General features: G+C 59.6%; 95 protein-coding genes and 1 other RNA gene (1 of these 96 only partly in view). 49 read left to right on the forward strand and 47 right to left on the reverse strand.

Translation table 11 applies throughout. From position 1 onward, the window contains the following. Nucleotides 1-91: the 5' portion of an ABC transporter transmembrane domain-containing protein gene (locus tag SB725_RS16815; protein ID WP_410922278.1), read on the reverse strand. 1,694 nt of this gene lie to the left of the window's left edge; 91 of the gene's 1,785 nt are visible here — the first part of the coding sequence; the start codon lies at nt 89-91; the stop codon falls past the left edge of the window. Between the two features lie 254 nt (nt 92-345). Between SB725_RS16815 and SB725_RS16820 the strand changes: the two genes are divergently transcribed. Then, nucleotides 346-525, forward strand: a complete 180-nt coding sequence (locus tag SB725_RS16820; RefSeq protein ID WP_410922279.1) for a PA1571 family protein — start codon at nt 346-348, stop codon at nt 523-525. Nucleotides 526-669: 144 nt separating this feature from the next. Here the strand turns inward: SB725_RS16820 and pdxB are convergent, their stop codons facing one another. Next, nucleotides 670-1,812 carry a 4-phosphoerythronate dehydrogenase PdxB gene (gene pdxB / locus SB725_RS16825; RefSeq protein WP_194939787.1) on the reverse strand — a complete coding sequence of 381 codons (1,143 nt, stop codon included), beginning with the start codon at nt 1,810-1,812 and terminating at the stop codon, nt 670-672. Between the two features lie 187 nt (nt 1,813-1,999). Here pdxB and SB725_RS16830 point away from each other — a divergent pair, with 187 nt between their 5' ends. After that, complete coding sequence (locus SB725_RS16830) at nt 2,000-3,409, forward strand: MATE family efflux transporter (protein ID WP_410922281.1); 1,410 nt, start codon at nt 2,000-2,002, stop codon at nt 3,407-3,409. Here the strand turns inward: SB725_RS16830 and tusA are convergent. Next, complete coding sequence (tusA, locus tag SB725_RS16835; RefSeq protein ID WP_007945068.1) at nt 3,406-3,657, reverse strand: sulfurtransferase TusA; 252 nt, start codon at nt 3,655-3,657, stop codon at nt 3,406-3,408. The two genes, SB725_RS16830 and tusA, sit on opposite strands and share 4 nt — an antisense overlap. 121 nt (nt 3,658-3,778) lie before the next feature. Next, nucleotides 3,779-4,852 (reverse strand): 23S rRNA (cytidine(2498)-2'-O)-methyltransferase RlmM, encoded by a 1,074-nt coding sequence (rlmM, locus tag SB725_RS16840; protein WP_410922283.1) that lies wholly within the window; start codon nt 4,850-4,852, stop codon nt 3,779-3,781. A gap of 210 nt (nt 4,853-5,062) precedes the next feature. Here rlmM and acnA point away from each other — a divergent pair, with 210 nt between their 5' ends. The 4 genes from acnA to SB725_RS16860 all read left to right on the forward strand — a co-directional run bounded on the left by acnA (nt 5,063) and on the right by SB725_RS16860 (nt 11,236). Then, nucleotides 5,063-7,804, forward strand: a complete 2,742-nt coding sequence (acnA, locus tag SB725_RS16845) for an aconitate hydratase AcnA (RefSeq protein ID WP_027921699.1) — start codon at nt 5,063-5,065, stop codon at nt 7,802-7,804. Nucleotides 7,805-8,037: 233 nt separating this feature from the next. Beyond that, the gene (locus tag SB725_RS16850; RefSeq protein WP_027921700.1) at nt 8,038-8,829 is read left to right on the forward strand and encodes a CPBP family intramembrane glutamic endopeptidase; all 792 of its coding nucleotides are present in this window, start codon (nt 8,038-8,040) and stop codon (nt 8,827-8,829) included. 103 nt (nt 8,830-8,932) lie between these two features. Continuing rightward, nucleotides 8,933-10,498, forward strand: coding sequence for a methyl-accepting chemotaxis protein (locus SB725_RS16855; RefSeq protein ID WP_059181309.1), 1,566 nt, complete (start codon nt 8,933-8,935; stop codon nt 10,496-10,498). A gap of 270 nt (nt 10,499-10,768) precedes the next feature. Further along, nucleotides 10,769-11,236, forward strand: coding sequence for a hypothetical protein (locus SB725_RS16860; RefSeq protein ID WP_059181310.1), 468 nt, complete (start codon nt 10,769-10,771; stop codon nt 11,234-11,236). Nucleotides 11,237-11,344: 108 nt separating this feature from the next. On the opposite strand, the gene SB725_RS16865 is transcribed toward SB725_RS16860, so the two are convergent. Then, nucleotides 11,345-12,043, reverse strand: a complete 699-nt coding sequence (locus SB725_RS16865) for an alpha/beta family hydrolase (protein WP_059181311.1) — start codon at nt 12,041-12,043, stop codon at nt 11,345-11,347. Between the two features lie 98 nt (nt 12,044-12,141). Between SB725_RS16865 and ccoN (SB725_RS16870) the strand changes: the two genes are divergently transcribed. From ccoN (SB725_RS16870) to ccoP (SB725_RS16905), 8 genes are all read left to right on the forward strand, one after another. Next, nucleotides 12,142-13,566 carry a cytochrome-c oxidase, cbb3-type subunit I gene (ccoN, locus tag SB725_RS16870; RefSeq protein ID WP_027921704.1) on the forward strand — a complete coding sequence of 475 codons (1,425 nt, stop codon included), beginning with the start codon at nt 12,142-12,144 and terminating at the stop codon, nt 13,564-13,566. Between the two features lie 10 nt (nt 13,567-13,576). Further along, a complete protein-coding gene (gene ccoO / locus SB725_RS16875; protein ID WP_027921705.1) occupies nt 13,577-14,185 on the forward strand; it encodes a cytochrome-c oxidase, cbb3-type subunit II in 609 nt (202 codons plus the stop codon). Between the two features lie 3 nt (nt 14,186-14,188). Then, entirely contained in the window at nt 14,189-14,389 is a 201-nt protein-coding gene (locus SB725_RS16880) for a cbb3-type cytochrome oxidase subunit 3 (protein ID WP_027921706.1), read from the forward strand. Further along, entirely contained in the window at nt 14,386-15,342 is a 957-nt protein-coding gene (gene ccoP / locus SB725_RS16885) for a cytochrome-c oxidase, cbb3-type subunit III (RefSeq protein ID WP_059181312.1), read from the forward strand. Before SB725_RS16880 ends, ccoP (SB725_RS16885) begins: the two co-directional genes overlap by 4 nt. A gap of 499 nt (nt 15,343-15,841) precedes the next feature. After that, nucleotides 15,842-17,284, forward strand: a complete 1,443-nt coding sequence (gene ccoN / locus SB725_RS16890) for a cytochrome-c oxidase, cbb3-type subunit I (protein ID WP_027921708.1) — start codon at nt 15,842-15,844, stop codon at nt 17,282-17,284. Further along, complete coding sequence (gene ccoO, locus SB725_RS16895; protein WP_027921709.1) at nt 17,284-17,892, forward strand: cytochrome-c oxidase, cbb3-type subunit II; 609 nt, start codon at nt 17,284-17,286, stop codon at nt 17,890-17,892. The genes ccoN (SB725_RS16890) and ccoO (SB725_RS16895) overlap by 1 nt, the downstream gene beginning before the upstream one ends. Nucleotides 17,893-17,897: 5 nt before the next feature. Continuing rightward, nucleotides 17,898-18,083, forward strand: a complete 186-nt coding sequence (locus SB725_RS16900; RefSeq protein WP_003175465.1) for a CcoQ/FixQ family Cbb3-type cytochrome c oxidase assembly chaperone — start codon at nt 17,898-17,900, stop codon at nt 18,081-18,083. Continuing rightward, entirely contained in the window at nt 18,080-19,063 is a 984-nt protein-coding gene (gene ccoP, locus SB725_RS16905) for a cytochrome-c oxidase, cbb3-type subunit III (RefSeq protein WP_027921710.1), read from the forward strand. The genes SB725_RS16900 and ccoP (SB725_RS16905) overlap by 4 nt, the downstream gene beginning before the upstream one ends. A gap of 82 nt (nt 19,064-19,145) precedes the next feature. Here ccoP (SB725_RS16905) and SB725_RS16910 read toward each other — a convergent pair whose 3' ends face one another. After that, nucleotides 19,146-20,135, reverse strand: a complete 990-nt coding sequence (locus SB725_RS16910; protein WP_027921711.1) for a metallophosphoesterase family protein — start codon at nt 20,133-20,135, stop codon at nt 19,146-19,148. 467 nt (nt 20,136-20,602) lie between these two features. On the opposite strand from SB725_RS16910, the gene ccoG reads away from it, so the two are divergent. The 8 genes from ccoG to SB725_RS16950 all read left to right on the forward strand — a co-directional run bounded on the left by ccoG (nt 20,603) and on the right by SB725_RS16950 (nt 29,142). Then, a complete protein-coding gene (gene ccoG, locus SB725_RS16915) occupies nt 20,603-22,018 on the forward strand; it encodes a cytochrome c oxidase accessory protein CcoG (RefSeq protein ID WP_027921712.1) in 1,416 nt (471 codons plus the stop codon). An 11-nt stretch (nt 22,019-22,029) separates the two neighbouring features. Beyond that, nucleotides 22,030-22,569, forward strand: a complete 540-nt coding sequence (locus SB725_RS16920; protein WP_027921713.1) for a FixH family protein — start codon at nt 22,030-22,032, stop codon at nt 22,567-22,569. 67 nt (nt 22,570-22,636) lie between these two features. After that, on the forward strand, nt 22,637-25,087 hold the full coding sequence (locus tag SB725_RS16925; protein ID WP_410922288.1) for a heavy metal translocating P-type ATPase: 2,451 nt from the start codon (nt 22,637-22,639) through the stop codon (nt 25,085-25,087). A 24-nt stretch (nt 25,088-25,111) separates the two neighbouring features. Further along, nucleotides 25,112-25,330: a cbb3-type cytochrome oxidase assembly protein CcoS gene (gene ccoS, locus SB725_RS16930; protein ID WP_027921715.1), complete on the forward strand. Its 219-nt coding sequence runs from the start codon at nt 25,112-25,114 to the stop codon at nt 25,328-25,330. Continuing rightward, nucleotides 25,323-26,006 (forward strand): sulfite exporter TauE/SafE family protein, encoded by a 684-nt coding sequence (locus tag SB725_RS16935; protein ID WP_410922290.1) that lies wholly within the window; start codon nt 25,323-25,325, stop codon nt 26,004-26,006. Before ccoS ends, SB725_RS16935 begins: the two co-directional genes overlap by 8 nt. A gap of 235 nt (nt 26,007-26,241) precedes the next feature. After that, complete coding sequence (hemN, locus tag SB725_RS16940) at nt 26,242-27,624, forward strand: oxygen-independent coproporphyrinogen III oxidase (protein WP_027921717.1); 1,383 nt, start codon at nt 26,242-26,244, stop codon at nt 27,622-27,624. Nucleotides 27,625-27,779: 155 nt separating this feature from the next. Beyond that, nucleotides 27,780-28,514 (forward strand): fumarate/nitrate reduction transcriptional regulator Fnr, encoded by a 735-nt coding sequence (fnr, locus tag SB725_RS16945; RefSeq protein ID WP_027921718.1) that lies wholly within the window; start codon nt 27,780-27,782, stop codon nt 28,512-28,514. Nucleotides 28,515-28,593: 79 nt separating this feature from the next. Continuing rightward, complete coding sequence (locus SB725_RS16950) at nt 28,594-29,142, forward strand: adenine phosphoribosyltransferase (protein WP_027921719.1); 549 nt, start codon at nt 28,594-28,596, stop codon at nt 29,140-29,142. Nucleotides 29,143-29,248: 106 nt separating this feature from the next. On the opposite strand, the gene SB725_RS16955 is transcribed toward SB725_RS16950, so the two are convergent. The 5 genes from SB725_RS16955 to dnaX form a co-directional block, all read right to left on the reverse strand. Continuing rightward, entirely contained in the window at nt 29,249-30,397 is a 1,149-nt protein-coding gene (locus SB725_RS16955) for an acyl-CoA dehydrogenase family protein (RefSeq protein WP_410922293.1), read from the reverse strand. A 185-nt stretch (nt 30,398-30,582) separates the two neighbouring features. Further along, nucleotides 30,583-31,185 carry a recombination mediator RecR gene (gene recR / locus SB725_RS16960; protein WP_027921721.1) on the reverse strand — a complete coding sequence of 201 codons (603 nt, stop codon included), beginning with the start codon at nt 31,183-31,185 and terminating at the stop codon, nt 30,583-30,585. Nucleotides 31,186-31,250: 65 nt separating this feature from the next. Continuing rightward, nucleotides 31,251-32,285 carry an NADP-dependent oxidoreductase gene (locus SB725_RS16965; protein ID WP_027921722.1) on the reverse strand — a complete coding sequence of 345 codons (1,035 nt, stop codon included), beginning with the start codon at nt 32,283-32,285 and terminating at the stop codon, nt 31,251-31,253. A gap of 262 nt (nt 32,286-32,547) precedes the next feature. Beyond that, nucleotides 32,548-32,886 carry a YbaB/EbfC family nucleoid-associated protein gene (locus tag SB725_RS16970; RefSeq protein WP_027921723.1) on the reverse strand — a complete coding sequence of 113 codons (339 nt, stop codon included), beginning with the start codon at nt 32,884-32,886 and terminating at the stop codon, nt 32,548-32,550. 66 nt (nt 32,887-32,952) lie between these two features. After that, a complete protein-coding gene (gene dnaX / locus SB725_RS16975; RefSeq protein WP_027921724.1) occupies nt 32,953-35,022 on the reverse strand; it encodes a DNA polymerase III subunit gamma/tau in 2,070 nt (689 codons plus the stop codon). A gap of 143 nt (nt 35,023-35,165) precedes the next feature. Here dnaX and SB725_RS16980 point away from each other — a divergent pair, with 143 nt between their 5' ends. Beyond that, on the forward strand, nt 35,166-35,912 hold the full coding sequence (locus tag SB725_RS16980) for a substrate-binding periplasmic protein (protein WP_410922296.1): 747 nt from the start codon (nt 35,166-35,168) through the stop codon (nt 35,910-35,912). A gap of 10 nt (nt 35,913-35,922) precedes the next feature. On the opposite strand, the gene SB725_RS16985 is transcribed toward SB725_RS16980, so the two are convergent. The 7 genes from SB725_RS16985 to SB725_RS17015 form a co-directional block, all read right to left on the reverse strand. Then, nucleotides 35,923-37,623: a putative bifunctional diguanylate cyclase/phosphodiesterase gene (locus SB725_RS16985; RefSeq protein ID WP_059181315.1), complete on the reverse strand. Its 1,701-nt coding sequence runs from the start codon at nt 37,621-37,623 to the stop codon at nt 35,923-35,925. A 314-nt stretch (nt 37,624-37,937) separates the two neighbouring features. After that, nucleotides 37,938-38,034: signal recognition particle sRNA small type (ffs, locus tag SB725_RS16990), an RNA gene on the reverse strand. A gap of 168 nt (nt 38,035-38,202) precedes the next feature. Continuing rightward, complete coding sequence (locus tag SB725_RS16995) at nt 38,203-39,369, reverse strand: putative zinc-binding metallopeptidase (protein WP_410922298.1); 1,167 nt, start codon at nt 39,367-39,369, stop codon at nt 38,203-38,205. Between the two features lie 131 nt (nt 39,370-39,500). Continuing rightward, nucleotides 39,501-41,864 carry an NAD-dependent DNA ligase LigA gene (gene ligA / locus SB725_RS17000; protein WP_410922300.1) on the reverse strand — a complete coding sequence of 788 codons (2,364 nt, stop codon included), beginning with the start codon at nt 41,862-41,864 and terminating at the stop codon, nt 39,501-39,503. Between the two features lie 90 nt (nt 41,865-41,954). Continuing rightward, the gene (zipA, locus tag SB725_RS17005) at nt 41,955-42,809 is read right to left on the reverse strand and encodes a cell division protein ZipA (RefSeq protein WP_027921742.1); all 855 of its coding nucleotides are present in this window, start codon (nt 42,807-42,809) and stop codon (nt 41,955-41,957) included. A 258-nt stretch (nt 42,810-43,067) separates the two neighbouring features. Then, nucleotides 43,068-46,556, reverse strand: a complete 3,489-nt coding sequence (smc, locus tag SB725_RS17010; RefSeq protein ID WP_410922302.1) for a chromosome segregation protein SMC — start codon at nt 46,554-46,556, stop codon at nt 43,068-43,070. A gap of 2 nt (nt 46,557-46,558) precedes the next feature. Then, entirely contained in the window at nt 46,559-47,218 is a 660-nt protein-coding gene (locus SB725_RS17015) for a GntR family transcriptional regulator (protein ID WP_027921744.1), read from the reverse strand. Between the two features lie 266 nt (nt 47,219-47,484). Here SB725_RS17015 and xdhA point away from each other — a divergent pair, with 266 nt between their 5' ends. The 4 genes from xdhA (at nt 47,485) to guaD (ending at nt 53,622) form a co-directional block, all read left to right on the forward strand. Continuing rightward, nucleotides 47,485-48,939, forward strand: a complete 1,455-nt coding sequence (gene xdhA, locus SB725_RS17020) for a xanthine dehydrogenase small subunit (RefSeq protein WP_027921745.1) — start codon at nt 47,485-47,487, stop codon at nt 48,937-48,939. Then, a complete protein-coding gene (xdhB, locus tag SB725_RS17025; RefSeq protein ID WP_059181318.1) occupies nt 48,932-51,331 on the forward strand; it encodes a xanthine dehydrogenase molybdopterin binding subunit in 2,400 nt (799 codons plus the stop codon). Before xdhA ends, xdhB begins: the two co-directional genes overlap by 8 nt. Before the next feature lie 115 nt (nt 51,332-51,446). Further along, nucleotides 51,447-52,292 (forward strand): xanthine dehydrogenase accessory protein XdhC, encoded by an 846-nt coding sequence (gene xdhC, locus SB725_RS17030; protein WP_027921747.1) that lies wholly within the window; start codon nt 51,447-51,449, stop codon nt 52,290-52,292. Between the two features lie 25 nt (nt 52,293-52,317). Continuing rightward, nucleotides 52,318-53,622, forward strand: a complete 1,305-nt coding sequence (gene guaD / locus SB725_RS17035; protein ID WP_027921748.1) for a guanine deaminase — start codon at nt 52,318-52,320, stop codon at nt 53,620-53,622. 107 nt (nt 53,623-53,729) lie between these two features. Here guaD and SB725_RS17040 read toward each other — a convergent pair whose 3' ends face one another. Beyond that, nucleotides 53,730-54,494 carry a GntR family transcriptional regulator gene (locus SB725_RS17040; protein ID WP_010456474.1) on the reverse strand — a complete coding sequence of 255 codons (765 nt, stop codon included), beginning with the start codon at nt 54,492-54,494 and terminating at the stop codon, nt 53,730-53,732. Nucleotides 54,495-54,848: 354 nt separating this feature from the next. Between SB725_RS17040 and SB725_RS17045 the strand changes: the two genes are divergently transcribed. Next, nucleotides 54,849-56,039 carry a benzoate/H(+) symporter BenE family transporter gene (locus SB725_RS17045; RefSeq protein ID WP_027921749.1) on the forward strand — a complete coding sequence of 397 codons (1,191 nt, stop codon included), beginning with the start codon at nt 54,849-54,851 and terminating at the stop codon, nt 56,037-56,039. A gap of 107 nt (nt 56,040-56,146) precedes the next feature. Here SB725_RS17045 and SB725_RS17050 read toward each other — a convergent pair whose 3' ends face one another. After that, complete coding sequence (locus SB725_RS17050; RefSeq protein WP_007896965.1) at nt 56,147-56,491, reverse strand: YggL family protein; 345 nt, start codon at nt 56,489-56,491, stop codon at nt 56,147-56,149. Nucleotides 56,492-56,725: 234 nt separating this feature from the next. Between SB725_RS17050 and dacB the strand changes: the two genes are divergently transcribed. Continuing rightward, complete coding sequence (gene dacB / locus SB725_RS17055; protein ID WP_059181320.1) at nt 56,726-58,186, forward strand: D-alanyl-D-alanine carboxypeptidase/D-alanyl-D-alanine-endopeptidase; 1,461 nt, start codon at nt 56,726-56,728, stop codon at nt 58,184-58,186. Between the two features lie 135 nt (nt 58,187-58,321). On the opposite strand, the gene SB725_RS17060 is transcribed toward dacB, so the two are convergent. Together SB725_RS17060 and rlmKL are read right to left on the reverse strand one after the other, a co-directional pair. Beyond that, a complete protein-coding gene (locus SB725_RS17060) occupies nt 58,322-60,721 on the reverse strand; it encodes a diguanylate cyclase (protein ID WP_410922306.1) in 2,400 nt (799 codons plus the stop codon). Nucleotides 60,722-60,863: 142 nt separating this feature from the next. After that, entirely contained in the window at nt 60,864-63,134 is a 2,271-nt protein-coding gene (gene rlmKL, locus SB725_RS17065; RefSeq protein ID WP_027922568.1) for a bifunctional 23S rRNA (guanine(2069)-N(7))-methyltransferase RlmK/23S rRNA (guanine(2445)-N(2))-methyltransferase RlmL, read from the reverse strand. A gap of 531 nt (nt 63,135-63,665) precedes the next feature. Here rlmKL and rmf point away from each other — a divergent pair. After that, nucleotides 63,666-63,881 (forward strand): ribosome modulation factor, encoded by a 216-nt coding sequence (rmf, locus tag SB725_RS17070; protein WP_003223300.1) that lies wholly within the window; start codon nt 63,666-63,668, stop codon nt 63,879-63,881. A gap of 188 nt (nt 63,882-64,069) precedes the next feature. On the opposite strand, the gene SB725_RS17075 is transcribed toward rmf, so the two are convergent. After that, nucleotides 64,070-65,089 carry a quinone-dependent dihydroorotate dehydrogenase gene (locus tag SB725_RS17075; RefSeq protein WP_059181321.1) on the reverse strand — a complete coding sequence of 340 codons (1,020 nt, stop codon included), beginning with the start codon at nt 65,087-65,089 and terminating at the stop codon, nt 64,070-64,072. 228 nt (nt 65,090-65,317) lie between these two features. Between SB725_RS17075 and SB725_RS17080 the strand changes: the two genes are divergently transcribed. From SB725_RS17080 to cobA, 8 genes are all read left to right on the forward strand, one after another. After that, the gene (locus SB725_RS17080) at nt 65,318-66,529 is read left to right on the forward strand and encodes a CmpA/NrtA family ABC transporter substrate-binding protein (RefSeq protein WP_410922308.1); all 1,212 of its coding nucleotides are present in this window, start codon (nt 65,318-65,320) and stop codon (nt 66,527-66,529) included. A gap of 15 nt (nt 66,530-66,544) precedes the next feature. Next, a complete protein-coding gene (locus SB725_RS17085) occupies nt 66,545-67,120 on the forward strand; it encodes an ANTAR domain-containing response regulator (protein ID WP_027922565.1) in 576 nt (191 codons plus the stop codon). Between the two features lie 309 nt (nt 67,121-67,429). Further along, a complete protein-coding gene (locus tag SB725_RS17090; RefSeq protein WP_027922564.1) occupies nt 67,430-68,641 on the forward strand; it encodes a nitrate/nitrite transporter in 1,212 nt (403 codons plus the stop codon). A gap of 7 nt (nt 68,642-68,648) precedes the next feature. Continuing rightward, nucleotides 68,649-70,319, forward strand: coding sequence for a bifunctional protein-serine/threonine kinase/phosphatase (locus SB725_RS17095; RefSeq protein ID WP_027922563.1), 1,671 nt, complete (start codon nt 68,649-68,651; stop codon nt 70,317-70,319). 349 nt (nt 70,320-70,668) lie between these two features. Beyond that, nucleotides 70,669-73,122 (forward strand): nitrite reductase large subunit NirB, encoded by a 2,454-nt coding sequence (gene nirB, locus SB725_RS17100; protein ID WP_410922310.1) that lies wholly within the window; start codon nt 70,669-70,671, stop codon nt 73,120-73,122. Next, nucleotides 73,119-73,436 (forward strand): nitrite reductase small subunit NirD, encoded by a 318-nt coding sequence (gene nirD, locus SB725_RS17105; RefSeq protein WP_027922561.1) that lies wholly within the window; start codon nt 73,119-73,121, stop codon nt 73,434-73,436. The genes nirB and nirD overlap by 4 nt, the downstream gene beginning before the upstream one ends. Then, entirely contained in the window at nt 73,436-76,153 is a 2,718-nt protein-coding gene (locus tag SB725_RS17110) for a molybdopterin-dependent oxidoreductase (protein WP_410922312.1), read from the forward strand. Before nirD ends, SB725_RS17110 begins: the two co-directional genes overlap by 1 nt. Before the next feature lie 10 nt (nt 76,154-76,163). Next, nucleotides 76,164-76,937 carry a uroporphyrinogen-III C-methyltransferase gene (gene cobA, locus SB725_RS17115; protein ID WP_027922559.1) on the forward strand — a complete coding sequence of 258 codons (774 nt, stop codon included), beginning with the start codon at nt 76,164-76,166 and terminating at the stop codon, nt 76,935-76,937. A 74-nt stretch (nt 76,938-77,011) separates the two neighbouring features. Here the strand turns inward: cobA and SB725_RS17120 are convergent, their stop codons facing one another. From SB725_RS17120 to ppsA, 8 genes are all read right to left on the reverse strand, one after another. Beyond that, nucleotides 77,012-78,055, reverse strand: a complete 1,044-nt coding sequence (locus tag SB725_RS17120; RefSeq protein ID WP_027922558.1) for an OmpA family protein — start codon at nt 78,053-78,055, stop codon at nt 77,012-77,014. A 107-nt stretch (nt 78,056-78,162) separates the two neighbouring features. Beyond that, the gene (gene sigX / locus SB725_RS17125) at nt 78,163-78,753 is read right to left on the reverse strand and encodes an RNA polymerase sigma factor SigX (protein WP_008146300.1); all 591 of its coding nucleotides are present in this window, start codon (nt 78,751-78,753) and stop codon (nt 78,163-78,165) included. Between the two features lie 87 nt (nt 78,754-78,840). Then, nucleotides 78,841-79,665, reverse strand: coding sequence for a mechanosensitive ion channel family protein (locus tag SB725_RS17130; protein ID WP_008048604.1), 825 nt, complete (start codon nt 79,663-79,665; stop codon nt 78,841-78,843). A 2-nt stretch (nt 79,666-79,667) separates the two neighbouring features. Further along, nucleotides 79,668-79,916, reverse strand: a complete 249-nt coding sequence (locus SB725_RS17135; protein WP_027922557.1) for a hypothetical protein — start codon at nt 79,914-79,916, stop codon at nt 79,668-79,670. 63 nt (nt 79,917-79,979) lie between these two features. Then, complete coding sequence (locus SB725_RS17140; RefSeq protein WP_027922556.1) at nt 79,980-80,975, reverse strand: zinc transporter ZntB; 996 nt, start codon at nt 80,973-80,975, stop codon at nt 79,980-79,982. A 24-nt stretch (nt 80,976-80,999) separates the two neighbouring features. Next, nucleotides 81,000-81,491, reverse strand: coding sequence for a ribonuclease E activity regulator RraA (gene rraA, locus SB725_RS17145; protein ID WP_027922555.1), 492 nt, complete (start codon nt 81,489-81,491; stop codon nt 81,000-81,002). Between the two features lie 121 nt (nt 81,492-81,612). Next, a complete protein-coding gene (locus SB725_RS17150) occupies nt 81,613-82,602 on the reverse strand; it encodes an alpha/beta fold hydrolase (protein ID WP_027922554.1) in 990 nt (329 codons plus the stop codon). A gap of 91 nt (nt 82,603-82,693) precedes the next feature. Beyond that, nucleotides 82,694-85,069: a phosphoenolpyruvate synthase gene (ppsA, locus tag SB725_RS17155; protein WP_027922553.1), complete on the reverse strand. Its 2,376-nt coding sequence runs from the start codon at nt 85,067-85,069 to the stop codon at nt 82,694-82,696. A gap of 174 nt (nt 85,070-85,243) precedes the next feature. On the opposite strand from ppsA, the gene SB725_RS17160 reads away from it, so the two are divergent. Then, nucleotides 85,244-86,062, forward strand: coding sequence for a pyruvate, water dikinase regulatory protein (locus SB725_RS17160; RefSeq protein ID WP_027922552.1), 819 nt, complete (start codon nt 85,244-85,246; stop codon nt 86,060-86,062). Between the two features lie 124 nt (nt 86,063-86,186). Here SB725_RS17160 and SB725_RS17165 read toward each other — a convergent pair whose 3' ends face one another. Beyond that, on the reverse strand, nt 86,187-87,596 hold the full coding sequence (locus tag SB725_RS17165; RefSeq protein ID WP_410922316.1) for a PLP-dependent aminotransferase family protein: 1,410 nt from the start codon (nt 87,594-87,596) through the stop codon (nt 86,187-86,189). Nucleotides 87,597-87,732: 136 nt separating this feature from the next. Here SB725_RS17165 and SB725_RS17170 point away from each other — a divergent pair, with 136 nt between their 5' ends. Beyond that, complete coding sequence (locus SB725_RS17170) at nt 87,733-88,641, forward strand: DMT family transporter (protein ID WP_371258939.1); 909 nt, start codon at nt 87,733-87,735, stop codon at nt 88,639-88,641. On the opposite strand, the gene prpD is transcribed toward SB725_RS17170, so the two are convergent. The 6 genes from prpD to SB725_RS17200 all read right to left on the reverse strand — a co-directional run bounded on the left by prpD (nt 88,610) and on the right by SB725_RS17200 (nt 97,150). Continuing rightward, the gene (gene prpD / locus SB725_RS17175) at nt 88,610-90,094 is read right to left on the reverse strand and encodes a 2-methylcitrate dehydratase (protein ID WP_027922549.1); all 1,485 of its coding nucleotides are present in this window, start codon (nt 90,092-90,094) and stop codon (nt 88,610-88,612) included. The two genes, SB725_RS17170 and prpD, sit on opposite strands and share 32 nt — an antisense overlap. Nucleotides 90,095-90,320: 226 nt before the next feature. After that, entirely contained in the window at nt 90,321-91,511 is a 1,191-nt protein-coding gene (gene prpF / locus SB725_RS17180) for a 2-methylaconitate cis-trans isomerase PrpF (RefSeq protein WP_027922548.1), read from the reverse strand. 66 nt (nt 91,512-91,577) lie between these two features. Beyond that, a complete protein-coding gene (acnD, locus tag SB725_RS17185; RefSeq protein ID WP_027922547.1) occupies nt 91,578-94,172 on the reverse strand; it encodes a Fe/S-dependent 2-methylisocitrate dehydratase AcnD in 2,595 nt (864 codons plus the stop codon). Nucleotides 94,173-94,376: 204 nt separating this feature from the next. Further along, on the reverse strand, nt 94,377-95,504 hold the full coding sequence (gene prpC, locus SB725_RS17190; RefSeq protein WP_027922546.1) for a 2-methylcitrate synthase: 1,128 nt from the start codon (nt 95,502-95,504) through the stop codon (nt 94,377-94,379). A gap of 42 nt (nt 95,505-95,546) precedes the next feature. Continuing rightward, nucleotides 95,547-96,437, reverse strand: coding sequence for a methylisocitrate lyase (gene prpB, locus SB725_RS17195; protein WP_027922545.1), 891 nt, complete (start codon nt 96,435-96,437; stop codon nt 95,547-95,549). Continuing rightward, on the reverse strand, nt 96,434-97,150 hold the full coding sequence (locus SB725_RS17200; RefSeq protein WP_172825947.1) for a GntR family transcriptional regulator: 717 nt from the start codon (nt 97,148-97,150) through the stop codon (nt 96,434-96,436). The genes prpB and SB725_RS17200 overlap by 4 nt, the downstream gene beginning before the upstream one ends. Nucleotides 97,151-97,452: 302 nt before the next feature. Here SB725_RS17200 and SB725_RS17205 point away from each other — a divergent pair, with 302 nt between their 5' ends. The 4 genes from SB725_RS17205 (at nt 97,453) to pabB (ending at nt 102,008) form a co-directional block, all read left to right on the forward strand. Further along, entirely contained in the window at nt 97,453-97,989 is a 537-nt protein-coding gene (locus SB725_RS17205; RefSeq protein ID WP_027922543.1) for an ATP-dependent zinc protease, read from the forward strand. Between the two features lie 5 nt (nt 97,990-97,994). Then, nucleotides 97,995-99,527 carry an inactive transglutaminase family protein gene (locus tag SB725_RS17210; protein WP_027922542.1) on the forward strand — a complete coding sequence of 511 codons (1,533 nt, stop codon included), beginning with the start codon at nt 97,995-97,997 and terminating at the stop codon, nt 99,525-99,527. Continuing rightward, nucleotides 99,527-100,513, forward strand: a complete 987-nt coding sequence (locus SB725_RS17215) for an alpha-L-glutamate ligase-like protein (protein WP_027922541.1) — start codon at nt 99,527-99,529, stop codon at nt 100,511-100,513. Before SB725_RS17210 ends, SB725_RS17215 begins: the two co-directional genes overlap by 1 nt. 157 nt (nt 100,514-100,670) lie before the next feature. Continuing rightward, the gene (gene pabB, locus SB725_RS17220) at nt 100,671-102,008 is read left to right on the forward strand and encodes an aminodeoxychorismate synthase component I (RefSeq protein WP_410922320.1); all 1,338 of its coding nucleotides are present in this window, start codon (nt 100,671-100,673) and stop codon (nt 102,006-102,008) included. 101 nt (nt 102,009-102,109) lie between these two features. Here the strand turns inward: pabB and thrH are convergent, their stop codons facing one another. Further along, nucleotides 102,110-102,727 carry a bifunctional phosphoserine phosphatase/homoserine phosphotransferase ThrH gene (thrH, locus tag SB725_RS17225; protein WP_027922539.1) on the reverse strand — a complete coding sequence of 206 codons (618 nt, stop codon included), beginning with the start codon at nt 102,725-102,727 and terminating at the stop codon, nt 102,110-102,112. Nucleotides 102,728-102,900: 173 nt separating this feature from the next. Here thrH and SB725_RS17230 point away from each other — a divergent pair, with 173 nt between their 5' ends. Then, entirely contained in the window at nt 102,901-103,641 is a 741-nt protein-coding gene (locus SB725_RS17230; protein ID WP_008027340.1) for a phosphoadenylyl-sulfate reductase, read from the forward strand. Between the two features lie 70 nt (nt 103,642-103,711). Here SB725_RS17230 and SB725_RS17235 read toward each other — a convergent pair whose 3' ends face one another. Then, nucleotides 103,712-104,635: a LysR family transcriptional regulator gene (locus tag SB725_RS17235; protein WP_410922323.1), complete on the reverse strand. Its 924-nt coding sequence runs from the start codon at nt 104,633-104,635 to the stop codon at nt 103,712-103,714. A 125-nt stretch (nt 104,636-104,760) separates the two neighbouring features. Here SB725_RS17235 and SB725_RS17240 point away from each other — a divergent pair, with 125 nt between their 5' ends. Then, nucleotides 104,761-105,507 carry a 3-oxoacyl-ACP reductase family protein gene (locus SB725_RS17240; protein ID WP_410922325.1) on the forward strand — a complete coding sequence of 249 codons (747 nt, stop codon included), beginning with the start codon at nt 104,761-104,763 and terminating at the stop codon, nt 105,505-105,507. A 63-nt stretch (nt 105,508-105,570) separates the two neighbouring features. Here the strand turns inward: SB725_RS17240 and SB725_RS17245 are convergent, their stop codons facing one another. Next, on the reverse strand, nt 105,571-106,266 hold the full coding sequence (locus SB725_RS17245; RefSeq protein ID WP_027922536.1) for an HAD-IA family hydrolase: 696 nt from the start codon (nt 106,264-106,266) through the stop codon (nt 105,571-105,573). A gap of 252 nt (nt 106,267-106,518) precedes the next feature. Between SB725_RS17245 and SB725_RS17250 the strand changes: the two genes are divergently transcribed. Genes SB725_RS17250 through SB725_RS17260 form a run of 3 tightly spaced genes read left to right on the forward strand, consistent with a single transcriptional unit; the run spans nt 106,519 to nt 112,100 of the window. Then, nucleotides 106,519-111,372, forward strand: a complete 4,854-nt coding sequence (locus SB725_RS17250) for an RHS repeat-associated core domain-containing protein (protein ID WP_410922327.1) — start codon at nt 106,519-106,521, stop codon at nt 111,370-111,372. Next, nucleotides 111,372-111,764, forward strand: a complete 393-nt coding sequence (locus SB725_RS17255) for a hypothetical protein (protein WP_410922329.1) — start codon at nt 111,372-111,374, stop codon at nt 111,762-111,764. The genes SB725_RS17250 and SB725_RS17255 overlap by 1 nt, the downstream gene beginning before the upstream one ends. Nucleotides 111,765-111,809: 45 nt before the next feature. After that, complete coding sequence (locus SB725_RS17260; RefSeq protein ID WP_410922331.1) at nt 111,810-112,100, forward strand: hypothetical protein; 291 nt, start codon at nt 111,810-111,812, stop codon at nt 112,098-112,100. 634 nt (nt 112,101-112,734) lie between these two features. Here the strand turns inward: SB725_RS17260 and SB725_RS17265 are convergent. The 6 genes from SB725_RS17265 to SB725_RS17290 all read right to left on the reverse strand — a co-directional run bounded on the left by SB725_RS17265 (nt 112,735) and on the right by SB725_RS17290 (nt 115,333). Further along, the gene (locus SB725_RS17265) at nt 112,735-112,947 is read right to left on the reverse strand and encodes a hypothetical protein (RefSeq protein ID WP_059181332.1); all 213 of its coding nucleotides are present in this window, start codon (nt 112,945-112,947) and stop codon (nt 112,735-112,737) included. 98 nt (nt 112,948-113,045) lie between these two features. Further along, nucleotides 113,046-113,228 (reverse strand): hypothetical protein, encoded by a 183-nt coding sequence (locus tag SB725_RS17270; RefSeq protein ID WP_027922531.1) that lies wholly within the window; start codon nt 113,226-113,228, stop codon nt 113,046-113,048. A gap of 122 nt (nt 113,229-113,350) precedes the next feature. Continuing rightward, nucleotides 113,351-113,824 carry a glycine zipper domain-containing protein gene (locus tag SB725_RS17275; protein ID WP_050590149.1) on the reverse strand — a complete coding sequence of 158 codons (474 nt, stop codon included), beginning with the start codon at nt 113,822-113,824 and terminating at the stop codon, nt 113,351-113,353. Between the two features lie 114 nt (nt 113,825-113,938). Beyond that, nucleotides 113,939-114,310, reverse strand: a complete 372-nt coding sequence (locus SB725_RS17280) for a hypothetical protein (RefSeq protein WP_027922529.1) — start codon at nt 114,308-114,310, stop codon at nt 113,939-113,941. Nucleotides 114,311-114,646: 336 nt separating this feature from the next. Then, nucleotides 114,647-114,835 carry a hypothetical protein gene (locus SB725_RS17285; protein WP_027922528.1) on the reverse strand — a complete coding sequence of 63 codons (189 nt, stop codon included), beginning with the start codon at nt 114,833-114,835 and terminating at the stop codon, nt 114,647-114,649. 177 nt (nt 114,836-115,012) lie between these two features. After that, the gene (locus tag SB725_RS17290) at nt 115,013-115,333 is read right to left on the reverse strand and encodes a YbjQ family protein (RefSeq protein WP_027922527.1); all 321 of its coding nucleotides are present in this window, start codon (nt 115,331-115,333) and stop codon (nt 115,013-115,015) included. Between the last annotated feature and the right edge of the window lie 10 nt (nt 115,334-115,343).

Consider the following 115,343-nt stretch of genomic DNA (forward strand, 5'->3'; position numbering starts at 1 on the left):
ACGCGAGCAAGGCGCCAAAGGCTTGCCAGCGATAGGGCGCAAGAAAGCGAAGGGTCAGGCGGATCGCGCGGCGGTGACGAGCAGAGAGCATCGAGGGTTATCCAGTACGCCATTGATATCGCCAGCCTACACGGTCAGCGGGTGAACGCTGTAAATCACAATGAGTCAGGTTAATTATGACCGCGACGACTAGCCCCTAGACGCTATTGGTCTAAAGTCCGGGTGGCAACGTTTATAAATTTCTGGTGGACTGACATTGCCGTTCGGGAAAGATCGCAGGGAGTTGTCATAGCCCGGTCACCTGAAGGTTCTAAAGTAAGCACACACCTGAAGAGGAGACAGGCCATGTCCTTGCAAAACAGCAGCGAAGACAAGATTCAAGTGATCCGCACACAGCCACACCAGTCTCTGGGGTGCTCGATTATCGATGCCGATGGGCGTGAAGTACCGATCACTGAAGACATGATCCAGAAAGCGTGCAGCGAACTGGAAAAGCGATTGGTCAAGCCTGCCGAACAAGAGTGATATAGCCACCGTCTTCTTGACCCGGCCCTGGTTGGCCGGGTTTTTTATGGGTGATTTTTGAGGGTGCTGAGTCGTCCACCCATTCAGCGAACGCCCCAAGACCTGTGGGAGCATGGCTTGCCCGCGATGGGGCCAACTCGGTCTCTATACAGCCGAAGCCCCCAACGCCGCCACAATCCTGCGCAACTCAGCCGAATCCCCCTCAATCCGCACCTGCAACCCATCAATCTCCCGACGCGACGGGTAATGCTTGCGCAGCACATCAAACGCCGCACGCTGTTCGCTCACACTGCCTACAAGACTGCGGCGAAAATCCGCATCGTCACGGCGCGGGTCGTACACACCACGGCACAGCATGGCCAGCGCCCACGCCGGATCAGCCTGCGCATGCAGGGTCACTTGCGACAACCACGGTGCCGGCAGCAAATCACTCAGGCTGACCTGAGCCGGCTGCCCGAGAAACGCGCAATACGCCTGATAGATCTGCGCCGTCCCACGCTGTTTGCCGTCAAGGCTGTAACCGGCAATGTGCGGCGTCGCCAGCACGCACAACTCCGCCAGCGCCACGTCGACCTCAGGTTCACCTTCCCAAACGTCGAGCACCGCTTGCAGGTCTTCGCGCTCAAGCAGCACTTGGCGCAGGGCGGCGTTATCGACCACCGGGCCACGACTGGCGTTGATCAGCCAGGTGCCGGGTTTGAGCTGACCCAAGCGGTTTTTATCGAACAAATGCCAGGTCGACTGCGCGCCGTGCTTCTTCAAAGGTGTGTGCAGGCTGATGACGTCGCACTGCTCGATGATCTGTTCGAGGCTGACAAAATCACCGCCTTCAGCTGCCTGCCGGGGCGGATCGCACACCAGCACGTTCCAGCCCAGACCTTGCAGGACCTTGACGAGACGACCGCCGACTTCGCCGGCACCGACCACGCCATACGTGCGCCGGGTCAGGTCAGCGCCTTCGATTTCAGCCAGGGTCAGCAGACTGCCGAGCACGTAGTCGACCACACCCCGGGCATTGCAGCCGGGCGCGCTGGACCAGGTGATGCCGGCTTGCTGAAAGTAGTCCAGGTCCAGGTGATCGGTGCCGATGGTGCACGTGCCGACAAAGCGCACGTTGCTGCCTTCGAGCAAGGCACGATTGACGTTGGTCACCGAGCGGACCAGCAGCACATCGGCTTGTTCGACGGTGGCGCGGTCGATGGAACGTCCCGGTACCCGGCGGATTTCACCGAACCCTGAGAAGAAGGCATCCAGCAGCGGGATATTTTCGTCGGCAACAATCAGCATGGCAGGCTCCTTTGGCGGATCGGCAGTGTAGGCGGAGATGACCTTTGTGAGCCAGCAAGCATTGCGCAGGGAATCTCGCAACGTCCGAAATACAATTACAAATCCCTAACACAGGACTTTTCCTGACCACTGCGTCAGGGCGTAGAATGCATCGCCTTGCGCATCAACACCTTTGGACGTTTCGCCTTTGAATTCCGTGACTGACCGCCTTGCCGCTACCACCCTCACCCGCCCGGCCCGGGTTCGCCTGGAGCTGAAAAACCTGCTCACCCTGGCGCTGCCGATCATGATCGCGCAACTGGCAACCACTGCCATGGGGTTTGTCGATGCGGTGATGGCGGGCCGGGTCGGGCCTCGGGATCTGGCGGCGGTCGCACTGGGCAACTCCATCTGGGTGCCGGTGTTTCTGCTGATGACCGGCACCTTGCTGGCCACCACGCCAAAAGTCGCCCAGCGCTTTGGTGCCGGCACCCACAGCGAAATCGGGCCGATTGTGCGTCAGGCACTGTGGCTCGCCCTGGTGGTGGGTTTGATGGCCACCGGCATGCTGTTCAGCGCCGAGCCGATCCTGCACATGATGAAGGTCGATCCCGAATTGATCGGCCCGTGCATGCAATACCTGCACGGCATCGCCAGCGGCTTGCCCGCCGTCGCCTTCTACCATGTGTTGCGCTGCTTCAGTGATGGCCTGGGGCGTACGCGTCCGGCGATGGTGCTGGGCCTGTGCGGGTTGGCGCTGAACATTCCACTCAATTACATCTTCATCTATGGCCACTTCGGTGTACCGGCGATGGGCGGTGTCGGTTGCGGCTGGGCCACGGCGATTGTGATGTGGGTGATGGCGCTGGGCATGGCCGGCTGGGAACGCTGGGCGCCGGCGTATCAGTCGAGCCAGTTGTTCAGCCGTTTCGACTGGCCGCAATGGTCGGTGATCAAGCGCTTGCTGGGCATTGGCCTGCCGATCGGCATCGCGGTGTTCGCCGAATCGAGCATCTTTGCCGTCATTGCGCTGCTGATCGGCAGCCTTGGCGCCACCGTGGTCGCCGGCCATCAGATCGCCCTGAACTTCAGCTCGCTGGTGTTCATGATCCCTTACTCCCTCGGCATGGCCGTGACGGTGCGGGTCGGCCAGGCCCTCGGTCGACAGGAACCACGCGAGGCACGTTTCGCCGCGGGCGTCGGCATGGGCACGGCGCTGGCGTATGCCTGCCTGTCCGCGAGCATGATGCTGTTGCTGCGCGAGCACATTGCAGCGATCTACACCGCTGACCCGACGGTGATTCGAGTGGCCGCGATGCTGATCGTGTACTCGGCGCTGTTCCAGTTTTCCGATGCCATCCAGGTGACGGCAGCCGGCGCATTGCGCGGTTACCAGGACACGCGGGTGACGATGATCCTGACGCTGTTCGCCTATTGGGGGATTGGTTTGCCGGTGGGTTACGCGCTGGGCCTGACCGATTGGCTGGGTGCACCCAGTGGCCCGAGCGGGCTGTGGCAAGGTTTGATCGTGGGCTTGAGCTGCGCGGCGCTGATGCTGTCGATCCGCCTGGCGCGCAGTGCACGCAAGCGGATTCGTATCAGTCATTCGGCGGGTTAAGCGAGTTTCTTGCGAATCCAGTACAGGTAGGTGCCCGCCTCTTCGTGCTGCGCCACCAGTTCGTGGTCAAGAAACACGCAGAACTTGGGAATGTCGCGACGGGTCGACGGATCGGTCGCAATCACCTTGAGCAGGCCGCCGGGCACCAGGTCGCGGATGTGCTGGTGCAGCATCATGACCGGTTCCGGGCAGTTGAGGCCGGTGGCGTCGAGGGTGCCGTCTACCGGCGTATCAAGCATTTCACTCATGATTAACTCCTGAAACTGGCCAGCATTGTCGCGCATTGCCGGGTCTTCGGTCATCTGTGGCATACAGCCGCCCCTATGGGGGCTCCCACAAAAGCTCTTCCCCACAAATGGGTTGTGTGGATCAGCGGGATTTCGGTTTCTTTACATCCAGCCGGCGCAGGTGGCACGTCACTTCTTCCCGGTCGTGATAAAGCTGCTTACAGCCGATCTCGACCCGAATGCCGCGCTCCTTGAACCCATCGGCGATGCGTTCCAGCAAGCGCTTCACCTCGGCATAACGCTGCTTCATCGGCAGTTTGAGGTTGACCACCGCTTCCCGGCAATGCCCCTCGCCAATCCACTCTTCCAGCATCGCGGCGTTGCGCGCCGGCTTCTCGACGATGTCGCAAACCATCCAGTCCACCGGCTGCCGGGGCTTGAAGGTGAAACCGTCGGCCATCAAGTGTTGCACCAGACCGGTGTCCATCAGGCTTTCGGCCATCGGGCCGTTGTCGATGGCGGTCACCAGCATGCCGCGGTTAACCAGTTGCCAGGTCCACCCGCCGGGGGCAGCGCCCAAATCGACGCCGGTCATGTCACTGTGCAGACGCTCATCCCACTGGTCACGCGGGATGAAGTGATGCCAGGCCTCTTCCAGTTTCAGCGTCGAACGGCTTGGTGCCTCACGCGGGAACTTCAGGCGCGGAATGCCCATCGGCCACATCGCCGAGTTGTTCGACTCGGCCAGGCCCATGAACACTTCACGGCCGCTCTTGAACGTCAGCAGCAGACGCGGTTTGTGCGCATCTTCCACCAGTTTGCCGGCGGCCATCAGCGCCTTGCGCAGGTGACCTTCAAACTTCTTGCAGAAGTTCGACAGTTCCTTGCCATCGTTGGTGTCGACCATTTCCAGCCACAGGCTGCCGCACAGCGGAAAGTCCGCCATGTGCGCCAGGATCACGCTGATGCGGTCGGTTTCCGGCAGATCAATAAAGATCCCGCGCGCCCATTGGCGCGGGAAGATCAGCTCGGCGAAACGCTGGCCACGCATCAGGCGCTCGGCGCCATCTTCTTCGGTGCAGATGAACTCGGCGCAGGCGCTGGCGGTTTTGGCCTTGGCATAACCGGCCACGTTCAGGCGGGCGGCGTGTTCGGCAATCTCGGAACAGACTTCGCCTTCGAAGCCCGGCCGGCAATGCATAAAGAGGGTGCTCATTGAATCTCCTGGGCAATCGGCAATGAATCGATGCGCAAACTTGCCCTGTAGCAAAGCCTGTCACGAAAACCGGCGCATGATAGCCGAGTTCGGAACCTTGGACTTAACCATAGAGTCCAGTTATTAGCCTTAACGTCCAAACAGGGCTAGGTTAAGAGCTCTGTCCGTCCCGCCAGTCCGTCGCCGTGCGGACCCAAAGGAGTCATTTCAATGCCGTCCCTCGATAGCCTGAAAACCCTTAAAACCCTGCAAGTCGACGACAAGACCTACCATTATTTCAGTCTGCCCGACGCGGCCAAAAGCCTCGGTGATCTCGACAAGCTGCCCATGTCGTTGAAAGTGCTGCTGGAAAACCTGCTGCGCTGGGAAGACGAAAAAACCGTCACCGGCGCCGACCTCAAGGCGATTGCCGCGTGGCTCAAGGAGCGTCGCTCCGACCGCGAAATCCAGTACCGCCCCGCCCGCGTGCTAATGCAGGACTTTACCGGCGTGCCCGCCGTGGTCGACCTGGCCGCCATGCGCGCCGCCATGGCCAAGGCTGGCGGCGACCCGCAACGCATCAACCCGCTGTCGCCGGTGGACCTAGTGATCGATCACTCGGTGATGGTCGACAAATTCGCCAGTGCCAGCGCCTTCGAGCAGAACGTCGACATCGAGATGCAACGCAATGGTGAGCGATATGCGTTCTTGCGTTGGGGCCAGAGCGCCTTCCACAACTTCAGCGTGGTGCCGCCGGGCACCGGGATCTGCCACCAGGTCAACCTTGAATACCTCGGACGCACGGTCTGGACCAAGGACGAGGATGGCCGCACCTACGCTTTCCCCGACACACTGGTCGGCACCGACTCCCACACCACCATGATCAACGGCCTCGGCGTGCTCGGCTGGGGCGTCGGCGGGATCGAAGCGGAAGCGGCGATGCTCGGCCAACCGGTGTCGATGCTGATTCCCGAAGTCATCGGTTTCAAACTCACCGGCAAACTCAAGGAAGGCATCACCGCCACCGACCTGGTGCTGACCGTCACCCAGATGCTGCGCAAGAAAGGCGTGGTCGGCAAGTTCGTCGAGTTCTACGGCGACGGCCTCGCCGACCTGCCGCTGGCCGACCGCGCGACCATCGCCAACATGGCCCCTGAATACGGCGCCACTTGCGGCTTCTTCCCGGTGGACGATGTGACGCTGGAGTATTTGCGCCTGTCCGGCCGACCACCGGAAACGGTGAAACTGGTCGAGGCCTACTGCAAGGCTCAAGGCCTGTGGCGCCTGCCGGGCAAGGAACCGATCTTCACCGACAGCCTGGCGCTGGACATGACCAGCGTCGAAGCCAGCCTCGCCGGCCCTAAACGTCCGCAGGACCGTGTTTCCCTGCCCAATGTCGCGCAGGCGTTCACGGACTTCATCGACCTGCAATTCAAACCCACCAGCAAGGAAGTAGGACGCCTGGAAAGTGAGGGCGGCGGCGGTGTCGCAGTGGGCAACGCGGACTTGGCCGGTGAAGCCGATTACGAACACGACGGCCAGACCTACCGCCTGAAAAACGGAGCGGTGGTGATTGCCGCGATCACGTCCTGCACCAACACCTCCAACCCGAGCGTGATGATGGCGGCGGGTCTGGTGGCGAAAAAGGCTGTGGAGAAAGGCCTCAAGCGCAAACCGTGGGTCAAGAGTTCACTGGCGCCCGGTTCGAAAGTGGTCACCGACTACTACAAGGCAGCGGGCCTGACTCAATACCTCGATGAACTGGGTTTTGCGCTGGTCGGCTACGGTTGCACCACGTGCATCGGCAACTCCGGCCCATTGGCGGAGCCGATTGAAAAAGCCATTCAGGCCGCCGACCTGACCGTTGCTTCGGTGTTGTCGGGTAACCGCAACTTTGAGGGACGCGTGCATCCACTGGTGAAAACCAACTGGCTGGCCTCCCCGCCGCTGGTCGTTGCCTATGCGCTAGCCGGTACGGTGCGCATCGACATCAGCCGTGAGCCGCTGGGCGATGACAAGGACGGCAATCCGGTGTACTTGCGGGACATCTGGCCGAGCAGCAAGGAAATTGCCGATTCAGTGAGTCAGGTCAACACGGCGATGTTCCACAAGGAATACGCCGAAGTGTTTGCCGGCGACGAGCAATGGCAAGCCATCCAGGTGCCACAAGCGGCGACCTATGTGTGGCAGGACGATTCGACCTACATCCAGCATCCGCCGTTCTTCGACGACATCGGCGGCCCGCCGCCGGAAGTCAAGGACGTCGCCGGGGCGCGGGTACTGGCGCTGCTCGGCGACTCGGTGACCACCGACCACATCTCCCCCGCCGGCAATATCAAGGCCGACAGCCCGGCCGGTGAGTACTTGCGCGACAAAGGCGTGGAGCCGCGGGACTTCAACTCCTACGGTTCACGTCGCGGCAACCATGAAGTGATGATGCGCGGCACCTTCGCCAACATTCGTATCCGCAACGAAATGCTTGGCGGCGAGGAAGGCGGCAACACTTTCTATATTCCTACGATGGAGAAAATGCCGATCTACGACGCGGCCATGCGTTATCAAACGTCAGGCACGCCGCTGGTGGTAATTGCCGGTCAAGAATACGGCACCGGTTCAAGCCGCGACTGGGCGGCCAAGGGCACTAACCTGCTGGGCGTGAAAGCGGTCATCGCGGAAAGTTTCGAGCGAATTCACCGCTCCAACCTGGTCGGCATGGGCGTGTTGCCGTTGCAGTTCAAGCTGGATCAGAACCGCAAGAGCCTGAACCTGACCGGCAAGGAAACCCTGGATATCCTAGGGTTGACCGGTGTGGAGCTGACGCCGCGGATGAACCTGACGCTGGTGATCACCCGTGAAAATGGCAGTAAGGAAAAGATCGACGTGCTGTGCCGCATCGATACGCTCAATGAGGTCGAGTACTTCAAGTCCGGCGGGATTTTGCACTATGTGCTGCGCCAGTTGATTGCCTCATAAAGGCCTGCTGACAAAGACACCGCCTTCGGGCGGTGTTTTTGTTTGTGCCGCAAACGGCCCATAATCCCCCCGCTTTTGCATACCCAACACAAAACCTCTGTAGGAGTGAGCCTGCTCGTGATGAGGGCGGTACATTCAACATCAATGTCGCCTGACACTCCGCTATCGCGAGCAGGCTCACTCCTACAGGGGGCCGGCGTATGCCGCAAAATTTTGCACATTAAGGATGCTCAATGATCGCCCTGCCATGGACCTACCTGGCCCTTCTCTCCCTTGGCTTCAGCCTCGCTTTGACCTACGGCCAACTCAGCTGGCTGGCCTTGATCACCATCGCCTTGCTGTTAGCGGCCGGTGCCGCCGTCCGCCAGCAAAAACTCCCGATCGTCCGTTACTTCGGTCACGGCCTGTTCATCTTCCTGGCCATGTCGCTGGCGATGCACTGGCTCCCCGGGTTCTTCAACGGTCGCGCGATCGCCCCTCAATACCTCACCGCCGATGCCGTGCCGTTTTCCATGTACCTGAATCAGGACAAACCGCTGATCGGCTTCTGGCTACTGCTGGTATGTCCATGGATTGTCGGCCGGCGCTCCTGGCGCCTGGGCGTTTACGCCACCGCCCTGGCCCTGACGCTGTGTGCCGTACTGGCCTTGGGTGGGGCGCTGTTGCTGGGCATGATCAGTTGGGCGCCGAAGTGGCCAGACCAGGCCTGGCTGTGGCTGCTGAACAATCTGTTGCTAGTCACGCTGGTTGAGGAAGCGCTGTTCCGAGGCTACATCCAGGGCGGCCTGAGCCGTAGCTTCAAACACCTGCCCTATGGCGAAAACCTCGCCCTGCTGCTCGCGTCGTTGCTGTTCGGCCTGGTGCATGTGGGTGCTGGCTGGCAATGGGTGCTGTTGGCGAGCCTCGCCGGTGTCGGGTACGGCCTGGCCTATCGTTTCGGCGGTTTGGGTGCCGCCATTGCCACCCATTTCGGCCTGAACCTGCTGCACTTCGCGCTGTTCACCTATCCGATGCTCGCGGGTTGAGGCAATGCTCATTTTGCGACGCAGCGCTGATTATTGAAAAATAATTTCAACTAATTCCTGACACCGCCGACAACCTTTCAAAGCCTTGCGGATTGAATTAGCCATGCGTAACAACCAGCCCATTACCCAACGCGAACGGACCTTCCCGGCACAGCAACGGTTGATTTCCACCACCGATGCCAAGGGCGTGATCACCTACTGCAACGACGCGTTCGTCGAGATCAGCGGGTTTTCTCGTGAGGAACTGGTCCGCGCACCGCACAACCTGGTCCGTCACCCCGACGTCCCGGCCGCCGTGTTCGCGCACATGTGGGGCACTCTGAAACAAGGCTTGCCATGGATGGGCATCGTCAAGAATCGCTGCAAGAACGGTGATCACTATTGGGTTAACGCCTACGTGACACCGGTGTTCGAGGGCAACCAGGTGATCGGTTACGAGTCGGTGCGGATCAAACCCACCACCGAACAGATCCAGCGTGCCGAAGCGCTCTACCAACGCATCAACCAGGGCAAGTCCGCCATTCCATCGACTGATAAATGGCTGCCGGTGCTTCAGGACTGGCTGCCGTTCATTCTGGTCAGCCAATTGAGTTTCATGATCGGTGCGACGCTGAATTCCCATTGGGGCTTTGCCCTGGCGGCCGGCCTGTCGGTGCCGTTGGGCCTGATGGGGCTGAGCTGGCAGCAGCGTGGTCTCAAGCGCCTGCTGGTCCTGGCCGGGCAAACCACGTCCGACCCGTTGATCGCACAGATGTACACCGACAGCCGCGGCGCCCAGGCGCGCCTGGAAATGTCGATCCTTAGCCAGGAAGCCCGTCTGAAAACCTGCCTGACCCGTCTGCAGGACACCGCCGAGCACCTGACCGAACAAGCGAAACAGTCCGATACCCTGGCGCACAACAGCTCCAGCGGCCTGGAACGTCAGCGCGTCGAAACCGAGCAAGTGGCCACCGCCGTCAACCAGATGGCCGCCACCACTCAGGAAGTCGCCAGCCACGTACAGCGCACCGCCGACGCCACCCAGGAGGCCAATCGCCTGACCGGTCGCGGCCGCGACATCGCCGGGGAAACCCGCGATGCCATCCAGCGTCTGTCGGTGGTGGTGGGTGAAACCGGCCTGACCGTGACTCAACTGGCCAAGGACAGCGACGAAATCGGCGGCGTGGTCGATGTGATCAAAGGGATCGCCGACCAGACCAACTTGCTGGCCTTGAACGCCGCCATCGAAGCGGCCCGCGCCGGGGAGATGGGCCGTGGTTTTGCGGTGGTGGCTGACGAAGTTCGTCAACTGGCGCAGCGCACCAGTGAATCCACCGGGCAGATCCACGCCCTGATTGCCAAGCTGCAGCAGACTGCCAGCACCGCCGTGCAAACCATGGAAGCCGGGCATCGCCAGGCCGAAGAAGGGGTGGCGCGGGTACTGGAAGCGGATCAGGCGCTGGTGGGGATCAGCGAAGCGGTGGCCAACATCACCGACATGACCACCCAGATCGCGGCGGCGACCGAAGAGCAAAGTGCAGTAGCTGAAGAGATCAGCCGCAACATCAGCAACATCTCGCAACTGGCTGACCAGACGTCGGAACAGGCGCAGAACTCGGCGTTGTTGAGTGAAGAGCTGACGAAGACGGCTAATACGCAGTATTCGTTGGTGGAGCGGTTTAATCGCTGATCGTTGAAGGGATGAATAAAAACCGGAAAATCAAACATCCGGTTTTTTTTCGTCTGTAGAAACCATGCGGTCCCTTTTGACGTAAGAGCTTTAACTCAACCAATTGTTTTTTATACGCTATTTATGTACTCCCTCCCCCATCATCACAATTCAACAAAACATACAACTGACAACTTTGACAGTAGCAGAAAGACCTATTACCCGCTAAAACCATTTTCGCAACCTGGCAATTACCTGATTAACAAATCAATAAACCGCAGGAGACGAACCATGGCTATTCACGATATTTTACTGCCAGAACAACAATCTATAACTTCCAAAAACTTGTTCGACTGGAATGACAATGCACATAAAACAACATCTGAACAGAATAGTTTTTCTAAACATCAGCATGCCAGCGGAAAAATCAGCTGGCTCTTCTGGGGGTCTGTAGGAAACAGCTCCGAGGGCACTTATTTCGCCTACCAAATGTGGATCGATTACAAGGGAGACGATCTGATTGCGCAAGAGTACACGCTCGGAAACGGACTCAACTTTCAACACTTTCACTCCCTTCCCGACAAGCCAGGTAATTGGATCAGGATTGTCGATGCGGACACAGCAAAACTCCGCATCAAGCTCGACCCCAAAAAAGGGACTGTATCAGGCACTTTTGCTGCCACATTCACCAGCGACGGCTACAACTTAAATCCAGAAGGAAATATACAAATGACCTCCGAATTACGGGACAACATTTAGTTCGGTCAGCAGGGATTCCTCCCCTTACCAGCGCATTGTAGAAATCCCTGATAGATACATCGGGGATTCTCTATTCAAACGTTCATTTTTTATCTGATGAAGATCCGGCTAGGTATTAAAACTAAAAATCTGACAGATAGATTCGGCTACTTTTTGCGCCGCAGTCGCCAAATGCTGCTCATGCGTAAACCCCGAAGCCTTCAACGGCTTCAAATCATGATCCCCTGCCACCAGCCAGAACACTTCGATACTCGGTGACAACGTGTAAGCCTCGACCGCCTCACGATTCCCCAGCGCGTCCCGCTCGCCTTGAACAATCAGCGTCCGCGTTTTCAACCCGGCCAAATGCTCGACCCGAGGTTTTTCCGGTTTACCCACTGCGTAAAACGGATACCCCAGACACACCAATGCATCCGCCCCCAACTCATCAGCCAGCAAACTCGCCATCCGCCCACCCATGGACTTGCCGCCAATAGCCAAACGCCCAGTGACATGGCGTCGCACCACGGCATACACCTCACGCCAGCATTCCAGCAGTTTCGGCGCCGGATTGGGTGGTCGCTTACCCCCATCAACACGCCGTTGCGCCATGTATGGAAACTCGAAGCGCAACACGTTGACGCCCAGCGCAGCAAGGCGTGCGGCCATGTCGTTCATCCATTCGCTGTCCATCGACGCTCCGGCGCCATGGGCAAGGATCAACGTCGTCGATGCCGGCCCTGTAGCCGCATTCCACAACCATCCATGATCCTGCACGCACTGCGCCCATTGATCCCCGTCAATACCGGCCTTGTGCTGTTTGTCCATGCTTGCCTCGCTTTTAGTCTGCCTATAACTCCGGCCGAAGGGAGCGTCATTGCCTTGCGCAGACGACTTCACTTCAGCTGAACCGTGGATGGGGAACCATGAACACTTCTATCAGTACCGCCTACAACTACAAGGTGGTCCGCCAATTCGCCATTATGACGGTGGTGTGGGGCATCGTCGGCATGGGGCTCGGGGTTTTTCTCGCGGCCCAATTGGTCTGGCCCGAACTCAACTTCAATTTGCCGTGGACCAGTTTCGGCCGGTTGCGCCCGTTGCACACCAACGCGGTGATCTTCGCGTTCGGCGGTTGCGCCCTGTTCGCCAGTTCGTTCTATTCGGTGCAACGCACCTGCCAGACACAGCTGTTTGCGCCGAAAATCGCCGCGTTCTGCTTCTGGGGCTGGCAACTGGTGATCCTGTTGGCGGCGATCAGCCTGCCGCTGGGTTACACCAGTTCCAAGGAATACGCCGAGCTGGAATGGCCGATCGACATTCTGATCACCATCGTCTGGGTCGCCTACGCCATCGTGTTCTTCGGCACGCTGGCCAAGCGCAAGACCAAACACATCTACGTCGGCAACTGGTTCTTCGGTGCGTTCATCATCACCGTGGCGATTCTGCATATCGTCAACAACCTTGAGTTGCCGGTGAGTTTCACCAAGTCCTACTCGGTGTATTCCGGTGCGACCGACGCCATGGTCCAGTGGTGGTACGGCCACAACGCGGTGGGCTTTTTCCTCACCGCCGGTTTCCTCGGGATGATGTATTACTTCGTGCCGAAACAGGCCGAGCGCCCGGTGTATTCCTATCGCCTGTCGATCGTGCACTTCTGGGCGCTGATCACCCTGTACATCTGGGCCGGCCCGCACCACTTGCACTACACCGCACTGCCGGACTGGGCACAGTCGCTGGGCATGGTGATGTCGCTGATCCTGCTGGCGCCAAGCTGGGGCGGCATGATCAACGGCATGATGACCCTCTCGGGCGCCTGGCATAAGTTGCGCAGCGACCCGATCCTGCGCTTCCTCGTGGTGTCGCTGGCGTTCTACGGCATGTCGACCTTCGAAGGGCCGATGATGGCGATCAAGACGGTTAACGCCCTCTCCCACTACACCGACTGGACCATCGGCCACGTTCACGCCGGAGCACTCGGCTGGGTGGCGATGATTTCCATCGGCGCGCTGTACCACATGATCCCGAAAATCTTCGGTCGCGAGCAGATGCACAGCATCGGCCTGATCAACGCGCACTTCTGGCTCGCCACCATCGGCACCGTGCTCTACATCGCCTCGATGTGGGTCAACGGCATCGCCCAGGGCCTGATGTGGCGCGCAGTCAACGAAGACGGCACGCTGACCTACTCCTTCGTCGAAACCCTGGTGGCCAGCCACCCAGGCTTCGTCGTGCGACTGGTGGGCGGTGCGATCTTCCTCAGCGGCATGTTCCTGATGGCTTACAACACCTGGCGCACCGTACGGGCCTCGCAGCCTGCCGACGTCGCCGCTGCCGCGCAGATGGCTTGAGGAGTCCGCCATGAAACACGAAACAATCGAGAAAAACGTCGGCCTGTTGCTGTTGTTGATGGTGCTGGCCGTGAGCATCGGCGGCCTGACCCAGATCGTCCCGCTGTTCTTTCAGGACGTGACCAACAAACCGGTGGAAGGCATGAAGCCCTATACCGCCCTGCAACTGGAAGGTCGCGACATTTACATCCGCGAAGGTTGCGTGGGTTGTCACTCGCAGATGATCCGCCCGTTCCGGGCCGAGACCGAACGCTACGGCCACTACTCGGTCGCCGGCGAAAGCGTCTGGGATCACCCGTTCCTCTGGGGCTCGAAACGTACCGGGCCGGACCTGGCGCGGGTCGGCGGTCGCTACTCGGAAGACTGGCACCGCGCGCACTTGTACAACCCGCGCAACGTGGTGCCGGAATCGAAAATGCCTGCCTATCCATGGCTGGTGGCCAATCAGCTCGACAGCAGCCACACCGAAACCAAGATTCGCGCCATGCGCACCTTGGGCGTGCCGTACACCGACGATGACATCGCCGGGGCCACCGCTTCGCTCAAGGGCAAGACCGAAATGGACGCCTTGGTCGCTTACCTGCAAGTGCTCGGCACTGCCATCAAGAGCAAGAGGTGAGCCATGGTCGTTGAAATGAGCAGTGGAATGATTCGAGGCTTAGGCACGGTCGTGGTGTTTGTGGCCTTCGTCGGCCTGACGCTGTGGGTGTTCAACAGCAAGCGCAACCCGGAATTCGCCGAAGCGCGCCTGTTGCCGTTCGCCGACGAACCGAAACCCGATGACGCCACCCAAGAACCTGAAACAAGGAGTACCCGGCCATGACCACCTTCTGGAGTACGTGGATCTGCGTACTGACTATCGGCAGCCTGATCGGCCTGACCTGGTTGCTGATCGGCACCCGCAAGGGCGAAACCAAGGGCAGCGTCGACCAGACCATGGGCCACAGCTTCGACGGCATCGAGGAGTACGACAACCCGCTGCCGCAGTGGTGGTTCATGCTGTTCGCCGGCACGCTGGTGTTTGCCGTCGGTTATTTGATTCTTTACCCGGGCCTGGGCAACTGGAAAGGCATTCTGCCGGGCTATGAAAACGGCTGGACTGGCGTGCACGAATGGGAAAAGGAGATGGACAAGGCCGACGCGAAGTTCGGGCCGATCTTCGCCAAATTCGCTGCGATGCCCGTGGAAGAAGTTGCCAAGGACCCGCAAGCGCTGAAGATGGGCGGGCGCCTGTTTGCGTCCAACTGCTCGGTCTGCCACGGCTCGGACGCCAAGGGGGCATTTGGTTTCCCGAACCTGACGGACAGCGATTGGCGCTGGGGTGGTACGGCCGACACGATCAAAACCACGATCATGGGCGGGCGCATGGCCGCGATGCCGGCCTGGGGTGAAATCCTCGGTGAGACCGGCGTGAAGAATGTCGCCGCTTATGTGCGTCACGACCTCGCCGGCCTGCCGTTGCCTGCCGACAGCGGCGCCGACCTGCAAGCCGGACAGCAACTGTTCAGTACCACCTGCGTCGCCTGTCATGGGGCAAAAGGCCAGGGCACAGAAGCCATGGGCGCGCCGAATCTGACGCACCCGGCCGGTTTTATTTACGGTACAAGCCTGGCGCAGCTGCAACAGACCATTCGCCATGGCCGCCAGGGCCATATGCCGGCGCAGAACGAATTGCTCGGCAACGATAAGGTGCAACTGCTCGCGGCTTATGTTTATAGCCTTTCGAAAGGTGATGAGCAGTTGAGCGGCAAGGTTCAAGCTATAAGCGTCAAGTAAAGACAAAAGCAAAGGCTGCAAGCGACGAGATCTTCTTGAAGCTTGCAGCTTGAAGCTTGCAACTGCTTCTTTGCGACCCATTGTCGCACCCTCCCCACGCTCTTTCTTTCGGTTCACCAGATTCGGGTCTAAGCTTGCTCGGTGCGGACTGGCATGAGCCGGTTCCAGGTCGTTTTTAGCCGATGTGTTCGACGATTCTGCTCAATGGCAAGCCGCAAAGGCTGGTAGATACCGGCTGTCGCGCCAATTGCCGTCGGTCACCCGATCGTTGCGTTTGAACACACCCCGTTACATCTGACCGGACCCCCTTCTCATTTTCGTCCGCTGCGACATTTTGCCCTTGGGTGATTTTGTCCTTACGCGGCGCATGGAAAGGCCGCAGAATCAGCTTTTGAAAGCATTGACCCAGGTCATGGCGCGTTGCAATGACCCCCTGCTTTCTCCATACTTGCGGCCGATTTTTACTCCTAATAAAACACCCAAACCGTGGAACCTTAGAATGAGCACAGCAATCAGTCCGACTGCTTATAACTATAAGGTAGTCCGCCAGTTCGCCATCATGACGGTGGTCTGGGGGATCCTTGGCATGGGGCTCGGTGTCTTCATCGCCTCACAGCTTGTATGGCCGGAATTGAACTTCGGTCTGCCGTGGACGACTTTTGGACGCTTACGCCCGTTGCACACCAACCTGGTGATTTTCGCCTTCGGTGGTTGTGCACTGTTTGCCACTTCTTATTACGTCGTGCAGCGAACCTGCCAAACGCGACTGATTTCCGACAGCCTCGCGGCCTTCCACTTCTGGGGATGGCAAGCGGTGATCGTCGGAGCCGGCATTACATTGCCGCTGGGCTACACCACGACCAAGGAATACGCGGAACTGGAATGGCCGCTGGCAATTTTGCTGGCTATTGTCTGGATCGTTTACGCACTGGTGTTCTTTGGCACCATCGTCAAGCGCAAGACCAAGCACATCTATGTCGGTAACTGGTTCTACGGCGCGTTCATTGTCGTGACCGCGATGCTGCACATCGTCAACCACATGTCGCTGCCGGTCAGCCTGTTCAAGTCTTACTCCGCTTACTCGGGTGCGACTGACGCGATGATCCAGTGGTGGTACGGCCACAACGCCGTAGGTTTCTTCCTGACCACCGGCTTCCTGGGGATGATGTACTACTTCGTTCCGAAGCAGGCCGAGCGTCCGATCTACTCCTATCGCCTGTCGATCGTGCACTTCTGGGCGTTGATCACCCTGTACATCTGGGCCGGTCCGCACCACCTGCACTACACCGCGCTGCCGGACTGGGCTCAGTCCCTGGGCATGGCGATGTCGATCATCCTGCTGGCTCCGAGCTGGGGCGGCATGATCAACGGCATGATGACCCTCTCGGGCGCCTGGCATAAGCTGCGCACCGACCCGATCCTGCGCTTCCTGGTCGTGTCGCTGGCGTTCTACGGCATGTCGACCTTCGAAGGCCCGATGATGGCCATCAAGACCGTCAACTCGCTGTCTCACTACACCGACTGGACCATCGGCCACGTACACGCCGGTGCCTTGGGCTGGGTAGCGATGATCTCGATCGGCGCGATCTACCACATGATCCCGAAACTGTTCGGTCGTGCGCAGATGCACAGCGTCGGCCTGATCAACACGCACTTCTGGCTCGCGACCATCGGTACCGTTCTGTACATCGCTTCGATGTGGGTCAACGGCATTACCCAGGGTCTGATGTGGCGCGCAATCAACGACGACGGCACCCTCACCTACTCGTTCGTCGAAGCGCTGCAAGCCAGCCATCCTGGTTTCATCGTTCGCGCCCTGGGCGGTGCGTTCTTCGCCAGCGGCATGCTGTTCATGGCCTACAACGTATGGCGTACCGTACGTGCCTCGAACCCGGCTGAAGCCAAAGCTGCTGAACAGATTGCTGTAGTTGGAGCTCACTGATGAAGCATGAAGCAGTCGAGAAGAACATTGGCCTGCTGGCCTTCTTCATGGTTATCGCCGTCAGCATCGGCGGCCTGACCCAGATCGTTCCGCTGTTTTTCCAGGACGTTACCAACAAGCCGGTCGAAGGCATGAAGCCTCGCCCTGCGCTTGAACTGGAAGGCCGCGACATTTACATCGCCAACGGCTGTGTCGGCTGCCACTCGCAGATGATCCGTCCGTTCCGCGCCGAAACCGAACGTTACGGCCACTACTCGGTTGCCGGTGAAAGCGTCTGGGACCACCCGTTCCTGTGGGGTTCCAAGCGTACCGGTCCGGACCTGGCCCGTGTCGGCGGTCGTTACTCCGATGACTGGCAGCGTGCGCACTTGTACAACCCGCGCAACGTAGTGCCTGAGTCGAAAATGCCGGCCTACCCGTTCCTCGTGGAAAACAAGCTCGACGGCAAAGACACCGCCAAGAAAATGGAAGTCTTGCGCACGCTCGGCGTCCCTTACACCGACGAAGACATCGCCGGCGCCAAGGATGCTGTGAAGGGCAAAACCGAAATGGACGCGCTGGTGGCCTATCTGCAAGGCCTGGGCACCATCATCAAAAGCAAACGGTGATTTAGATGGATATCGGGATGATTCGTGGCCTGGGCACCGTTGTTGTGATGGTGGCCTTTATCGGTCTGGCGTTGTGGGTGTTCAGCCCCAAGCGCAAGTCGGAGTTTGAAGACGCGACCTTGCTGCCTTTCGCGGATGATCCCGAAGCCATCAAGCACGTCGAGCAAGCTTCTAGGAGTAACAAAGAATGACTACGTTCTGGAGTCTGTACGTCACAGTCCTCAGTCTCGGCACCATCTTCGCCCTGACCTGGCTGCTGCTGTCCACCCGCAAGGGCCAGCGCGCCGAGCAGACGGAAGAAACGGTTGGCCACTCCTTCGACGGGATCGAGGAGTACGACAACCCACTGCCAAAATGGTGGTTCATGCTGTTCGTGGGCACCATCATTTTTGCCTTGGGTTACCTGGTGCTGTACCCGGGCCTGGGCAACTGGAAAGGCCTGCTGCCGGGTTACAACTACCTCGATAACGAGAAGCAGACTGCGTTCGCCAACGGCCAGACCGGCTGGACCGGCGTTCACGAGTGGGAAAAGGAAATGGCCAAGTCGGACGCCAAGTTCGGTCCGATCTTCGCCAAGTTCGCCTCCATGCCAATCGAAGAAGTCGCCAAAGACCCGCAAGCCCTGAAGATGGGTGGCCGCCTGTTCGCCTCCAACTGCTCGGTCTGCCACGGTTCCGACGCCAAAGGCGCTTACGGCTTCCCTAACCTGACCGACGCCGACTGGCGCTGGGGCGGCGAGCCTGCCACCATCAAGACCACCATCATGGGCGGCCGTCACGCCGTCATGCCGGCGTGGGCTGACGTAATCGGCGAGCAAGGCGTTTCCGATGTCGCTGCCTTTGTCCTGACCAACCTCGATGGCCGCAAACTGCCGGAAGGCACCAAGGCTGACCCGGTTGCCGGCCAGAAGTTGTTCGCCGCCAACTGCGTGGCTTGCCACGGTCCGGAAGGTAAAGGTACGCCAGCAATGGGCGCCCCTAACCTGACCCACCCGGCCGCGTTCATCTACGGTTCGAGCTTCGCTCAACTGCAGCAGACCATCCGTTACGGCCGTCAGGGCCAGATGCCTGCGCAAGAGCAGCTGCAAGGCAACGACAAGGTTCACTTGCTGGCCGCTTACGTCTACAGCCTGTCTCACGGCGAGAAGGCTCCGGCGGCAGACGCTCAGTAAGACACACGCTTGAAGCAACAAAAAAAGGCCCCGCCAATGTGAATTGGCGGGGCCTTTTTCGTTATGGGCCGGTAGCGAAAGTTTACCTGACCGCAACCGTGGCCACGAAGGTGCGACTCGGCCAGTGATTCCCTTTGACAAGGTCAACGGTCATCGATTTCCGGTCTTGCGAAAAGCTGGCAATCAAGTACGTCTGCTGTGACGCCGCGCCGCTCAGGAATAAGGGCACATCGCCAAAGTAGTATCCACCCTGAAATCCTCCGGCGTCCTCGTGTAGATGACCAGCGAAGACTGCAGTGACCTTATTGTCCGCGATTATCTTGCGGAACCTGGTGACCTGCTCCGAATCGCCTTTCCAGTAACCTGGTTTATGCATATTTAGAAGGATGATCTGACCTTTGGCACGGGCCGTCTTCAAATCCTGCTCCAACCAATCCAGTGAGTCCGTGATCTCGAAGGTCGTCGGGTTCAAGGGATGGGAAATTCGATCCGAGTACGTCGGCTCGTTGTTCAACTGAACAAAATGCACATCCCCAACATCTCTGGACCAGGCGAGACTTCCGGAATACAGCTTATTAAAGAAAGGACCACTGATTTTTAAATCGAAACTCCCCACTTTATCGCGATGATGTTCCTCGAAGTCGGTAATGCTGCCCGCAGCACAACTCGCGGAAAAACAATCGAGATTTTCATAATCATGATTACCCAGCCCGTAGACAAAATCGCTACCGAAATACTTCTTCTGCACCGAGCGAATATAGGAGCGCTGCCAGCCGTGACCATACGCCGTAATATCACCGTTGATCATGACAGGAACTTCCATCCACGGACGACTCTTCCTGAAATGAGCAATATCGGAATACTGGCTTTCGATCAACGTTCGGGATCGGGCCTGCTGTTCAGAATCCGATTCTTCTACGCCAGCATCTGTTTTATCTGTCCAGGGGTATTGCGGATCAGAAGTAAACACCGCAAATTCCGGATTTATAATGCTCGGCACATACGCCGCATAACTGGCTATTGAAGCCATCATGAGGCCGACAATAAAGCCACTCTTTGTTAACAACTTCATAGAATTCCATTTCCATCAAAACCAAATAAGAACGGCGACTCTTCGCCGAAAACAAACTTATGCCAAAACCCTCAAAAACAAAACACGCAACGCCCCCTCTAATTAATTAATAGTATTTCACTCACTGAAATTTCCAACACTATTAAAGGCCGGTATTTATCGTCAAACAGCGAACCGGGTGCCAGACAATCAAAGGCAAAAGGCTTGCCCCTTCACCGACCCCAAGCATGAAATCTGCAACTGAACGAGCCCTGCCCCCCAAAATTCGTCCATACTTCACAAGTCAATTGATCTGCATCACGTTTTGTTACATCTGCTACACCATTCAGGTTTTTTTCCCAACGCGACCAAAGGTCGCACCCTTGTGCTAGAGCTTCAGGCGTATCATTGCGCCACTGCACCACCCCTTTTGACCGCGGTCGGCATGTACTGACCGAGGCATTTTTCCACTGCCGTGGGATGCAATGATGAGCAACCAGATTCCGGTACACGACGTCACTCCACCCAACAAGAACGCGAACAACAGCGTCGACCTCTACGCCTCTCGAGAAAAGATCTACACCCGCGCCTTCACGGGTTTGTTCCGTAACCTGCGGATGATGGGCGGCGCCTTTTTGTTTCTGTTGTATTTCGGCACGGTGTGGCTGAACTGGGGCGGCCACCAAGCTGTCTGGTGGAACCTGCCGGAGCGTAAATTCTTTATTTTTGGCGCAACCTTCTGGCCTCAGGACTTCATCCTGCTGTCGGGGATTTTGATCATCAGTGCCTTCGGCCTGTTCTTCATTACGGTCTACGCCGGTCGCGTGTGGTGCGGTTACACCTGCCCGCAGAGCGTCTGGACATGGATCTTCATGTGGTGCGAAAAGGTCACCGAAGGCGACCGCAACCAGCGCATCAAGCTCGACAAAGCGCCGATGAGCGCCAACAAATTCCTGCGCAAGCTCAGCAAACATTCGATGTGGCTGCTGATCGGGTTTGTCACCGGCCTGACCTTCGTCGGTTACTTCTCGCCGATCCGTGAGCTGGTATTCGACTTCTTCACCGGCGAAGCGGATGGCTGGTCGTATTTCTGGGTCGGTTTCTTCACCCTCGCCACCTACGGCAACGCCGGCTGGTTGCGCGAGCAGGTGTGCATTTACATGTGCCCGTACGCGCGCTTCCAAAGCGTGATGTTCGACAAAGACACGCTGATCGTTTCCTACGATCCACGCCGCGGTGAGTCCCGTGGCCCGCGCAAGAAAGGCATCGACTACAAGGCTCAAGGCCTGGGCGATTGCATCGACTGCACCATGTGCGTACAGGTTTGCCCGACTGGCATCGACATCCGCGATGGCCTGCAAATCGAGTGCATCGGCTGTGCCGCCTGTATCGACGCCTGCGACGCCATCATGGACAAGATGGATTACCCGCGCGGCCTGATCAGCTACACCACCGAGCACAACCTGTCCGGGCAAAAAACCCATAAACTGCGCCCGCGCCTGATCGGCTATGCCGTGGTGCTGCTGGCGATGATCTCGTTGTTGATCACCGCGTTCTTCATGCGCTCGCTGGTCGGTTTCGACGTCAGCAAAGACCGCGTGCTGTACCGCGAGAACGCCGAGGGCCGGATCGAAAACGTCTACAGCCTGAAGATCATGAACAAGGATCAGCGCGACCACACCTACGTGCTGGAAGCCACCGGCCTGCCGGACCTCAAGCTGCAAGGCAAGCGCGAGATCAAAGTCGCCGCCGGGGAAATTTTCAGCCAGCCAGTGGAGCTGTCCAGTGCACCGGAACAACTGCCATCGAGCACCAACGAGGTGAAATTCATCCTCAAGGATGCCGATGACGACAGCGTTCATGTTGAAGCCAAGAGCCGATTCATCGGCCCCCAAATTCGTTGAGAGAAGTGATCATGCCCGCAGCAACTGCCGCAAGTCCCTGGTACAAGCACCTTTGGCCGTGGATCATCATCGGGATTCTGGCCTGCTCGGTGACCCTGACCTTGTCCATGGTGACCATCGCGGTGAACAACCCGGACAACCTGGTGAACGACAACTACTACGAAGCCGGCAAAGGCATCAACCGCTCCCTCGACCGTGAACTGTTGGCCCAGACCCTGCTGTTACGGGCCAGCGTGCATCTGGATGGCGTGACCGGCGAAGTCGACCTGCACCTGAGCGGCAACAGCCAACCGAAAACCCTTGAACTGAACCTGATCTCGCCGACGCAACCGGAGAAGGATCGCAAGATCACCCTCGCCCACAGCGACACGGAACAGGGCCGCTACATCGGTCAACTGAGCGACAAGGTCGAAGGCCGTCGCTTTGTAGAACTGCTGGGGGTCGAAGGCGACAAGACCTGGCGCCTGTTCGAAGAAGAACAGGTCAGCCATGACAAGGACCTGCTGCTGGGCGATGAGCCGCTGCAAGGCGCGGAAGACCTGAAAAAGTAAGCCCGACTCTGATCGTTCCCACGCTCTGCGTGGGAACGATCATCGGACAACCCCCTGTGAAAACCGAATGACCACTCCAACCCCCTGCTACCACTGCGCCCTGCCCGTCCCGGCTGGCAGCCGCTTCACCGCGGCGGTCCTGGGTGAAACCCGCGAGTTCTGCTGCCCGGGTTGCCAGGCCGTGGCCGAGGCGATTGTGGCGGGCGGATTGGAAAGCTATTACCAGCATCGCAGCGAGTCATCGGCCAACCCCGAAGCCTTGCCGGTGCAGTTGGTGGACGAACTGGCGCTGTACGACCGCGCCGACGTGCAAGCGCCGTTCGTGCGCCACGACGGCGACCTCGCCGAAACCACCCTGTTGATGGAAGGCATCAGCTGCGCCGCGTGCGGCTGGCTGATCGAGAAACACCTGCGCGGCTTGCCGGCGGTGGCCGAAGCGCGCCTCAACCTGTCCAACCATCGCTTGCACGTACGCTGGGCCGATGCGCAATTACCGTTGAGCAAGGTGCTCAGTGAGTTGCGCCATATCGGTTACGCCGCCCACCCCTATCAAGCCGACCGCGCCAGTGAACAACTGGCCAGTGAGAACCGTCTGGCCTTGCGCCAACTCGGCGTGGCCGGCCTGCTGTGGTTCCAGGCGATGATGGCGACGATGGCCACCTGGCCGGAATTCAACATCGACCTCAGCCCCGAACTGCACACCATTCTGCGTTGGGTCGCGCTGTTCCTGACCACGCCAATCGTGTTCTACAGCTGTGCGCCGTTCTTCAAAGGCGCGATGCGCGACCTGCGCACCCGCCACCTGACCATGGACGTGTCGGTGTCGCTGGCGATTGGCAGCGCCTACCTCGCCGGGATCTGGACTTCGATCAGCGGCGTTGGTGAGCTGTATTTCGATGCAGTCGGCATGTTTGCGCTGTTCCTGCTGGCCGGTCGTTATCTGGAACGCCGCGCCCGAGAACGTACCGCTGCGGCCACTGCCCAATTGGTCAACCTGCTGCCCGCTTCATGCCTGCGCCTGAGCGCGGATGGCCAGAGCGAGCGAATCCTGCTCAGCGAATTGCGCGTCGACGATCAGGTGCTGGTCCATCCGGGGGCCATTCTGCCGGCAGACGGCAAGATCCTCGACGGTCAGTCGAGCATCGATGAATCGTTGCTGACCGGTGAATACTTGCCGCAACCGCGAATGCCAGGCGATGCAGTCACCGCCGGCACGTTGAACGTTGAAGGCGCGCTGACCGTGCAAGTGTTGGCCCTGGGCCAGGACACACGACTGTCCGCCATTGTCCGCCTGTTGGATCGCGCGCAAGCCGAAAAGCCGCGCCTGGCGGAAATCGCCGACCGCGCCGCGCAGTGGTTTTTGCTGCTATCGCTGATCGCCGCTGCCGCCATTGGCCTGTTGTGGTGGGAACTCGATTCATCCCGGGCCTTCTGGATTGTGCTGGCCATGCTCGTCGCCACTTGTCCGTGTGCCTTGTCCCTCGCGACGCCCACCGCGCTGACCGCCGCCACCGGCACGCTGCACAAACTCGGCCTGCTGTTGACGCGCGGCCATGTGTTGGAAGGTCTGAACCAGATCGACACGGTGATCTTCGACAAGACCGGGACCCTGACTGAAGGGCGCCTCGCCTTACGTTCAATCCGCCCGCTGGCCGCACTCGACAGGGACCAATGCCTGAGCCTGGCGGCCGCGCTGGAAAACCGCTCCGAACACCCGATCGCCCGCGCCTTCGGCCGCGCGCCACTGGCCGCCGAAGAAGTCCACAGCACACCGGGGCTGGGGCTTGAAGGCCTGGTCGGCGTACAACGCCTGCGCATTGGCCAGCCAGGTTTTGTCTGCGAACTCAGTGGCGCTGCCGCACCTTCGATGCCCGATGAAGCGGGCCAATGGCTGCTGCTCGGCGACAGTCAGGGCCCTCTGGCGTGGTTTGTCCTCGACGACCGGTTGCGCGCAGATGCCCCTGCGTTGCTGCAAGCCTGCAAGGCGCGGGGATGGCGCACATTGCTGCTGTCCGGAGACAGCTCGCCGATGGTCGCCAGCGTTGCCGCCGAGTTGGGAATCGACGAGGCGCGTGGCGGTTTGCGTCCCGACGACAAATTGCAAGTCCTGCAACAACTGCACAAGGAAGGCCGCAAGGTGTTGATGCTCGGAGACGGGGTCAACGACGTGCCGGTACTGGCCGCGGCCGACATCAGCGTGGCGATGGGCTCGGCCACGGATCTGGCGAAAACCAGTGCCGATGCCGTGTTACTGTCCAACCGTCTCGACGCACTGGTGCAAGCCTTCAGTCTGGCCCGGCGAACCCGTCGGGTAATCATCGAGAACCTGCTGTGGGCCGGGCTGTACAATGGCCTCATGTTGCCGTTCGCTGCCCTCGGCTGGATCACTCCGGTGTGGGCTGCCGTCGGCATGTCGATCAGTTCGTTGACCGTGGTGCTCAATGCCCTGCGCCTGACTCGCTTGCCGAGCTCGCCAGCCACCCGCGCCACGCCAGAAACCCGCCCGTTGCCGGCCTGAGCCGCGCGGGCATGGAGTCCACCCATGCCAGCTCTTTACGTGATGATTCCGGCCGCGCTGCTGATCGTGGCCATCGCCGTCTACATCTTCTTCTGGGCGGTGGACAGCGGTCAGTACGATGACCTCGACGGCCCGGCCCACAGCATTCTGTTCGACGACCAGGACCCGGCCCACAAAGCTGCGGTCGATGAAGCCAGCGGCCATCCGGCCAAACCCGACGACAAGGCGCCGCCTCATGCTTGAATTGGCGCCACTGCTGGTGTCTGCGGTGATTCTCGGCTTGCTCGGGGGCGGCCATTGCCTGGGTATGTGCGGCGGCTTGATGGGCGCGTTGACCCTGGCGATTCCCAAGGAACAACGCAGCCGACGCTTTCGCTTGCTGCTGGCCTACAACCTGGGCCGCATCCTCAGCTACGCCACCGCCGGCCTCTTGATCGGCCTGGCCGGCTGGGCCGTGGCCAACAGCCCGGCAGCGATGTTTATGCGGGTCATCGCCGGTCTGCTGCTGATCGCCATGGGGCTGTACCTCGCCGGTTGGTGGGCCGGCCTGACCCGCATCGAAAGCCTGGGTCGCGGCCTGTGGCGGCATATCCAGCCGATTGCCAACAAACTGCTGCCCGTGTCGAGCCTGCCCCGCGCCTTGCTGCTGGGCGCGCTCTGGGGCTGGCTACCGTGCGGGTTGGTTTACAGCACTTTGCTGTGGTCGGCGAGTCAGGGGAATGCGCTGGACAGCGCTTTGTTGATGCTCGCGTTCGGCCTGGGCACCTGGCCGGTGTTGCTGGCCACAGGCCTGGCGGCTGAGCGGGTGACGGCGCTGTTGCGTAAACGCAGCGTGCGCATGGCCGGTGGTCTGCTGGTGATGCTGTTCGGCCTCTGGACCTTGCCGGGGCCGCATCAGCATTGGTTGATGGGTCACTAGTCCGCCCTGTAGCAGCTGCCGCAGGCTGCGTTCGAGGACGAAGTCCTCGCCTATACAAAGCATGCAAATCCCCTGAGAGCCCGAGGTGAAAGGTTTACGACTGCTTAGCAGCCGGACGCAGCCTTCGGCAGCTGCTACACGTCCGTGCTCACCGTTGATGCAAATCAAGATGCCCCAACGCCTCCCCCCCTAGACTCGCCCACACTGCAAGCCTATCCGGGGGAATGCCCGCATGATGCTCGACGCCATTCGTTGGGACACCGATCTGATCCGCCGTTATGACCTGGCGGGACCGCGCTACACCTCTTACCCGACGGCTGTGCAATTCCACAGTCAAGTCGGCTCGTTCGACCTGCTTCACGCACTGCGCGACAGCCGCAAGGCCCTGCGCCCGTTGTCGCTGTACGTGCATGTGCCGTTCTGCGCGAACATTTGCTACTACTGCGCCTGCAACAAAGTCATCACCAAGGATCGCGGCCGCGCCCTGCCCTACTTGCAGCGTCTTGAGCAGGAAATCCAGCTGATCGCTTGTCACCTCGACCCGGCGCAGAAGGTCGAACAACTGCACTTCGGCGGCGGCACCCCGACGTTCCTCAGCCACGATGAACTGCGCCAGTTAATGGCTCAACTGCGCAAGAGCTTCAACTTGCTGGACGATGATTCCGGCGACTACGGCATCGAAATCGATCCTCGCGAAGCCGACTGGTCAACCATGGGCCTGTTGCGCGAGCTGGGGTTCAATCGTGTCAGCATTGGTTTGCAAGACCTCGACCCGGCCGTGCAACGGGCGGTCAATCGCCTCCAAAGCCTGGAAGAAACCCGCGCGGTGATCGATGCCGCCCGGACCCTGCAATTTCGCTCGATCAACATCGACCTGATTTACGGCTTGCCCCGGCAGACGCCCGAAAACTTCGCCCGCACGGTGGATGAAGTGATCAACCTGCAACCGGATCGGCTCTCGGTGTTCAACTACGCGCACCTGCCCGAACGCTTCATGCCGCAGCGACGCATCAACAGCGACGAGCTGCCGACACCGGCGCAGAAGCTGGAAATGCTCCAGCGCACCATCGAGCAACTGACCACGGCCGGTTACCGCTACATCGGCATGGACCACTTCGCCCTGCCCGACGACGAACTGGCGATCGCCCAGGAGGAATCAACCCTGCAGCGCAATTTTCAGGGCTACACCACCCACGGCCATTGCGATTTGATCGGTTTGGGGGTGTCAGCCATCAGCCAGATCGGTGATCTGTACTGCCAGAACACCAGCGACCTGGCTCAATACCAGAACACCCTGGCCACGGGTCAACTGGCCACCAGCCGTGGCCTGGTGTGCAACGCCGATGATCGGCTGCGGCGGGCGGTGATACAGCAGCTGATCTGCAGGTTCAGCCTGGAATTCGTCGAGATCGAGCAAGCGTTCAACATCGACTTTCGCGGTTACTTCGGCCAGTTGTGGCCGCAGTTGCTGACCATGGCCGATGACGGCTTGATCAGCCTCGACAACGAACGAATCACTGTACTGCCGGCCGGTCGTTTGCTGGTGCGCTCGGTGTGCATGGTGTTCGATGCTTATCTGCAGCAACTCAACCACCAACGATTTTCCCGGGTGATCTAATTCTTCATCGCCATGGAGGCGGATTTCAGCGTTTACAGGACCGCCAAACATCACGCGGTATCGTGGCGTGACAATATCTGCACAAACTGGCCGGAATGCCATCCCGTGGGTTACCCTTACGTCTTATGTGTGATTTTCCCACAAGGATTGAAGAAATGTCCGAGCCAGTCAAACTGCGTGCTCATAACCAGGCCCATTGCAAGGATTGCAGCCTCGCCCCCCTGTGTTTACCGCTGTCTCTGAACCTGGAGGACATGGACGCGCTGGACGACATCGTCAAGCGTGGCCGTCCGCTGAAAAAAGGTGAGTTCCTGTTTCGCCAGGGCGACACCTTCGATTGCGTCTATGCGGTGCGCTCCGGCGCCCTCAAGACCTTCAGCCTGAGCGACGCCGGTGAAGAACAGCTCACCGGTTTCCACTTGCCGAGTGAACTGGTCGGCCTGTCGGGCATGGACACTGAAAAGCACCCCGTGTCCGCGCAAGCGCTGGAAACCACCTCAGTGTGCGAAATCCCTTTCGATCGCCTCGACGAACTGTCCGTGCAACTGCCGCAACTGCGTCGCCAGTTAATGCGCGTCATGAGTCGCGAGATTCGCGACGATCAACAAATGATGCTGCTGCTGTCGAAAAAAACCGCCGACGAGCGCATTGCCACGTTCCTGGTCAACCTGTCGGCACGTTTCCGCGCCCGCGGTTTCTCGGCCAACCAGTTCCGCCTGAGCATGTCGCGCAACGAAATCGGCAATTACCTGGGGCTGGCGGTCGAAACCGTGTCCCGGGTGTTCACCCGTTTTCAGCAGAGCGAATTGATCGCCGCTGAAGGCAAGGAAATTCGTATCCTCGACCCGATCCAACTCTGCGCGCTGGCCGGCGGCTCTCTCGAAGGCTGATTGTCACCCTTGCGGCTGAGCGAAACGGTTCAGCCGCCGTTATACTGCGACGTTTGCAGCCTGCCAGGACACCTCGACGATGGTCTTCGACTCCTTCGACATCAAATCCCTGATCCGCCCCGTGATCGACTTCCCCAAGCCGGGCGTGATCTTTCGTGACATCACGCCGTTGTTTCAGTCACCCACGGCCCTGCGCCTGGTGATGGACAGCTTTGCCCATCGCTACGTCGAAGCCGATTTCACCCACATCGGGGCGATGGACGCGCGTGGCTTCCTGATCGGTTCGGTGCTGGCGTATCAGTTGAACAAACCGCTGGTGCTGTTCCGCAAGCAAGGCAAACTGCCGGCCGACGTGTTGGCCGAGGGTTACGCGACCGAGTACGGCGAAGCGTTCCTCGAGGTCCACGCCGACAGCCTGTGCGAGGGCGATTCGGTGGTGATGTTCGATGACTTGATTGCCACGGGCGGCACGCTGATTGCGGCGGCGAACCTGATTCGACGCATGGGCGCGCGGGTTCATGAAGCGGCGGCGATTATTGATCTGCCGGAGCTGGGTGGGTCGCAGCGATTGGAAGATATGGGGATTCCTACTTTCTGCCTGACGCAGTTTGCGTTGACTGACAAGTAAGCGGCGTTGGTACTGACGCCATCGCGGGCAAGCCCGGCTCCCACAGTGACCTATGTCATATGAGAGCCGGGCTTGCCCGCGATGACGTCAGCCGCTACACCACCAATCAAAGCCCCATCTGTTTACTGATAATCTCGTTCATCACCTCCCGCGTCCCGCCGCCAATCGACAGAATCCGGTTATCCCGGTACAGCCGCTCCACAAGGCTGTCACGCATGTAACCCAAGCCTCCCAGAATCTGCACCGCATCATTGACGATCCGGTCCGCCGTGTCGGTGGCAAAGTTCTTGGCCATCGAAATTTCCTTGATCACACTCTGCCCCGCCGCCATCTTCGCCGCCTGGCGATAGGTAAATTCCCGAGACACTTCCAGCGCGGTCGCCATCTCGGCGAGGCGATGCTTGAGTACCTGGAACTTGCCGATGGGTTTACCGAAAGCTTCGCGCTGACGCGCCCACTTCAGGCTCTCCTCCAGCGCCAGCTGCGCAGTCATGTTGGCCATCAATGCCAACGCCAGCCGCTCACTCTGAAAGTTACCCATGATGCAGGCGAAACCCATGTTTTGCGCGCCAATCAGATTGCCCACCGGCACCCGACAGTCATCGAAGAACAACTCCGCGGTGTCCGATGCCCACCAGCCCATTTTCTTCAACTGACGGCCGACGGTGAAACCGGGTGTGCCCTTCTCGATCAACAACAGGCTGATGCCGCCAAAACCGGGCTCGCCGGTGCGCACTGCGACGGTGTAGTAATCGGCGCGAACGCCGCTGGTGATGAAGGTTTTGCTGCCGCTGACGCGATAGAAGTCGCCGTCACGCACGGCGCGGGTTTGCAGATTGGCGACGTCGGAACCGCCGCTGGGTTCGGTGACCGCCAGGGCGCTGATCTTCTCGCCGGTCAGCACCTGCGGCACCACGCGATCACGCACTTCGGGCCGGGCCCACTTGAGGATCGGTGGCAAGCCGATGTCCAGCGACCCCAAACCGGCCACCAGTCCACCCGAGCCACAGCGCATGAGCTCTTCGCTGGCAGCGACCTTGGCGAACAGATCACCTTCATGGCTGCCGCCCAGCGCTTCGGGATAGCCAATTCCCAGAATCCCGGCAGCACCGGCCTTGAGGTGGAGCTCACGGGGAAAGCTTTCAGCTTCCTCCCACTGATCAATGTCCGGAAGGATCTCCCGCTCGACGAAACGTCTGACGCTGTCACGGACCAATTGGTGGCTGGGATCGAAGTATTCCTGAAAGGCAGGCATCGGCGAACTCCACTGAAGGTTCAGCGACGTTAACCGAGCGCTTGCTTGGTTTTCAACAGGATTGTGTCAATACGGAGAACTGAGGCGCGGCCATCGCGGGCAAGCCTAGCTCCCACAATGCTGTGGTGAACACTGGAGATCCAGTGTGGGAGCCGGGCTTGCCCGCGATGAGGCCCGTTCAGCCACTACAAGGCTATCGGCTTACGCCCGGCAAACGAATGCGCCAACGTCCCGCCATCCACCAACTCCAGCTCACCCCCCAACGGCACACCGTGAGCAATACGCGAAGCAATCAGCCCCTTATTGCTAAGCAACTGCGCAATGTAATGCGCCGTCGCCTCACCTTCCACCGTCGGGTTGGTCGCAAGAATGACTTCGGTAAAAGTCCCGGCCTCTTCAATCCGCGCCATCAACTGCGGAATACCAATCGCCTCAGGCCCAAGACCGTCAAGCGGCGACAAATGCCCTTTGAGCACGAAGTAGCGACCACGGAAACCGGTCTGCTCCACCGCATAGACATCCATTGGCCCTTCCACCACACACAACAACGTGTCGTCACGGCGGGTATCCGCGCACTGCGGGCACAGGTCGTCCTCGGTCAGCGTGCGGCACAAACGGCAATGGCCCACCCCTTCCATGGCCTGACTCAAGGCCAACGCCAGTCGCGAACCACCGCTGCGATCACGCTCAAGCAGTTGCAGCGCCATGCGCTGGGCGGTTTTCTGACCCACGCCCGGCAAAATTCGCAGGGCATCGATCAGTTGGCGAATCAAAGGGCTGAAGCTCATAGGGAAACGTCCGACAAAACAACGAGACGCGGTTTATACCCGCGCCTCTCTTTAGCGTCAAATACTCAGTCCTGCGCGACCCGCACCACCAGTTTGCCGAAGTTGCGCCCTTCCAGCAGACCAATGAATGCTTCGGGTGCCTGTTCGAGACCATCGACCACGTCTTCGCGGAATTTCACCTTGCCGTCGCGCACCCACGGCGCCATGGCACTGATGAATTCCGGCTGGCGATCGCCGTAGTCGTCGAACACGATGAAGCCCTGGATTCGCACGCGCTTGGTCAAAATCGTCCGTTGCAATTGCGGCAGACGATCCGGGCCGCTCGGGGCTTCGTGGGCGTTGTAGGAAGCGATCAGGCCGCACAGCGGAATACGCGCCTTGGGGTTGAGCAGCGGCAATACCGCGTCGAACACCTTGCCACCGACGTTCTCGTAATAGATGTCGATGCCGTTGGGGCACGCCTTCGCCAACTCTTGGGCGAAGTCCGGACTCTTGTGGTCGACGCAGGCATCAAAACCTAATTCGTCGACGACATAACGGCATTTTTCCGCGCCACCGGCGACGCCGACCGTGCGTAAACCCTTGATCTTCGCTACCTGACCGACCACCGACCCCACGGCACCGGATGCCGCCGCGACCACCAGGGTTTCGCCGGACTTCGGCTGGCCAATGTCCATCAGCCCCATATAGGCCGTCATGCCCGGCATCCCCAGCACGCCCAAGGCCATCGACGGGCTCGGCAACCCGGACGGCACCGGGATGATGTTGCGACCGTCGCTGATGCTATGGCTCTGCCAGCCGGTGGAGCCGACGACCACATCACCTTCCTGGAATTTTGGATTCAACGAGCGTTCGACCCGGCTGACAGCGCCACCGGTCATGACCTCGCCGATTTCGACCGGGGCGGCATAGGACGGCGCGTCACTCATGCGACCGCGCATGTACGGGTCCAGCGACAGGTAAAGGGTCTTGAGCAGGACCTGACCGTCAGCGAGCTCCGGCAACGCTTCCCTTTCCAGGCGAAAATTCTCCGGCGTCGGCGCGCCAACCGGGCGGGACGCCAGGACGATACGTTGGTTGAGGGTCAATGCTTGTGGCATGTGAGCGTCTCCTTTGATCGAGAATCGAGTGGTATAGGGGAGCAGACCTTTGTGGCGGTTTCAGGTTCGATGTTTCGTCAGGTGTACCGAGGTGACTTCATCGCGGGCAAGCCACGCTCCCACAGGATTGAGGTGATCCCTGTGGGAGCTAGGCTTGCCCGCGATGGCGATCGCACAGACGCTACACCCATCAGGCAGAAACAAAAATGCCAGGCGCGATGCCTGGCATTTTTTTGTAGCTCATCCGATGCGCTTTAGCGAATCAGAATGGCAGCTTCATGCCCGGCGGCAATTGCATGCCTGCGGTCATGCCGGACATTTTGTCCTGGCTGTTCGCTTCGATCTTGCGCACGGCATCGTTGACGGCGGCGGCGACGACGGCTTCCAGCATCTCTTTGTCGTCTTCGCTCAGGCCTTCAACCAGGCTTGGGTCGATGGTCACGCTCTTGACGTCGTGACGACCGGTCATCACCACGGTGACCATATCGCCGCCCGCTTTACCGATGACTTCGGCGTTGGCCAGCTCTTCCTGCATCTTGGCCATTTTTTCCTGCATCTGCTGTGCCTGCTTCATCAGGCCGGCCATGCCACCTTTCATCATGGGAATCACCTCAAAAGTACTTGGATTAAACAGCGTCCGGCCCTGTTGACCGAACGCCTTCAGTTATTAGCCCTGACTGACCAGAGCGTCGACAGGTTCAATAGTATCGTTACGGATCACCGCACCGAACTGTTGCATCATTTGCTGGATGAACGGATCGCCGTGGATCGACTCCTCGGCCTCGCGCTGACGGTTGGCACGGCGCCGGGACGCCGCCTGGGCCGGAGTTTCCTGCTCAGGCTTGATCAGCTCCATGCTCAGGGTCAGCGTGCGCCCGTGAAACTGGTTCAGCGCATCGTTGAGACGACGTTGCTGGGTCGCATTGAACAAGGCGCTGTGGGCCGGGTCCAGGTGCATCAGCCAGTGATCGCCCTCGACGGAAATCAGCGTGCAGTTGGCGGCAATGCTGCCCGTCATGCCGGAGATCGGCAGTTTCGGGAACATTTCCAGCCATTGCAGCGCCAGACCGGTGGCCGGCATCGCAGCGGGTTCCGGCTCCGGTTCCGGCGCGGGTTCGGCGGTGTGTTCGCTGGCCAGTTCATCAAGGTAACTGTAGGCCGAATCCATGTCCGGCTCGATGTAATCCTCGTCCAGCGGCGGTTCGTCGTCCTGGTCGATGCCAGGGGTAGCGGCATCGACGTCGGCAACGGACGGTTCCGGGATCGGCGCAGCGGCCCACTCCGGCGCATCCGGCACCACGCTGTCCGGCGTTGGCAACGGCATTGGCGGCAACTCGGGCTGCTCGCTGGCGGTTTCCAGTACCGGCTCGACGGCGGGTTGCTGCATGACGTCGGGAACGACCGGGTCGTTCCACGGCAAATCGACGACGGCCTCGACCGCTACGGGCTCAACCACCGGTTCCGGTACGACAACGGGCGCAACCGGTTCAGGTTCCGGCGCGGGAACTGGAACGGCAACAACGGGAGCAGGTGCAACTGCCGCAGCGACTACCGGCGCAACAACCGGCGCGGCAGCCACTGAATTTGCGGAATCAACTGTGGCCTGGCTGATCCCCACTGGCTTTAGCGGTTGCCTCGGGGCGTCCGCGGTGTCTGCGGGGCGGAAGGCGAGCATCCGCAGCAGGACCATTTCAAAGCCACCACGCGGGTCCGGCGCCAGCGGCAAATCACGCCGGCCGATCAGGCCCATCTGGTAATAAAACTGCACGTCTTCGGCTGGCAACGCCTGGGCCAGCGCCAGTACCCGGTCACGGTCGCCGTGACCGTTGTCGACGCCTTCAGGCAAGGCCTGGGCGATGGCGACGCGGTGCAGTACGTTGAGAATTTCCGAAAGCACGCCGTTCCAGTCCGGGCCTTGTTCGGCCAGATGACGAACGCCTTCGAGCAACGCCTTGGCGTCACCTTCGATCAACGCATGCAAAACGTCGTAGACCTGGCCGTGATCCAGCGTACCGAGCATCGCCCGCACGTCGGCGGCCATGACCTTGCCTTCACCGAAGGCGATGGCCTGGTCAGTGAGGCTCATGGCATCGCGCATCGAGCCATCGGCGGCACGGCCCAACAGCCACAATGCGTCGTCTTCGAACGGTACATTCTCGACACCCAGCACGTGGGTCAAATGCTCGACTACGCGTTCCGGCGTCATGTTCTTCAGGGAGAACTGCAGGCACCGCGACAGAATGGTTGCAGGAAGTTTCTGCGGATCGGTCGTCGCCAGGATGAACTTGACATAGGGCGGCGGCTCTTCGAGGGTTTTCAGCAGCGCATTGAAGGAATGGCTGGAGAGCATGTGCACTTCGTCGATCAGGTAGACCTTGAAGCGCCCGCGGCTCGGGGCGTACTGCACGTTGTCGAGCAGTTCGCGGGTGTCTTCGACCTTGGTCCGGCTCGCGGCGTCGATCTCGATCAGGTCGACAAAGCGCCCTTCATCGATTTCGCGGCACACCGAGCACTCGCCGCACGGCGTCGAAGTGATACCTGTTTCACAGTTCAGACATTTGGCGATGATCCGCGCAATGGTGGTCTTGCCCACCCCGCGCGTACCGGTAAACAGGTAGGCATGGTGCAGCCGCTGGCTGTCCAAGGCATTAATCAGAGCCTTGAGCACATGGGTCTGGCCGACCATTTCGCGGAACGAGCGCGGACGCCATTTACGTGCAAGAACCTGATAACTCATCGAAAACCGTCGCAACGAAGGAACAGAAGCGGCTAATGCTAGCGGAGCAAGGCCAAAATTGCATCCGGTGTGCTCGTCTAATCTGGCTAAGCTGCACTTTGGGGGCTTTAATCGGCTCGGGTTTCAGCTGTACCGGAGCGTTTATGCGTTGTGCCTTGGGGGCATTGCTGTGGATAAGTGTGAGCGCCGCCGCTGCCGAAGCGCCGTTGCGATTTGTCGTGCCCGACAGTTGGGCGATGCCGATGGTGCAACTGGATCATGGCCGCCTGACCCAGGGCATCCTGTATGACGTGATGCTCAGCCTGGCCACTCAGGTGGGAGTGCCGGCGGAATTTCACGTACTGCCCCGGGCGCGAGTGCAAAACGCCATGGAACACGGCGAGGTCGATGTGCGCTGCTATGCCGCGCAGTCATGGCTACCGAATCAGTCAGGCGACTACATCTGGAGCATCCCGCTGTGGTTTCAGCGTGACGTGCTGGTCAGTCAGCAAGCCCCGTCCGCCCTGGTGTTGCCTGCGAACCTCTCACGCCAGCCCATCGGCACAGTGCTCGGCTATTACTACCCGACGCTGCAACCGCTGTTCGATGCCGATCGCCTGCGCCGCGAAGACGCGCGCAATCAGGAACAAGTGCTGGAAAAACTCAATGCCGGGCGTCATCGCTATGCCGTGAGCAATCAATGGACACTGGACTGGTTCAATCAGCGCCTGCTGCCCGACCGACAATTGAAAGCGGTGGCCGTGTTGCAGGAACAGAATGTCGGTTGCTATGTGCGCAATGACCCCAAGGTGCCGGTGCAGCGCATTCTGCGCACGTTGTTGCGGATGAAAATGTCCGGGGAGATTGATGACATTATCCGGTTGTACATCGGCACCCCCGCAAACTTTTAGCAGCCTGTGGCTACAGGGACATGGTCACTGCCTGCCATTGCGGCGGCACTACAAACCCCGCCACCCAGCCTGGCACCGCTTCGGGCGGCATTGGCCGGGCGATGAAATAGCCTTGGGCGACCTCGCAACCCAGTCTCAGCAACAACTCACCGTGCTCGATGCTTTCCAGCCCTTCGGCAATCACCTGCCGGCCAAATGCCCGGGCCAGACCGATCACAGCGGTGGTCAGCGCCAGGTCATCGCGATCCTCCAGCATGTCGCGCACGAACGTCTTATCAATCTTGATGGTTTGCGTGCGCAGACGCTTGAGATAGCTCAGTGACGAATAACCGGTGCCAAAGTCGCCGAGCGAAAACTGCACCCCCAGCGCCTGACAAGCCTGCAAACAGACGCTGACGTGGTGGATATTCTCGATGGCCACCGACTCGACGATTTCCAGGTCAAGCATCTGCGCAGGCACCTCGGCGTGCCGAGCGAGCACCTGCTTGAGCCGTTCAACAAAATCCGCACGCTGAAAATGCCGTGCCGCGATGTTCAGGCTGATCGGCCAGCACTGCCCCGCCTGCTGCCAGCGGTGCAACTGCGCCAGGACCTGATCCATCACCCACTCGCCGATGTCGATGATCAGGTCCGTCTCCTCCACCGCGGGCAAGAAATCCCTGGCCCGTATCAGGCCGTTTTGCGGGTGCGCCCAGCGCAACAGCGCCTCGAAACCGACGACCTTACCCAGGCGCATGTTGACCTTGGGCTGGAAATGCAGACGCAGTTCACCGGCTGCCAACGCCTGACGCACGCGCTGGACGGTCTGGTGCGTCGCCTTGACCTCTTGATCCCGAGTCACGTCGAACAGGTGAAAACGGTTGCGTCCGCGCTGCTTGGCCACGTACATGGCTTGGTCGGCGTGACGCAACAGGGTTTCAGCATCTTCATTGTCGAGGGGAAACAGCGTGACCCCGATGCTGGCGAACACATGAACGTCCTTGCCATGCAGCACGTACGGCGCCGAAATCGCACCCAGCACCCGGTTCAGCGCCGCACGCAGTTCGGGCAGATCCCGCACATGACGCAACACCAGCACGAACTCGTCGCCTGCCAGACGCGCCACCACATCTTCGCCCCGCACGATGCCACGCAAACGCCTGGCCACCTCCACCAGCAACACATCACCACTGGCATGGCCGTAGCCGTCGTTGACCGCTTTAAACCCGTCGAGGTCGAGCATGCACACCGCCAGCGGGGTGTCTTCCAGCCGTGAGAACTCCAGCGCCTGATCCAGCAAGTCCGAGAGGTACGCGCGATTAGGCAATCCGGTCAGCACGTCATGCCCGACCCGCCATTGCAAGGTATGCAGCAACTCGCGTTTTTCACTGATGTCGAACCGGATCGACAGGTATCGATCGACCCGCCCGGTGTCATCATCGAGGACCGGCACCATGGTGCTGTCGACCCAGTACAGGCTGCCGTCCTTGGCGCGATTGCAGATCTCGCCTTTCCACACACTGCCCAGCGCAATGGTGCGCCACATCACAGAAAAGAATTCGCAGGAATGCACGCCGGAATTGAGCAGACGGTGATTCTGGCCGATCAGCTCTTCACGGCTATAACCGGACACGGCGCAGAATTGGTCATTGACGTAGGTGATCCGGCCGTTCAGGTCGGTCTCGGAAAAAATCGCGGCGGCATCCACAGCCCTGCGGTACTTCTCATCCATGAATCAGGCTCGCTGTCGCTAGCGGAAGAATGGCGTGTCATCCCGGACGCGCATTTTTGATGGCCCTGCAAGACTGCAGATCAATCTGACTTGAACACCTCGCGCCAGTCTGACGAGGGCGCGCAATGCTCGCAGCTTGACCAAGGCTTGTCCAAGCCTTCGTGCAGCAATGAATATCGGTGCATAAGTGAAATGTTCGTTCTGAAAACCGCAAACGTCGAAAAACCGCCCTGGAGATGATCCATGGCAGAACGACAAAAAATATTTTCAGATAGAAAACGCGAAAGAGGATTCGCGGTGCGTTATGGAGGCAACCCCACCAGCCACACCCCGGCACACAATGTTCCCGCTGTGGCTGCTTCCTTCCGGATCTGACCAGGTTTACGGGTAATCGTTGCGGGGGGACCGATGGGGTCACCATAACGACGCTCACCTGACGGCGAGCCGCGCCATTGTACCTATCTGAGACGAAGTTACAACCGTTGGGGCGGATTAAAAAACATGAACGGCTTCAAGGACATGCAATCCCTGTGAAAGACCTTCCTCTGTAGCCGCTGCACGTCAGCGGCTACAGGATGGTCAGAGGTCCTGCAGCACCTCATCCGCCCTGCCGCCCTCTTGCTGGATCACCAGATGGATGAAGTGCAGCTTGGCGATCACCGGCGGCGGCAGGACGAACGGGTAGAAATCCGGCTGGCCCATGCTGCGCGACAACTCATTGAGCATGCCCGCCAACTCGATCCACGCATTGACGAACGACAGAAACGCCGCGCCGCCGGGATGCTGCGGGTCGTAGAGCGCGCTCGACGGGAATGGCTGGTAATCGAAATCCATTTCCCGCGCGCTCATGCCGAATCCCAGCGCGGTGTCCACTGCATCCATCATGTGCAGGTAATGCGCCCAGGTTTCCGCCCAGTCCTCCCACGGGTGCATGGTCGCGTAGGCGCTGACGCATTGTTGTTGCCAGTCGAGTGGCGCGCCTTGCTGGTAATGCCGCTCCAGCGCCTCGGCGTAGCTGGCGCGCTCATCACCGAACAACCCACGAAAAGGCTCCAGCCAATGGCTGCTGGCGATCAACCGGTCCCAGTAATAATGCCCGACCTCATGCCGAAAATGCCCGAGCAACGTGCGATAGGGCTCGTGCATTTGCACCCGGACCTGCTCGCGGTGGGCGTCATCGGCTTCTTTGATGTCGAGGGTGATCAAGCCGTTGGCGTGACCGGTGGTCGGTGATTTGCCTTCGAGGTCGACACCGATAAAATCAAACGCCAGGCCGGTTTCTTCGTCGACGGTTTTGGGTATCACCTGCAAACCGAGGCTGACCAACTGCGCGACCAGTCGTCGCTTCGCCGTTTCGGCCTTGCGCCAGCGTTCGTGGTTTTGCGCAATCGACAGATCAGGGATGGTGTGATTCAGGCTACAGGCGATGCAAAGCGCATCGTGGTCATTGGCCGGGAGCAGCCAGTTGCACGCCGCCGGGGAATCGAGATTGGCGCAGCGGCGGAACACGCCGGCTTGCGGGTCGGCATCGAGCAGCCAGGTATCGGCCTGCTCACCTGGCTGCAGCGAAGACAAGCGACTCTGCTCAGGCTGATAGCCCAGCGCCGCCGAACAGGCCAGGCACTGGCTGTTGCGAAAGAACAGCGACTGCCCGCAGCGACATTGCCAGACCTTGCTGTTGCGCGAGTTGACGCCCATGAAAGGCGCGGCGATGCGCGCGCTGAGCTGTTCGAAGAAGCGGTACATGGCGATCTCTCCCTGAGGCTTGCCAAGACTAGATCATCGCCACGCAGTGATCGTTCCCACGCTCTGCGTGGGAAAGTATCCAGTGACGCGGAGCGTCCGGGGCGGCAGACCCACGCAGAGCGTGGGAACGATCACGACTCGACCGCGATACCGTGGTGTTTCAGGAACTCGACGAACGCTTCTTCATCGAGCACCTTCAACCCCAGCTCATTGGCCTTGGCCAACTTGGAACCCGCTCCCGGCCCTGCCACCACGCAGTGGGTCTTGGCCGACACCGATCCCGCTACCTTCGCCCCCAGGCTTTCAAGTTTTTCCTTGGCAACGTCGCGGCTCATCAACTCCAGCGAACCGGTCAGCACCCAGGTCTGCCCGGCCAGCGGCAGCCCTTCGATGACCTTCTTCTCGCTCAGCCAGTGCATGCCGAAATCGCGCAACTGCTTCTCGGCAGCCTCAGCGATCAGACGATTGTCCTCGAGCGCAAAAAACTCGCGAACCGAATTGGCCTGTTTCTCCGGCAGCGTCTGACGCAAGTCCAGCCAGTCCGCACCGAACACACCTTCCAGCGAACCAAACCGGTCCGCTAGCTTCTGCGCCCCGCCCGGCCCGACCGAAGGAATGTGCAGCTTGTCGAGAAACCCGCCCAGCGTCGTGCTGGCCGCGAACTCGGCCCCAAGCTCGCCCTGATCCTGAATCTGCAGACCGTGCTTGAGCAGCTCCTTGATCACTTGCTGGTTATGCGCATCTTCAAAGAAGCTGTGAATTTCGTGAGCCACTTCCAGGCCAACGTCCGGCAAGTACGTGAGCACGTGCGGCAACGCCTGCTGAACCCGCTCCAGCGACCCCAGAGAACGCGCCAGCACCTTGGCCGTCTCTTCGCCGACATCGGGAATCCCGAGGGCATAGATAAACCGCGCCAGGCTTGGCTTTTTGCTGTCCTCGATGGCACTCAGCAACTTGTTGCTCGAAACCTCGGCAAAGCCTTCCAGATCGACAATGTCGTCGAACTTCAGGGCATACAGATCGGCCGGCGAGCTCACCAGGCCTTCGTCGACCAGTTGCTCGACACTCTTGTCCCCCAGGCCTTCGATGTCCATGGCACGGCGGGAAACGAAGTGAATGATCGCCTGCTTGAGTTGCGCACCGCAGGCCAGACGACCGACGCAGCGGTACACCGCGCCTTCGCTGACGGTCTCGCGGCCCTTGCTGCGTTTGACCAGTTGCGTGCGCTCGACCTGCGAACCGCACACGGGGCACTGCTCGGGAATGTGTACCGGCCGGGCATTGTCCGGACGACGCTCGAGCACCACTTGCACCACTTGCGGAATCACGTCCCCCGCGCGGCGGATGATGACGGTGTCGCCAATCATCAGGCCCAGTCGCGCGACCTCATCCATGTTGTGCAACGTCGCGTTGGCCACGGTGACGCCGGCCACTTTGACCGGTTTCAAACGCGCGACCGGCGTGACGGCGCCGGTGCGACCGACCTGGAACTCGACGTCGAGCAGCTCAGTGAGTTCTTCCATGGCCGGGAATTTGTGCGCGATCGCCCAGCGCGGTTCGCGAGCGCGGAAACCCAGCTCACGCTGAGAGGCGATGCTGTTGACCTTGAACACCACGCCGTCGATTTCATACGCCAGCCCGCTGCGGCGTTCGCCGATGTCGCGGTAGTAATCCAGGCATTCGTCGATGCCGTGCGCCAGCTTCAGCTCATGGCTGATCGGCAAGCCCCAGACTTTGAGCTGCTGCAGGTTGCCAATGTGCGTGTCGGCAATATCGGCCGAAGTCTGACCGATGCCATAGCAGCAGAACTCCAGCGGACGGTTGGCGGTGATCTTCGAATCGAGCTGGCGCAAGCTGCCGGCCGCGGCGTTGCGTGGATTGGCGAAAGTCTTGCCGCCGACGTCCAGCTGGGTAGCGTTGAGCCGCTCGAAACCGGCCTTGGACATGAACACTTCGCCGCGCACTTCCAGGATCGCCGGCCAGCCAGTGCCGTGCAGTTTGAGAGGAATGTTGCGCACGGTACGGACGTTGACGCTGATGTCTTCGCCGGTGGTGCCGTCGCCGCGAGTCGCGCCGCGCACCAACACGCCGTCCTGATACAGCAGGCTGACCGCCAGGCCGTCGAGCTTGGGTTCACAGCTGTATTCCACCGCCGCACCGCCGCCAAACAAGTCGCCAGCCGGCAAGTCCAGGCCTTCCGTCACCCGGCGATCGAACTCGCGCATGTCGGTTTCTTCGAAGGCATTGCCGAGGCTGAGCATCGGCACTTCATGACGCACCTGGGTGAACGCCGACAACGCCGCACTGCCGACACGCTGGGTCGGCGAATCGTTGGTGATCAGTTCAGGATTAGCCGCTTCAAGGGCCTTGAGCTCGTGGAACAAACGGTCGTATTCGGCATCCGGAATACTCGGCTCGTCCAGCACGTGATAGCGGTAGTTGTGCTGATCCAGCTCAGCGCGCAGCTCTAGAATGCGGTTTTTGACGGCGGTCATGGGTGTTCTCTCATAAAGCAAAAGAGCAGCCGAGGCTGCTCAATCTATTTTGCCGATCGTCCCGCGCATAGCGCGGGAGCAACCTTTGAATCAACGCTTCTGGGTCAACGCGCGGCGTTCGAACTCGACGATGCGCTGACGGTAATGCTCAATCGTCTGGGCGGTCAGCACGCTGCGCTGGTCGTCTTTCAGTTCGCCGTTCAGCTCCTGGGACAGTTTGCGCGCCGCAGCCACCATCACGTCGAAGGCTTGCTTCGGATGACGCGGTCCAGGCAGACCGAGGAAGAAGCTCACGGCCGGGGTGCTGAAGTGGTCGATGTCGTCCAGATCAAAGATGCCCGGCTTGACCGCATTGGCCATGGAGAACAGGACTTCGCCATTACCGGCCATGCTTTCGTGACGGTGGAAGATGTCCATCTCGCCGAAACGCAAACCGCTTTCCAGAATGTTCTGCAACAACGCAGGGCCTTTGAAACCGGCGGCGTCGCGGCAGATCACGCTGATCACCAGCACTTCTTCAGCTTGTGGTTGATCTTTTTCAGTCACGGCTGGCGAGGCTTTGGTGTCATCCGGGAAATCGTCGTCACGACTGCTGAAGCTCGGGCCGCCATCCAGATCAAGGCTGAGGTTCATGTCGCCTTGCGACGGTTCGCCATGACCACGCTTGCCGCGCTTGGAACCCGACTCACGCGGTTCACGGGCAGGCATGCTCACCGAGGGCAGATCGTGCTCATCCAGTTGCGGTTCCTTGTGTGTGTCCAGCACGCGGGGCGGGCCCAACAGCTCGGCGCTGGTGTCCTCGTCCGGCAGATTGGACAAACTTCGGTCAAGACGGAATTTCAGTTTTCCCTTGCCGCCGCGCATACGGCGCCAGCCATCAAAAAGAATACCGGCAATAACAATAATGCCGATGACGATCAGCCACTCGCGCAGACCGATTTCCATGTAATCCCGTGCCTCTATAAAAAATGCTGAAAAATAAGGGGTTTACAACTCGCAAACCGCTTTAAAACGTGGCGCCAACTCTATGTTCTGACAGGCGTTTTGCCCACGTATACGAAAAATTGACATTAAACTAGCACGACCAAAGGCAACTTTACACCGTCTGTCACCATGGCTTTAGCGAATATGTCGATTGGCCAGCAAGTAAGACCCAGTAAAAACGTCCTACGGCCTGGCAATACCCGTCCTACAGACGCCGACTCAGGCGTCCACCATTGCCATCGCCTCCTCGACATCCACTGCCACCAGACGCGAGCAACCCGGTTCGTGCATCGTCACCCCCATCAGTTGATCGGCCATTTCCATGGCGATCTTGTTGTGGGTGATGTAGATGAACTGCACCGTCTGCGACATTTCCTTGACCAGCCGTGCGTAGCGTCCAACGTTAGCGTCATCCAGTGGTGCGTCAACTTCATCGAGCATGCAGAACGGCGCCGGGTTCAACTTGAAGATCGCAAAAACCAGCGCCAATGCGGTCAGGGCTTTTTCGCCACCGGAGAGCAAATGGATGGTGCTGTTCTTCTTCCCTGGCGGCTGCGCCATGATCGTTACCCCTGTATCGAGTAGATCTTCGCCCGTCAGTTCCAAATACGCGCGCCCTCCACCGAAAACTTTTGGGAAAAGCGCCTGTAAACCGCCATTGATCTGATCAAAGGTATCTTTGAAGCGGTTGCGGGTTTCCTTGTCGATCTTGCGAATCACGTTCTCGAGCGTGTCCAGCGCTTCCACCAGATCATCGTTCTGCGCATCCAGATAACGTTTACGCTCGGATTGTTGCTGGTATTCGTCGATGGCCGCGAGGTTGATCGCACCGAGACGCTGAATGCGCGCGGCAATGCGTTCAAGTTCTTCTTCGGCGTCCTTCTCGTTGGCCTCGGCCGTCAGCGTGGCAAGCACGCCGTGCAGGTCGTAGCCGTCTTCCAGCAGTTGATCCTCAAGGGTCTTGCGGCGCACAGTCAGGGCTTGCCATTCCATGCGCTGGGTTTCCATCTGGCCGCGAATCAACTGCGACTGCTGCTCGGCCTGGTTACGTCGTTTTTCCGCATCACGCAGTTCACGGTCAGCGTCTTCCAGAGCGATTTGCGCGGTCTTGAGTTCTTCGTCGACGGTCATGCGCTTGTCGAGCAATTCTTCCAGTTTCAACCGCAGCTCTTCCAGCGGCGCCTCACCCTCCTCCAGATTGAGGCTGAGCTGTTCGCGTTTTTCGGTCAGGCGCTCGGACTGCATTTCCAGCCGTTCCAGCGCCTGACGCGTCGAGTCGTGTTGCGCCTTGAGCGAACCGAGACGCACCGCCAATTGATGCGCGTGATCCTTGTGCTGCCGGGCTTCCTGGCGCACCCGATCGAGGCGCTCGCGCAAGCTGTCGCGCTGGGCCAACAGCAATTCACGCTGCTCGGTGTCGAGCGCCATGGCGTCGAGGGCTTCCTGCAATTGCAGGCGTGCCTCACCGATGTTTTCGTGTTCCAGCGCGCGCTGTTCGCCCAGTTCCGCGAGCTCTTCGTCGAGGCGCGTACGACGCAGCGTCAGCTGTTCAGCCTTGGCTTTGCCGGCGGACAGTTGAGCTTTCAATTCACCTTGCTGACGCGCTTCGTCTTGCAGCAGACGGCGCAGATGTTCGCGTCCGTTTTCCTGCTGACGCTGTTGCGCCCGGAGGTTCTGCAGTTGGGTTTCCAGGGTCTCGACCATGGCTTCGCGCTCTTCACGCTCTTCGGTCAACCGCTGAATTTCCTGACCGCGCGCCAGCACACCGCTTTCGGCTTCGCTGGCCCGCCGTACCCGTAAAAAGTGCCGACCAACCCAGTAACCATCACGGCTGATCAGGCTCTGCCCAGGGGTTAATTGACTGCGCAACGCCAGCGCCTGTTCGAGGCTGTCGACCGGCTTGACCTGCCCCAGCCACGGCGACAGATCGATCTGCGCCTCGACCTTGTCGAGCAAACTGCCCGGCACGCGCACGCCATCAGTGGCCGGGCTGAGCAAGCGCAAATCGCCCTGAGCAAAACCAGCCAGATCGAAATCGCCGAAGTCGTCCACCAGCACCGCTTGCAGGTCGGCGCCGAGCACGGTTTCCACCGCCAGCTCCCAACCCGCTTCCACCTTCAGGCCTTCGGCCAGGCGCGGGCGATCCGCCAGATGCTGCTCACGCAACCATTCGGCGGTACCGGTGCCCGGATCAAGCGCGGCTTGCTGCAAGGCTTCAAGGGAAGCGAGACGACCGTTGAGGCGCTGCAAATCGCCTTGCGCCTGCTGCTGATTGTGCAACGCGAGCTGCAATTCCTGACGCAGTTGCTCAAGGCGTTCGACCTGGGCTTCTTCGCTGGCCTGCAAATCTTCAAGCGTGGCTTCACTGGCCGCCAGTTGCTCGCTGAGTTCCATGATCGCCGCGTCTTCCGGGTCCGCCGAGAGCAACGCGCGCTCTTCACCGAGGCGCTTCTGACGGTCGGCCAGACGCTCCATGCTGGTTTCCAGCTGCTGGATGCGTGACTGCTGCACTTCGGACTGGCGCCGCGGCTCGGCGGCGGTCAGGTTGAACGTGTCCCATTGCTCCTGCCAGCCGTGCATGGTGGTTTCGGATTCTTCCAGCGCGGCGGCGGCTTCTTCGGCGGCGGCGCTGGTAACTTCTTGCTCCGGCGTGAGCATGTCGAGCTCTTCGCCGAGGGTCAGCAACAGTGTGCGGTCGTGCCCCAGATGCGACTCGGTTTCCAGACGTGCGCGCTCGGCTTCTTTCAGATCGTCCTGCAACTGACGCAGACGCTGCTGACCGTGCTGGATGCTCTGCTCGACCCGGGCGATGTCGCCGCCGACCGAATAGAAGCGCCCTTGCACCAGATTGAAGCGCTCGGACAGGTCATGGTGCCCGTCCCGGAAGCGTTCGATGGCGGCATCGGCGTTGCGTTGCTCGGCGACCAGCGCTTCGAAGGTGACTTCCTGATTGCCGATCACCGCTTCGCGCTGACCGACCTGTTCGTTCAATGCCTGCCAGCGCAAGGCTGACAGCTGGGCCTTGAGCTGGCGCTCTTCGCCTTTGTATTCCTGATACTTCTTCGCGGCTTCGGCCTGACGGTGCAAGCGTTCGAGTTGACGCTCGAGCTCCTCGCGCAGGTCGGTCAGGCGCGCCAGGTTTTCGTGGGTGCGGCGGATGCGGTTTTCAGTCTCGCGCCGGCGCTCCTTGTATTTGGAGATGCCCGCCGCTTCTTCAATAAAGTTGCGCAGGTCTTCGGGCTTGGACTCGATCAGCTTGGAGATCATCCCCTGCTCGATGATCGAGTAGCTGCGCGGGCCGAGGCCGGTGCCGAGGAAGATGTCGGTGATGTCGCGACGTCGGCATTTGGTGCCGTTGAGGTAATAAGTGGTCTGGCTGTCGCGGGTCACTTTGCGGCGAATGGAAATTTCCGCATAGGCGGCATATTCGCCGAGCAGCGTGCCGTCGGAGTTATCGAACACCAGCTCGATGCTGGCCTGACTCACCGGTTTACGACTGGTGGAGCCATTGAAGATGACGTCGGTCATCGACTCGCCACGCAAGTTCTTGGCCGAGCTTTCGCCCATCACCCAGCGCACGGCGTCGATGATGTTCGACTTGCCGCAACCATTGGGCCCGACCACTGCCGCCATGTTGCTGGGGAAGTTCACCGTGGTCGGATCGACGAAGGACTTGAACCCCGCCAGCTTGATGCACTTGAGCCGCACGCTTAAGCGTCCGTCAGGGCAGAAACCACCAGATCGCAGCTGCGCTGGGCATACGCCGTCAGCACTTCGCGGATCTGCGGAAAGTCACGGGCCAGCACGGCAGCGAGCAGGCGCTCGAACAGTTCGAGGAATTCGCTCATCGACGCCTTGCGCTGGTCCAGGGCGAGGAAATACGCGCGGCTCATGGCCGGCTGCAGATTCTCGACGGTTTCCTGCAAGTACGGGTTGTTGGCGAACGGGTACGCGGCGCGCATCACATTGAAGCTGTCGTCGACGAAGGTGCGGATGTCCTGACGCTCGTAGCTGGCGGCCAGACGTTGCTGGATCTGCACGAACGGCGCCATGTCGGCCTGGACTTTCCAGCCACTGGCCACGGCGTTACCGAGCAGGATGTACAGCTCGCTCATCAGCGTGCACAGGCTCTGGACCTTGTGCGCCGTGAGTTCGGTGACATGGGCGCCCCGTCGCGGCAGGATCGCGATCAGGTGGCGACGCTCGAGGATCAGCAAGGCTTCACGGACCGAGCCGCGGCTGACATTGAGCGCCAGCGTGACCTTCTGTTCCTGAATGCGCTCCCCGGGCTTCATTTCGCCGCGAATGATGCGTTCGGCGAGGTGGTGAGCGATTTGCTCGGCGAGGCTGTCCGGCGCCTTGAACGTCATGGTTGTCCTTCAAACTCTTCGATCTGCACAAGCGGCGCAGTGTAACCCACTTGATAGCTCATGGCGGAGTGCCCACTCGGCGGTTTTGGCACGATTCAAGCCAAAAAGCAGGTGTGTGCGTGAGGGTCAATACTGAAGAAATGAGGTGTTTGTCGACAAAATGCTATTTCCTGACCTTTAAGTCAGAAAATCATTGACCGAAAAGTCAGACCTGCTAAATTCGGTTCAAGTCGGTTAACAACAATAATGAGTCTGCGAGGCCTTCCGTGATCCAGTTTTTACTTAACCAGGAACTCCGTAGCGAGCACGCCCTGGACCCAAACCTGACCGTGCTCAATTATCTGCGCGACCATGTGGGCAAACCCGGCACCAAAGAAGGCTGCGCCAGCGGTGACTGCGGCGCCTGCACTGTGGTGGTCGGCGAGCTACAAACGGATGACGACGGCCGCGAACACATTCGCTATCGCAGCCTCAACTCGTGCCTGACGTTCGTGTCGTCGTTGCACGGTAAACAATTGATCAGCGTCGAAGACCTCAAGCATCAGGGCGAACTGCACAGCGTGCAGAAAGCCATGGTCGAGTGCCACGGTTCGCAATGCGGCTTCTGCACCCCGGGCTTCGTCATGTCGCTGTTCGCCCTGCAAAAGAACAGCGACGCACCGGATTCCCACAAGGCGCACGAAGCGCTGGCCGGCAATCTGTGCCGTTGCACCGGTTATCGGCCGATCCTGCAAGCCGCCGAACAGTCTTGCTGCGGCAAGCAACCGGACCAGTTCGATGCGCGTGAAGCCGATACCATCGCGCGCTTGAAAGCGATTGCCCCAACGTCCATCGGCGAGCTCAACAGTGGCGACAAGCGCTGCCTGGTGCCGCTGACCGTCGCCGATCTGGCCGACCTCTATGACGCTTATCCACAGGCGCGCCTGCTGGCCGGTGGTACAGACCTGGCCCTTGAAGTCACACAATTCCACCGCACCTTGCCGGTGATGATTTACGTCGGCAACGTCGCCGAGATGAAGCGCATCGAGCGTTTCGATGATCGCCTGGAAATCGGCGCCGCCACCGCCCTCTCCGACTGCTACGAAGCATTAAAGGCCGAGTACCCGGATTTCGGTGAGTTGCTGCAACGTTTTGCCTCGCTGCAGATCCGCAACCAGGGCACCCTCGGCGGCAACATCGGCAACGCCTCGCCCATCGGAGACTCGCCGCCCCTGCTGATCGCCCTGGGCGCGCAAATCGTCCTGTGCAAAGGCGAAACCCGGCGCACCCTGGCCCTGGAAGATTACTTCATCGATTACCGGGTCACCGCGCGTCAGGAAAGCGAGTTCATCGAGAAGATCATCGTGCCGCGGGCCCGCGCCGAACAACTGTTCCGCGCCTACAAGGTGTCCAAGCGTCTGGACGATGACATCTCCGCTGTGTGCGCCGCGTTCCAAATCCGTCTGGAAAACGGTGTGATCGCCGATGCCCGCGTCGCCTTCGGTGGCATGGCGGCCATTCCGAAACGCGCCAGTGCCTGCGAAAAAACATTGCTCGGTGCGCCGTTCAACAACGCCACCGTCGAACGCGCCTGCGCCGCACTGGCCGAAGATTTCACCCCGCTGTCGGACTTCCGCGCCAGCAAAGAGTACCGCCTGCTCAGCGCGCAAAACCTGCTGCGTAAATACTTCATCGAACTGCAAACACCGCACATCGAGACTCGGGTGACCGCTTATGTCTAATCATCACGCTGTAGAGAAGACCCAAGCCGAACTGGCTGAACTGTTCGCCAAGGACCTGACCACCGGTGTCGGCCGCAGCGTCAAGCACGACAGCGCCGCCAAGCACGTATCCGGTGAAGCGCAGTACATCGACGACCGCCTGGAGTTTCCGAACCAGCTGCACGTTTATGCACGCCTGTCGGACCGCGCCCACGCGAAAATCATCAGCATTGACACCAAGCCCTGCTACGCCTTCGAAGGCGTGCGCATCGCGATCACCCATGAAGATGTGCCGGGCCTGAAGGACATCGGGCCGCTGTTGCCGGGCGACCCGCTGCTGGCGATTGATGACGTGCAATTCGTCGGTCAGCCGGTGCTCGCCGTGGCGGCGAAAGACCTCGAAACCGCACGCAAGGCCGCGATGGCCGCGATCATCGAATACGAAGATCTCGAGCCGGTGCTGGACGTGGTCGAAGCCCTGCGCAAACGCCACTTCGTGCTCGACAGCCACACCCATCAGCGCGGCGACTCTGCGGGTGCCTTGGCGACTGCCGAGCACCGCATCCAGGGCACGCTGCACATCGGCGGCCAGGAACATTTCTACCTCGAAACCCAGATCTCTTCGGTGATGCCGACGGAAGACGGCGGCATGATCGTCTACTGCTCGACGCAGAACCCGACGGAAGTGCAGAAGCTTGTCGCCGAAGTGCTTGATGTGTCGATGAACAAAATCGTGGTCGACATGCGCCGCATGGGCGGAGGTTTTGGTGGCAAGGAAACGCAAGCCGCCAGCCCGGCCTGTTTGTGCGCCGTGATCGCGCACCTCACCGGCCAGCCGACCAAAATGCGCCTGCCGCGTGTCGAAGACATGTTGATGACCGGCAAGCGTCACCCGTTCTACGTCGAGTACGACGTCGGCTTCGACAGCACCGGCCGCCTGCACGGCATCGCCCTGGAATTGGCCGGTAACTGCGGTTGCTCGCCGGACTTGTCGGCGTCGATTGTCGACCGTGCGATGTTTCACGCCGACAACTCATACTATCTGGGCGATGCGACCATCAACGGTCACCGCTGCAAAACCAACACCGCGTCGAACACCGCGTATCGTGGCTTCGGCGGCCCGCAAGGCATGGTCGCCATCGAAGAAGTGATGGACGCGATTGCCCGTCATCTGGCCCTCGATCCATTGGCGGTGCGCAAGGCCAACTACTACGGCAAGACCGAGCGCAACGTCACGCATTATTACCAGACCGTCGAGCACAACATGCTCGAAGAAATGACCGCCGAGCTGGAAGAAAGCAGCCAGTACGCCGAGCGTCGTGAAGCAATTCGTCGCTACAACGCCAACAGTCCGATCCTGAAAAAAGGCCTGGCGCTGACCCCGGTGAAATTCGGTATTTCGTTTACCGCGAGCTTCCTCAACCAGGCCGGTGCGCTGATTCACGTCTACACCGACGGCAGCATCCACTTGAACCATGGCGGCACCGAAATGGGCCAGGGCTTGAACACCAAAGTCGCGCAGGTCGTGGCGCAAGTGTTCCAGGTGGAAATGGACCGTGTGCAGATCACCGCAACCAACACCGACAAGGTGCCAAACACCTCGCCGACCGCCGCGTCCAGCGGTGCTGACCTCAACGGCAAAGCGGCGCAGAACGCAGCGGAAATCATCAAGCAGCGTCTGGTCGAATTCGCCGCGCGGCACTACAAGGTCAGCGAAGAAGACGTGGAATTCCACAACGGTCACGTGCGGGTTCGCGATCACATCCTGACCTTTGAAGCACTGATCCAGCAGGCGTATTTCGCTCAGGTGTCGCTGTCGAGCACCGGGTTCTACAAGACCCCGAAAATCTACTACGACCGCAGTCAGGCGCGTGGCCGTCCGTTCTACTACTACGCGTTTGGCGCAGCGTGCTGCGAGGTGATCGTCGACACCCTGACCGGCGAGTACAAGATGCTGCGCACCGACATCCTCCACGACGTCGGCGCCTCGTTGAACCCGGCCATCGACATCGGCCAGGTCGAGGGTGGTTTCATTCAGGGCATGGGGTGGCTGACCATGGAAGAACTGGTGTGGAACAACAAGGGCAAGCTGATGACCAACGGCCCGGCCAGCTACAAGATTCCGGCCGTGGCGGACATGCCGCTGGACCTGCGGGTGAAGCTGGTGGAAAACCGCAAGAACCCGGAAGACACGGTGTTCCATTCCAAGGCCGTGGGTGAGCCGCCATTCATGCTCGGCATCGCCTCGTGGTGTGCGATCAAGGACGCCGTGGCGAGCCTTGGCGACTACAAGCATCAACCGAAAATCGATGCGCCGGCGACCCCGGAGCGTGTGTTGTGGGGGTGTGAGCAGATGCGGCAGTTGAAGGCGGTGAAAGCCGTGGAAGCTGAAACCGAACTGGCTTCGCTCTAAGACCGCGTCGCGGCCATCGCAGGCAAACCAGCTCCCACAGGTACGATGCAATCCTTGTGGGAGCGGGCTTGCCCGCGAAGAGGCCGGTACAAACAACAACGATGTCGAGGTGACTATGTACAACTGGATCGACGCCCTCGCCGACCTGCAATCCCGGGGTGAGCCCTGCGTGTTGGTGACCATCATCGAAGAGCTTGGCTCGACGCCGCGCAATGCCGGTTCGAAGATGGTCATCAGCGCCACCCAGGCCTTCGACACCATCGGTGGCGGGCATCTGGAATACAAGGCCATGCAGATCGCCCGCGACCTGCTTGCCAGCGGCAAACAGGACACCCACCTGGAGCGCTTCAGCCTCGGCGCCAGCCTCGGCCAGTGCTGCGGAGGCGCGACCGTGTTGCTGTTCGAACCGATGGGCCAGGTCCAGGCGCAGATCGCCGTGTTTGGTGCCGGTCATGTCGGCCGCGCCTTGGTGCCGCTGCTCGCCAGCCTGCCCTGCCGGGTACGCTGGATCGATTCGCGGGACGACGAATTCCCGGAACAGATCCCTCACGGCGTGCGCAAGATTGTCAGCGAAGAACCGGTGGACGAAATCGACGAGCTGCCCGCCGGCAGTTACTGCATCGTCATGACCCACAATCACCAGCTCGACCTCGAACTCACCGCCGCGATCCTCAAGCGCAACGACTTCGCCTACTTCGGCCTGATCGGCTCGAAGACCAAACGGGTGAAGTTCGAACACCGCCTTCGCGACCGCGGATTCGACAACAGCGTCGTGCAACGCATGCGCTGCCCGATGGGCATCGGCGAAGTCAAAGGCAAGTTGCCTGTGGAAATCGCCATCTCCATCGCCGGCGAAATCATCGCCACCTATAACGCGAATTTCGGCCAGCAGACCGCCAGCGCCGGATCATCGATTGCCAAACTGCTGCCCGCTTCACGCCGCAGCCAAGCCTCTCATTGATAAGCCTTAGAAACCGAGAACCCTCATGCCTTTGACTCGCAAAGCTTACCGCGCCGCCATCCTGCACAGCCTTGCCGACCCCGCCGAAGTCGGTATTGAAGCCTCGTACGAGTATTTCGAAGACGGCTTGCTGGTGGTCGACAACGGCCAGATCAGCGCGCTCGGTCACGCCAGCGACTTGCTGCCGACCCTGCCGGCCGACATCGAAATCACTCATTATCAGGACGCGCTGATTACCCCCGGCTTCATCGACACCCACATTCACTTGCCGCAAACCGGCATGGTCGGCGCCTACGGCGAGCAACTGCTCGATTGGCTGAACACCTATACCTTCCCGTGTGAAAGCCAGTTCGCCGACAAGAAACACGCCGACGAAGTCGCCGATATTTTCATCAAGGAACTGCTGCGCAACGGCACCACCACTGCGCTGGTGTTCGGCAGCGTGCATCCGCAATCGGTGAACTCGTTCTTCGAGGCTGCCGAACAGCTCGACCTGCGGATGATCGCCGGCAAGGTGATGATGGACCGCAACGCGCCGGACTACCTGACCGACACCGCCGAATCCAGCTACGTCGAAAGCAAGGCGCTGATCGAGCGCTGGCACGGCAAGGGTCGCTTGCACTACGCAGTCACCCCGCGTTTCGCCCCGACCAGCACCCCGGAACAACTGACCCTCGCCGGCCAGTTGCTCAGCGAATTCCCTGACCTGTACATGCAGACGCACATCAGCGAAAACCTGAAGGAAGTCGAATGGGTCAAAGAGCTGTTCCCGGAGCGTAAAGGCTACCTGGACGTCTACGATCACTATCAATTGCTCGGCGAGCGTTCGGTGTTTGCCCACGGCGTGCACCTGTGCGACGACGAGTGCGCGCGACTGGCGGAAACCGGTTCGGCCATCGCGTTCTGCCCGACGTCGAACTTCTTCCTCGGCAGCGGCCTGTTCAACCTGCCGATGGCCGAGAAGCACAAACTGAATGTCGGTGTGGGCACGGACGTTGGCGGCGGCACCAGCTTCTCGATCCTGCAAACCTTGAACGAAGCGTACAAAGTCATGCAGCTGCAAGGTGCGCGTCTGAGCCCATTCAAATCGCTGTACCTGGCGACACTCGGCGGTGCTCGCGCGTTGCGTCTGGAAGACAAGATCGGCACCTTGAAACCGGGCACCGATGCCGACTTCCTCGTGCTGGATTACAACGCCACGCCGTTGCTGAGCTATCGCTTGAAGCAGGCGAACAACATTGCCGAGACGTTGTTTGTGTTGATGACGCTGGGGGATGACCGGGCTGTTCTGCAGACGTATGCGGCGGGGAATCAGGTGCATCAGCGCTAAATCTTCCGGGCATAAAAAATCCCCCGCAATCGATGGTTGCGGGGGATTTTTATTGCTCTTGAGACCGTCATCGCGGGCTTGCCCGCGATGGTTCGACTCGGTCTACCTTAGAGTTTGACCGCTGGCCGCCCAGGCTTCTTGGTCTGCAACAAATGCGAGAACACCGCATGCAAATCATCCGACGCACTTTCTTCGTCGAGGTTGAGTTTGCTGTCGATGTGATCCATGTGATGCATCATCAAATTCACCGCCAGCTCACCGTTGCGCGCTTCGATGGCGTCGATCAGCTGGGTGTGTTCGTCGTAGGAACAGTGCGAACGGTTGCCACTTTCATACTGGGCAATAATCAACGACGTCTGCGACACCAGGCTGCGCTGGAAGCTGATCAGCGGCGCATTCTTCGCCGCTTCGGCAAGTTTCAGGTGAAATTCGCCCGACAGACGGATGCCGGCACCGCGATCACCGCGGGAGAAGCTGTCGCGCTCGTCGTTGACCATCTGGCGCAATTCGGCGATCTGCTCGGCGGTCGCGTGTTGGACAGCCAGTTCAGTGATCGCTCGTTCCACCAGACGGCGCGCGAGGAACACCTGACGGGCCTCTTCGACGCTTGGGCTGGCGACGACCGCGCCACGGTTCGGACGCAGCAGCACGACGCCTTCATGGGCCAGGCGCGAGAGCGCACGGCGGATGATGGTGCGACTGACCCCGAAAATTTCCCCCAGCGCTTCTTCGCTCAACTTGGTGCCGGGCGCCAGACGCTGTTCGAGGATGGCCTCGAAGATATGCGCGTAGACAATATCGTCCTGGGTCCCGCTGCGGCCGGCTTTACCTGCTCGCGGTTGTTTTTTGAGGGGCTGCAACTGTTCGTTCATGGGCACTCGAGTCGGGAGAACTGCGGCGAATTGACGGTGACTGTAATACGGCACAGTGGGTCGCTGGCAAGTATCGCGTAAAAAACACCGCGATTGTACACAATGGAGGGTGGCAACACGACTGTACGGCTGTTTGTCGCTTCCGCTGTATTGCAACGATCCCTTACGTTTGAGTTTAGGCTTGAACCTGAAATCTGCCGCTCGAACACAATCCCTGTGGGAGCCGAGCTTGCTCGCAATGGCGTCCGGGCAGTCAACACACGTGTCGATTGATCCACCGCCATCGCGAGGAAGCTCGGCTCCCACAGGGTTCACCGGCGTTTCGGACATCTTTATAAAAGGAACAGCGCTGTCATGAACGACGCCACGCATACGCAGCTCCGACCACTGGCCGACACCTCGCCGTCGGCCATCGTCGCCGGCTTCATCGCGATGATGACCGGTTACACCAGCTCCCTGGTGCTGATGTTCCAGGCCGGCCAAGCGGCGGGCCTGACCAGTGGGCAGATCTCCTCGTGGATCTGGGCGATCTCGATTGGCATGGCGGTATGTTCGATCGGCCTGTCGTTGCGTTATCGCACGCCCATCACCATTGCCTGGTCGACCCCCGGTGCGGCCTTGCTGATCACCAGCCTCGGCGGTGTCAGTTATGGCGAAGCCATCGGCGCCTATATCACCTGCGCAGTGCTGGTGACGATCTGCGGCCTGACCGGCAGCTTCGAACGGCTGGTGAAGAAGATTCCAGCCTCCCTGGCCGCTGCGTTGCTGGCAGGGATTCTGTTCAAGATCGGCAGCGAAATTTTCGTCGCCGCCCAGCATCGCACCGGGCTGGTGCTGGGCATGTTCTTCACCTATCTGGTGATCAAGCGCCTGTCGCCGCGTTACGCCGTGCTGGCCGCGTTGTTGATCGGCACTGCATTGTCCGGGTTCATGGGGTTGCTGGATTTCAGTGGTTTCCACCTGGAAGTGGCGACGCCGGTCTGGACCACGCCGCACTTCTCGCTGGCTGCGACCATCAGCATCGGCATTCCGCTGTTCGTGGTGGCCATGACCTCGCAGAACATGCCGGGCATTGCCGTCCTGCGCGCCGACGGTTACACCGTGCCGGCCTCGCCATTGATCACCACCACCGGTATCGCCTCATTGCTGCTGGCACCGTTCGGCTCCCACGGCATCAACCTGGCGGCCATCAGCGCAGCCATCTGCACCGGGCCGCATGCCCATGAAGATCGCAACAAGCGCTACACGGCGGCGGTCTGGTGCGGGATTTTCTACGGGATTGCCGGGGTGTTCGGCGCGACATTGGCAGCGTTGTTTGCCGCGCTGCCGAAAGAACTGGTGCTGTCGATTGCGGCGCTGGCGCTGTTTGGCTCGATCATCAATGGCTTGAGCATTGCTATGACTGAGGTGAAGGAACGGGAGGCGGCGCTGATCACCTTTATGGTCACGGCGTCGGGGCTGACGTTGTTTTCCATTGGGTCGGCGTTCTGGGGGATTGTCGCGGGGGTGTTGACGCTGGTGATTCTGAATTGGCGCAAGGGCTGAGGGACCCGACATCGACTTCGCAGGCCAAGCCATGCACCTGCAAAAAGCAGGCATAAAAAAACGGCGACCCTTGGGTCGCCGCTTTTTTTAGACAAAAAGCTATGACATCAAGCTACCGGATTGATCGGCTTTTCCGGGTACCAGACGTCGATCAGCGGGCTGACGGTTGCTTCGGTCAGTTCGCTGCGGCCTTTGAGCCAGGCTTCAACAGCTGCGCGCTGCTCTTCGGACACCGAGCCACGCTTCTGCAGGCAAACCAGACCGAAGTCGTCGCCGCCAACATAACCCAGACCGTTGGCTTCCATGGCTTCTTTCAGGAACGCGTCGAGGAAAGCATCAATGGCTTCATCAGCCAAATCTTCTTTGAAATCCAGGTTCAGTTCGAAACCCAGCTCTTGAAATTCATCGACGCACAGTTTTTTGCGCAGACGCTGGGAACGGTTAGTCGCCATTGGAACAATCCTCATAAGTAATAACGGGCGGCACTTTAGCAGTTTAAGCCGCTAATTGCCCGACTCTCTGGGGGGCATCGCTGACCGCCGGTAAAAAAATAGCAGATTAGAAGGCCATGGCACGGCACACACTTTCAAGCCTTGGGGCATAATGCCGACACTTTCATGACCACTGAGGGATTTTATCGCCATGCCCTCGTCTTTTTCCCCCTCGGCTGTAGGGTTTTATTACACATGATCAAGTCTTTGCGTCCATTGTTGCTGGCCAGTTTCATTCTTCCGCTGGCCCTCTCCGTCTCCGCCGCCCCGATCAACACTGCGCTCACGCCTAACGTCGAAAAAGCCCTCAAGGCCAGCAAGTTGCAGGACAACGCCCTGTCACTGGTGATGATCCCGCTCACCGGGCCGGGCACGCCGACCGTTTACAACGCGGACGTTTCGGTCAACCCGGCCTCGACCATGAAGTTGGTCACCACCTATGCCGCGCTGGAAATGCTCGGCCCGAACCACCAGTGGAAAACCGAGTTCTACACCGACGGCACCCTCAGCGGCGGCATTCTCAATGGCAACCTCTACCTCAAGGGTGGCGGCGATCCGAAGCTGAACATGGAGAAGCTCTGGCTGCTGATGCGTGACCTGCGCGCCAACGGCGTGACGCAAATCACCGGCGACCTGGTGCTGGACCGCGGTTTCTTCGTACAACCGCAGTTGCCCGAATTCAATGACGACGGCAATGACGAGAACAAGCCGTTCCTGGTCAAACCCGACTCGCTGATGGTCAACCTCAAGGCCCTGCGTTTTGTCGCGCGTAACGACGGCGGTCGGGTATTGGTGTCGGTGGAACCGCCGATTGCCAGCATTCGCATCGAAAACCAGGTCAAGGCCGTCAATTCCAAGCAGTGCACTGGCGGTGTGCGCTACAACCCGGTGACCCAGCCGGATGGCAGCATGACCGTAACGGTCGGCGGCCAGTTGGGCGATGGCTGCAGCTCGCAGACCTATCTGTCGCTGCTTGACCACGCGACCTACACCGCCGGCGCCGTGCGCGCCATCTGGAAGGAGCTCGGTGGCAGCATTCAGGGCAAGGACGTGCTGGCGGCCACTCCGGGCAATGCAAAACTTCTGGCCCGGGCTTACTCGCCGGATCTGGCGGAAATCATCCGCGACATCAACAAATACAGTAACAACACCATGGCGCAGCAGCTGTTTCTGAGCCTGGGCCAGAAATTCCGTACCGATGCCGATGGTGACGATGCCAAGGCTGCCCAGCGCGTAGTACGTCAGTGGCTGGCGAAGAAAGGCATTACCGCACCGCACCTGGTGATGGAGAACGGTTCCGGCCTGTCCCGCGCAGAACGCGTCAGCGCCCGTGAAATGGGAGCGATGCTGCAAGCCGCGTGGCATAGCCCGTATGCTGCCGAGTTCATCAGTTCGATGCCGATTGCCGGCACCGACGGCACCATGCGCAAACGCCTGAAGACCACCGCGATGCGCGGCGAAGCTCACGTCAAGACCGGCACCCTGAACACCGTACGCGCCATCTCCGGCTTCAGCCGCGACGTCAATGGCAACACGTGGGCAGTCGTGGCGATCCTCAATGACAAGGCACCGTTTGGCGCGTCGTCGGTACTGGATCAAGTGCTGCTGGACCTCTATCGCCAACCGAAACTGCCAGACACGGCGTCGGTGCTCTAACCCGATCCTCCAGACACTGGAGATCACCTGTGGAGCGAGCCTGCTCGCGACAGCGGTCTAACATTCAACTCAGAGGTTGACTGATAAACCGCTATCGCGAGCAGGCTCACTCCTACAAGGGTTGTGTGTCAGGCCTTAGGTTTTCTGGGCCTCGACCCGATCACGTCCCGCCTGCTTCGCCGCATACACCCCCGAATCCGCTCGCAGCAACAGCGCATCCGCGCCCTCCCCGACGCGCCAACTGGCGATCCCGAAACTCGCGGTAACGAACCCCACGCAGTCAATCGGTGAACTGCGCAGCCCTTGCCACAACTGCATGGCCAGCACGTGCGCCTGCTCGCGGTCGGTGTCCGGGCAGAGCACCATGAATTCTTCTCCCCCAAGGCGACAGAACACGTCCGTGCGCCGCAGCCGATGACCAATGCGCTCACACACGGCTTGCAACACCCGATCCCCCACGGCGTGGCCATGCTGGTCATTGATGCGTTTGAAGTGGTCGATGTCGAGCATGATCACCGACAACTCGCCCACGCCACGCTGGACCCTCGCCATTTCGGTGGTCAGGCGCTCCTGGAAATAACGGCGGTTGTGAATCCCGGTCAGCGAATCGGTAATCGACAGCGCCCGCAGCTCCTCTTCCACTCGTTTCAGGTCAGAGATGTCGGAAATGTAGCCATGCCAGAGCACCCCGCCACCGGGCAGCTCTTCGGGCGTTGCCTCACCGCGAACCCAACGCAGGCCGCGCATGGGCAGTTGCACGCGGTATTCCTCGCGCCACGGACTGAGGGTGTCCGCCGAGGCGCGGATCGAGGCACGGACCCGGGTCGTGTCCTGTGGGTGAATGCGCGTGAAGATCGCTTCGGCATTGAGCAGCAGCACGTCCGGTTCCAGCTCGTAGATCTCGCGAATACCGTCGCTGGCATAGATCACACTGAAGCGGCCGTCGAATTCCATCTTGAATTGGTAGATGCCACCAGGCACATGGGCGCTGAGTTTCTTCAACAACAGGTCCCGTGCCGCGAGCGCCTCATGCACACGCTTGCGCTCGGTAATGTCGATGCAGATCGCCAGGTGACCGACCCACAACCCCTGCTCGTCGAGCACCGGGGTGGCGAGCATGTTCACCGCCAAATGGCTGCCATCGCTGCGTACCAGCGTCCACTCCCGCGCCTCGCTACCGCCCTCTTCGTCCCCTTCGACCAACATCGCCTGACAGGTCGGAATCGGTTTGCCATACCGCGCACTCAACTCCGCGGCCCGCGCTACCAGTTCCCGGGGGAAGTGCAGGTTTTCCAGGGTCATATGCCCCACGACGTCCACGCTGGCGTAACCCAGCATCTGCTCGGCGCCGGCGTTGAACGTGCTGATGACCCCGCGCAGGTCTGTGGCGATGATCGCCACCTGAGTCGCCGCATTCAGCACGCCGCGCAACTGGCCGTGGGTGCCACGCAACTCTTGCTCACGGGCCCGCAGTTCCTGGGTGCGTTGCTCCACCATTTTCAGTGCGCGCTGACGCTGACTGACCAGCACATACAGCAACGCACTGAGCAGCAGGCTGAGCAAACCGCCCAGCACCATCAGGGGCATCACCGAGGAATGATTGGCTTTTACAAAGGCTTCGCTCGGCGTGATGTCAACCTGATAATCGTGATCGGCCAATCGCAACAGCCGGCTCGCGGACAAATCACTGGCCGCCGGTGAGTTGAAAGACTCGTAGAGCACTTCGTGCTGCTCGTCGATCGACAAGTCGAGAATGCGCACCGAAAGATAGTCGTAGTTGGCGTCCGGCAATCCATCGGCCAACAGCTGGCGCATGCTGATCACCGCCATCACATAACCGGAGGGTTTTACCCCCGCTGCGCTGGATGAGTTACGCGGCATCACCGGGGCCACCAACAGCACGCCGCGCGCATAGGCCGGCTCGATGCTGACCAGATGCATGGGCTGCGACACCGCCATGGTGCCCAGTTTGTCCGCCCGCTCAAGGGTGGCGCGGCGCATCGGCTGGGCCAGCAAGTCGTACCCCAGCGGCGAGCCCAGTCGACTTTGCGTCTGGCTGTACAGCACCGCCACGTATTCATCGCGCTCGGCGGCCAATTGCAGTTGACCGTTGCCGTCGAGCTCACGAAGGGTGAAATTGCTGAAGCCCTCGTCCCGCACCTTTTGTTCGAATGCCGCGCGCTCGGCACGAGTCACTCGGGCCGCGAAGGAATAGGCCTGGGTTCGGTGCAACAGGGGTTGGGTGTAACCGTCGAACTCCTCGCGGGAGACCGAGTCGGAATTGACGAAGAACCGGCGCAGACCGTCGAGGCGCTGCTCCTGGTCTTCGAAACGTTCTTCAATGCGGCTGTAACGCTCACTGGCCAGCAGTTGAAAGCGTTGTTTGAGTTGATGGTGAAACACATTGACCGTCGACCAGGCCAGTAACCCGGTGAGCACGCCGCCCATGAGCAATACCAGCAACGCGACCAGCCAGGCCGACACATCTTCGCTGATAAAACCCAGGATCTTGGGGCGTACGGCCTGAAACGACATAAAGGCAACTCACAATGCCAGGTGCCGGAAAAGCCCATTGGCCATGAGTGAGTTATAGCCATTAGCCACTAATTTGGCCAGCACTGAAATGACCCAAGAGCCTTTAAAAATCAAGGCTCTGTGGATCCAATCAGCTCAAGTGTCAACGCGCAGTGATTTTCCAGGCACGGTGGATCTTACCGTTACGGGCGAAATCCGGATCGATGGTCTGGGCGGTGATTTCTTCAACGGCGTAACGCTCGGCGAGGTTTTCCTCAAGGGTGAACTTGCGGAAGTTGTTGGAGAAGTACAACACCCCACCGGGTGCCAGACGCGCCATGGCCAGGTCGATCAACTGCACCTGATCGCGTTGCACGTCGAAGATCCCTTCCATGCGTTTGGAGTTGGAGAACGTCGGCGGATCGATGAAGATCAGGTCGTACTCGTCACGGCAGGCCTCGAGCCAGGCCATCACGTCGCCCTGCTCCAGGCGGTTTTTGTCAGAGAAACCGTTCAGCGACAGATTACGACGCGCCCAGTCGAGGTAGGTTTTCGACAGGTCAACGCTGGTGGTGGTGCGTGCGCCGCCCTTGGCCGCGTGAACACTGGCCGTTGCGGTGTAGCAGTACAGGTTGAGGAAGCGCTTGCCGGCCGCCTCTTTCTGAATGCGCATGCGCATTGGGCGGTGGTCGAGGAACAGCCCGGTGTCGAGGTAGTCGGTGAGATTGACCAGCAGCTTCACGCCACCTTCATTGACTTCGACGAACTTGCCCTGCGCAGCCTGACGCTCGTACTGCTTGGTGCCGCTCTGGCGTTCGCGACGCTTGACCACCACACGGCTCTTGTCGATGTTCAAGGCCTGCGGAATCGCGGCCAGGGCATCGAACATGCGGGCCGAGGCTTTTTCCGGATCGATGGATTTCGGCGCGGCGTATTCCTGGACGTGGACCCAATCCTGATACAGGTCGATGGCCATGGAGTATTCCGGCATGTCGGCGTCATACACGCGATAGCAGTCGATGCCTTCACGCTTGACCCACTTGCCCAACGCCTTGAGGTTTTTCTGCAGGCGATTGGCAAACATCTGCCCGCCCTCGCTCAAGCGCGGTTGCTCGATCACCACCGGGGCCGGTTTGATCGGATTGCCGTTCTTGTTGTACTTCTCGTACTTGCCCGGTGCCACGTCGTTGTCGGCGACTTCGACTTCAGCCTGCTCGCGCTCGACCTGACGCTGTTCCGGGGTGCGACGTTCGCCGGTGACGAACTGGTCGGGCGTGACCTTGATCAGCAGCAGCTTGCACGGCAACGCGCCGTTCCAGAACGAATACTGTTTGTGGCTGCGAATGCCCATGCGCTTGCCCAGGTCCGGGGCGCCGGTGAACACCGCGGCTTCCCAGTTCAGGCAGGCCTGACGCAGACGTTCGCCGAGGTTCTGGTAGAGGTAGAGCAAGCTCGCCTCATCGCCCAGACGCTCGCCGTACGGCGGGTTGCAGATGACCAGGCCTTTCTGGTTCTGGTCCGGACGCGGCTCGAACGTACCGACTTCGCCCTGGTAGATCTTGATCCACTCGCTCAGGCCGGCACGCTCGACGTTGTTGCGGCCCGGTTGAATCAGGCGCGGGTCGGCTTCGTAACCGCGAATCCACAGCGGTGGCTTGGCCAGGCCGGCCGCACAGCGCTCGGTGGCTTCTTCGTGAAGTTTTTTCCACAGCGCCGGGACGTGACCGAGCCAGGCGGTGAAGCCCCATTGCTCGCGACGCAGGTTCGGCGCCATGTCGGCGGCGATCATCGCTGCTTCAACGAGGAACGTACCGACACCGCACATCGGGTCAGCCAGCGCGCCGCCTTCGGCCGCAATGCGTGGCCAGCCGGAACGGATCAGGATCGCGGCCGCGAGGTTTTCCTTCAGCGGCGCCGCGCCTTGCTGCAAGCGATAACCACGCTGGTGCAGGCTGTGACCGGACAGGTCGAGGGACAGAATCGCTTCGCCACGGTCCAGGCGTAGGTGAATACGCAGGTCCGGGTTGAGCTTGTCGATCGACGGACGGTCGCCTTGCGGGGTGCGTAGTTTGTCGACGATGGCGTCTTTGACTTTCAGGGCACCAAAGTGAGTGTTGTCGATGCCCGAGCCATGACCGCTGAACTCGACGGCCAGGGTGCCGTCGTTGAGCATGTGGTCTTGCCACTCGATGTCCAGCACGCCGTGGTACAGGTCTTCAGCGTCTTTCATCGGGAAACGCTTGAGCACCAGCAACACCCGGTTCGCCAGACGTGACCACAGGCACAGGCGATAAGCGGTTTCCATGGTCGCCATGCCGCGCACGGCAGAGGTGTGCTCACGTGCTTCTTCAAGGCCAAGCCCGACGGCTTCCTCGATCAGCAGGCCTTCAAGGCCTTTGGGGCAAGTGAGGAAGATTTCGAATTGATCGGACATTGGAATTTCAGAGCCTTTAGCTAAGTGAACCGACAACGCATTGCCGATCCGGTTTTCAATCAGGCGCTTTTCTAAAAGAGCGCCCGCGTGGCACGAAGGTGTGCCGTCCCACCTGTGCTGCTCAGGTTAGAAGAGCTTAGATGCACAGGCAGATAAAAAAGTTGATGCAACAAAATCTCATAAGTCGACCCTTCGTCGAATAGTGCTTCTGCGCAACAGAAGTCATTCTCACTAAAGGATTAACCCCGTCATCCTGCGGGGGGCCGATCATACAGGGCTTTGGCCAATAAACACGGGCAAACATCGTGTTACTTATGGCCATAGCATCTTTATGGTTACGTCCTTATGACAAAACGATCATTCCCTCGATGTGACGCATTGGTTAGAACTCAACACAGGTTGACGCCGCAACGACGTCGACACCTTGGCTCGCGACGCCGGCAGCGGGCCCCAACGGCAGAAGTTTTTTTCTGCCAGACCTCGATTGAGGTCTACGCGATAAATACAGTCAACAAGTGAGGGCAACACCCTATGAGAAGACTTAAGCGTGATCCGTTGGAAAGAGCATTTTTGCGCGGATATCAATATGGCGTTGGTGGCAAATCCCGTGAGCTTTGCCCATTTACTCTACCGTCAGTACGCCAAGCCTGGATTAACGGCTGGCGCGAGGGACGCGGCGACAACTGGGACGGTATGACCGGCACTGCGGGAATCCACAGACTCAACGAACTTCACGCCGTCGGCTAATTTACAGGGCCTAACACTCCGACACGACAATCTGATGACTGAATGAATTAACCACGCACGTCCCATCCGGACGGCGGGCTCCGGCCCAGGGGCTCCTTCGAGGAGCCCTTTTTTATGCCTGTCTTTCGCCGAAACACAATTCCCGTGTAGCAGCTGTCGAGCCTGCGAGGCTCGACAGCTGCTACACGTCAGCGCTGGGCGGCTATGGCGTCTACCGACTCACGAATCAGCGCTGGACCTTTGTAGATAAAGCCGGAGTAGATCTGCACCAGGCTCGCACCCGCAGCGATTTTCTCTGCGGCGTGTTTGCCTTCGGTGATCCCGCCCACGGCGATGATCGGCAAGCGACCGGCCAGCTCCGAGGCCAGCACCTTCACGGTGTGGGTGCTCTTGTCACGAACCGGTGCGCCGGACAGACCGCCCGCCTCGTCACCGTGCTCCATGCCTTCTACACCGACGCGGCTCAGGGTGGTGTTGGTGGCGATCACCGCGTCCATCCCGGTTTCAATCAGCGCTTGTGCGACCTGCGCGGTTTCTTCGTCGGTCATGTCCGGTGCGATCTTGATCGCCAGCGGGACATGTTTACCGTGACGCAACGCCAACTCGGCGCGGCGCGTGGCCAGGTCAGCGAGCAACTGCTTGAGCGAATCGCCGAACTGCAGGCTGCGCAGGCCCGGGGTGTTCGGCGAGCTGACGTTGACCGTCACATAGCTGGCGTGGGCGTAGACCTTGTCCAGGCAGATCAGGTAATCATCGACCGCGCGCTCGACCGGGGTGTCGAAGTTTTTGCCGATGTTGATGCCCAGCACGCCCTTGTATTTGGCGGCGGCTACACGCGCCAGCAGGTGATCGACGCCAAGGTTGTTGAACCCCATGCGGTTGATGATCGCCTCGGCTTCCGGCAGGCGGAAAATCCGTGGTTTCGGGTTGCCCGGTTGCGGACGCGGGGTGATGGTGCCGATTTCGACAAAACCAAAACCCAACTGGGCGAAACCGTCGATGGCCGCGCCGTTTTTGTCCAGACCCGCCGCCAAGCCCACCGGGTTCGGGAAGTCCAGGCCCATGACCGACACCGGCATTTTCGCCGGGGCCTTGCACAGCAAGCCGTTGAGGCCCAAACGTCCGCCCGCGCCGATCAGGTCCAGAGACAGATCGTGGGAGGTTTCCGGGGAAAGTTTGAACAACAGCTGACGGGCCAGGGTGTACATGGGCGGGTTTGACTCTGGGCTACGAAAAGTGGCGGCAATTATAGCCGCGCATCGGGGCCGCAGGCGAGGCGCGCGACAAAATCAGCGAGCGATGGCATATGCCTTGCACCACCACCGGTATCAGCACTCATGCCAACGGCGGAATGGGTCGAAAGACAACGGCGTCGTCACTGGCCCTTGCTCTGGCAAGGCGCCTGGTACGGCGTTTTTTATGCAAGGTGCTTATCGATGATTGAAGTTCCAGCCAACCCTCTGGCGTGGGTCAATGGCAGCGATGCCCCGGAAAAGACCGACATCAACCTCGGTTTCATGGCCCTGAGCGACTGCGCCTCGGTGGTGGTCGCCGCCACTCAGGGGTTCGCCCAGCCTTACGGCCTGACCCTGAACCTCAAGCGCCAGTCGTCCTGGGCCAACCTGCGGGACAAACTGGTCAGCGGCGAACTCGACGCCGCCCACAGCCTGTATGGTCTTATTTATGCCGTCCATCTGGGCATCGGCGGCGTGGCCTCGACCGACATGGCCGTGCTGATGGGCCTGAACCAGAATGGCCAGAGCATCAATCTCTCCCACGGTTTGCAGGCGCTGAGCGTGACCAGTCCTGATGCACTCGAGCGCCACGTGCACCAATCTCGCCCGAAACTCACCTTCGCCCAGACCTTTCCGACCGGCACCCACGCCATGTGGCTGTATTACTGGCTGGCGAGTCAGGGCATCCACCCGCTGCAAGATGTCGACAGCGTGGTGGTACCGCCCCCGCAAATGGTCGCGCACCTGCAAGCCGGGCGTATCGATGGCTTTTGCGTGGGTGAACCGTGGTCCGCCAGCGCAGTGCAACAGAATCTCGGCTTTACCCTGGCGACGACCCAGACCATCTGGCCCGATCACCCGGAAAAAGTCCTCGGCTGCACCCGTGCGTTTGTCGAGCAGTATCCCAACACCGCGCGGGCCTTGCTGATGGCGATCCTGGAAGCCAGCCGGTTCATTGAACAAAGCACGGAAAACCGCCGCAGCACCGCGCAACTGTTGAGCGCGCCCGACTACCTCGACGCCCCCCTCGACTGCATCGAACCGCGCCTGTTGGGCGACTACGCCGACGGCCTGGGCCATCGCTGGCAGGACCCGCACGCGTTGCGCTTCCATGCGGGCGGCGAGGTCAACGTGCCGTACCTGTCCGACGGCATGTGGTTCATGACCCAGTTCCGGCGCTGGGGCTTGTTGCGCGACGATCCGGATTACCTCGGCGTGGCCCGTCAGGTCCAGCAACTGGATCTGTACCGCGAAGCCGCCAGTGCCGTCGGTGTCGATATCCGGGGGCAGGACATGCGCAGCAGCCAGTTGATCGACGGCAAAGTCTGGGACGGTTCCGACCCGGCCGGTTATGCCCGCAGCTTCAAGTTACACGCCCTGAGCGACAGCTCGCACCGATTCGCCCAGCGCTGACAGGAGACTGCGAACATGCTGCGTATCCTGCTGATCAACGACACTGCGAAGAAAGTCGGTCGACTGAAAGCCGCCCTGACCGAAGCCGGGTTCGAGGTAATCGACGAATCGGGCCTGACCATCGACCTGCCCGAACGCGTCGAAACGGTGCGTCCGGACGTGATCCTGATCGATACCGAGTCACCGAGCCGCGATGTGCTGGAACAAGTGGTGCTGGTGACCCGTGACCAGCCACGACCGATTGTCATGTTTACCGATGAACACGACCCCGGCGTGATGCGTCAGGCGATCAAGTCCGGGGTCAGTGCCTACATCGTCGAAGGCATTCACGCACAGCGCCTGCAGCCGATTCTCGACGTGGCCATGGCGCGGTTTGAAAGTGACCAGGCCCTGCGCGCCCAGCTGTATGCCCGCGACCAGCAACTGGCCGAGCGCAAGCGCATCGAACTGGCCAAGGGGCTGTTGATGAAGATGAAAAGTTGCAACGAGGAAGAGGCCTACACCCTGATGCGCCGACAGGCGATGAGCCGGCAACAGAAGTTGATCCAGGTTGCCGAGCAGATCATTGCCATGAGTGAGTTGCTCGGGTAACCGATCGTTCCCACGCTCCTCGTTACAGCTTGAAGCGGACGTGGAGCGTCCATGGCGGCATTACCACGCTCCGCGTGGGAACGATCTCCTGAAACTGGCACAAATCTGGCTAAGTAATCACCACAGGTAACCAACGGCGGTTGCCCCACCTACGACAAAGACGTCGCTCACCTCATTTGCCCTTGGCGAATCCGGTAGCGGCGTTTTTTCGTTTTGGCCCCACAGCCCGGGGCCGGTGGTGCGGCCCACAGGCGCCCCACCTGCTAGCTCATGACTCCTTCTCGAGACTCTTCACAGCTGAGGTGCGCGATGAATTCAAGCTTCTGGAAATCCGGCCATACGCCGACACTGTTTGCGGCCTTCCTCTATTTCGACCTGAGCTTCATGGTCTGGTACCTGCTCGGCCCGTTGGCCGTGCAGATCGCCGCCGACCTGCACCTGACCACCCAACAACGCGGGCTGGTGGTAGCCACGCCGATCCTGGCCGGGGCCGTGCTGCGCTTTATCATGGGCATGCTGGCGGATCGTCTATCGCCCAAAACCGCCGGACTGATAGGCCAGGTGATTGTCATCTGCGCGCTGTTCGGCGCCTGGAAACTCGGGATTCACAGCTATGAGCAAGCGCTGGTGCTGGGCCTGTTCCTCGGCATGGCCGGGGCGTCCTTCGCCGTCGCCCTGCCGCTGGCCTCGCAGTGGTATCCGCCACAGCATCAAGGCAAAGCCATGGGCATCGCCGGTGCCGGTAACTCGGGCACCGTGCTTGCCGCACTGATTGCTCCGGTATTGGCCGCTGCGTTCGGCTGGAGCAACGTGTTCGGCTTCGCCCTGATCCCGCTGATCCTGACACTCATCGTTTTTGCCTGGCTGGCGAAAAACGCGCCGGAACGGCCGAAAGCCAAGTCGATGGCCGACTACTTCAAGGCCCTGGGCGATCGCGACAGCTGGTGGTTCATGTTTTTCTACAGCGTGACCTTCGGCGGCTTCATCGGCCTGGCCAGCGCCCTGCCCGGCTATTTCAACGACCAGTACGGCCTGAGCCCGGTGACGGCCGGTTACTACACGGCGGCCTGTGTGTTCGGTGGCAGCCTGATGCGCCCATTGGGTGGTGCCCTGGCAGATCGCTTCGGCGGGATACGCACGCTGCTGGCGATGTACACGGTGGCGGCGCTCTGCATTGCAGCGGTGGGTTTCAATCTTCCGAATTCCTACGCGGCGCTGGCGCTTTTCGTCTGCACCATGCTCGGTTTGGGTGCAGGCAACGGCGCGGTGTTCCAGTTGGTGCCGCAGCGTTTTCGTCGAGAGATCGGCGTGATGACCGGTTTGATCGGCATGGCCGGTGGTATCGGTGGCTTTGCGCTGGCGGCAGGCATGGGCGCGATCAAACAGAGCACTGGCAGTTATCAACTGGCCCTGTGGTTGTTCGCCAGCCTCGGCGTCCTGGCCTGGTTCGGTCTGCACGGGGTAAAACGTCGCTGGAGAACCACCTGGGGTTCGGCCGCTGTGACGGCGGCGCGGGTCTGAGGCCTCAATGAGCCTGCAACTGAGCTTTGCCGAAGCCAGCGCCATTGGCCCGCGCGAGGAAAACCAGGACGCCCTGCGCCTCGTGACGCCCGCCCCGGCGCTGGCGGCCAGCAAAGGCTACTTATTCGCCATTGCCGACGGCGTCAGCCAATGCGCCGACGGCGGTCTCGCCGCCCGCTCGACCTTGCAGGCGCTGGCGCTGGACTATTACGCCACCCCGGAAACCTGGGGTGTCGCTCAGGCACTGGACCGCCTGCTGCTGGCGCAAAATCGCTGGCTGCAGGCCAATGGTGGCGGGCAACCGCTGCTGACCACGGTCAGTGCATTGGTCATGCGCGGCAGGCGTTTTACCCTGGCCCATGTCGGCGATTGCCGGGTGTATCGCTGGCACGCGGATCAATTGCAGCGCGTCAGCGAGGACCATGTCTGGGACCAGCCGGGCATGCAGCATGTGCTGAAACGGGCACTGGGACTGGATCAGCATCTGGTGCTGGACTTTCTCGATGGCGAATTGCGCCTGAATGAGAGTTTCGTGCTGCTCAGCGACGGCATCTGGGCTGTGCTGGGTGACACCGCGATTGCCGCCATTCTGCGAGATCAGCCCGATCTGGAGAGCGCGGCACAGACCCTCGTCAACGCTGCGCACCTGGCCGGCAGCCAGGACAACGCAAGTGCCTTGCTGGTACGAGTCGATGCCCTGGGTGAAACGAGCATTGGTGATGCGCTGATTCACTTACAGCAATGGCCGTTGCCACCGGCGCTGAAACCCGGTCAATCCTTCGAAGGCTGGCACGTTGACGGGATACTCGGCCAGAGCCAGCAATCGCTGCTCTATCGGGTTCGCGACGGACAACAGCAACCCTGGCTATTGAAAACCTTGCCCGCCGCGCTGCACGACGATCACCTGGCCGGGCAAGCGTTGCTGTCGGAGGAATGGTTTCTCAAGCGCGTGGCTGGACGGCATTTTCCTGAAGTCCATGCCGCCAGTCAGCGTCAGCATTTGTACTACGTGATGCGCGAATATTCCGGAACGACGCTGGCAGCTCTGCACACCCGTGTCGGACCTCTGCCTTTGGCGCAATGGCAAGATCTGGCCGAGCGCCTGCTTCGCGCGGTTGGCCTCCTGCATCGACGGCAGATTCTGCACCGCGACATCAAGCCGGAAAACCTGCTGCTGGGTGACGACGGCGAATTACGTCTGCTGGATTTCGGCCTCGCGTATTGCCCAGGCTTGTCAGAGGATCAAACCTCTGCCCTGCCTGGAACGCCCAGTTACCTTGCGCCGGAAGCCTTTCGCGGGGACATCCCGACGCCGCAACAAGACCTGTACGCGGTGGGCGTGACCCTGTATTTCCTGCTGACCGGGCATTACCCCTACGGTGAAATCGAAGCGTTCCAGCGACCACGGTTTGGTGTACCGGTCAGCGCCAGTCGCTATCGTCCGGATTTGCCGGAATGGATTGCGCAATGCCTGGAACGTGCCGTTGTGGCGGATCCGGGTCAGCGGTTTGAAACGGCGGAAGAATGGTTGCTGCTGCTGGAACAGGGCGAGCGGCGCAGCTTGAGCGTGCGGCCCAGACCGTTGATGGAGCGTGAGCCGTTGAAAGTTTGGCGGACATTGGCGCTGATGTCATTGCTGCTGAATCTGGTGCTGCTGGTTCTTGTATTTCATCGCTGATTCAAATCCCCTGTAGCCGCTGGCGAAGTCTGCTGCTACAGAATCCGCGCCAAATGCGGGCATCGCGCATTGATTCGGTGCGAAAAAACCTATTTCACATTCCAAGTCTTCGACCAAACCCAGTAAATCCGGCCACCTGAAGCACTTGGCACAACCACTGCATTACCCTTTCCACCACACATAAAGCCCAGCCTTCAACGATGAAGACTGCGCTTCCCGAGAGAACGGGACCAGGACAAAGGCGTCCTCGCTAGGCAACTAGCGGGACGCCTTTTTTTGTTTGCGCAAAATTTGTCGAGCCAGACCTGAAGCCCTGATGAGGCGGGTCACCGCTCCCCCGGAGAACCTGATGAAAAAATTAAAACTGGTGATGATCGGCAACGGCATGGCCGGGGTTCGCACCCTGGAAGAACTGCTCAAGTTGAGCAACGAGCTGTACGACATCACGGTCTTCGGCGCCGAACCCCACACCAACTACAACCGCATCCTGTTGTCGCCGGTACTGGCCGGCGAACAAACGTTCGAAGAGATCGTGCTCAACGACCTCGACTGGTACCTGGATAACAACATCAAGCTGCTGCTCAACCGCAAAGTGGTGGAGATCGATCGGGTCAAACGCCGGGTCATCGCCGAAGACGGCACCGAGGCCGAATACGATCGCCTGTTGATCGCCACCGGCTCGACCCCGTTCATCCTGCCGATCCCGGGCAACACCTTGCAGGGCGTGATCGGTTACCGTGACATCGCCGACACCCAGGCCATGATCAACACCGCCAAGACCCACAAGCACGCCGTGGTCATCGGCGGCGGATTGCTCGGTCTGGAAGCCGCAAATGGCTTGATGCTGCGCGGCATGCACGTGACCGTGGTGCACCTCGGTGAATGGTTGTTGGAACGACAACTCGACAAGACCAGCGGCCAGTTGCTGCAAACCGCCCTTGAAGCGCGTGGCCTGCACTTTCGCCTCTGCGAACAAACCCAGGCCCTGCACGATGCCGGCAATGGCCGGGTCGGCTCGGTTGAATTCAAGAACGGCGACATCATTCCCGCCGACCTGGTGGTCATGGCCGCCGGCATCCGCCCCAACACCGAACTCGCGGAAAAATCCGGCATTCCCTGCAATCGCGGGATTCTGGTCAACGACACGATGCAAACCTACGACCCACGGGTCTACGCCATCGGCGAGTGCGCCAGCCATCGCGGCATCGCCTACGGCCTGGTTGCACCGCTGTTCGAGCAAGCCAAGGTTTGCGCCAATCACCTCGCCCAATTGGGCTTCGCCCGTTATCAAGGTTCGGTGACGTCGACCAAACTGAAAGTCACCGGCATTGACCTGTTCTCCGCCGGCGACTTCATGGGTGGCGAAGGCACCGAAACCATCACCCTCTCCGACCCGATCGGTGGCGTCTACAAAAAACTGGTGATCAAGGATGACGTGCTGGTCGGTGCCTGTCTGTACGGCGATACGGCAGATGGCGGTTGGTATTTCCGGCAGATTCGTGAGAATCACGCCATTGGCGAGATCCGCGATCACCTCATGTTTGGTGAAAACGCATTAGGCGACGTAGGACATCAGGGCCAGGACAAGGCCATGAGCATGGCCGACACCGCCGAAGTCTGCGGCTGCAACGGCGTGTGCAAAGGCACCATCGTCAAGGCGATTCAGGAACACGGGCTGTTCAGTGTCGACGAGGTGAAAAAACACACCAAGGCTGCCAGCTCTTGCGGTTCCTGCGCCGGCCTCGTCGAGCAGATCCTGATCAACACCGTGGGCGGCGCGGCAGACGTGAAGCCGAAAAGCGAAAAAGCCATCTGCGGTTGCAGCGACCTCAACCACGGGCAAATCCGCCAGGCCATTCGCGAACAACATCTGCTCACCATCGCCGGCACCCAGAGCTACCTGAACTGGCGCACCCCGAACGGCTGTGCCACCTGCCGCCCGGCGCTGAACTACTACCTGATTTCCACCTGGCCGGGCGAAGCCAAGGATGATCCGCAATCGCGCCTGATCAACGAACGCGCCCACGCCAACATCCAGAAAGACGGCACCTACTCGGTGGTTCCACGGATGTGGGGGGGCGTGACCAACCCTTCGGAATTGCGCCGCATCGCCGACGTCGCCGACAAATACAACGTGCCGATGGTCAAGGTCACCGGCGGTCAGCGCATCGACTTGCTGGGGATCAAGAAACAGGACCTGCCGGGCGTCTGGAAAGACCTCGACATGCCGTCCGGCCACGCCTACGGCAAATCCATCCGCACCGTGAAGACCTGCGTCGGCAGTGAGTTCTGCCGTTTCGGCACGCAAAATTCCACGCAGCTGGGCATCGAGCTGGAGCATGACCTGTTCAACATGTGGTCGCCGCACAAAGTCAAACTGGCCGTCTCCGGTTGCCCGCGCAACTGTTCGGAAGCAGGCATCAAGGACGTCGGCATCATCGGCGTGGATTCCGGCTGGGAGATGTACATCGGCGGCAACGGTGGGATCAAAACCGAAGTCGCCGAGTTTTTCGTCAAATTGAAAACCGCTGAAGAGGTGCGCGAATACAACGGCGCGTTCTTGCAGCTCTATCGCGAAGAAGCCTTCTACCTCGAACGCACCGTGCATTACCTGCAACGGGTCGGCATGGACCACATCAAGAAAGCCGTGCTGGAAGACCCGGAACGGCGCAAGGCGCTCAATGACCGGCTGCAATTCTCGCTGTCGTTCGAACAGGATCCGTGGAAAGAATGCCTGACGCAGCCATTGCTGAAAAAAGAATTCGACGTCATTCCCGTGAAGAACCTGGAGGTGCTGGCATGAACTGGCTGGATATCTGCGCACTGGAAGAAATCAACGCCCTGGGCTCGCGGATCATTGCCGGCCCCAAAGGTGACATCGCGATTTTTCGCACCAGCGATGATGAAGTGTTCGCCCTCGATGACCGTTGCCCACACAAGGGCGGACCGTTGTCCCAAGGTTTGATCTACGGCAAGCGAGTGGCCTGTCCGTTGCACAACTGGCAAATCGACCTGGAAAGCGGCGAAGCCCAGGCCCCGGACATCGGCTGCGCCCATCACCACCCGGCGCGGGTCGAAAATGGCCGAGTGATGCTGGCCCTGCGGGACGCAGGCTGATGGACCGCCAGATCACCGCGTCCACCTGCTGTTATTGCGGGGTCGGCTGCGGCGTGCTGATCGAACATGACGGCGAGCGCATCCTCGGCGTCAGCGGCGATCCGGCGCACCCGGCAAACTTCGGCAAATTGTGCAGCAAGGGATCAACCCTGCATCTGACCGGCGACTTGACGGCACGGGCGCTGTACCCGGAACTGCGCCTGGGCAAAGGCCTGGCGCGCAGCCGCACCGACTGGGACACCGCACTTGATCACGCCGCCAGCGTTTTCGCCAAAACCATTGCCGAACATGGCCCGGACAGCGTGGCGTTCTACATCTCCGGGCAGTTGCTGACGGAGGACTACTACGCCTTCAACAAACTGGCGCGGGCGCTGGTGGGCACCAATAACATCGACAGTAATTCGCGGCTGTGCATGTCGTCGTCGGTGGTCGGCTACAAGCGCAGCCTGGGCGCCGATGCACCACCGTGCAGCTATGAAGACCTGGAATTGAGCGACTGCGTGATGATCGTCGGCAGCAACATGGCCTACGCCCACCCGGTACTGTTTCGCCGCCTCGAAGAAGCCAAATCCCGCCGACCACAGATGAAAGTCATCGTCATCGACCCGCGTCGTACTGACACCTGCGATTTGGCTGACCTGCACCTGGCGATTCTTCCGGGGACCGATGTCGCCTTGTTCCATGGGATTTTGCACCTGCTGCTGTGGGAAGACTGGATCGACCGCGACTACATCAAGGCCCACACCGACGGCTTGCCCGAGCTGAAGACTCTGGTGCGCGACTACACCCCGCAGATGGTGTCGCAACTGTGCGGAATCAGCGTTGAGCAACTGCAGCAATGCGCCGAATGGGTCGGTACTTCACCGAGTTTCCTGTCGTTGTGGTGCATGGGGCTGAACCAGTCCACCGCCGGCAGTGCAAAGAACAGCGCACTGATCAATTTGCACCTGGCGACCGGACAAATCGGCCGTCCTGGTGCAGGACCTTTCTCTTTGACCGGTCAGCCGAACGCCATGGGCGGCCGGGAAACCGGCAGTCTGTCGAACCTGTTGCCGGGCCATCGCGATGCCGCCAATGCCGAGCACCGCGCTGACGTGGCGGCTTATTGGGGTGTCGATCAACTGCCGGAAAACCCGGGGCTGACGGCCATTGAGTTGTTTGAGCAGGTGGGCAGCGGAAAGATCAAAGCCTTGTGGATCGCCTGCACCAACCCCGCTCAGTCGCTTCCCGATCAGACGGCCGTGCGCGCGGCACTGCAAGCCTGCCCGTTCGTGGTGTTGCAGGAGGCCTTTCGCACCACTGAAACCGTGAGGTTTGCCGACCTGTTGTTGCCCGCCGCCAGTTGGGGCGAGAAGGACGGTACGGTAACCAACTCCGAGCGGCGCATTTCCCACGTCCGTCAGGCAATCGTCGCACCGGGTGAAGCACGTCCGGACTGGGCGATCACCGTGGATTTCGCACAGCGTCTGGAAAAACGTCTACGCCCGGAAGCCACCAGCCTGTTCGCCTTTGAAACCCCGGCGCAGGTGTTCGACGAATACAAACAACTGACCCGTGGTCGGGATCTGGATTTGTCCGGGATCAGCCACGCATTGATCGACAAGCTCGGCCCGCAACAATGGCCCTTTCCTGCGGGCGCCAGCGCAGGCACTGCACGTCTCTATCTCGACGGTGTTTTTCCGACTGTGAGCGGCCGCGCGCAGTTCGTGGCTGATCCATATCGCGCCGCCAAGGAACAGCGCGATGCACGTTTCCCGCTGACGCTGATCACCGGTCGCCTGCGCGATCAATGGCACGGCATGAGCCGCACCGGCACTTCGGCGCAGCTGTTTGGTCATGTCAGCGAAGCCGTGTTGGGCCTGCACCCGGATGAACTGCGCCGGCATCGCCTGCAATCCGGGGATTTGATCAGCCTGAAAAGCCGCCGCGGCGCGGTGATCGTGCCGGTCGCCAGTGACGACAGCGTGCGCCCGGGCCAAGCCTTTTTACCGATGCATTTTGGTGACCGTTTCTTCAAGGGGGGGGTGAACAGCCTCACCCTGCCCGCCTTCGACCCGTTGTCGAAACAACCTGAGCTCAAGCACAGTGGCGTGCGCCTCGAACCGGTGCAGTTGCCCTGGCACCTTTTCGCGCTGGTAGAGGGTGATGTCCAACAGCATTTTGAGACGCTACGACCCCTTTGCGAGGCGTTTTCCTACGTCAGTCTCAGCCTGGCAGGCCGTGAGCGCCCTGCACTGCTGATACGCGCTGCCAACGCCACCGCGCCAGACCCACAACTGCTGCGCGATATCGATCAAGGCCTGGGGCTCAACGACGGTCCGGTGCTGGCCTACGACGATCCACGGCGTTCCATCGGTAAACGCGTGCGGATCGAGAACGGACGGATCACCGCGATCCGCTTGGCGGGTGAAACCCTTGCCCGGCACTGGTTGCAAAACCTCTGGCTCGAAGGTCGCGCTGATGAACAACTGCGACGCTGGCTGCTCGCCCCACTGAGTGCACCGCCGGGCCAGGTCGACGCCGAAGCCATCGGCAACAAAACCCTGTGCAACTGCAAAAACGTCAGCCAAAACGCGGTCTGCGCCGGCATCCGCCGCGGCCTGGACTTGCAGGGTTTGAAACAGGAATTGGGTTGCGGCACGCAATGCGGCTCCTGCGTCCCGGAAATCAAGCGTTTGCTGGCCGCCACCGCGCAGCCGGTCGCCATCATCTCGTGAGGAAAACACAATGAACGCAAAAGTCTGGCTGGTGGGCGCGGGTCCCGGTGACCCTGAATTGCTGACCCTTAAAGCTGTTCGAGCGTTGAGAGAAGCGGATGTGGTGCTGATCGACGATCTGGTCAACGACGCGGTGCTTGAGCACTGCCCCGGCGCGCGCATTATTCCGGTGGGTAAACGCGGTGGCTGCCGCTCTACGCCACAGGAATTCATTCATCGTTTGATGCTGCGTTATGCCCGTCAGGGCAAATGCGTCGTGCGGCTCAAGGGGGGTGACCCGTGCATCTTCGGGCGTGGCGGTGAAGAAGCGCAGTGGTTGCGTGAGCGCGGGGTCGAGGCCGAGCTGGTCAATGGCATCACCGCCGGCCTGGCTGGCGCGACTCAATGCGATATTCCGTTGACCCTGCGCGGTGTCGCGCGAGGCGTGACGCTGGTGACCGCCCACACTCAGGATGGCAGCAGCCTGAACTGGCAAGCGCTCGCTCAAGGTGGCACGACGCTGGTGATCTACATGGGTGTTGCGAAGCTCAGCGAGATCCGTGAGCAACTGCTGGCGGGCGCAATGTCAGCAGATACGCCGGTGGCGATGATCGAAAATGCATCGTTGCCGCATCAACGGGAATGTCGGAGCAGCCTGATGGCGATGGAAGAAGATGCCTTGGCCTTCGCGTTGAAAAGCCCGGCCATCCTGGTGATTGGAGCAGTTGCCGGCAACTGTGCGAGCGAGCCTGCTCGCGAAGAGGCCCTGTCCGTCGACATTAACGTCGGATATCAACGCGCCTGACACATCCCGGTTCACCAAATCGCAGACAAAGAAAAGCCCGGCCTAAGCCGGGCTTTTCTCAGAGCGGCGGGTAATTACTTACCTTGGGCTTCAACCTGCGCTTCTACGCGACGGTTTACAGCGCGGCCAGCTTCAGTTTTGTTGTCAGCAACTGGGCGAGTTTCGCCGTAGCCGATCGACTGAACGCGGGACGATTCAACACCGTACTGGTTGGTCAGAACTTGTTTAACGGCGTTTGCACGACGCTCGGACAGTTTCTGGTTGTAAGCGTCAGGACCGACGGAGTCAGTGTGACCTTCAACAGTAGTGGTGGTGGATGGGTACTGCTTCATGAAATCAGCCAGGTTCTTGATGTCGCCGTAGCTGTTTGGCTTGACTACCGACTTGTCGAAGTCGAATTTCACGTCCAGCTCAACACGAACAACTTCAGCAACTGCCGGGCAGCCATCAGCGTCAACAGTTACGTTGGCTGGGGTGTCTGGGCACTTGTCAACGTTGTCGCAAACGCCATCGTTGTCGCTGTCGGAGCAGACTTCTGGAGCTGGAGCAGCAGCGACTGGCTTGTTGCCGCCACCGAAGTTCACGCCCAGACCAACGGATGGGATGTAGTCCCACTTGCCGTTGTCCAGTTTGTAGTCAGCTTCTACGCCAGCACGAGCGTAGACGTTTTCCAGGAAGTAGTACTTCAGACCAGCGCCAGCAGTCAGGAAAGTCGACTGGTCACGACCGGTGTGGCCATCAGCGGCTACGTTGGTCATGCTGCCGTGCTTAACGCCACCTTGAACGTAAGGACGCAGAGCGTCGCCAGCGTTGTTGAAGTGGTACTGAGCGTTCAGACCGAACTGGTCGCCTTCAATTTTCTGAGAACCGGTACCGTTGTTCGAACGGGTGTGGTCGTCAGCATTGTAGGTCAGGTTCAACGATACGTCGTCGGTCAAGAAGTAACCGATGGAGGCGCCAGGAGTGTAGCCGTCTTCAACGTTCTTAACGCTGTCGTTGTACTTCTTCCCGTAGTTGAGCTCGCCTTCAACTGCGCCTTGGCCTTGTGCCAGAACGCCGAACGAAGTAGCGGCAATAAGAGTACCAATGGCCAAGCCCAAGGTGTTTTTCAGTTTCATCCGTTAAATCCCCATCTGGTGATTGTAAAGCAGTCCCTCAAACCGGGGGACAACTCGGCGGCTAGTCTATCAGAACTAGCCTACACGTAAGAGATATTTGCGCTGAACTAAGTTTCAGCAATGCCTGCAAATTTCTCACGCAATTTATCAAGAGCACGTTTGTACCGCATTTTTGTCGCACTCAAACCCATATGCATGATATCCGCGATCTCTTGAAATTCCAGCTCTGCGACAAAACGTAGCACCAGAATTTCACGGTCAATCGGGTTTACATACACCAGCCAGCGATCAAGTCCACCCTTATCCTCGGGTTTCGGCGCCTTTTCTTCAGACGCTTCCTCAAGGGGGTCCAGACTCAAAGCGTCCATCAAGCGACGCTTTCGCCGTTCCTTCCGATACTGTGTGATGCATTCGTTGTACGTGATGCTATATAGCCATGTCTTGAACTTCGATTTCCCCTCGAAGTTCTTCAAGCCGTACAGCACCTTCAACATCACTTCCTGACAGACATCGTCTGCGTCGCGATCGTTCCCAAGGTATCGGGCACAGACGTTAAATAATGTTCGCTGGTAACGCCGCATCAGTTCTTCATAGGCGCGCGTTACGTGAAACAGCTCGGTATGCGAGCGCGCGACCAACTCCTCATCAGAGAGCTCGCGGGGGTCGTAGCGCGTGGAGAGCGATTGAGCTTTATTCAAAACAAGTCGGGCCGACAGTCAGGTCAATGTCCGCCGCTGCCCTTTCGGGGCAATTCGCGGCGGCATACATTAGCAGGGTTTGCCGGGTTAGCGGCTACTCACATGCTGCTCCAAGAGAATCCGATTGGAGAGAGAGACTAGCTCACCCTCATCGGTCAGCAATGTGGTTTTAACCGTGCCGATCTCTTCGATCTGACCTTCGACCTCGCCAACACGCACTTGTTGCCCAACCTGATACAGCTCACGCACATAGATTCCCGCAAGAATCTGACCGGCAATTTCCCGGCTTCCCAGCCCCATGGCCAGCGCAACCGCCAGACCAACGGTGATCAATACGATGACAATCACATGGTTGAGCAGGTCTGTCTTGACCTCCAACTGGCTGATCGCTACCGAGATACTGATGATTATCACCAGGCCCTGAGCAATTCGTCCCAACCCCGAAGCATAGTCCAGCCCTACGCCTTCTGCCGCGCCGCGCACCAGCCCATTGGCCAATTGCGCCAGCAACACACCCACCAGCAACACCAGCGCTGCGCCAAATACCTTGGGCAGATACAAAGCCAGCATATCCAGCGTAGCTGAAACTCGTTCAAGTCCAAGGGATTCTGCTGCAGAAACCAGAAAAATCAGCAGGACGAACCAATAGACGATCTTGCCGATCAAGGTCGATATCGGTACTTGAAGGCCGGCCCGGGACAATAATTTAGTCAGACCGGTGCCGCCCATCAGGCGATCGAGACCCAGCTTGGCGAGCAGCTTGGACAATAAAGTGTCCAAAAGTTTCGCCACGACAAAACCCAACAGCAGCACAACCAATGCGCCGAACAGGTTCGGAATGAAGTTCGCAACCTTTGTCCATAACGCAGTCATTGCAGTGACGAGGCTCTGAGTCCAGAGATCAAGTTCCATATTCAATCAGCCTTATCAGCAGTGCGAACGGTAGGTTTACGGTGGCGGGAGACTGGCGCGACGTGGGCCGAGCCGTTGTTGAGGGCAATCATCAGCGCGGGCAACCAGCGGCCCAGCAGGCTGAACAGATCGCCAGCGCCGACCTGGCGATTGGCGGTTTTCAGTACACGCCCAAGGCACGCATCGTCGTCCCGGGTGGACGGTGATGCATTGAGCATGTCGCGCAAAGACTGTTCAAACGGATCGTGCATACGCACCTCTCGTGATGTCTGTGAAAGACGCGATCAAATTTGCCCGGGTCACATGACGCATGCTCACACCCAACGCAAACGTCGAAATAACCACCACTGCCCGAGCGCCACCGAGACCATCATCAGGCACGCAATCAGGAAGCCATACGGGCTCGCCGAGAACGGAATACCACCGACGTTGATCCCCAAAAGACCGGTCAGGAAACTCATCGGCAAAAAGATCCCGGTGATGATCCCGAAGCGGTACATCGTGCGGTTCATGCGCACGCTCAAACGTCTGTCTTCAGCCTCGAGGACCAGCCCCACCCGCTCCCGGGTCAATTCCAGCTCCTCAAGGTAGCGGGTCAGGCTGTTGTTCAATTCGTTCCAGTAATCGCCATCGTCTTCGACAAACCAGGGCAATTTTATACGCGTCAGTTGCCCGAAAATATCCCGCTGAGGTGCAAGAAAACGTTTCAGCGCCGCTGCCCTGCGACGGATCTGCAATATGGCGCCGTGCTCGGGAGTATACCGTTCGTCGGCATCCAGTTTTTCTTCTTCCTCATCGACCACTTCCGAGAGGCAACTGACCAGATCCTGCACTTTATTGGTGAGGTACTGCGCCATATACAGGACGAGTTCGGACGCGGTTTTCGGCCCTTTGCCGTCGGCGAGCTGCACCAACAATTCATCGGTGGCGCGCAATGGACGCAAGCGCAGGGAAATAACCCGCTTGGCCGAGGCGAAAATCCGCACCGAAACCATGTCTTCCGGTTCTGCGCCGGGATTCAAATTGACCCCACGCAAAAATAGCAGCAGTTCGCTGTCCGAAAGCTGTAGAAGACGCGGTCGGGTATTTTCTTCGAGCAGGAGGTCGCAACTGAATTCACTCAGACCGCTGGTTTTACGCAGCCAGGTCTGGGTTTGCGGATGACTGCGATCCCAATGCAGCCACAGGCTCTCATGGGCCTGAAGCTGCAAGTCATCGAGTTCAGTCCGGGCTATCGAACGCGCACTGCCTTTACCGTCCAGTACCAGGGCATGCACCAGGCCCCACTGCGCGTTTTCTTCCTCGAACATCCGCATCCCTTTGTTGGTTTCTGGTTATTCAGGCATTTTCAGCGGGCTTGGCGAGATGATCACGCCGTTGTTGTCCGCGTAAATGTAATGGCCTGGATGGAACGTCACGCCGGCAAAGGTCACCGCGACGTTCAGATCGCCAATGCCGCGCTTGTCGGTTTTCATCGGGTGGCTGGCCAGGGCCTGAACCCCCAGGTCGGTTTGTGCAATGACGTCGACGTCACGGATGCAACCGTAGATCACCAGCCCTTCCCAACCGTTTTTCGCGGCCTTCTCGGCGATCATGTCGCCCAGTAGCGCACGACGCAGCGAACCACCACCGTCGACCACCAACACCTTGCCATTGCCCTTGAGCTCGGCTTGCTCCTTGACCAACGAGTTGTCTTCGAAGCACTTGATGGTCACGATTTCGCCGCCGAAAGAATCACGGCCACCGAAATTGCTGAACATCGGTTCCAGCACCTGCACCAGCTCCGGATAGGCGTCGCACAGGTCAGGCGTGAGGTAATGATTCATCGAGAAACTCCTGTAAAGAGGAAGACAATCGAGGGTGTCGAAACGTGACCAAAACTGCTCAATGCGTCATATCTTAGCCGCAAGCCGATCAGAGCGAAATGCCCTTGTTAGAGCACCAGGCTCAAACTGCCGTCGCCAGATCCGGCTTATCGCCCATCAAGGGCGTCTGTTGATCACCCAACCACCGCGCCACCAACGGCCAGACCTCGGCTTGAGCCGCTTTGCTGACCAGCATCTCTACGTGGCCAAAATTATCGCCAAAGCCCTGTTCGCGGCCAAGGTTGATGAACTGCTTGTGCTCGGAACCGATCTGCTCGAACAATTTGCGGCACGCCCACGCCGGGTCCTGATGATCGCCAACAGCGCTCACGGCCAACACTGGCATCGCCACATTGGCCAATCCGGCCCACCAGTCTTTGTCGGCATCGCCAAAACGCCCGAACAATCCGTACCAACGCATGCTTTCCAGGGCCAGGCCAATCGGCTCGTCCTCCGGTCCGCGCTTGAGCCGTGATCCCGACAGTTGCGCAAAACGCTTGAGAATAAAGCGCCCGCTCCACTCCACCGGGGGAATCTTCAACGGCCAATAGGTGCGGCTGACCTGCGTGCCAAAAAACGCCGCAGACGCCACCACAGGTTCACCGATGTACTCACCACCCAATGCTGCCGCCAACGTAATTCCGCCCAGCGAGTGACCGATCCAGTGCGGGACCTGGCCACTTTGCTCACGCACGAACGCGCCAATGGCGGGCAGATCGTAACGCGCGTAGTCGGCGACACGGTTCTTGCGGTAGTTCTGGTTACGCTGGGACAGGCCATGGCCGCGCATTTCGGGAATCCACACATCGAATCCCAGACGCGTCAGATAGGCGCCCAACCCCAACCCTTTCGGGGAAAACCAGAAGCGGCGATTGGAGAAGCTGCCGTGCAACAGGATCACCGGCACGCCACGTACCGCCGGCTCATCGGCCATGCCCAACCGGGTAACGGCCAGCTCGACGCTGACGTCGGGACTGTTTGCCGGCTTCAAACGGTAAACATCTTCGCTCAGATCACCGCGCCGTTCGGCGCTGATCAGGGCGACAGGAAATAGGTTGCTGCTGCTTTGCATAATGCTCTTGCACAAAAAAGGGCGGCATCCAGAGGAGCCCGCCCTACTCAATTCTTAAAGCCCCGGCCACTTGACCGGGGCTTCATTCACATCACGCCGAGGCTTGACCTTCAGCCAGGAAGAACCAGGTTTCCAGTACGGAGTCCGGGTTCAACGAAACGCTTTCAATGCCCTGCTCCATCAGCCACTTGGCCAGGTCCGGGTGGTCCGAAGGACCCTGACCGCAAATGCCGATGTACTTGCCTGCCTTGTTACACGCGGCAATGGCGTTCGCCAGCAGCTTCTTGACCGCCGGATTACGCTCGTCGAACAGGTGCGCGATGATCCCGGAGTCACGGTCCAGGCCCAGCGTCAGCTGAGTCAGGTCGTTGGAACCGATCGAGAAGCCGTCGAAGAATTCGAGGAACTCTTCAGCGAGGATCGCGTTGGATGGCAGTTCGCACATCATGATGATGCGCAGACCGTTTTCGCCGCGAGCCAGACCGTTTTCGGCCAGCAGATCGATCACCTGGCTGGCTTCGCCCAAAGTACGGACGAACGGCACCATGATTTCGACGTTGGTCAGGCCCATCTCGTTGCGCACGCGCTTGAGGGCACGGCACTCGAGTTCGAAGCAGTCACGGAACGATTCGCTGATGTAACGCGAAGCACCACGGAAGCCCAGCATCGGGTTTTCTTCTTCCGGCTCGTAGAGCTTGCCGCCGATCAGGTTCGCGTATTCGTTGGACTTGAAGTCCGACAGACGCACGATGACCTTTTTCGGTGTAAACGCTGCAGCCAGGGTGCTGATGCCTTCGACCAGTTTGTCGACGTAGAAGTCGACCGGGTCGTTGTAACCGGCAATGCGCTTGTCGACGCTGTCCTTGATGTCCTGCGGCAGACCGTCATAGTTCAACAGCGCTTTGGGGTGAACACCGATCATGCGGTTGATGATGAATTCCAGACGGGCCAGGCCCACACCGGCGTTCGGCAGCTGCGCGAAATCGAAGGCGCGGTCCGGGTTGCCGACGTTCATCATGATCTTGAACGGCAGGTCCGGCATGGCGTCAACGGAGTTCTTCTTGATGTCGAAGCCCAGTTCGCCTTCGAAGATGTAACCGGTGTCGCCTTCAGCGCAGGAAACGGTCACGCCCTGGCCGTCTTTCAACAACTGGGTGGCGTTGCCGCAACCGACCACGGCCGGGATGCCCAGCTCGCGAGCGATGATCGCCGCGTGGCAGGTACGACCGCCACGGTTGGTGACGATGGCGCTGGCGCGTTTCATGACCGGTTCCCAGTCCGGGTCGGTCATGTCGGAGACCAGAACGTCGCCTGGCTGGACTTTGTCCATCTCGGACACGTCCTTGATGATGCGGACCTTGCCGGCGCCGATGCGCTGGCCGATGGCGCGACCTTCAACCAGCACAGTGCCGGTTTCTTTCAGCAGGTAACGTTCCATGACGTTGGCCTGGGTGCGGCTCTTCACGGTTTCAGGACGGGCCTGAACGATGTAGAGCTTGCCGTCGTCACCGTCTTTGGCCCATTCGATGTCCATCGGGCACTGGTAGTGCTTCTCGATGATCATCGCTTGCTTGGCCAGTTCGCTGACTTCGGCGTCGGTCAGGCAGAAACGTGCGCGATCAGCCTTGTCGACGTCGATGGTCTTGACCGATTTACCGGCCGTGGCGACTTCGCCGTAGATCATCTTGATGGCTTTGCTGCCCAGGTTGCGGCGCAGGATGGCTGGGCGACCAGCGGCCAGCGTGCCTTTGTGGACGTAGAACTCATCCGGGTTCACCGCGCCTTGTACGACGGTTTCACCCAGGCCGTAGGCGCCGGTGATGAACACCACGTCACGGAAGCCTGATTCAGTATCGAGGGTGAACATCACGCCGGCGGTGCCGGTTTCGGAGCGGACCATGCGCTGAACGCCAGCCGACAGGGCCACCAGCTTGTGGTCGAAGCCCTGGTGTACGCGATAGGAAATGGCGCGGTCGTTGAACAGCGAAGCGAACACCTCTTTGGCGGCGCGAATAACGTTTTCGACACCACGGATGTTCAGGAAGGTTTCCTGCTGACCGGCGAAAGAAGCGTCCGGCAAGTCTTCGGCGGTAGCGGAAGAGCGCACGGCCACGGCCATGTCAGGGTTGCCGGCCGACAGCGTGGCGAACGCGGTGCGGATTTCGGCGTTGAGCTTCTCGGGGAACTCGGCTTCCATGATCCATTGACGAATCTGGGCACCGGTACGGGCCAGGGCGTTGACATCGTCGACATCCAGGGCGTCGAGGGCGGCATGGATCTGATCGTTGAGACCGCTCAGTTCCAGAAAATCACGATAAGCCTGAGCTGTCGTGGCGAAGCCACCGGGCACCGATACACCGGCACCTGCGAGGTTACTGATCATCTCGCCCAGGGATGCGTTCTTGCCCCCCACATGCTCAACATCGTGTTTGCCGAGCTTATCGAGGGAAACTACGTACTCTACCAAGGTGATCTCTCCACTAACTGTGTTGGAAAAGCTCAGAAGCCGGCTGCTCGGGGGAGCGTTTGCCAGCTGTATGGCCTGGACCTGGAAAATAAGTGAGAATGCGGGCCACTGGCGGCCGACAAACCGCGCCTATCATATCCAAGATTCGTCATTAGCTTAAGGCCCAAGGTGCAAATGAAACGATCTGCTTTCTTTATTTCCGACGGTACCGGCATCACGGCCGAAACCCTGGGTCAAAGCCTCCTGGCGCAGTTCGAAAACATTACCTTCAGCAAATTCACGCGACCGTACATCGACAACGTGGATAAAGCGCGGGCCATGGTACAACAAATCAACAAAGCCGCCGAAACCGACGGCTTCCGGCCGATTATTTTCGACACGATCGTCAATCAGGACATTCGTGAGATCCTCGCGACTTCCAATGGTTTCATGATCGACATTTTCTCGACCTTCCTGGCGCCGCTTGAGCAGGAATTGACCGAGCATTCTTCCTACACCGTCGGCAAGTCCCACTCCATTGGTGCCAACACCAATTACATGGAACGCATCGAGGCGGTGAACTTCGCCCTCGACAACGACGACGGCGCCCGCACGCACTACTACGACAAGGCCGATCTGATCCTGGTCGGCGTGTCGCGTTGCGGCAAGACCCCGACCTGCCTGTACATGGCCATGCAATTCGGTATCCGCGCGGCCAACTACCCGCTGACCGAAGACGACATGGAACGCCTGACCCTGCCCAGCGCCCTGCGCGCCCACCAGCACAAGCTGTTTGGCCTGACGATCGACCCGGACCGCCTCACTGCGATCCGCAATGAGCGCAAACCCAACAGCCGTTATTCGAGCTATGCCCAGTGCGAATTTGAAGTGCGCGAGGTGGAGAATCTGTTCCGCCGCGAGAACATTCCGCACATCAACTCCACGCATTTTTCGGTGGAAGAGATTTCGGCGAAGATTCTTGTTGAGAAGGGTGTGGAGCGGCGGTTCAAGTAGCCCCCCAGTGCCTGTCCTGTCGCCATCGCGGGCAAGCCACACCCCACAGGGGATCTTTGTCGTGCACAAACGTTGTGTTCACTGAAGATCCACTGTGGGAGCGTGGCTTGCCCGCGATGAACGATTACGCGGTCTCGGCCAGCGCCCCGGCCAATGCTTCAAACCCTCGCAGCAACAACCGATCATCCCCCGCCGAATTGCACACACTCGCCCGAACGAACTGCGGCACCGCCCCATGCCCCACCGCAAACGCCTCGGCAGTCGCCACCCGATAATTATTCTCCTTGAGCTCCGCTGCGATCTGCGATGCCCGCCATGGCTCGGGCACTTCGATCCAGAAGTGCGGGCTGTGGGAATGAGTCTTGTAAACCAACCCATCCAGCAATCCCGCGACCAGTGACTTACGTCGACTGATCTCGACCCTCTGCTGCCCCAACAACTGCTCGGCAACGCCGTTTTCGATCCACTGACTCGCCACTTCCAGCGTTAGCGGACTGGCCATCCAGCACGTCCCGCGCACGGCTGCGCTCAAGCGTCCGATCAACGGTTGCGGCGCATGCAGATAACCGACGCGCAAACCCGCAGAAACAGCCTTGCTCAAGCTGCCAATCAACACCGAACGCTCCGGGGCAAAATGGCTCAGGGGCAGCGGTCGCTGCGGCGCCAAAACCGCGTGGGCTTCATCCTCAAAAATCAGCAGATTGTGTTGTCGGCAGACCGCCGCAATGGCCTCGCGCCGTGGAACGGACATCACCGCCGCCGTAGGATTCTGGATCGTCGGCGTGCAATACAACGCCGACACACGATGGTTACGGCAAACGTCCTCCAGCGCATCCGGCATCAGCCCTTCATCATCCATCGCGACACCGATCAACTTGATTCCGAGCATGCGCGCGACACTGATCAAACCCGGATACGTCAAATGTTCCGTGACCACGGTATCGCCCGCTTTGAGCAACGCCATCAAGGCACACAACAGACCGTGCTGACCGCCGTTGACGCAAACGATCTGCTCGGCATTCGGCTCGAATGCCTGGTGCCGCAACCAGTGCGCACCCGCGGCACGATGACGCGGTAATCCGGCGTCGGCGATGTAGCCGCAGAGGTGTTGCAACGCCCCCGGATCAAGGGCCAACGCTTGCAGGCTCTGACTCAGAAACAGCGCCTCTCGCCCTGGAATCGGCTGGTTGCGGCTCATGTCAAAAAAGCCCTGCGGCTCATCGCTGACGTTGCGAAAACCACCGTCACGCGGACGCTCCATTCCGCGCTGACGCACATAGGTGCCGTCACCCACACGAGCGAGGACCAGGCCCACGCGCTCAAGCTCGCCATACGCGCGACTGATGGTACCGATGGTCACGCCGAGGCTGTCCGCCAACAACCGATGAGGCGGCAACTTGCTGCCGGGTTCGATCACCCCCTCGACGATGGCTTTTTCGACGGCATCCGCCAGACGCTTGTACTTCACGCCCACCCCGCTGGCGAGGCCATCGCGCAGGATTGACACCATGGCAATACTTGCTTTGACAGTCATTGAATCCCCGAATAGCGTGCTTGAAACAGGTGCAATCAGGGATAGACCTTTTGCGGTTGCAGGTCAATTCCGACGACAAGGGAGCCGAGTCATGTCCATCGCCATCAGTGCCTCTTTAAGTGTTAGAAAACCCTGGCTGGCGGCATTGGTCACCAGCGTGCTGTTCCTGATCGTGTGCCTGAGCTGGGGCACGACGTGGTTGGGGATCAAGATTGCCGTCGAAACCGTGCCGCCGCTGACGGCTGCCGGCCTGCGCTTTTTGATCGCGTTTCCGTTATTCCTCGGCTTCACCCTGATGCGGCGTGAACCGCTATTGTTTCCCAAGGAAAGCCGCTGGTTTTTTGTGTTCGTCACCCTGTCGTATTTCAGCTTGCCGTATTACTTGCTCAACTACGGCGAGATGCACGTTTCGTCGGGGCTGACAGCGCTGCTGTTCAGTTGTATGCCTGTGTTCATCCTGTTGTTTTCGGCGCTGTTTCTGCGCGAGAAAATCTACCCGTCGCAAGTGCTCGGTATCGCCATCGGCTTTGGCAGTCTGTTCATGATTATCCGCAGCCAGGGCCTGCATCTGGACCATGCCGAATTGTTCGGGGTGTTGGCGATTCTCTGCGCGGCGGTGATGCATGCGTTGTGTTACGTGGTGACCAAAAAACACGGCACCGCGATCAGCGTGATCACCTACAACACGCTGCCCATCGGCATCGCCGGGGTGATGTTGTTTCTCGCTGGTTTGCAGGTTGAGGCGCCGATTTTTACGGCTATCAGCGCGCGGTCGTGGAGTGCCCTGCTCTATCTGGGGCTGGTCGCATCGGTGGGCGGGTTCATCGTTTATTTCCTGCTGCTCAAACGCCTGAGCCCGATCATTTTGTCCTTCGTGTTTATCATCTTTCCGGTGTTCGCCGTGATCATCGGCGCCTGGTACGAGGGGCAACCCTTGTCCCAGGAACTGATGATGTATTCGGCGATTTTGCTGACCGGGTTTGCGATCACCAAGTTGCCGATGGAAAAGTGGCTCAGAGCACGAACAGGTCCACGAAGCGATTGACCGGAGTAGCTTCCAGAGCAGCCTGATCTGTGCACAACGCAACAATCTGCGCACTGCGCTGGGCGGTAAAACGCGTGGCCAGGTTGGCCTTGAATTTGTCTTCCAGCAGCGGGATACCGTCGGCGCGACGGCGGCGATGGCCGATCGGGTATTCGACCACCACGTTCTCGGTGCTGGAGCCGTCCTTGAAGAACACTTGCACCGCATTGGCGATGGAGCGCTTGTCGGCTTCGAGGTATTCGCGAGTGAAGCGCGGGTCTTCGACGATGACCATTTTCTCGCGCAGCACATCGATGATCGGATGCGCTGCGTGGAAGTCGTCTTCGTAGTACTCAGCCACCAGATTGCCGAACGCCAGCGGCACGGCGGTCATGTACTGGATGCAGTGATCGCGATCCGCGGCATTGGCCAGCGGACCGACTTTGGAAATGATGCGGATCGCCGACTCGTGAGTGGTGATGACGATGCGGTCGATTTCATGCAGCCGATTACGAACCTGCGGGTGCAATGTCACGGCTGCTTCGCAGGCGGTTTGCGCATGAAACTCCGCCGGAAAACTGATTTTGAACAGCACGTTTTCCATCACATAACTGCCGTACGGCCGCGAGAAACTGAAGGCCCGTTTGTCTTCGGGTTTGAGCGCCAGATCATTGTTGGTGTGGCTGAACAAAACATCGTAAAAGCCCCACTGTCTGGCCGTCAGCACGCCGGGAATGCCCATCTCGCCCCGCATGGCGATGTCTGCCAATCGGACGCCGCGACTGGTCGCATCGCCGGCGGCCCAGGATTTGCGCGAGCCGGCATTGGGCGCATGCCGATACGTGCGCAGCGCCTGGCCGTCGGCGAACGCATGGGACAACGCCGACAGCAACTGCTCGCGACTGGCGCCCATGAGTTTGGCGGTGACCGCCGTCGAGGCGACTTTCACCAGGATGACGTGATCGAGGCCGACGCGATTGAAGGAATTTTCCAGGGCAATCACGCCTTGAATTTCGTGGGCCATGATCATCGCTTCGAGCACCGCGCGAACGGTCAGCGGCGCCTCGCCATTGGCCAGGCTCTTTTGCGACAGGTGATCGGCCACCGCGAGAATGGCGCCAAGGTTATCCGACGGATGCCCCCACTCGGCGGCGAGCCAAGTGTCGTTGTAATCGAGCCAGCGTACGATGCAGCCGATGTCCCACGCGGCTTTGACCGGATCAAGGCGATAGCTGGTGCCGGGCACGCGGGCACCGAACGGCACGACGGTGCCTTCGACGATAGGGCCCAGGTGTTTGGTGCATTCGGGAAATCGCAGCGCCAGAAGACCGCAGCCCAGCGTGTCCATCAGGCAGTTGCGGGCGGTGTCGAGGGCTTCTTGGGATTGGATGTTGAAGGTGAGGACGTAGTCGGCAATGTCCTGCAGGACACGGTCGTACTCGGGGCGAATGTTCTGGTCGACGTTGGCACTCATGTTCGATTCACTCTTGAAGTGGTTCGTTGATGGGACCTCGGTTCAGGGTAAATCTCAGTCGAGTAAAGCTTTCTTATTTTGAAATGCAGTCAACTGTGGGAGCGACGGTGCGACGATTCGACTTGCTCGCGATAGCGGTGAGTCAGCCAACAAAGATGTTGAATGTGTAAGCCTCATCGCGAGCAAGCCCGCTCCCACAGGGTTTTCGGTGATTTCTGAATTTACGTCAGAAGGAATCACCTGGTACGCGAACATAACCTTCCATCAACACCCGCGCACTGCGGCTCATGATGGCTTTGTTCACGGTCCACTCACCGTTGACCAGGCTGGCTTCTGCGCCCACACGCAGCGTGCCGGATGGATGACCGAAACGTACTGCATTGCGTTCGACACCGCCCGCGGCGAGGTTCACCAACGTCCCAGTAATCGCTGCTGCCGTGCCGATCGCCACCGCCGCCGTGCCCATCATCGCGTGGTGCAATTTACCCATCGACAACGCCCGAACCAGCAAGTCGACATCCCCTGCTGCAATGGCTTTGCCACTGGACGACACGTAGTCCGCCGGCTTGGCCACGAAGGCCACTTTCGGGGTGTGTTGACGCTTGGCCGCTTCGTCGATGTTCGAGATCAGGCCCATGCGCAATGCGCCGTAGGCACGGATGGTTTCGAACATCAGCAACGCTTTCGGGTCGCTGTTGATCGCGCCCTGCAACTCGGTGCCGGTGTAACCGATGTCTTCGGCATTGACGAAAATCGTCGGGATGCCGGCGTTGATCATGGTCGCCTTGAAGGTTCCGACGCCGGGTACTTCGAGGTCGTCCACCAGGTTGCCGGTAGGGAACATCGAACCACCGCCGCCCTCTTCTTCCGCCGCCGGGTCCATGAATTCGACCTGCACTTCGGCGGCCGGAAAAGTCACGCCATCGAGTTCGAAATCACCGGTTTCCTGCACTTCTCCGTTGGTGATCGGCACATGGGCGATGATGGTCTTGCCGATGTTGGCCTGCCACACACGAACCACGGCCACGCCGTTGTGCGGAATGCGGCTGGCGTCGACCAGACCGTTGCTGATCGCGAACGAACCGACCGCTGCCGACAGGTTGCCGCAGTTGCCGCTCCAGTCCACGAAAGGCTTGTCGATGGACACCTGACCGAACAGGTAATCGACGTCGTGATCGGCCTTGAGGCTTTTCGACAGGATCACGGTTTTGCTGGTGCTGGAGGTCGCACCGCCCATGCCGTCGATTTGCTTGTCGTACGGGTCGGGGCTGCCGATCACGCGCAGCAACAAAGCGTCGCGGGCCGGGCCTGGAATTTGTGCCGATTCAGGCAAGTCTTTGAGGCTGAAAAACACGCCTTTGCTGGTGCCGCCACGCATGTAGGTGGCAGGGATTTTGATCTGAGCTGCGTGAGCCATGTGCTCGTTACTCCTTACCTTGAAAACAGACACGGGACTTGAAGTCCCGTGTCTGTACAGCGTGTGTTAGACGGCGACTGCCGACTCTTCGAGGAAGTCCTGGGCAAAGCGTTGCAACACGCCACCGGCTTCGTAGATCGACACTTCTTCGGCGGTGTCGAGGCGGCACATCACCGGCACATCGACGCGTTCGCCGTTCTTGCGATGGATCACCAGCGTCAGCTCGGCGCGCGGTGTGCGCTCGCCGATCACGTCGTAGGTTTCACTGCCGTCGATGGCCAGGGTGTGACGGTTGGTGCCAGCCTTGAACTCCAGCGGCAACACGCCCATGCCCACCAGGTTGGTGCGGTGAATGCGCTCGAAACCTTCGGCGGCAATCGCTTCCACCCCTGCCAGGCGCACGCCCTTCGCCGCCCAGTCGCGGGACGAACCCTGACCGTAGTCGGCGCCGGCAATGATGATCAGCGGTTGCTTGCGTTCCATGTAGGTTTCGATGGCTTCCCACATGCGCATCACTTTGCCTTCCGGCTCGACGCGCGCCAGCGAACCCTGTTTGACCTTGCCGTTTTCCAGAACCATTTCGTTGAACAGTTTCGGGTTGGCGAAGGTGGCGCGTTGTGCCGTCAGGTGGTCACCGCGGTGAGTCGCGTAAGAGTTGAAGTCCTCTTCCGGCAGGCCCATTTTCGCCAGGTATTCACCGGCGGCGCTGTCCAGCATGATCGCATTCGATGGCGACAGGTGATCGGTGGTGATGTTGTCCGGCAGCACCGCCAACGGGCGCATACCCTTGAGCGGACGTGCGCCGGCCAACGCGCCTTCCCAGTACGGCGGACGGCGGATGTAGGTGCTCATCTCGCGCCACTCGTACAGCGGCGCTACTTTCGGGCCGGTGTCTTCGTGGATGGCGAACATCGGGATGTAGACCTGACGGAACTGCTCAGGCTTCACCGAGGCCTTGACCACGGCGTCGATTTCTTCGTCGCTCGGCCAGATGTCTTTCAGGCGGATTTCCTTGCCATCGACCACGGCCAGCACATCTTTTTCGATGTCGAAACGGATGGTCCCGGCGATGGCGTAAGCGACCACCAGTGGCGGCGAAGCGAGGAACGCTTGCTTGGCGTACGGGTGAATCCGGCCGTCGAAGTTGCGGTTACCGGACAGCACGGCAGTGGCGTACAGGTCGCGGTCGATGATCTCTTGCTGGATCACCGGGTCCAGTGCGCCGGACATGCCGTTGCACGTGGTGCAGGCGAAGGCGACGACGCCGAAACCGAGCTGTTCCAGCTCGTCGGTCAGACCGGCTTCATCCAGGTACAGCGCGACGGTTTTCGAACCCGGTGCCAGGGACGATTTGACCCATGGCTTGCGGGTCAGGCCGAGCTTGTTGGCGTTGCGCGCCAGCAGGCCGGCAGCGATCACGTTGCGCGGGTTGCTGGTGTTGGTGCAGCTGGTGATGGCGGCGATGATCACGGCGCCATCCGGCATTTGGCCAGGCACGTCATCCCACTTGCCGGAGATGCCTTTGGCGGCCAGATCGGAAACCGCGACACGGGCGTGCGGGTTGCTCGGGCCAGCCATGTTGCGCACCACGGTGGACAGGTCGAAGGTCAAGCCGCGCTCGTATTGCGCGCCCTTCAGGCTGTCGGCCCACAGGCCGGTGGTCTTGGCATATTGCTCCACAAGCTGCACCTGATCGTCTTCACGACCGGTGAGCTTGAGGTAGTCGATGGTCTGCTGGTCGATGTAGAACATCGCCGCGGTAGCGCCATATTCAGGTGCCATGTTGGAGATGGTTGCGCGGTCCCCGAGGGTCAGCGCAGCGGCGCCTTCACCGAAGAACTCCAGCCATGCGCCCACGACTTTTTGCTTGCGCAGGAACTCGGTCAGCGCCAGCACCATGTCGGTGGCGGTGATGCCCGGTTGCAGCTTGCCGGTCAGCTCGACGCCGACGCTTTCTGGCAGACGCATCCAGGACGCACGACCGAGCATCACGCTCTCGGCTTCGAGACCACCCACGCCGATGGCGATCACGCCCAATGCATCAACGTGCGGGGTGTGGCTGTCGGTGCCGACGCAGGTGTCGGGGAACGCCACGCCGTCACGCACCTGGATCACCGGAGACATTTTCTCCAGGTTGATCTGGTGCATGATGCCGTTGCCTGGCGGGATCACGTCGACGTTCTTGAACGCTTTCTTGGTCCAGTTGATGAAGTGAAAACGATCTTCGTTGCGACGGTCTTCGATGGCGCGGTTCTTCTCGAACGCCTCAGGATCAAAACCACCGCGTTCGACGGCCAGGGAGTGATCGACGATCAATTGCGTCGGCACCACCGGGTTCACTTGCGCCGGGTCGCCGCCTTGCAGGGCGATGGCGTCACGCAGGCCGGCGAGGTCGACCAGTGCGGTCTGGCCGAGAATGTCGTGGCACACCACACGGGCCGGAAACCACGGGAAATCGAGGTCGCGTTTGCGTTCGATGAATTGCTTCAGGGATTCGGTGAGCGTGGCCGGGTCGCAGCGACGCACAAGGTTTTCCGCCAGCACGCGGGAGGTGTACGGCAGGGTGTCGTAGGCGCCAGGTTGAATGGCTTCGACAGCCGCGCGGACGTCGAAGTAATCCAGATGGCTGCCGGGCAGCTGTTTGCGAAATTCTGTGTTCATCGTCAGGACTCGGGTCACGGTAGTTTCAAAAGGCGGGGCCAGACGCAAGACTTGAACTGAACACAATCCACTGTAGGAGTGAGCCTGCTCGCGATAGCGATGTAACTGCCGACACTGATGTCGCATGTCAGTCCGTCATCGCGAGCAGGCTCGCTCCTACAGGGATCTGCGTTGCATTTAGATCCCTGCGTCGGCCCCCACCATTCAGCGTTGTTCGATTGGCACGAACTTGCGCTGTTCAACGCCGACGTACTCGGCGCTCGGGCGGATGATGCGATTGTTGGCGCGCTGTTCGAACACGTGGGCAGCCCAGCCGGTCAGGCGCGAGCAGACGAAAATCGGTGTGAACAACTTGGTCGGGATGCCCATGAAGTGGTACGCCGAGGCATGGTAGAAGTCGGCGTTCGGGAACAGTTTCTTTTGCTCCCACATGGTCTTGTCGATGGCTTCGGAAACCGGGAACAACACCTTGTCGCCCACTTCGTCAGCGAGTTTTTTCGACCAGCCCTTGATCACTTCATTGCGCGGATCGTTGTCTTTGTAGATCGCGTGACCGAAGCCCATGATCTTGTCTTTGCGCTCGAGCATGCCGAGGGTGCCTTCGATCGCCGCTTGCGGCGAGCTGAAGCGCTCGATCATTTCCATTGCCGCTTCGTTGGCGCCGCCGTGCAGTGGACCGCGCAGCGAACCGATGGCCGCCGTGATGCAGGAGAACAGATCCGACAGTGTGGATGCGCAAACACGTGCGGTGAAGGTCGACGCGTTGAACTCGTGCTCTGCGTAGAGGATCAGCGAAACGTTCATCACCTTGACGTGCAACTCGCTTGGCTTCTCGCCGTGCAGCAAGTGCAGGAAATGACCGCCGATGGTCGGCTCGTCAGTCACGCAGTTGATGCGCTTGCCGTCGTGGCTGAAGCGATACCAGTAGGTCATGATCGCCGGGAATGCGGCCAGCAGACGGTCGGTCTTGTCGTGTTGCTCGGAGAAGTTGTTCTCCGGCTCCAGGTTGCCCAGGAACGAGCAGCCGGTACGCATCACGTCCATCGGGTGGGCGTCGGCGGGGATGCGTTCCAGTACTTCTTTCAACGCTTGTGGCAGGTCACGCAGCTTGCTCAGCTTGCTGACGTAGGCATCCAGTTGCGCTTTGCTCGGCAGTTCGCCGTACAGCAGCAGGTAGGCGACCTCTTCGAACTGCGCGTCAGCCGCCAGTTCGCGAACGTCGTAGCCACGATAGGTCAGGCCTGCGCCCGATTGCCCCACGGTGGAAAGTGCGGTTTGCCCGGCAACCTGACCACGGAGCCCGGCGCCACTGAGTACTTTTGCTTCGGCCATTTCTGCCTCCAGTTTCTTAAATTTATTAGGGAGTTATTCGACTTACTTTTTCGCAGCGAACAACGCATCGAGCTTCTGCTCGAAGGTGTGGTAGTCGATGCGATCGTAAAGCTCCATGCGGGTCTGCATGGTGTCGATGACGTTCTGTTGCGTGCCGTCGCGGCGGATGGCGGTGTAGACGTTTTCCGCGGCTTTGTTCATCGCGCGGAAAGCGGACAGCGGATACAGCACCAGCGATACATCGGCACCGGCGAGTTGCTCGGTGGTGTACAGCGGTGTTGCGCCGAATTCGGTGATGTTGGCCAGGATCGGCGCTTTCACACGGCTGGCGAACAGCTTGTACATGTCCAGTTCAGTGATGGCTTCCGGGAAGATCATGTCGGCGCCGGCCTCGATGCACGCAGCGGCGCGATCCAGGGCAGATTCCAGACCTTCGACCGCCAGGGCGTCGGTACGCGCCATGATCACGAAGCTGTCATCGGTACGCGCATCCACCGCGGCTTTAATGCGGTCGACCATTTCCTGCAGCGAGACGATTTCTTTGTTCGGACGGTGGCCGCAACGCTTGGCGCCGACCTGGTCTTCGATGTGAACGGCCGCAGCGCCGAACTTGATCATCGATTTCACGGTACGGGCGACGTTGAACGCCGAGGAACCGAAACCGGTGTCCACGTCCACCAGCAGCGGCAGGTCGCAAACATCGGTGATGCGACGCACGTCAGTCAGCACGTCATCCAGGCCAGTGATGCCCAGGTCCGGCACGCCGAGGGAGCCCGCGGCCACACCGCCACCGGACAGGTAAATCGCCTTGAAACCGGCGCGCTTGGCCAGCAGCGCGTGGTTGGCGTTGATCGCGCCGACCACTTGCAATGGATGCTCGCTGGCGACCGCATCGCGGAAACGCTGGCCTGGAGTGCTCTTGTTCAAACTCATGACTCACCTCGTTTGGCTGTCGGGTTAGCGCCGTCCTGGTAATGACGGGCGATATTGCGTTTGGAGGCGCCGATGTGGCGGCGCATCAACAACTCGGCCAGTTCACCGTCACGGTCGGCGATGGCATCGAGAATTCGGTGGTGCTCGGCAAATGCCTGGTGTGGACGATTGGGCGTGGTGGAAAACTGGATGCGGTACATGCGCACCAGTTGATACAGCTCGCCGCAAAGCATTTGCGTCAGGGTGCGGTTACCGCTGCCCTGGATAATCCGGTAGTGGAAGTCGAAATCACCTTCCTGCTGGTAGTAGCCTCGGCCAGCCTGGAACGCTTCGTCACGCTCGTGGGTTTCGAGGACGCGGCGCAGTTCGTCGATTTCTTCGAGCGTCATGCGCTCGGCGGCCAGGCGGCAGGCCATGCCTTCAAGGGATTCACGGATTTCGTAGAGCTCAAGCAGCTCGGCATGATTGAGCGAGACCACCCGCGCCCCGACATGCGGAATGCGCACCAGCAGGCGCTGACCTTCCAGGCGGTGGATCGCTTCACGCAGCGGCCCGCGGCTGATGCCATAGGTGCGCGCCAGCTCTGGCTCGGAGATCTTGCTGCCCGGGGCGATCTCGCCCTTGACGATGGCCGCCTGAATACGCCGGAAGACGTTTTCGGAAAGTGTCTCCGAATCGTCTTGGGTAATGAGTGGGGGATCCAGTTGATCCAACATATTGTCGACACCTTGAAAGCTGATGCCGCAAAAACTAGCGAAAACAGGCGCCGCAGTCAAAGGATAATTCGATATTGTCGACAATCGTCTAATAACCCGCCGCACCATAACAAAGCAGCACAGTGGTTTATAGCCGCCCGCCAGCGGTGGCGCCAGCAAACCACCGTGCTAGAATGCCGCCCGCATTTGTTTGTGACATCTGCACTGTTTGTCACAAATAGCTGATAGGCATACGAGGGAGCTTGCGCAGCAATGCCAGGGCCTTGAATCGACGTACGGACCGCTGCGCGCCAGGATTTATGAGACTCAAGCCCTTCCCGACATTCCTTTATCTACTGTGTCTGCCCGGTTTTGCCGCGGCGGGGGAAAAGACGGTGTACGGCCTCAACGAGTACGCCTCCCTGGATGGCATCGACCTGGAAGTCGCGGCCAAGCTCGACACCGGGGCGAAAACTGCCTCACTGAGTGCCCGCGACATCAAACGCTTCAAACGCAACGGCGAGTCCTGGGTACGCTTTTACCTGGCCATCGACGCCGCCCATTCGCACCCGATCGAACGGCCGCTGGCCCGTGTCAGCAAGATCAAGCGCCGGGCCGGTGACTACGACCCGGAAGAAGGCAAGAAGTACACGGCCCGCCCGGTAATCGAGCTGGACATCTGCATGGGTTCGGCATTACGCAGCATCGAAGTGAACCTGACCGACCGCAGCGCCTTCCAATACCCGCTGTTGATCGGCTCCGAAGCGCTCAAACGCTTCGACGCGCTGGTCGACCCCAGTCTTAAATACGCTGCTGGCAAACCCGCCTGCGCCACCGCCGCTCATACCGCAGAGTAATTCCAATGCGCTCTCTTAACCTCCATCTGAAAATGCTGATCGCCATCCTGGTGGTGCTGGGCATTTCAGTTACGGCCTATCAGATCTTCGTGCTCGGCATTCCCGTGACCGAAGACGCCACCGACGACTTGTGGAACATCGACGCCAAGGTCGAGTTCGTCGCCAGTGCCAAGGACCCGGTCAAGATCCAGATGTTCGTGCCGCCACTGAGCCGCGACTTCGTCAGCCTCAACGAGAGCTTCATCTCCAATAACTACGGCGTGGCAGTGAATCGGGTCGACGGCAACCGCAAGGTCACCTGGTCGGCGCGTCGGGCCAAGGGCAATCAAACCCTTTATTACCGTCTGGTGCTGACCAAGCGTTACTCCGGCGAAAAATCCAAGGTCAAGGGCCCGACCTTCCGTGACAGTATCGCCGTCGAAGGCCCGGAAAAAATCGCCGCCGAAGCCCTGCTCGCACCGATTCGCCAGCACTCGGCTGACGTCGAGACCTTCATTGGCGAAGCGATCAAGCGGGTCAACAATCTAAGCGACGACAATGTGAAACTGCTGCTGGCCGGCGATCCGTCCACCGCGAACAAAGCCAAAATCGTCGAGCTGGTCCTGTCCATCGCCCACGTGCCGGTGGAAAAGGTCCACACCATTCGTCTGGTGGCCGACCAGCCGCAACTGCCTGAACTCTGGTTGCGCAGCTTCAACGGCACTGACTGGCTGTACTTCAACCCGGAAACCGGTGAGCAAGGCCTGCCGACCGATCGCCTGCTGTGGTGGACCGGCGACGAAAACCTGATCACCGTCGATGGCGGCAAAAAAGCCAACGTGACCTTCAGCCTCAACAACAGCGAAATGAACGCCATTCGCCTGGCCAAGCTGACCGACGAAAACACCGACGCCAACTTCCTCGAATACTCGCTGTACGGTTTGCCGCTGCAAACCCAGCAGACGTTCATGATCATGGTGATGATCCCGATTGGCGTGCTGGTGATCCTGATCCTGCGCAACCTGATCGGCATCCAGACCCTCGGCACCTTCACCCCGGTGCTGATCGCCCTCGCCTTCCGCGAAACCGGGCTCGGCTTCGGCATCGTGCTGTTCACGATCATCACCGCGCTGGGGCTGTCGCTGCGTTCCTACCTTGAACACCTGAAGCTGCAAATGCTGCCAAGGCTGTCGGTGGTGCTGACCTTCGTGGTGGTGCTGATCGCGGCGATCAGCCTGTTCAGCCATAAACTTGGCCTCGAACGCGGGCTGTCGGTGGCGCTGTTCCCGATGGTGATCCTGACCATGACCATCGAACGCCTGTCGATTACCTGGGAAGAACGCGGTTCGGGCCATGCCATGAAAGTGGCGATCGGCACGCTGTTCGCCGCGTCCCTGGCGCACTTGATCATGACCGTGCCGGAGCTGGTGTACTTCGTGTTCACGTTCCCGGCGATCCTGCTGATCCTGGTGGGCTTCATGCTGGCAATGGGTCGCTATCGCGGCTACCGCCTGACCGAACTGGTGCGATTCAAGGCGTTCCTGAAGGCGGACGTCTGATGTTCGGTTTCTGGAAAACCTGGAAGGCCCTGGAAGCCCGGGGCATCATGGGCATCAACCGGCGTAACGCCGACTACGTGCTCAAGTACAACAAGCGCAGCCTGTACCCGATTGTCGATGACAAGATCATCACCAAGGAGCGCGCCATTGCCGCTGGCATTCATGTGCCGCAACTGTATGGCGTGATCTCCACCGAGAAGGAAATCGACAACCTCGACTCCATCATCGGCGACCGTACCGACTTCGTGATAAAACCCGCGCAGGGCGCTGGTGGCGACGGCATCATTGTGGTCGCCGACCGTTTCGAGGGCCGCTATCGCACGGTGTCCGGCAAGATCATCAGCCATGAGGAAATCGAGCACCATGTCTCCAGTATCCTCACCGGCCTGTATTCCCTGGGTGGTCATCGCGACCGCGCGCTGATCGAATACCGGGTGATCCCGGACCAGATCTTCAAAAGCATCAGCTACGAAGGCGTCCCGGACATTCGCATCATCGTGCTGATGGGGTATCCAGTGATGGCCATGCTGCGCCTGCCGACCCGGCAATCCGGCGGCAAGGCCAACCTGCACCAGGGCGCCATCGGCGTCGGTGTCGACCTCGCGACCGGGGAAACATTGCGCGGCACCTGGCTGAACAACATCATCACCAAACACCCCGACACCACCAATGCCGTCGATGGCGTGCAACTGCCCTACTGGGACGGTTTCATGAAACTCGCGGCCGGCTGTTATGAGCTGTGCGGGTTGGGTTACATCGGCGTTGATATGGTCCTGGACCAGGAAAAAGGCCCGTTGATCCTCGAGCTCAATGCCCGCCCTGGGTTGAACATCCAGATCGCCAACGATTGCGGGCTGACCTTGCGTACACATGCGGTTGAAGCGCGGTTGGAAGAGTTGAAGGCTCGCGGGGTTACCGAGACGGTGAAAGAGCGCGTGGAGTTTGTTCAGGAGATGTTTGGGCATATTCCGGCGGTTGAGGGCTGATCTGAAACCGAGTCGCGGCCATCGCGAGCTTGCTCGCGATGGCGGACTGACAGTCACTAAAGCACTCAACTTGCCAATCCCCGACATCCCCTCTAGGAGCAAATCCTGCAGAGGACTACAATCGCCACCCCGCCTCGATGGCTGACCCGCCCCGCCCATGTTGACCTGTTCCGTACACCCGCTCCCTTATCGCGCCAACCCCGCCGACTACTTCGCGGCGATTCGTCACGCGCCCGGCGCTGTGCTGCTCGACAGTGGCCGGCCAAGTGCCGAGCGTGGGCGTTTTGATTTGCTCAGCGCCTGGCCGCTGGCGCAACTGGCTGTATTACCCGACGAAAGCGGCAGCGATTTCCTGCAACGCCTGCGCGAAAACCTGACACGACTCGGTAAAGCGCAAGTGCCTGATGAACTGCCCTTCGCCGGCGGCCTGATCGGTTACCTGAGCTACGACTTCGGTCGGCACCTGGAAAACCTGCCGAGCCAGGCGCAAGACGATCTGCAATTGCCCGATGCGCGTTTCGGGTTATATGACTGGGCCTTGATCAGCGATCACCACGTGAAGACCAGTCAACTGGTGTTTCACCCGTCGTTGGTCAATAGCGAACGCCAGCGTCTGATCACACTGTTCAGTCAGCCGCCGGCCGAAACCCTTGAACCTTTCACCCTGAAAGCGCCGATGCGTGCCGACCTGAGCGCCGACCAGTATCGCCAGGCGCTGGAACGCATTCAGAACTACATCCAGGCCGGTGACTGCTACCAGGTCAACTTCGCCCAGCGCTTCCGGGCGGAGTGCCAAGGCGATCCATGGGCAGCGTACGTCGCGTTGCGCGCCGCGTGCCCGACGCCATTTTCCGGTTTCCAGAGCCTGCCCGAGGGCGGCGCGGTGCTGAGCCTGTCGCCGGAGCGCTTCGTCAAAGTCAGCGAACGGCAGGTGGAAACCCGTCCGATCAAAGGCACCCGCCCTCGCGGCCTGACCGCTGCCGAAGACGCGGCGAATGCCGCCGAACTGCTCGCCAGCGCCAAGGATCGCGCGGAAAACCTGATGATTGTCGACCTGCTGCGCAATGACCTCGGGCGCACCTGCCGCATTGGTTCGGTGCGAGTGCCGGAGTTGTTCAGCCTGGAAAGCTATCCGAACGTGCATCATCTGGTGAGCAGCGTGACCGGTGAACTGGCGGATGACCGCGATGCGCTGGACCTGATTGCCGGCAGCTTCCCCGGCGGCTCGATCACTGGTGCGCCGAAGATTCGGGCGATGCAGATTATTGATGAGCTGGAGCCGACCCGGCGTGGATTGTACTGCGGGTCATTGCTGTATCTGGATGTGCGCGGCGAGATGGACAGTTCCATCGCGATTCGCAGCTTGCTGGTCAAGGATGGGCAAGTGTGTTGCTGGGGCGGTGGCGGAATCGTCGCTGACTCCGAGTGGCAGGCCGAGTATCAGGAATCGATAACCAAGGTCAAAGTCCTGCTCGACACCCTGCAAAACCTTTAAAAGCATCGTCGGAACGCCGCCCGGACCCAGCCCGGCTCCCACAGGTTTAGCGCAATACCTGTAGGCGCCGGGCTTGCCCGCGATGAGGCCCTTCCAGACGACTAAAGGCTCAACGCCCGATTAGAAGCCTTGATGAACTCCTGCTTCAGCGCCTCAAACGTATGCACCGCCGGGAACTGTGGAAACTCGCGAATCACATTGTCCGGCGCATGGAATAGAATCCCCGCATCCGCCTCACCCAGCATCGTCGTGTCGTTGTACGAATCCCCCGCCGCGATCACCCGATAGTAGAGGCTCTTGAAGGACAGAACCGACTGACGCTTGGGATCTTTCTGACGCAGCTGATAGCTGGTCACCCGACCGGAATCATCGGTAATCAAGCGATGGCACAGCAACGTCGGAAAACCCAGCTGGCGCATCAACGGCTGCGAAAACTCATAGAACGTGTCTGACAGGATCACCACCTGGAAGCGCTCGCGCAGCCAATTAACGAACTCGATGGCGCCATCGAGCGGCTTGAGCGTGGCAATCACTTCCTGGATATCGGCGAGTTTCAGCCCGTGTTCATCGAGAATTCGCAGGCGTTGCTTCATCAGCACGTCATAGTCAGGAATGTCCCGGGTGGTAGCCCGCAGGGATTCGATTCCGGTTTTTTCGGCAAACGCGATCCATATTTCCGGGACCAGTACACCTTCAAGATCCAGACAGGCAATTTCCACAAGACACTCCCATTTGTATTGATTATTGAGTCGAGCGAGCAAAAAGACTGCCGAACTCTAGCGATTCGGGCTGACCGGCGCAACGCAGAGGGCGCGCCAGCGGCTGCAGGATTTTGTTACCATCGCAGCCATATAGAGCGCCCAGCGCCACCGACCTGTAGGAAGCCGCCCTGATGAGCCCAACGTTCGACGTCGTGGAACTCGCCACGACCTATGCCAATAAGTCCGCCCAGGACATCCTGAAACTCGCCTTTGCCGAGTTTGGCGATGACCTGTGGATATCTTTCAGCGGCGCCGAAGACGTGGTGCTGGTAGACATGGCCTGGAAGCTGAACAAGAACGTCAAGGTGTTCAGCCTCGATACCGGCCGCTTGCACCCGGAAACCTACCGTTTCATCGATCAGGTGCGCGAGCACTACAAGATCGACATCGAACTGGTGTCGCCGGACTACACGAAACTTGAACCCTTCGTGAAGGAAAAAGGCCTGTTCAGTTTCTACAAGGACGGCCATGGCGAATGCTGCGGCATCCGCAAGATCGAGCCGCTGCGCCGCAAGTTGTCCGGCGTCACCGCCTGGGCCACCGGCCAGCGCCGGGACCAGAGCCCCGGCACCCGCAGCGCCGTCGCGGTGCTGGAAATCGACACCGCGTTCTCGACGCCCGAGCGCACCCTGTACAAATTCAATCCGCTGGCGCAAATGACCAGCGAAGAGATCTGGGGCTACATCCGCATGCTGGAGCTGCCCTACAACAGCCTGCATGAGCGCGGGTTCATCAGCATTGGCTGCGAACCGTGCACCCGTCCGGTGCTGCCGAACCAGCATGAGCGCGAAGGTCGCTGGTGGTGGGAAGAGGCGACGCAGAAAGAATGCGGGTTGCATGCAGGCAACATCATCAGCAAATCCAAGGCCTGATCCCGAGCCTTGTGAGATCCCCTGTGGGAGCGGCAGACCGCGATGACAGCAACTCGGCCCCAAGCCGAACTCAAACCGCACTAAACCGCTGCCCCAGCCCCTGCTCCGCAAACTGCTCAATGATGAAATCCACAAACGCCCGGGTCTTGCCCGGCAACAGTTTGTGTTCCGCGTAATAGATCGAAATGTTGCCATCGTCGACATACCAGTCCGGCAGCACCCGCTGTAGCTTCCCGCTCTCCAGAAACCCCGAGGCGAACGGCATGCTGACCAGCGCAATCCCCAGCCCCTGGGCCGCCGTCGCGCACGCGGCTTCCGAATCACTCATGGTCATCCGCGCCTTCAATGTCAGCGGACTGTGTTGCTGCGTGCGACTGGTCAACTGCCAGGAACGCACCCGGCCGGTCTGCGGCGAACGAATCAGAATGCCGTCGTGGTGCTTGAGATCATCGGGCTCGGCGATCGCATCATGCGCCTCCAGATAACCGGCTGACGCCACCAACACCCGATGCGCCGGCGCCAGTTTGCGCGCCACCACCCCTTGGGGCAGTTCGAAACCACCGCCAATGGCCGCATCGAACCCCTGCGCAATCAAATCGACCTGACGGTTATCGAAATGCCAGTCCGGGTTGATCACGGGGAAGCGCCGCAAAAACTCCCCCAGCAACGGCACGACATACAAGCGCCCAAACACCGTGCCCATGCTGACCTTCAGTGTCCCCGCCGGTCGGCCTTCGGCGCTGGCCAGATTGGCCACCGCATTCTGGATCGTGTGCAGGCTGGAACTGACCTCGCCAAGGAACAGCTGACCGGCCTCGGTCAACGTCAGGCTGCGGGTGCTGCGCTGAAATAGCCGCACACCAAGCCGTGCCTCGAGCTTTGCCACACTCTTGCCTACGGCGGCCGGGGTCAAACTCAAGCGCCGCGCGGCTTCGGCAAAGCTGCCGACCTCTGCACTGCGCACAAAGCATTCGATACTGCTGAAGGTTTCCATAGGTGCCACTATAAACTTTTGGTTTACACAGACTATCGCAATTGCCGGCTACTCATCGCCTGATCCTCAATCGATACTAGGCTCCATCAACCGAGGCATCTCGCCTCGGGATTTTGGAGATCGTTATGACTACTCAGAACCTCAGCGGCAAAGTGGCTTTGATTCAAGGCGGTTCCCGCGGTATCGGCGCCGCCATCGTCAAACGTCTGGCCGCTGAAGGCGCAACCGTTGCCTTCACCTACGTCAGCTCCACGGCCAAAGCCGAAGAATTGCAAAACAGCATCACCAGCAGCGGCGGCAAAGCCCTGGCCATCAAGGCGGACAGCGCCGACGCTGAAGCCATCCGCAACGCCGTGAGCGCTACGGTTAAAGCCTTCGGTCGCCTGGACATCCTGGTCAACAACGCTGGCGTGCTGGCCGTTGCACCACTGGAGGATTTCAAACTCGAAGATTTCGACCAGACCCTGGCCATCAACGTGCGCAGCGTGTTCATCGCCACCCAGGCCGCCGCCAAACACATGACTGAAGGCGGTCGCATCATCAACATCGGCAGCACCAACGCCGACCGCATGCCCTTCGCCGGTGGCGGCCCTTACGCCATGAGCAAATCAGCGCTGGTAGGTCTGACCAAAGGCTTGGCCCGCGACCTCGGCCCGCGCGGCATCACCATTAATAATGTGCAGCCCGGCCCGGTCGACACCGACATGAACCCGGCTGACGGTGACTTTGCGGAAAGCCTGATCCCGTTGATGGCAGTGGGTCGCTACGGCAAAGCAGAAGAGATCGCCAGCTTCGTGGCCTACCTAGTCGGTCCGGAAGCCGGTTACATCACCGGGGCCAGCCTGACCATCGACGGTGGTTTCGGCGCCTGATGCGCTAGACACAAGCAAAAGTGGGAGCGAGCCTGTTCGCTCCCACTTTTGCTTACGGGTGCGTTAAGCCCATTCGAGGGCGGGTAAACCACACGCGCTCGGTGTGAACGCTTTCAGCGTACGAAGAATGCCATCGGCATGTGCGTATTTCTCATCCGCCATGGCTGCATCCGGGATCGCTATCGCGGTCATCCCCGCCGCTTTCGCCGCGGTGACGCCAAACGGCGAATCCTCAAACACCAGGCAGTCCTCAGGCGCAACGCCCAGGCGCCGCGCTGCGGTGAGGAAAATATCCGGCGCCGGTTTAGCTGCGCCGACCTCCGGGTCGTCGGCCGTCACAACGAAATCGAACAGCGCAAACCAGTCACGGTGCAACGTGGTCTTCTGCCCGAACGACTGACGCGAGGAACTGGTACCCACGGCAATCGGAATGTTGTTGGCCTTCAAGTGCCGCACCAGTTCCTCAGCACCCGGCATCGCCAGCGCGGCAGGAAAACGCTCGCGCATCAATGGTTCGCGGATCACCAGGAACTCTTCGGCAGTGATCGGCAAATCGAGCGCCTCGACCACGTATCGCGCCAGATCACCGGCCCCACGGCCAATGATGTTTTGCTTGATGCTCCAGTCGAAAACCCGACCGTAACGCGCGGCAATCAGCGACGTGACCTCGGTGTAAATGCCCTCGGTGTCCAGCAACAAGCCGTCCATGTCGAAAATCACAGCCTTGATCGGGCCGAACTGATTGAGCGGTGCATTCATCGCATCGGATCCGTTTTCTAATGACATCCCAGAGGCGGCGCAGGTGTGGCCGGGTCCGTGATCGATTAAAGGATTCAGCAGCATAGCGAGCGCGGCTGACATTGAGCAACGGGCAATGCCCGACCGTTACAAAAAGTGCTGACCGTCATTTAGCGACTTTCCCTACATAAAACGCCTCTTTTCCCGACTTCTTTAGCCGCTGATCCCAAGCAAAGTCTCGCGCTCACATCTGATCTGCGCGAGGGACTGCGAATGTTCGAACCTGACAAGGTTCTGGCCTTGAACAACACCATCGGACTGCTGGTGGTCGCTGCCATGGACCCTGAGCAGCCGAATGTCGAAGGGTTGCTGGCTGACTTTCGACTGTGCCTCAACGACTACGATGCCTGGGCGGAGAGTTTCTGGACCGGCAAGGCGCTGGATATCGAGCAGGTGTTCAAGGTCGGCAACGAAGTCCGGCTGGTCGCGCCAAAGCATTCCACTGCGCCTGTCAGCTCCACCGTCGGGGCGTGCCCGGCCAGCGGCTCGTTGACGCTGGTACACATGTTCGACGCGGCGCAATTCGTCCCCATCGGCAATACGCCGGTGATGCTCGAGCCGTTGAATGCTGATGGCACCTATGGCGAGCCGGTCAACCACGAGATCGGCCCCAGCGGCATTCTCGAAATCCCCAAGTGCGAACGCGGCCAACGTTACCGCATCACCTTCTTTCCGAATGTTTCCACCGATCATGTCAAAGCACTCTACGCCTCCTATCAAGGCGTCATCGACGGCCTGGAAGACTGGCTGCGCAATGAGTGGACGACTGAATTCGAAGCGCCATGGGCCGAGTATGCACAAGCCGGATTCCTCAAGCGCTACGGCCTGTTGCAACAAGCTGACTGGCTCGGTGTTGAGACGTCGCTGAACGGTTTGTGGGATGACGTGAAGCAGATTTACGAGCTGATCACCGACCTGCAGGCCAACAGCGAAAAACTCCTTGAGTACCTGACCGAAGTAGAACTTGAAACGCTGCTGCAGGCCTCGGCTGAATCGATTGCCAATCTGTTGCTGGTGTTGAGTGACGAGCCGTTGATGTTCATCCATCTGGCAGCGTTCACCAGTTGGCTGCGGATGATGCCACCGCAGCACATCGCCGAAGTTGTGGCGGAAATTCGTACAGGGGTATTGATTGCATTCCTGCTGGCACGCTTCACGGGGCCTTTAGGGCTGAGGTTCGGTATCAGTGCGAAGGTGCTGGGCAAAATCAAATCGGAGCGAGCGCGTAAATGGCTGGCAGCCGCGAGTTTGCGCCTGGCCGCTCTATCCGACTTGACGCCCCATACGGGCGTATTCAAACCCCTCGCGGTCAACATCCGCACTGTTCCGCTGAACCCTGCGCCTGCGGTGCCGCTACAGATCAGTGCAGGCTCTGCACCGGTTGTATGGGTGAACAACCCGGTCGCCATTGCTCGCAACAAATCCGCACCCAAGACTCGCCTGAGCCGGCACGAACAGCGCGACGACGCCCCCGAGCAGGCGAAAAACCCCAACGGCGACAGCGCCGATTGCGGGCCACTGACCTGCATCAATGGCTGTCCGGTGTCGATGGTCACCGGCGAAGAGTTGCTGACCCTGGACGATGGATCGCTCAACGGTTTGTTGCCGTTTGCGTTTACCCGGTTGTACCGAAGCAGCGCGGTGGAAATCGATTGCGGGCTGGGCTGGGGCTGGAGTCATTCGCTGGCGCATCGGCTGGAGCTGAACGCAGAGCACGTCGTCTGGATCGACCATGAAAACCGCCGCACGACATTTCCGCTGCCCAGCCAGAAACGCCCGGCCATTCACAACAGCCTGTCGCGGGCGGCGATTTATTCAGGGGATCAACCAGAAGAACTGGTGCTCGCCCTCGCTGGCGAAACCGCGCGGTTCTATCACTTTCGCAATGGCCGGCTGACCACGATCAGCGATGCCTATAACAACAGGCTGCACATCACCCGTGACCGGCAGGATCGCATTCAGCGCCTCGACAACGGCGCCGGTCGTTCGCTGCTGTTGCGCTACGAGCGCCGGCACATCGTCGCCGTCGAGTACCAGTCGTTTCACCCCGCCGATACGGCGGCTGACGCCTGGCGTACCGAGCAAACGCTGATTGCCTACCGCTACGACGCCCGACAGCGACTGATCGAAGCGACCAATGCCGCCGGGGAAAGCGAACGGTACGACTACGACGACCGACACGTGATTCTCCAGCGGCAATTGGCCGGTGGGGCCAGTTTTTTTTGGGAGTGGGAGCGGTCCGGCAAAGCGGCCCGATGCACAAGGCACTGGGCGACGTTCGCGCAAATGGATACGCGCTATGCCTGGGACGACAACGGCGCAGTGCTGGTTAAAAACGTCGATGGCAGCGAGGAGGTTTACGTCCATGACGATACGGCGCGGTTGGTGCGCCGGGTCGGGCCGGATGGCGCCGAGCACCTCAAGACTTATGACCACAAGGGTCAGCTGATTGCCGAACAGGGGCCGTTGGGGGCCATTACTCAATACCGCTACGACGATCTCGGGCGGCTGATTGCGCTGATTCCACCTGAAGATGAGCCAACGTCCTACGAATACCGCAACGGTTTCCTGCATGCGCGTTATCGCGGTCAGGCGGTATGGAAATATCAACGCAATGCTCAGGGTGATGTCACCGAATCCATCGACCCCGACGGCCAGGTCACTCACTACCACTACGACACTCAAGGACGACTGGCATCGATCCGTTTTCCGGACAGCAGTCGTCATGTTTTCGTTCGGGATGCTATCGGGCAACTGATCGAGGAGACCTTGCCGGACGGCGGTCAGCGGCGGTTTTCCTACGACGCTCTGGGACGGCAGATTACCCGTCAGGATGAACATGGCGCTGTCACTCACTACCAATGGGACGCCGTTGGCCGACTGCTCCAGACGACTCTTCCTACTGGTGCCAGCCGAGCCTTCAGCTACAACGCCTACGGCAAAATCACCGCCGAACGCGATGAATTGGGGCGTGTCACGCGCTTTGAGTACGACGATGACCTGCACCTGGTCAGCCGCCGGATCAACCCCGACGGCACGCATCTGCACTATCGCTATGACAACGCACGGCTTCTGCTGACCGAAATCGAGAACGAGTCCGGCGAACACTATCGACTGGACTACACAGCTAGTGGATTGATCCGACAGGAAGTCGGATTTGACGGTCGACGCACTGCGTATGCCTACGACCTCAATGGTCATCTGCTGGAAAAAATAGAGTTCGGCGATGACGGCTCGCAACTGATGACCCGTTACCAACGGGACTCAACCGGTCGCCTGCTGATCAAAACCCTGCCCGACGGCAACAACGTCGAATACCACTACGACAGCCTGGGCCGCTTGGTCAGTGTCGACGACAACCACGATCACCCACTGGAATTCGAATACGACACTCAGAACCGGCTGATCACAGAACACCAGAGCTGGGCCACATTGCGCTATGGCTACGACGCGTGCGGCCGACTCAACCACCTGCGCCTGCCAGACAACAGCAAAATCGATTACCACCGCGCCAAGGGTGGCGCACTGACAGCCATCGACCTCAACGGCACCCGGCTCACAAGCCACACCTATCAATTCGGCCGCGAACTAAAGCGCCAGCAAGGCTTGTTACACAGCCAGTACGACCACGACGAACAAGGTCGTCTGAAGGCCCATGCCGTCAGCCAACACCAGCAATCGCTGTATCGACGCGATTATGCCTACAGCGCCAACGGCAACCTCGACACCCTCGCGGACACCCGCCATGGCCAACGCAACTACCAATACGATCCGCTCAACCGCCTGATCCGCGTCCGTCACTCCCGCGACCAACAACCCGAAAGCTTCTTCCACGACCCCGCCGGTAACCTGCTGATGCAGGATCGCCCCGGCCCGGCCGCCGTCAAAGGCAATCGCCTGTTGATGCAAGGCGACCGCCACTTCGACTACGACGCCTTCGGCAACCTGATCCGCGAACGCCGCGGCACCGGGCAAAAACTCGTCACCGAATACCACTACGACTGCCAACACCGGTTAATCAGCGCCACGCTGCCCAACGGCACCTGCGCGACCTACCGCTACGACGCCTTCGGCCGCCGCATCCGCAAAACCGTCGACGGCAAAACCACCGAGTTTTTCTGGCAAGGCGACCAGCTCATCGCCGAACACAGCCTGGACCACCACCGCAGCTACCTCTACGAACCCGGCACCTTCCGCCCACTCGCCATGCTCGACGGCAAAGGCCCACGCCAGGCCTGCCCGTTCTACTACCAACTCGACCACCTTGGCACCCCCCAAGAACTCACCGACTACAGCGGCGACATCATCTGGGCCGCGCAATACACCGCCTACGGCCGCCTGACCCGGTTGAATCGCGATACCCATCAGGTGCTGGATCAACCGTTGAGGTTTCAAGGGCAGTATTTCGACGCGGAGACGGGGCTGCATTACAACCGGCATCGTTATTACAACCCGGATCTGGGACGGTATTTGACGCCGGACCCGAGTGGGTTAGCGGGTGGGTTGAACGGGTATCAGTACACGCGGAACCCGACGGGGTGGGTTGATCCGTTGGGGTTGAATGAGTGTCCTGGAGGGGATGGGTGTAAGAGGCCGGCGTTTGGGGAGGAGGATCCGGCGGGGAAGGTTAAGGTTGATGAGGGAGAGCCTTCACTTCCCTCCTCGACAGGGGAAAACGAGTATCTATATCGTGGTGATTTGCGTAAGCCAGATGAAATTTTTGATACTGGGTTCTTGAGTAGAGGAGATAGTAATGATTTATTACTTCATGTTTGGGACAACAAGAACCCGCCGAGCAATTTTATAAGCACATCTACTGACCCAGAGATAGCTATAGATTTCGGCACCAAGTACAGGACCAAAAATGGTTATATGTACACCCTCAGGCGAGTTTTTGGCCATGACGTCAACAAGGAGTTACACCCTGATGACATTCCTTACGACTATGAAGATGAGATAGCTATTCCTAGCAGGGTAAAAACCGGAGACATTATAGGTGTTACCCCCCTAAAAAAAGACGGAAGCTATATTGGATACTCAATACCAAACCCTCAAAGGAAACGATAATGACAATTGAAAAAATTTCTATCTTGATCGATAACAAACAAGAGATTGCTGTACTCGATTGTGATGAAGACACACCATCCATCCAAATAACATTGAAGAGCGGTCGAACACAAAAATTCTCAGGGCTTGATATTTATGAATGTCTTGGAAAAATAATCAAGTCGTTTCCTGAAATTAAATTTCTATGCAAAGGAGCAAAAATAAACGTGCGACCCTCCAGTATGTCGTCGCAGATGAGCTGTGGGATTATGGCCTACGAGCACAAATTAGGAGTCCGAGCATCTAGAAAGGATCTGGTCAATATCTTTCAGTATGATGATCAAGACATTGTTCACGACCCACAAATGCAAACCGATTTCTTCCATCGTTGGTTAGAATCAATCAAAAAATAGTCAATACAAAAAAAAAAAAACAACCTTAAACCAAAAAAGGTGCTCATGAAAGCATTTGAAATAACCACACTCTCCGATGGCACCTTTGCCAGTACTATAATTGAATATCAGCGCGAGGGGGCGCTATTAACCTTACGAACCAAGTTCAATCCGGAGAAAACATATAAAGCGCATGACCTGCTCCAAAGCTTTGGTTTATTAAGAGCAGATTATCCGACAACAAAATTTCTATGCAAAGGCGCTAAAATCAATGTTTACACATTCGAGAATGTCATCGCAAATATCTGCTGGCCTAGTCGCATACGAGCTTCAACTAGGCAGGCCTACGGATCTTGAGGACGTAGTGAGAATTTTTGACTACGAGGAAAATGACATCACAAACAACATCCAGCTATAACAGGCGTTCTACAAACGCTGGATCGAGTCGCCAGCGAACAGGTGTCAAAATAGCTGTTTGTAGCGCAAAGGTTGCCAAGTTCCTGAAAGCAATGACTATCAAAAAGCCCAACAAATAGCTGGGCTTTGATACTTAAATGCATTATCGAACTAGCCACCCTTCTCATCTTCGGCATCGCCAGCGCTGGCATCACCAGCACTACCAGACTTTCCAGCCCCACCACTCCCCATCGAATCCCCTCCACTCACAGCCCCACTCCCCTTCCCCGGACTAGTACTACTCCCATTCGCATCCCCCCCATTCCCACCATTAATACTCCCCGGCGGCAACGCATCACCATCAGCAGAATTCGCATTCATTTCAGTCGACGGAGGCATCCCCCCTTTATCCACAGGCGCATCATTCCCATTGGATTGAGCCAGCGCACTCAACGAGCCGACAGACAACAGCCCTGCAATGATCAGGGCTGTGAGTTTTGAACTGACCATGACGCATCTCCTTTAAAAAAGGTGCATACCTGATCTGGCAGCGCTCTGTTTTTAAAGGTGCCACACAACCGACGAGCGGCTTGACTCAGCTCGGCTCGCCTGAGTAATCCTCACCGGCAATGTCCGGATCTTCAGGGTCCGCCTCGACATCACCGCGCCTCACATCATCGTCAGGCACTTGCTCCACCGCCGTATCGTCATCGGGCGGACGTTGATCACGACTCAACGAATCGGTCGGTGACGGCAGCGGATATTCAGGTGTGTCGTCGGTGTCGGTGTCTTTCGGATCAGCGTTCATAAGCACCTCTCAAAGGGCCTGAAAAGCAGGCCCTGATAGTTCGAGGGGTGATGCAGGGTGGTGTTCGATCAGAGAGACGATCGGTTAAACAAAACACATCAATCTACGTCTTCATCCTCTTCTTCGTACTCGAGGTTCCCCACATCGCCCGCGTCATCAGAGTCGTTGAGGGGCACCGTGGCGTCGTCCATGAGTGAACCCGGATCTTCATTGCCAGGGTCGTTGATGAATGGAAGTCCGCTTGGGCCTTTTTGTTCTTTGCCTTCGGTTTCTGGCGTCATGGCATGCCTCGCATTATTGGGGGGTGTATGAAGTTCGAGACCGCCTGTGGCCAATCGTTCCGGTTTGCGAATTGCAGACACAAAAAACCCGGCACCAGGCCGGGTTTCTATTCGAGAGCGTATTAGTGATGCTTGTTTTTGTGCTTATGCTTGTGACCGTTCCCGTGGCCGGAATGTGAGCTGCCATTGTTGCCGTCGTCGCCCAGGTTGTTCCCGACTGCACCACCCGCGGCACCGCCAAGGCCCGCGCCGATGGTCGAACCGGTCGAGCCGCCGAGGCTGTTGCCAACCACTGAGCCACCTGCTGCACCTAAACCACCGCCAATAGCCGCCTCGTTGCGATTGCCTTTACTCGCCCCGACTGCGCTACCGGCCGCACCACCAACGCCCGCGCCAATAGCGGCGCCTGTGCTGCCGCCCAATTGTCCGCCGACGACGTTACCCAACGCACCACCCAGACCGCCGCCCACTGCAGCGGTGCCGTCGCCGGCCGCCATTGCACCTTGAGCCGCGAACAGTCCAACCACAAACGCAGACAGCACCAAACGTCGAGCAATGATGTTTCTACACTTTTTGCCGTTGTTAACCGGAGTCATGGGAAGCCTCTTATTCTACGGGGGTATACGACCTTTGAGGCTTGGGTCAAAGAATCGTTCATTAACGAAAAAGCCCGGCGTTTAGCCGGGCTCTTCGATGCTGATCGATCAGGATCAGTGACGCTTGTGACCGTTGGCCAGGTTGCTGCCAACGCCGCCGCCCAAAGCACCACCCAAACCAGCGCCGATGGTGGAACCGCTCTTGCCACCCAGGCTGTTGCCGATCACCGAACCGCCGGCCGCGCCAACGCCACCACCAATGGCAGCGGAAGTACGGTGGCCTTTGCGTGCTGTAACAGCACTGCCGGCTGCGCCCGCTACGCCCGCACCAATCGCTGCGCCGGTGCTGCCGCCCATGCTTTGGCCGACCACATTACCCAGCGCACCGCCCAGACCGCCGCCAATTGCCGCGGTGCCATCACTGGCAGCCATCGCACCTTGAGCAACCAGAAGCCCAAGAACCAGTGCAGGCAGAGTTAAACGCATGACGAAAACCTCAAAAATAGGGAGATAAATGAAAGGCGGGGATTGAATGCTTTAGCGCACGAAACGTCCACACAAAAACCTCCGCACCTCGCAATTAGCGACGGTTGGACAGCGTTTATGGAAAAGGTTTTATGGCAGGCAAAAAAAAGCCCGCTGGGGAACGGGCCAGGTACTGCTTTCTAACGGATGGTTTGAGCCTACGGGCGATGCTGTGAAAAGTTTGTGAAAAAACAAACGACCAACACCACCGAGCGTCTGCCACCGGGTTTTCAACCGACAATGGGTGCTGTAACAACGAAAAACCCCGCTGAATGGCGGGGTTTGTGCGGTTAACGGTTACTTCCTGGAAGGCGCTGCCACTCTCGGTAGAAATTTCGACTTCGGCCCTCTGGGCACGGTGGATTTCACTTTGCCGACCTGGACCGGGTCTTCCCCGAAGCCCGCCACATACTCTGTCTGGCCGCATTTAACGCAATTGTTGATTGGAAATTCAGCCCCGTCGTCTTCGATATACGGATCAGCCATACCTCTTCCCCTCTCAAAAAGGGTCGACACCGGCAAAGCCATTTGCCTGAAAAATATCGACCACCAAGGCTTTTGAGACTAGTCGGTCATTACCGGACTTGTAATTCAGATTGTTGCGTGCCCGACGAATGGCCCGCGCTGCGACCGATAAAACACCTCGCGATCAAACAAATCGAATCACTTCAATCTGACCGCTGTCCCCGTCACAAACACCACGACCATCCCGCCCTTGCCAGCCGGCATGCTGATCTCAAAATCGAGCCCTACCACGGCGTCCGCCTGAAGCGCTCGCGCCCGCTCCTTGATCTCGTCAGTCGCCTGAATCCGCGCTTCCTTCAACGCCCGCTCCAACGTCTGGGAACGCCCACCGAAAAAATCCCGCATCCCGGCAAACACGTCGCGGATAACGTTCACGCCCTGCACTGACTCGGCACTGACGATATCCAGGTAGGCGGTGATCTGACGGCCTTCGATGGCGTGGGTTGTGGTGGTGATCATAGGAATTCCT

The organism is Pseudomonas sp. SIMBA_041 (assembly GCF_046535095.1).
Lineage (GTDB): Bacteria > Pseudomonadota > Gammaproteobacteria > Pseudomonadales > Pseudomonadaceae > Aquipseudomonas > Aquipseudomonas mucoides.

Excerpts from the sequence above, each read along its gene's own strand:
- SB725_RS16820 (WP_410922279.1), top strand. The coding sequence starts at position 346 with ATGTCCTTGCAAAACAGCAGCGAAGACAAGATTCAAGTGATCCGCACA.
- pdxB (WP_194939787.1), bottom strand. The coding sequence starts at position 1,812 with ATGCTGATTGTTGCCGACGAAAATATCCCGCTGCTGGATGCCTTCTTC.
- tusA (WP_007945068.1), bottom strand. The coding sequence starts at position 3,657 with ATGAGTGAAATGCTTGATACGCCGGTAGACGGCACCCTCGACGCCACC.
- rlmM (WP_410922283.1), bottom strand. The coding sequence starts at position 4,852 with ATGAGCACCCTCTTTATGCATTGCCGGCCGGGCTTCGAAGGCGAAGTC.
- acnA (WP_027921699.1), top strand. The coding sequence starts at position 5,063 with ATGCCGTCCCTCGATAGCCTGAAAACCCTTAAAACCCTGCAAGTCGAC.
- SB725_RS16850 (WP_027921700.1), top strand. The coding sequence starts at position 8,038 with ATGATCGCCCTGCCATGGACCTACCTGGCCCTTCTCTCCCTTGGCTTC.
- SB725_RS16855 (WP_059181309.1), top strand. The coding sequence starts at position 8,933 with ATGCGTAACAACCAGCCCATTACCCAACGCGAACGGACCTTCCCGGCA.
- SB725_RS16860 (WP_059181310.1), top strand. The coding sequence starts at position 10,769 with ATGGCTATTCACGATATTTTACTGCCAGAACAACAATCTATAACTTCC.
- SB725_RS16865 (WP_059181311.1), bottom strand. The coding sequence starts at position 12,043 with ATGGACAAACAGCACAAGGCCGGTATTGACGGGGATCAATGGGCGCAG.
- ccoN (WP_027921704.1), top strand. The coding sequence starts at position 12,142 with ATGAACACTTCTATCAGTACCGCCTACAACTACAAGGTGGTCCGCCAA.
- ccoO (WP_027921705.1), top strand. The coding sequence starts at position 13,577 with ATGAAACACGAAACAATCGAGAAAAACGTCGGCCTGTTGCTGTTGTTG.
- SB725_RS16880 (WP_027921706.1), top strand. The coding sequence starts at position 14,189 with ATGGTCGTTGAAATGAGCAGTGGAATGATTCGAGGCTTAGGCACGGTC.
- ccoP (WP_059181312.1), top strand. The coding sequence starts at position 14,386 with ATGACCACCTTCTGGAGTACGTGGATCTGCGTACTGACTATCGGCAGC.
- ccoN (WP_027921708.1), top strand. The coding sequence starts at position 15,842 with ATGAGCACAGCAATCAGTCCGACTGCTTATAACTATAAGGTAGTCCGC.
- ccoO (WP_027921709.1), top strand. The coding sequence starts at position 17,284 with ATGAAGCATGAAGCAGTCGAGAAGAACATTGGCCTGCTGGCCTTCTTC.
- SB725_RS16900 (WP_003175465.1), top strand. The coding sequence starts at position 17,898 with ATGGATATCGGGATGATTCGTGGCCTGGGCACCGTTGTTGTGATGGTG.
- ccoP (WP_027921710.1), top strand. The coding sequence starts at position 18,080 with ATGACTACGTTCTGGAGTCTGTACGTCACAGTCCTCAGTCTCGGCACC.
- SB725_RS16910 (WP_027921711.1), bottom strand. The coding sequence starts at position 20,135 with ATGAAGTTGTTAACAAAGAGTGGCTTTATTGTCGGCCTCATGATGGCT.
- ccoG (WP_027921712.1), top strand. The coding sequence starts at position 20,603 with ATGAGCAACCAGATTCCGGTACACGACGTCACTCCACCCAACAAGAAC.
- SB725_RS16920 (WP_027921713.1), top strand. The coding sequence starts at position 22,030 with ATGCCCGCAGCAACTGCCGCAAGTCCCTGGTACAAGCACCTTTGGCCG.
- SB725_RS16925 (WP_410922288.1), top strand. The coding sequence starts at position 22,637 with ATGACCACTCCAACCCCCTGCTACCACTGCGCCCTGCCCGTCCCGGCT.
- ccoS (WP_027921715.1), top strand. The coding sequence starts at position 25,112 with ATGCCAGCTCTTTACGTGATGATTCCGGCCGCGCTGCTGATCGTGGCC.
- SB725_RS16935 (WP_410922290.1), top strand. The coding sequence starts at position 25,323 with ATGCTTGAATTGGCGCCACTGCTGGTGTCTGCGGTGATTCTCGGCTTG.
- hemN (WP_027921717.1), top strand. The coding sequence starts at position 26,242 with ATGCTCGACGCCATTCGTTGGGACACCGATCTGATCCGCCGTTATGAC.
- fnr (WP_027921718.1), top strand. The coding sequence starts at position 27,780 with ATGTCCGAGCCAGTCAAACTGCGTGCTCATAACCAGGCCCATTGCAAG.
- SB725_RS16950 (WP_027921719.1), top strand. The coding sequence starts at position 28,594 with ATGGTCTTCGACTCCTTCGACATCAAATCCCTGATCCGCCCCGTGATC.
- SB725_RS16955 (WP_410922293.1), bottom strand. The coding sequence starts at position 30,397 with ATGCCTGCCTTTCAGGAATACTTCGATCCCAGCCACCAATTGGTCCGT.
- recR (WP_027921721.1), bottom strand. The coding sequence starts at position 31,185 with ATGAGCTTCAGCCCTTTGATTCGCCAACTGATCGATGCCCTGCGAATT.
- SB725_RS16965 (WP_027921722.1), bottom strand. The coding sequence starts at position 32,285 with ATGCCACAAGCATTGACCCTCAACCAACGTATCGTCCTGGCGTCCCGC.
- SB725_RS16970 (WP_027921723.1), bottom strand. The coding sequence starts at position 32,886 with ATGATGAAAGGTGGCATGGCCGGCCTGATGAAGCAGGCACAGCAGATG.
- dnaX (WP_027921724.1), bottom strand. The coding sequence starts at position 35,022 with ATGAGTTATCAGGTTCTTGCACGTAAATGGCGTCCGCGCTCGTTCCGC.
- SB725_RS16980 (WP_410922296.1), top strand. The coding sequence starts at position 35,166 with ATGCGTTGTGCCTTGGGGGCATTGCTGTGGATAAGTGTGAGCGCCGCC.
- SB725_RS16985 (WP_059181315.1), bottom strand. The coding sequence starts at position 37,623 with ATGGATGAGAAGTACCGCAGGGCTGTGGATGCCGCCGCGATTTTTTCC.
- SB725_RS16995 (WP_410922298.1), bottom strand. The coding sequence starts at position 39,369 with ATGTACCGCTTCTTCGAACAGCTCAGCGCGCGCATCGCCGCGCCTTTC.
- ligA (WP_410922300.1), bottom strand. The coding sequence starts at position 41,864 with ATGACCGCCGTCAAAAACCGCATTCTAGAGCTGCGCGCTGAGCTGGAT.
- zipA (WP_027921742.1), bottom strand. The coding sequence starts at position 42,809 with ATGGAAATCGGTCTGCGCGAGTGGCTGATCGTCATCGGCATTATTGTT.
- SB725_RS17015 (WP_027921744.1), bottom strand. The coding sequence starts at position 47,218 with ATGACGTTCAAGGCGCCGGACAGCCTCGCCGAGCAAATCGCTCACCAC.
- xdhB (WP_059181318.1), top strand. The coding sequence starts at position 48,932 with ATGTCTAATCATCACGCTGTAGAGAAGACCCAAGCCGAACTGGCTGAA.
- xdhC (WP_027921747.1), top strand. The coding sequence starts at position 51,447 with ATGTACAACTGGATCGACGCCCTCGCCGACCTGCAATCCCGGGGTGAG.
- guaD (WP_027921748.1), top strand. The coding sequence starts at position 52,318 with ATGCCTTTGACTCGCAAAGCTTACCGCGCCGCCATCCTGCACAGCCTT.
- SB725_RS17040 (WP_010456474.1), bottom strand. The coding sequence starts at position 54,494 with ATGAACGAACAGTTGCAGCCCCTCAAAAAACAACCGCGAGCAGGTAAA.
- SB725_RS17045 (WP_027921749.1), top strand. The coding sequence starts at position 54,849 with ATGAACGACGCCACGCATACGCAGCTCCGACCACTGGCCGACACCTCG.
- SB725_RS17050 (WP_007896965.1), bottom strand. The coding sequence starts at position 56,491 with ATGGCGACTAACCGTTCCCAGCGTCTGCGCAAAAAACTGTGCGTCGAT.
- dacB (WP_059181320.1), top strand. The coding sequence starts at position 56,726 with ATGATCAAGTCTTTGCGTCCATTGTTGCTGGCCAGTTTCATTCTTCCG.
- SB725_RS17060 (WP_410922306.1), bottom strand. The coding sequence starts at position 60,721 with ATGTCGTTTCAGGCCGTACGCCCCAAGATCCTGGGTTTTATCAGCGAA.
- rlmKL (WP_027922568.1), bottom strand. The coding sequence starts at position 63,134 with ATGTCCGATCAATTCGAAATCTTCCTCACTTGCCCCAAAGGCCTTGAA.
- rmf (WP_003223300.1), top strand. The coding sequence starts at position 63,666 with ATGAGAAGACTTAAGCGTGATCCGTTGGAAAGAGCATTTTTGCGCGGA.
- SB725_RS17075 (WP_059181321.1), bottom strand. The coding sequence starts at position 65,089 with ATGTACACCCTGGCCCGTCAGCTGTTGTTCAAACTTTCCCCGGAAACC.
- SB725_RS17080 (WP_410922308.1), top strand. The coding sequence starts at position 65,318 with ATGATTGAAGTTCCAGCCAACCCTCTGGCGTGGGTCAATGGCAGCGAT.
- SB725_RS17085 (WP_027922565.1), top strand. The coding sequence starts at position 66,545 with ATGCTGCGTATCCTGCTGATCAACGACACTGCGAAGAAAGTCGGTCGA.
- SB725_RS17090 (WP_027922564.1), top strand. The coding sequence starts at position 67,430 with ATGAATTCAAGCTTCTGGAAATCCGGCCATACGCCGACACTGTTTGCG.
- SB725_RS17095 (WP_027922563.1), top strand. The coding sequence starts at position 68,649 with ATGAGCCTGCAACTGAGCTTTGCCGAAGCCAGCGCCATTGGCCCGCGC.
- nirB (WP_410922310.1), top strand. The coding sequence starts at position 70,669 with ATGAAAAAATTAAAACTGGTGATGATCGGCAACGGCATGGCCGGGGTT.
- nirD (WP_027922561.1), top strand. The coding sequence starts at position 73,119 with ATGAACTGGCTGGATATCTGCGCACTGGAAGAAATCAACGCCCTGGGC.
- SB725_RS17110 (WP_410922312.1), top strand. The coding sequence starts at position 73,436 with ATGGACCGCCAGATCACCGCGTCCACCTGCTGTTATTGCGGGGTCGGC.
- cobA (WP_027922559.1), top strand. The coding sequence starts at position 76,164 with ATGAACGCAAAAGTCTGGCTGGTGGGCGCGGGTCCCGGTGACCCTGAA.
- SB725_RS17120 (WP_027922558.1), bottom strand. The coding sequence starts at position 78,055 with ATGAAACTGAAAAACACCTTGGGCTTGGCCATTGGTACTCTTATTGCC.
- SB725_RS17130 (WP_008048604.1), bottom strand. The coding sequence starts at position 79,665 with ATGGAACTTGATCTCTGGACTCAGAGCCTCGTCACTGCAATGACTGCG.
- SB725_RS17135 (WP_027922557.1), bottom strand. The coding sequence starts at position 79,916 with ATGCACGATCCGTTTGAACAGTCTTTGCGCGACATGCTCAATGCATCA.
- SB725_RS17140 (WP_027922556.1), bottom strand. The coding sequence starts at position 80,975 with ATGTTCGAGGAAGAAAACGCGCAGTGGGGCCTGGTGCATGCCCTGGTA.
- rraA (WP_027922555.1), bottom strand. The coding sequence starts at position 81,491 with ATGAATCATTACCTCACGCCTGACCTGTGCGACGCCTATCCGGAGCTG.
- SB725_RS17150 (WP_027922554.1), bottom strand. The coding sequence starts at position 82,602 with ATGCAAAGCAGCAGCAACCTATTTCCTGTCGCCCTGATCAGCGCCGAA.
- SB725_RS17160 (WP_027922552.1), top strand. The coding sequence starts at position 85,244 with ATGAAACGATCTGCTTTCTTTATTTCCGACGGTACCGGCATCACGGCC.
- SB725_RS17165 (WP_410922316.1), bottom strand. The coding sequence starts at position 87,596 with ATGACTGTCAAAGCAAGTATTGCCATGGTGTCAATCCTGCGCGATGGC.
- prpD (WP_027922549.1), bottom strand. The coding sequence starts at position 90,094 with ATGAGTGCCAACGTCGACCAGAACATTCGCCCCGAGTACGACCGTGTC.
- prpF (WP_027922548.1), bottom strand. The coding sequence starts at position 91,511 with ATGGCTCACGCAGCTCAGATCAAAATCCCTGCCACCTACATGCGTGGC.
- acnD (WP_027922547.1), bottom strand. The coding sequence starts at position 94,172 with ATGAACACAGAATTTCGCAAACAGCTGCCCGGCAGCCATCTGGATTAC.
- prpC (WP_027922546.1), bottom strand. The coding sequence starts at position 95,504 with ATGGCCGAAGCAAAAGTACTCAGTGGCGCCGGGCTCCGTGGTCAGGTT.
- prpB (WP_027922545.1), bottom strand. The coding sequence starts at position 96,437 with ATGAGTTTGAACAAGAGCACTCCAGGCCAGCGTTTCCGCGATGCGGTC.
- SB725_RS17205 (WP_027922543.1), top strand. The coding sequence starts at position 97,453 with ATGAGACTCAAGCCCTTCCCGACATTCCTTTATCTACTGTGTCTGCCC.
- SB725_RS17210 (WP_027922542.1), top strand. The coding sequence starts at position 97,995 with ATGCGCTCTCTTAACCTCCATCTGAAAATGCTGATCGCCATCCTGGTG.
- SB725_RS17215 (WP_027922541.1), top strand. The coding sequence starts at position 99,527 with ATGTTCGGTTTCTGGAAAACCTGGAAGGCCCTGGAAGCCCGGGGCATC.
- pabB (WP_410922320.1), top strand. The coding sequence starts at position 100,671 with ATGTTGACCTGTTCCGTACACCCGCTCCCTTATCGCGCCAACCCCGCC.
- SB725_RS17230 (WP_008027340.1), top strand. The coding sequence starts at position 102,901 with ATGAGCCCAACGTTCGACGTCGTGGAACTCGCCACGACCTATGCCAAT.
- SB725_RS17235 (WP_410922323.1), bottom strand. The coding sequence starts at position 104,635 with ATGGAAACCTTCAGCAGTATCGAATGCTTTGTGCGCAGTGCAGAGGTC.
- SB725_RS17240 (WP_410922325.1), top strand. The coding sequence starts at position 104,761 with ATGACTACTCAGAACCTCAGCGGCAAAGTGGCTTTGATTCAAGGCGGT.
- SB725_RS17245 (WP_027922536.1), bottom strand. The coding sequence starts at position 106,266 with ATGAATGCACCGCTCAATCAGTTCGGCCCGATCAAGGCTGTGATTTTC.
- SB725_RS17250 (WP_410922327.1), top strand. The coding sequence starts at position 106,519 with ATGTTCGAACCTGACAAGGTTCTGGCCTTGAACAACACCATCGGACTG.
- SB725_RS17255 (WP_410922329.1), top strand. The coding sequence starts at position 111,372 with ATGACAATTGAAAAAATTTCTATCTTGATCGATAACAAACAAGAGATT.
- SB725_RS17260 (WP_410922331.1), top strand. The coding sequence starts at position 111,810 with ATGAAAGCATTTGAAATAACCACACTCTCCGATGGCACCTTTGCCAGT.
- SB725_RS17265 (WP_059181332.1), bottom strand. The coding sequence starts at position 112,947 with ATGAACGCTGATCCGAAAGACACCGACACCGACGACACACCTGAATAT.
- SB725_RS17270 (WP_027922531.1), bottom strand. The coding sequence starts at position 113,228 with ATGACGCCAGAAACCGAAGGCAAAGAACAAAAAGGCCCAAGCGGACTT.
- SB725_RS17275 (WP_050590149.1), bottom strand. The coding sequence starts at position 113,824 with ATGACTCCGGTTAACAACGGCAAAAAGTGTAGAAACATCATTGCTCGA.
- SB725_RS17280 (WP_027922529.1), bottom strand. The coding sequence starts at position 114,310 with ATGCGTTTAACTCTGCCTGCACTGGTTCTTGGGCTTCTGGTTGCTCAA.
- SB725_RS17285 (WP_027922528.1), bottom strand. The coding sequence starts at position 114,835 with ATGGCTGATCCGTATATCGAAGACGACGGGGCTGAATTTCCAATCAAC.
- SB725_RS17290 (WP_027922527.1), bottom strand. The coding sequence starts at position 115,333 with ATGATCACCACCACAACCCACGCCATCGAAGGCCGTCAGATCACCGCC.